Origin of the sequence: Streptomyces sp. NPDC005791, assembly GCF_042871485.1 — a bacterium.
Classification (GTDB): Bacteria; Actinomycetota; Actinomycetes; order Streptomycetales; family Streptomycetaceae; genus Streptomyces.
In genome coordinates this window covers 752,006-866,652 of the sequence record NZ_JBIAIP010000001.1, presented here as the reverse complement: position 1 = coordinate 866,652, position 114,647 = coordinate 752,006, and the positions used below count along the sequence as shown (strand labels likewise).

General features: G+C 70.5%; 98 protein-coding genes, 1 tRNA gene and 5 pseudogenes (1 of these 104 cut by a window edge). 46 read left to right on the top strand and 58 right to left on the bottom strand.

Translation table 11 applies throughout. The annotated features are described in order from the left end of the window. The 3 genes from ACFYSH_RS04190 to sigE form a co-directional block, all read right to left on the bottom strand. Positions 1–1,655, bottom strand: the 5' portion of a protein-coding gene (locus ACFYSH_RS04190) for a trypsin-like peptidase domain-containing protein (RefSeq protein WP_359470501.1). Its footprint begins 196 nt before the window's first position; the window shows 1,655 of its 1,851 coding nt (coding positions 1–1,655); its start codon is at positions 1,653–1,655; the stop codon falls past the left edge of the window. Positions 1,656–1,744: 89 nt separating this feature from the next. After that, positions 1,745–2,725 carry a zf-HC2 domain-containing protein gene (locus ACFYSH_RS04185; RefSeq protein WP_359470504.1) on the bottom strand — a complete coding sequence of 327 codons (981 nt, stop codon included), beginning with the start codon at positions 2,723–2,725 and terminating at the stop codon, positions 1,745–1,747. After that, complete coding sequence (gene sigE / locus ACFYSH_RS04180) at positions 2,722–3,483, bottom strand: RNA polymerase sigma factor SigE (RefSeq protein WP_359470506.1); 762 nt, start codon at positions 3,481–3,483, stop codon at positions 2,722–2,724. The genes ACFYSH_RS04185 and sigE overlap by 4 nt, the downstream gene beginning before the upstream one ends. Positions 3,484–3,661: 178 nt before the next feature. Here sigE and ACFYSH_RS04175 point away from each other — a divergent pair, with 178 nt between their 5' ends. Beyond that, positions 3,662–4,327, top strand: a complete 666-nt coding sequence (locus tag ACFYSH_RS04175; RefSeq protein WP_359470509.1) for an O-methyltransferase — start codon at positions 3,662–3,664, stop codon at positions 4,325–4,327. Between the two features lie 102 nt (positions 4,328–4,429). Here the strand turns inward: ACFYSH_RS04175 and ACFYSH_RS04170 are convergent, their stop codons facing one another. Further along, entirely contained in the window at positions 4,430–4,597 is a 168-nt protein-coding gene (locus tag ACFYSH_RS04170; RefSeq protein WP_003966491.1) for a DUF3117 domain-containing protein, read from the bottom strand. A 314-nt stretch (positions 4,598–4,911) separates the two neighbouring features. On the opposite strand from ACFYSH_RS04170, the gene ACFYSH_RS04165 reads away from it, so the two are divergent. After that, positions 4,912–5,730, top strand: coding sequence for an enoyl-CoA hydratase/isomerase family protein (locus ACFYSH_RS04165; RefSeq protein ID WP_388750812.1), 819 nt, complete (start codon positions 4,912–4,914; stop codon positions 5,728–5,730). Between the two features lie 2 nt (positions 5,731–5,732). Here ACFYSH_RS04165 and ACFYSH_RS04160 read toward each other — a convergent pair whose 3' ends face one another. Beyond that, a complete protein-coding gene (locus tag ACFYSH_RS04160) occupies positions 5,733–6,317 on the bottom strand; it encodes a DNA-3-methyladenine glycosylase I (protein WP_359470512.1) in 585 nt (194 codons plus the stop codon). Then, positions 6,314–6,706 carry a DivIVA domain-containing protein gene (locus ACFYSH_RS04155; protein WP_359470756.1) on the bottom strand — a complete coding sequence of 131 codons (393 nt, stop codon included), beginning with the start codon at positions 6,704–6,706 and terminating at the stop codon, positions 6,314–6,316. The genes ACFYSH_RS04160 and ACFYSH_RS04155 overlap by 4 nt, the downstream gene beginning before the upstream one ends. Before the next feature lie 91 nt (positions 6,707–6,797). On the opposite strand from ACFYSH_RS04155, the gene folP reads away from it, so the two are divergent. Beyond that, a complete protein-coding gene (gene folP, locus ACFYSH_RS04150; RefSeq protein ID WP_359470514.1) occupies positions 6,798–7,670 on the top strand; it encodes a dihydropteroate synthase in 873 nt (290 codons plus the stop codon). A gap of 178 nt (positions 7,671–7,848) precedes the next feature. Here folP and ACFYSH_RS04145 read toward each other — a convergent pair whose 3' ends face one another. Both ACFYSH_RS04145 and dapE read right to left on the bottom strand, forming a co-directional pair. Next, a complete protein-coding gene (locus ACFYSH_RS04145) occupies positions 7,849–8,634 on the bottom strand; it encodes a TIGR00730 family Rossman fold protein (RefSeq protein WP_359470518.1) in 786 nt (261 codons plus the stop codon). Between the two features lie 82 nt (positions 8,635–8,716). After that, positions 8,717–9,796, bottom strand: coding sequence for a succinyl-diaminopimelate desuccinylase (gene dapE / locus ACFYSH_RS04140; protein WP_359470521.1), 1,080 nt, complete (start codon positions 9,794–9,796; stop codon positions 8,717–8,719). Positions 9,797–9,858: 62 nt separating this feature from the next. Here dapE and ACFYSH_RS04135 point away from each other — a divergent pair, with 62 nt between their 5' ends. Both ACFYSH_RS04135 and ACFYSH_RS04130 read left to right on the top strand, forming a co-directional pair. After that, entirely contained in the window at positions 9,859–10,764 is a 906-nt protein-coding gene (locus tag ACFYSH_RS04135) for a hypothetical protein (protein ID WP_359470524.1), read from the top strand. A 306-nt stretch (positions 10,765–11,070) separates the two neighbouring features. Beyond that, complete coding sequence (locus tag ACFYSH_RS04130; protein WP_388750808.1) at positions 11,071–11,418, top strand: ATP-binding protein; 348 nt, start codon at positions 11,071–11,073, stop codon at positions 11,416–11,418. A gap of 306 nt (positions 11,419–11,724) precedes the next feature. Here ACFYSH_RS04130 and dapC read toward each other — a convergent pair whose 3' ends face one another. Beyond that, complete coding sequence (gene dapC, locus ACFYSH_RS04125; protein WP_388750806.1) at positions 11,725–12,828, bottom strand: succinyldiaminopimelate transaminase; 1,104 nt, start codon at positions 12,826–12,828, stop codon at positions 11,725–11,727. A gap of 99 nt (positions 12,829–12,927) precedes the next feature. Beyond that, positions 12,928–13,248, bottom strand: coding sequence for a ferredoxin (gene fdxA / locus ACFYSH_RS04120; protein ID WP_014154250.1), 321 nt, complete (start codon positions 13,246–13,248; stop codon positions 12,928–12,930). 117 nt (positions 13,249–13,365) lie between these two features. Here fdxA and ACFYSH_RS04115 point away from each other — a divergent pair, with 117 nt between their 5' ends. Both ACFYSH_RS04115 and ACFYSH_RS04110 read left to right on the top strand, forming a co-directional pair. After that, positions 13,366–14,364, top strand: coding sequence for a GNAT family N-acetyltransferase (locus tag ACFYSH_RS04115; protein WP_359470532.1), 999 nt, complete (start codon positions 13,366–13,368; stop codon positions 14,362–14,364). Between the two features lie 30 nt (positions 14,365–14,394). Beyond that, entirely contained in the window at positions 14,395–15,246 is an 852-nt protein-coding gene (locus ACFYSH_RS04110; protein ID WP_359470535.1) for a transglutaminase-like domain-containing protein, read from the top strand. Positions 15,247–15,306: 60 nt separating this feature from the next. On the opposite strand, the gene ACFYSH_RS04105 is transcribed toward ACFYSH_RS04110, so the two are convergent. The 5 genes from ACFYSH_RS04105 to ACFYSH_RS04085 all read right to left on the bottom strand — a co-directional run bounded on the left by ACFYSH_RS04105 (position 15,307) and on the right by ACFYSH_RS04085 (position 19,749). Beyond that, positions 15,307–15,744, bottom strand: a complete 438-nt coding sequence (locus tag ACFYSH_RS04105) for a VOC family protein (protein WP_359470538.1) — start codon at positions 15,742–15,744, stop codon at positions 15,307–15,309. A gap of 88 nt (positions 15,745–15,832) precedes the next feature. Continuing rightward, positions 15,833–17,674: a hypothetical protein gene (locus ACFYSH_RS04100; protein ID WP_359470541.1), complete on the bottom strand. Its 1,842-nt coding sequence runs from the start codon at positions 17,672–17,674 to the stop codon at positions 15,833–15,835. A gap of 430 nt (positions 17,675–18,104) precedes the next feature. Further along, on the bottom strand, positions 18,105–18,566 hold the full coding sequence (locus ACFYSH_RS04095) for a DUF6113 family protein (protein WP_359470543.1): 462 nt from the start codon (positions 18,564–18,566) through the stop codon (positions 18,105–18,107). Beyond that, complete coding sequence (gene mshB, locus ACFYSH_RS04090) at positions 18,563–19,480, bottom strand: N-acetyl-1-D-myo-inositol-2-amino-2-deoxy-alpha-D-glucopyranoside deacetylase (RefSeq protein ID WP_359470545.1); 918 nt, start codon at positions 19,478–19,480, stop codon at positions 18,563–18,565. The genes ACFYSH_RS04095 and mshB overlap by 4 nt, the downstream gene beginning before the upstream one ends. 74 nt (positions 19,481–19,554) lie before the next feature. Next, positions 19,555–19,749: a DUF2304 family protein gene (locus tag ACFYSH_RS04085; protein ID WP_056793925.1), complete on the bottom strand. Its 195-nt coding sequence runs from the start codon at positions 19,747–19,749 to the stop codon at positions 19,555–19,557. A gap of 166 nt (positions 19,750–19,915) precedes the next feature. Here ACFYSH_RS04085 and ACFYSH_RS04080 point away from each other — a divergent pair, with 166 nt between their 5' ends. Next, positions 19,916–22,042, top strand: coding sequence for an alpha/beta fold hydrolase (locus tag ACFYSH_RS04080; protein WP_359470549.1), 2,127 nt, complete (start codon positions 19,916–19,918; stop codon positions 22,040–22,042). An 8-nt stretch (positions 22,043–22,050) separates the two neighbouring features. Here ACFYSH_RS04080 and ACFYSH_RS04075 read toward each other — a convergent pair whose 3' ends face one another. From ACFYSH_RS04075 to ACFYSH_RS04015, 13 genes are all read right to left on the bottom strand, one after another. Next, the gene (locus ACFYSH_RS04075; protein WP_388750802.1) at positions 22,051–23,142 is read right to left on the bottom strand and encodes a hypothetical protein; all 1,092 of its coding nucleotides are present in this window, start codon (positions 23,140–23,142) and stop codon (positions 22,051–22,053) included. Between the two features lie 218 nt (positions 23,143–23,360). After that, positions 23,361–24,533: a dipeptide ABC transporter ATP-binding protein gene (locus ACFYSH_RS04070; RefSeq protein WP_359470553.1), complete on the bottom strand. Its 1,173-nt coding sequence runs from the start codon at positions 24,531–24,533 to the stop codon at positions 23,361–23,363. After that, on the bottom strand, positions 24,523–25,500 hold the full coding sequence (locus tag ACFYSH_RS04065; protein ID WP_359470555.1) for an ABC transporter ATP-binding protein: 978 nt from the start codon (positions 25,498–25,500) through the stop codon (positions 24,523–24,525). Before ACFYSH_RS04065 ends, ACFYSH_RS04070 begins: the two co-directional genes overlap by 11 nt. 13 nt (positions 25,501–25,513) lie before the next feature. Then, the gene (locus tag ACFYSH_RS04060; RefSeq protein WP_359470559.1) at positions 25,514–26,506 is read right to left on the bottom strand and encodes an ABC transporter permease; all 993 of its coding nucleotides are present in this window, start codon (positions 26,504–26,506) and stop codon (positions 25,514–25,516) included. Beyond that, positions 26,499–27,422, bottom strand: a complete 924-nt coding sequence (locus tag ACFYSH_RS04055; RefSeq protein WP_359470562.1) for an ABC transporter permease — start codon at positions 27,420–27,422, stop codon at positions 26,499–26,501. The genes ACFYSH_RS04060 and ACFYSH_RS04055 overlap by 8 nt, the downstream gene beginning before the upstream one ends. 84 nt (positions 27,423–27,506) lie before the next feature. Further along, positions 27,507–29,135, bottom strand: a complete 1,629-nt coding sequence (locus ACFYSH_RS04050) for an ABC transporter substrate-binding protein (RefSeq protein WP_359470565.1) — start codon at positions 29,133–29,135, stop codon at positions 27,507–27,509. 155 nt (positions 29,136–29,290) lie between these two features. After that, the gene (locus ACFYSH_RS04045) at positions 29,291–30,433 is read right to left on the bottom strand and encodes a dipeptide ABC transporter ATP-binding protein (protein WP_359470568.1); all 1,143 of its coding nucleotides are present in this window, start codon (positions 30,431–30,433) and stop codon (positions 29,291–29,293) included. Next, a complete protein-coding gene (locus tag ACFYSH_RS04040) occupies positions 30,426–31,484 on the bottom strand; it encodes an ABC transporter ATP-binding protein (RefSeq protein ID WP_359470570.1) in 1,059 nt (352 codons plus the stop codon). Before ACFYSH_RS04040 ends, ACFYSH_RS04045 begins: the two co-directional genes overlap by 8 nt. Positions 31,485–31,495: 11 nt before the next feature. Continuing rightward, positions 31,496–32,443, bottom strand: a complete 948-nt coding sequence (locus ACFYSH_RS04035) for an ABC transporter permease (protein WP_359470573.1) — start codon at positions 32,441–32,443, stop codon at positions 31,496–31,498. Further along, positions 32,436–33,368 (bottom strand): ABC transporter permease, encoded by a 933-nt coding sequence (locus ACFYSH_RS04030; RefSeq protein WP_359470575.1) that lies wholly within the window; start codon positions 33,366–33,368, stop codon positions 32,436–32,438. Before ACFYSH_RS04030 ends, ACFYSH_RS04035 begins: the two co-directional genes overlap by 8 nt. A 168-nt stretch (positions 33,369–33,536) precedes the next feature. Further along, on the bottom strand, positions 33,537–35,171 hold the full coding sequence (locus ACFYSH_RS04025) for an ABC transporter substrate-binding protein (protein ID WP_359470577.1): 1,635 nt from the start codon (positions 35,169–35,171) through the stop codon (positions 33,537–33,539). 585 nt (positions 35,172–35,756) lie between these two features. Continuing rightward, positions 35,757–37,631 (bottom strand): translational GTPase TypA, encoded by a 1,875-nt coding sequence (typA, locus tag ACFYSH_RS04020; protein WP_359470580.1) that lies wholly within the window; start codon positions 37,629–37,631, stop codon positions 35,757–35,759. Between the two features lie 334 nt (positions 37,632–37,965). Continuing rightward, complete coding sequence (locus tag ACFYSH_RS04015; protein ID WP_388750797.1) at positions 37,966–40,248, bottom strand: ABC transporter family substrate-binding protein; 2,283 nt, start codon at positions 40,246–40,248, stop codon at positions 37,966–37,968. A gap of 383 nt (positions 40,249–40,631) precedes the next feature. On the opposite strand from ACFYSH_RS04015, the gene ACFYSH_RS04010 reads away from it, so the two are divergent. Next, positions 40,632–42,740: a TPM domain-containing protein gene (locus tag ACFYSH_RS04010; protein WP_388750851.1), complete on the top strand. Its 2,109-nt coding sequence runs from the start codon at positions 40,632–40,634 to the stop codon at positions 42,738–42,740. An 81-nt stretch (positions 42,741–42,821) separates the two neighbouring features. Next, a complete protein-coding gene (locus ACFYSH_RS04005) occupies positions 42,822–43,535 on the top strand; it encodes a PspA/IM30 family protein (RefSeq protein ID WP_359470586.1) in 714 nt (237 codons plus the stop codon). A gap of 24 nt (positions 43,536–43,559) precedes the next feature. Here the strand turns inward: ACFYSH_RS04005 and ACFYSH_RS04000 are convergent, their stop codons facing one another. The 3 genes and pseudogenes from ACFYSH_RS04000 to ACFYSH_RS03990 form a co-directional block, all read right to left on the bottom strand. Beyond that, positions 43,560–46,130 carry a SpoIIE family protein phosphatase gene (locus tag ACFYSH_RS04000; protein WP_388750850.1) on the bottom strand — a complete coding sequence of 857 codons (2,571 nt, stop codon included), beginning with the start codon at positions 46,128–46,130 and terminating at the stop codon, positions 43,560–43,562. A gap of 193 nt (positions 46,131–46,323) precedes the next feature. Next, positions 46,324–46,761 carry an ATP-binding protein gene (locus ACFYSH_RS03995; protein WP_359470589.1) on the bottom strand — a complete coding sequence of 146 codons (438 nt, stop codon included), beginning with the start codon at positions 46,759–46,761 and terminating at the stop codon, positions 46,324–46,326. A gap of 128 nt (positions 46,762–46,889) precedes the next feature. Beyond that, positions 46,890–47,198, bottom strand: a pseudogene (locus tag ACFYSH_RS03990) (NUDIX domain-containing protein); the annotation flags it as partial. Between the two features lie 59 nt (positions 47,199–47,257). Between ACFYSH_RS03990 and ACFYSH_RS03985 the strand changes: the two are divergent. From ACFYSH_RS03985 to ACFYSH_RS03965, 5 genes and pseudogenes are all read left to right on the top strand, one after another. Next, complete coding sequence (locus ACFYSH_RS03985; RefSeq protein ID WP_359470591.1) at positions 47,258–48,856, top strand: integrase; 1,599 nt, start codon at positions 47,258–47,260, stop codon at positions 48,854–48,856. Positions 48,857–48,933: 77 nt separating this feature from the next. Next, positions 48,934–50,706, top strand: coding sequence for a hypothetical protein (locus ACFYSH_RS03980; protein WP_359470594.1), 1,773 nt, complete (start codon positions 48,934–48,936; stop codon positions 50,704–50,706). Beyond that, entirely contained in the window at positions 50,703–52,826 is a 2,124-nt protein-coding gene (locus tag ACFYSH_RS03975; protein WP_388750794.1) for an integrase, read from the top strand. Before ACFYSH_RS03980 ends, ACFYSH_RS03975 begins: the two co-directional genes overlap by 4 nt. Next, on the top strand, positions 52,823–53,257 hold the full coding sequence (locus ACFYSH_RS03970) for a hypothetical protein (protein ID WP_359470599.1): 435 nt from the start codon (positions 52,823–52,825) through the stop codon (positions 53,255–53,257). Before ACFYSH_RS03975 ends, ACFYSH_RS03970 begins: the two co-directional genes overlap by 4 nt. A gap of 39 nt (positions 53,258–53,296) precedes the next feature. Next, positions 53,297–53,656: pseudogene (locus ACFYSH_RS03965) on the top strand (HAD-IA family hydrolase); the annotation flags it as partial. A gap of 11 nt (positions 53,657–53,667) precedes the next feature. Here the strand turns inward: ACFYSH_RS03965 and ACFYSH_RS03960 are convergent. The 4 genes and pseudogenes from ACFYSH_RS03960 to ACFYSH_RS03945 form a co-directional block, all read right to left on the bottom strand. Next, the gene (locus ACFYSH_RS03960) at positions 53,668–54,069 is read right to left on the bottom strand and encodes an NUDIX domain-containing protein (RefSeq protein WP_359470765.1); all 402 of its coding nucleotides are present in this window, start codon (positions 54,067–54,069) and stop codon (positions 53,668–53,670) included. A 121-nt stretch (positions 54,070–54,190) separates the two neighbouring features. Further along, positions 54,191–54,298: pseudogene (locus ACFYSH_RS03955) on the bottom strand (DNA mismatch repair protein MutT); the annotation flags it as partial. A gap of 43 nt (positions 54,299–54,341) precedes the next feature. Beyond that, complete coding sequence (locus ACFYSH_RS03950; RefSeq protein WP_359470602.1) at positions 54,342–54,524, bottom strand: SPOR domain-containing protein; 183 nt, start codon at positions 54,522–54,524, stop codon at positions 54,342–54,344. A 383-nt stretch (positions 54,525–54,907) separates the two neighbouring features. Beyond that, positions 54,908–55,660, bottom strand: coding sequence for a GntR family transcriptional regulator (locus ACFYSH_RS03945; RefSeq protein WP_388750791.1), 753 nt, complete (start codon positions 55,658–55,660; stop codon positions 54,908–54,910). A gap of 244 nt (positions 55,661–55,904) precedes the next feature. Between ACFYSH_RS03945 and ACFYSH_RS03940 the strand changes: the two genes are divergently transcribed. Further along, the gene (locus tag ACFYSH_RS03940; RefSeq protein ID WP_359470608.1) at positions 55,905–57,263 is read left to right on the top strand and encodes a glycoside hydrolase family 18 protein; all 1,359 of its coding nucleotides are present in this window, start codon (positions 55,905–55,907) and stop codon (positions 57,261–57,263) included. 58 nt (positions 57,264–57,321) lie between these two features. Here the strand turns inward: ACFYSH_RS03940 and ACFYSH_RS03935 are convergent, their stop codons facing one another. Continuing rightward, the gene (locus tag ACFYSH_RS03935) at positions 57,322–57,804 is read right to left on the bottom strand and encodes a cupin domain-containing protein (protein ID WP_388750789.1); all 483 of its coding nucleotides are present in this window, start codon (positions 57,802–57,804) and stop codon (positions 57,322–57,324) included. A gap of 89 nt (positions 57,805–57,893) precedes the next feature. Between ACFYSH_RS03935 and ACFYSH_RS03930 the strand changes: the two genes are divergently transcribed. Beyond that, a complete protein-coding gene (locus tag ACFYSH_RS03930; RefSeq protein ID WP_388750787.1) occupies positions 57,894–60,479 on the top strand; it encodes a glycosyl hydrolase family 65 protein in 2,586 nt (861 codons plus the stop codon). Positions 60,480–60,512: 33 nt separating this feature from the next. Here the strand turns inward: ACFYSH_RS03930 and ACFYSH_RS03925 are convergent, their stop codons facing one another. Further along, positions 60,513–60,935 (bottom strand): MarR family transcriptional regulator, encoded by a 423-nt coding sequence (locus ACFYSH_RS03925; RefSeq protein ID WP_359470617.1) that lies wholly within the window; start codon positions 60,933–60,935, stop codon positions 60,513–60,515. Positions 60,936–61,098: 163 nt separating this feature from the next. Between ACFYSH_RS03925 and eno the strand changes: the two genes are divergently transcribed. The 6 genes from eno (at position 61,099) to ACFYSH_RS03895 (ending at position 66,216) form a co-directional block, all read left to right on the top strand. Then, entirely contained in the window at positions 61,099–62,406 is a 1,308-nt protein-coding gene (gene eno / locus ACFYSH_RS03920; RefSeq protein ID WP_359470620.1) for a phosphopyruvate hydratase, read from the top strand. Positions 62,407–62,435: 29 nt separating this feature from the next. Next, a tRNA-Trp gene (locus ACFYSH_RS03915) sits at positions 62,436–62,510 on the top strand. 58 nt (positions 62,511–62,568) lie between these two features. Next, positions 62,569–63,480, top strand: coding sequence for an SMI1/KNR4 family protein (locus tag ACFYSH_RS03910; protein WP_388750785.1), 912 nt, complete (start codon positions 62,569–62,571; stop codon positions 63,478–63,480). A gap of 404 nt (positions 63,481–63,884) precedes the next feature. Next, the gene (locus ACFYSH_RS03905; protein WP_388750783.1) at positions 63,885–64,334 is read left to right on the top strand and encodes a peptidoglycan-binding protein; all 450 of its coding nucleotides are present in this window, start codon (positions 63,885–63,887) and stop codon (positions 64,332–64,334) included. A 504-nt stretch (positions 64,335–64,838) separates the two neighbouring features. Further along, positions 64,839–65,045: a hypothetical protein gene (locus tag ACFYSH_RS03900; protein WP_359470625.1), complete on the top strand. Its 207-nt coding sequence runs from the start codon at positions 64,839–64,841 to the stop codon at positions 65,043–65,045. Positions 65,046–65,160: 115 nt separating this feature from the next. Further along, complete coding sequence (locus ACFYSH_RS03895) at positions 65,161–66,216, top strand: RNA polymerase sigma factor (RefSeq protein ID WP_388750781.1); 1,056 nt, start codon at positions 65,161–65,163, stop codon at positions 66,214–66,216. Positions 66,217–66,433: 217 nt separating this feature from the next. Here ACFYSH_RS03895 and ACFYSH_RS03890 read toward each other — a convergent pair whose 3' ends face one another. From ACFYSH_RS03890 to ACFYSH_RS03880, 3 genes are all read right to left on the bottom strand, one after another. Continuing rightward, positions 66,434–67,606 carry a hypothetical protein gene (locus ACFYSH_RS03890; RefSeq protein ID WP_388750779.1) on the bottom strand — a complete coding sequence of 391 codons (1,173 nt, stop codon included), beginning with the start codon at positions 67,604–67,606 and terminating at the stop codon, positions 66,434–66,436. Positions 67,607–68,211: 605 nt separating this feature from the next. Then, a complete protein-coding gene (locus ACFYSH_RS03885) occupies positions 68,212–69,069 on the bottom strand; it encodes a S8 family serine peptidase (RefSeq protein WP_388750848.1) in 858 nt (285 codons plus the stop codon). Positions 69,070–69,650: 581 nt separating this feature from the next. Further along, a complete protein-coding gene (locus ACFYSH_RS03880) occupies positions 69,651–70,601 on the bottom strand; it encodes a hypothetical protein (protein ID WP_388750777.1) in 951 nt (316 codons plus the stop codon). Between the two features lie 387 nt (positions 70,602–70,988). Here ACFYSH_RS03880 and ACFYSH_RS03875 point away from each other — a divergent pair. The 3 genes and pseudogenes from ACFYSH_RS03875 to ACFYSH_RS03865 form a co-directional block, all read left to right on the top strand. Then, positions 70,989–71,519, top strand: a pseudogene (locus ACFYSH_RS03875) (Txe/YoeB family addiction module toxin); the annotation flags it as partial. Between the two features lie 369 nt (positions 71,520–71,888). Beyond that, positions 71,889–72,140: a hypothetical protein gene (locus ACFYSH_RS03870; protein ID WP_359470768.1), complete on the top strand. Its 252-nt coding sequence runs from the start codon at positions 71,889–71,891 to the stop codon at positions 72,138–72,140. Further along, positions 72,140–72,532, top strand: coding sequence for a DNA-binding protein (locus tag ACFYSH_RS03865; RefSeq protein ID WP_359470636.1), 393 nt, complete (start codon positions 72,140–72,142; stop codon positions 72,530–72,532). Before ACFYSH_RS03870 ends, ACFYSH_RS03865 begins: the two co-directional genes overlap by 1 nt. Before the next feature lie 327 nt (positions 72,533–72,859). Here the strand turns inward: ACFYSH_RS03865 and ACFYSH_RS03860 are convergent, their stop codons facing one another. Beyond that, the gene (locus ACFYSH_RS03860; protein ID WP_388750775.1) at positions 72,860–73,348 is read right to left on the bottom strand and encodes an ABC transporter permease; all 489 of its coding nucleotides are present in this window, start codon (positions 73,346–73,348) and stop codon (positions 72,860–72,862) included. Between the two features lie 108 nt (positions 73,349–73,456). Between ACFYSH_RS03860 and ACFYSH_RS03855 the strand changes: the two genes are divergently transcribed. After that, positions 73,457–74,107: a response regulator transcription factor gene (locus ACFYSH_RS03855; RefSeq protein WP_359470642.1), complete on the top strand. Its 651-nt coding sequence runs from the start codon at positions 73,457–73,459 to the stop codon at positions 74,105–74,107. On the opposite strand, the gene ACFYSH_RS03850 is transcribed toward ACFYSH_RS03855, so the two are convergent. The 5 genes from ACFYSH_RS03850 to lanKC all read right to left on the bottom strand — a co-directional run bounded on the left by ACFYSH_RS03850 (position 74,076) and on the right by lanKC (position 80,752). Beyond that, positions 74,076–75,872 carry an ABC transporter ATP-binding protein gene (locus tag ACFYSH_RS03850; protein ID WP_359470645.1) on the bottom strand — a complete coding sequence of 599 codons (1,797 nt, stop codon included), beginning with the start codon at positions 75,870–75,872 and terminating at the stop codon, positions 74,076–74,078. The genes ACFYSH_RS03855 and ACFYSH_RS03850 overlap by 32 nt on opposite strands. Beyond that, positions 75,869–77,569, bottom strand: a complete 1,701-nt coding sequence (locus ACFYSH_RS03845) for an ABC transporter ATP-binding protein (protein WP_359470647.1) — start codon at positions 77,567–77,569, stop codon at positions 75,869–75,871. The genes ACFYSH_RS03850 and ACFYSH_RS03845 overlap by 4 nt, the downstream gene beginning before the upstream one ends. A gap of 220 nt (positions 77,570–77,789) precedes the next feature. After that, positions 77,790–77,903 carry a SapB/AmfS family lanthipeptide gene (locus ACFYSH_RS03840; RefSeq protein ID WP_359470649.1) on the bottom strand — a complete coding sequence of 38 codons (114 nt, stop codon included), beginning with the start codon at positions 77,901–77,903 and terminating at the stop codon, positions 77,790–77,792. Positions 77,904–77,974: 71 nt separating this feature from the next. Further along, entirely contained in the window at positions 77,975–78,088 is a 114-nt protein-coding gene (locus tag ACFYSH_RS03835) for a SapB/AmfS family lanthipeptide (RefSeq protein ID WP_359470652.1), read from the bottom strand. A gap of 90 nt (positions 78,089–78,178) precedes the next feature. Further along, complete coding sequence (gene lanKC / locus ACFYSH_RS03830) at positions 78,179–80,752, bottom strand: class III lanthionine synthetase LanKC (protein WP_359470654.1); 2,574 nt, start codon at positions 80,750–80,752, stop codon at positions 78,179–78,181. A 311-nt stretch (positions 80,753–81,063) separates the two neighbouring features. Between lanKC and ACFYSH_RS03825 the strand changes: the two genes are divergently transcribed. Next, entirely contained in the window at positions 81,064–83,565 is a 2,502-nt protein-coding gene (locus ACFYSH_RS03825; RefSeq protein ID WP_359470656.1) for an ABC transporter permease, read from the top strand. Between the two features lie 32 nt (positions 83,566–83,597). On the opposite strand, the gene ACFYSH_RS03820 is transcribed toward ACFYSH_RS03825, so the two are convergent. Further along, on the bottom strand, positions 83,598–84,839 hold the full coding sequence (locus ACFYSH_RS03820) for a histidine kinase (protein WP_359470659.1): 1,242 nt from the start codon (positions 84,837–84,839) through the stop codon (positions 83,598–83,600). A gap of 501 nt (positions 84,840–85,340) precedes the next feature. After that, positions 85,341–85,763, bottom strand: a pseudogene (locus tag ACFYSH_RS03815) (C-terminal helicase domain-containing protein); the annotation flags it as partial. A 292-nt stretch (positions 85,764–86,055) separates the two neighbouring features. Here ACFYSH_RS03815 and ACFYSH_RS03810 point away from each other — a divergent pair. Together ACFYSH_RS03810 and ACFYSH_RS03805 are read left to right on the top strand one after the other, a co-directional pair. Beyond that, positions 86,056–86,325, top strand: coding sequence for a type II toxin-antitoxin system Phd/YefM family antitoxin (locus ACFYSH_RS03810; RefSeq protein ID WP_279560027.1), 270 nt, complete (start codon positions 86,056–86,058; stop codon positions 86,323–86,325). Next, a complete protein-coding gene (locus ACFYSH_RS03805; protein ID WP_359470661.1) occupies positions 86,318–86,581 on the top strand; it encodes a type II toxin-antitoxin system RelE/ParE family toxin in 264 nt (87 codons plus the stop codon). Before ACFYSH_RS03810 ends, ACFYSH_RS03805 begins: the two co-directional genes overlap by 8 nt. An 84-nt stretch (positions 86,582–86,665) precedes the next feature. Here ACFYSH_RS03805 and ychF read toward each other — a convergent pair whose 3' ends face one another. Beyond that, positions 86,666–87,754: a redox-regulated ATPase YchF gene (gene ychF, locus ACFYSH_RS03800; RefSeq protein ID WP_359470664.1), complete on the bottom strand. Its 1,089-nt coding sequence runs from the start codon at positions 87,752–87,754 to the stop codon at positions 86,666–86,668. A gap of 288 nt (positions 87,755–88,042) precedes the next feature. On the opposite strand from ychF, the gene ACFYSH_RS03795 reads away from it, so the two are divergent. Further along, positions 88,043–88,702: a DUF6542 domain-containing protein gene (locus ACFYSH_RS03795; RefSeq protein ID WP_359470666.1), complete on the top strand. Its 660-nt coding sequence runs from the start codon at positions 88,043–88,045 to the stop codon at positions 88,700–88,702. 3 nt (positions 88,703–88,705) lie between these two features. Here the strand turns inward: ACFYSH_RS03795 and ppgK are convergent, their stop codons facing one another. Together ppgK and ACFYSH_RS03785 are read right to left on the bottom strand one after the other, a co-directional pair. Beyond that, entirely contained in the window at positions 88,706–89,443 is a 738-nt protein-coding gene (ppgK, locus tag ACFYSH_RS03790) for a polyphosphate--glucose phosphotransferase (protein WP_359470669.1), read from the bottom strand. A 67-nt stretch (positions 89,444–89,510) separates the two neighbouring features. Then, entirely contained in the window at positions 89,511–90,500 is a 990-nt protein-coding gene (locus ACFYSH_RS03785; protein ID WP_359470671.1) for a 4-hydroxy-3-methylbut-2-enyl diphosphate reductase, read from the bottom strand. Positions 90,501–90,576: 76 nt separating this feature from the next. Here ACFYSH_RS03785 and ACFYSH_RS03780 point away from each other — a divergent pair, with 76 nt between their 5' ends. Continuing rightward, a complete protein-coding gene (locus ACFYSH_RS03780; RefSeq protein ID WP_359470674.1) occupies positions 90,577–91,917 on the top strand; it encodes an APC family permease in 1,341 nt (446 codons plus the stop codon). A gap of 107 nt (positions 91,918–92,024) precedes the next feature. On the opposite strand, the gene ACFYSH_RS03775 is transcribed toward ACFYSH_RS03780, so the two are convergent. The 3 genes from ACFYSH_RS03775 to ACFYSH_RS03765 form a co-directional block, all read right to left on the bottom strand. Continuing rightward, positions 92,025–93,161, bottom strand: a complete 1,137-nt coding sequence (locus ACFYSH_RS03775; protein ID WP_388750769.1) for an alpha/beta fold hydrolase — start codon at positions 93,159–93,161, stop codon at positions 92,025–92,027. Positions 93,162–93,245: 84 nt separating this feature from the next. After that, positions 93,246–93,737, bottom strand: a complete 492-nt coding sequence (locus ACFYSH_RS03770) for a DinB family protein (RefSeq protein WP_359470771.1) — start codon at positions 93,735–93,737, stop codon at positions 93,246–93,248. A gap of 55 nt (positions 93,738–93,792) precedes the next feature. Next, on the bottom strand, positions 93,793–94,419 hold the full coding sequence (locus ACFYSH_RS03765) for a class I SAM-dependent methyltransferase (protein WP_359470680.1): 627 nt from the start codon (positions 94,417–94,419) through the stop codon (positions 93,793–93,795). A gap of 87 nt (positions 94,420–94,506) precedes the next feature. Here ACFYSH_RS03765 and ACFYSH_RS03760 point away from each other — a divergent pair, with 87 nt between their 5' ends. From ACFYSH_RS03760 to ACFYSH_RS03745, 4 genes are all read left to right on the top strand, one after another. Beyond that, the gene (locus tag ACFYSH_RS03760; RefSeq protein ID WP_359470683.1) at positions 94,507–95,112 is read left to right on the top strand and encodes an XRE family transcriptional regulator; all 606 of its coding nucleotides are present in this window, start codon (positions 94,507–94,509) and stop codon (positions 95,110–95,112) included. A 163-nt stretch (positions 95,113–95,275) separates the two neighbouring features. Then, entirely contained in the window at positions 95,276–96,487 is a 1,212-nt protein-coding gene (xseA, locus tag ACFYSH_RS03755) for an exodeoxyribonuclease VII large subunit (RefSeq protein WP_359470685.1), read from the top strand. A gap of 40 nt (positions 96,488–96,527) precedes the next feature. Further along, positions 96,528–96,779: an exodeoxyribonuclease VII small subunit gene (locus ACFYSH_RS03750; protein ID WP_359470688.1), complete on the top strand. Its 252-nt coding sequence runs from the start codon at positions 96,528–96,530 to the stop codon at positions 96,777–96,779. Positions 96,780–96,915: 136 nt separating this feature from the next. Next, entirely contained in the window at positions 96,916–97,506 is a 591-nt protein-coding gene (locus ACFYSH_RS03745; RefSeq protein ID WP_359470691.1) for a malonic semialdehyde reductase, read from the top strand. A gap of 81 nt (positions 97,507–97,587) precedes the next feature. Here ACFYSH_RS03745 and ACFYSH_RS03740 read toward each other — a convergent pair whose 3' ends face one another. Next, positions 97,588–98,169 carry a DUF4245 domain-containing protein gene (locus tag ACFYSH_RS03740; protein ID WP_359470694.1) on the bottom strand — a complete coding sequence of 194 codons (582 nt, stop codon included), beginning with the start codon at positions 98,167–98,169 and terminating at the stop codon, positions 97,588–97,590. A 161-nt stretch (positions 98,170–98,330) separates the two neighbouring features. Between ACFYSH_RS03740 and glpX the strand changes: the two genes are divergently transcribed. After that, complete coding sequence (glpX, locus tag ACFYSH_RS03735; protein WP_359470697.1) at positions 98,331–99,362, top strand: class II fructose-bisphosphatase; 1,032 nt, start codon at positions 98,331–98,333, stop codon at positions 99,360–99,362. Positions 99,363–99,434: 72 nt separating this feature from the next. On the opposite strand, the gene ACFYSH_RS03730 is transcribed toward glpX, so the two are convergent. Both ACFYSH_RS03730 and ACFYSH_RS03725 read right to left on the bottom strand, forming a co-directional pair. Beyond that, on the bottom strand, positions 99,435–99,806 hold the full coding sequence (locus ACFYSH_RS03730; protein WP_359470700.1) for a WhiB family transcriptional regulator: 372 nt from the start codon (positions 99,804–99,806) through the stop codon (positions 99,435–99,437). A 166-nt stretch (positions 99,807–99,972) separates the two neighbouring features. After that, positions 99,973–100,641: a DUF1707 domain-containing protein gene (locus ACFYSH_RS03725; protein WP_359470702.1), complete on the bottom strand. Its 669-nt coding sequence runs from the start codon at positions 100,639–100,641 to the stop codon at positions 99,973–99,975. Between the two features lie 190 nt (positions 100,642–100,831). On the opposite strand from ACFYSH_RS03725, the gene ACFYSH_RS03720 reads away from it, so the two are divergent. The 4 genes from ACFYSH_RS03720 (at position 100,832) to ACFYSH_RS03705 (ending at position 107,058) form a co-directional block, all read left to right on the top strand. Then, positions 100,832–102,496, top strand: coding sequence for a fumarate hydratase (locus ACFYSH_RS03720; protein ID WP_359470705.1), 1,665 nt, complete (start codon positions 100,832–100,834; stop codon positions 102,494–102,496). Positions 102,497–102,620: 124 nt separating this feature from the next. Continuing rightward, a complete protein-coding gene (locus ACFYSH_RS03715) occupies positions 102,621–104,024 on the top strand; it encodes a class II fumarate hydratase (protein ID WP_359470707.1) in 1,404 nt (467 codons plus the stop codon). A 39-nt stretch (positions 104,025–104,063) separates the two neighbouring features. Further along, positions 104,064–104,783, top strand: coding sequence for a DUF402 domain-containing protein (locus tag ACFYSH_RS03710; RefSeq protein WP_359470709.1), 720 nt, complete (start codon positions 104,064–104,066; stop codon positions 104,781–104,783). 373 nt (positions 104,784–105,156) lie between these two features. After that, positions 105,157–107,058 (top strand): SpoIIE family protein phosphatase, encoded by a 1,902-nt coding sequence (locus ACFYSH_RS03705; RefSeq protein ID WP_388750765.1) that lies wholly within the window; start codon positions 105,157–105,159, stop codon positions 107,056–107,058. A gap of 61 nt (positions 107,059–107,119) precedes the next feature. Here the strand turns inward: ACFYSH_RS03705 and ACFYSH_RS03700 are convergent, their stop codons facing one another. Next, on the bottom strand, positions 107,120–109,354 hold the full coding sequence (locus ACFYSH_RS03700) for a transglycosylase domain-containing protein (RefSeq protein ID WP_359470713.1): 2,235 nt from the start codon (positions 109,352–109,354) through the stop codon (positions 107,120–107,122). A gap of 220 nt (positions 109,355–109,574) precedes the next feature. Here ACFYSH_RS03700 and ACFYSH_RS03695 point away from each other — a divergent pair, with 220 nt between their 5' ends. From ACFYSH_RS03695 to ACFYSH_RS03675, 5 genes are all read left to right on the top strand, one after another. After that, entirely contained in the window at positions 109,575–110,546 is a 972-nt protein-coding gene (locus tag ACFYSH_RS03695; RefSeq protein ID WP_388750763.1) for an SPFH domain-containing protein, read from the top strand. After that, a complete protein-coding gene (locus tag ACFYSH_RS03690; RefSeq protein ID WP_359470719.1) occupies positions 110,543–110,818 on the top strand; it encodes a hypothetical protein in 276 nt (91 codons plus the stop codon). Before ACFYSH_RS03695 ends, ACFYSH_RS03690 begins: the two co-directional genes overlap by 4 nt. Positions 110,819–110,966: 148 nt before the next feature. Continuing rightward, entirely contained in the window at positions 110,967–111,491 is a 525-nt protein-coding gene (locus tag ACFYSH_RS03685; protein WP_388750761.1) for a PadR family transcriptional regulator, read from the top strand. Beyond that, the gene (locus tag ACFYSH_RS03680; RefSeq protein WP_388750760.1) at positions 111,488–112,174 is read left to right on the top strand and encodes an ABC transporter ATP-binding protein; all 687 of its coding nucleotides are present in this window, start codon (positions 111,488–111,490) and stop codon (positions 112,172–112,174) included. The genes ACFYSH_RS03685 and ACFYSH_RS03680 overlap by 4 nt, the downstream gene beginning before the upstream one ends. Then, positions 112,171–114,510, top strand: a complete 2,340-nt coding sequence (locus ACFYSH_RS03675; RefSeq protein WP_388750758.1) for an ABC transporter permease — start codon at positions 112,171–112,173, stop codon at positions 114,508–114,510. Before ACFYSH_RS03680 ends, ACFYSH_RS03675 begins: the two co-directional genes overlap by 4 nt. The last annotated feature ends 137 nt before the right edge of the window (positions 114,511–114,647 follow it).

Here is a 114,647-nt window from a genome sequence, read left to right as displayed (position 1 = left end):
CCTTCCGTCACCGCGGCTCCGCCGTCGGCCGCCTTGCCCCCGACCTTGGCTCCGTCGCCGGTGAACTCCATGTCGAGCGTGACGCCTATCACGGGGTGGGTGGCCTTGCCGGTGCTGATCAGCTCCTCGGCGACGCGCTTGCCCTGGTTGATCGGTATCGCGAAGCCGAGGCCGATGGAGCCGGACTGGCCCCCGTCGAGCGCGGATCCGCTGTCGGCGGCGCGGATGGCGCTGTTGATGCCGATGACACGGGCGTCGGCGTCGACCAGGGGGCCGCCGGAGTTGCCCGGGTTGATCGGGGCGTCGGTCTGCAGGGCGTCGACGTAACTGACGTCGGTGCCGTCGCCCTTCTCACCGCCTGCGGTGATGGGCCGCTGCTTCGCGCTGATGATGCCCGAGGTGACCGTGTTGGACAGGTCGAAGGGTGCGCCGATGGCCACGACGGGGTCGCCCACCCGCACGTTGTCGGAGTTCCCGAGGGGCAGTGGCTTGAGGCCCGAGACGCCGGTCACCTTGACGACGGCCAGGTCGTATCCGCTGTCCTTGCCGACGATCTCGGCCGACGCGCTCTCCCCGCCGCTGAACGTCACGGTGATGTCGCCCGTGGAGCCCGCTGGGGCGACCACATGGTTGTTGGTGAGGATGTGGCCCTTGTCGTCGAGGACGAAGCCGGTGCCGGTGCCGGACTCGTCGGAGCCGTTGACGTGCAGGGTGACCACGCTGGGCAGCGCGCTCGCGGCGATACCCGCGACGCTGTCGGGTGCCCGGCCGCCGTCGTCCCGGCCGGACTGGGGCAGTTCCACCGTGGTCAGGCCGCCGTTGCGCTCGACGTAGGCACCGATCCCGCCGCCGATCCCACCGGCTACGAGGGCCAGCAGCGCGGCCCCGGCGAGCACCGAGCCCCGACGGCGGCCCTTGCGCGGCCGGGAGTCCTGGCCCTGGACGGGACCGGGGTGGCTCAGTGTCTGCTGCTGGGGTGCGCCCCACGGGTCGTACCGCAGCCACTGCGAGGGCTGCTGCTGGGTCTGCTGGGCCGGTACGGCCGGCTGGGAGACCTGGGGGGCCGTGTGCTGCTGAGGCGTCGTGTGCGGCGCGGGCGGGGGCGCCCAGGCCTCGGTGTGCGCCTGACCGCCCGGCGCCGGAGCGGGGGCGGGGAAGGGCGCCGCCAGGCCGTGGCCGTTCGTCCCCGCGTACGGCGGCGTCACCGGCGGTACGGGGGTCCCGTGGGCCGGGGTCGCCACCGGACGCTGCACGGGCGGCGCGGGCGCCCACGGCCCCGGGCCGCCGTAAGGCGGGGTGCTGTACTCGTCGGGCGCGTGCAGCGGCTGCGCACGGTGCGCGAGCGGCTCGGCGACGGGCGGTGCCGGAGCGGCCGGCGGGGCGGCGTCTGCCGGGGCCGGCGCGTGCGGCCCGGCTGTCGGTGGCACGGATGCTGCCGACGGCGCCGAGGCGGCCGGTGGGGCCGGGCGGAAATCCCCGTCCAAGGGCTCGACGGTGAGCGGCTCTCCCGCCGCGGCCGTCTCCGAGGGAGCGGGTTCCGTCACACCCGGGTCGGCGACGGCCACCGCGTCCTCCGGCCCGTCGGGGCGGCTCCGTTCCGCAGAGGGACGGCTCCACCACTTCGTCTTCGGCCCGCTGGGCTTCCCGTCGTCCATGCTCTCCCCGCAACTGGCCCTTGCACGCCCCACAGAGGCGTCCCTCCCGGAATTCAACCAGGTTTGCGAATCCGCGCGCAGGGCCCTGGTCAGCGCAGCGGGGAAAGCGGCATCGCGTGGTCGTGCGGCGGCGGGGCGGAAGCCGTCGCGGAGGGCGCGGACGGCACCGAGCGGGCCACTCCGCCACCGATGCGGTCGTCGAGCGCGGCCGAGTACAACGGGCCGGCGTCGGTCGGGCGTATCAGCGGTGGCACGGTCACGTTCAGCACCGGGTAGGCGAAGGTACCGCCGCCGGTGAGCGTCGAGGTGCTCAGCAGCGAGGGGGCGGAGGCGAGCACGGGCCGGGCGGACGAGGACGGTGTGGCGCCGGGCCCGGCCGTCCGGTCAGCTCCGACGGCGAGGGCCCCGCCGCCGCTGCGGCTGGCCGCGACGCCGGTACCGCCGGTGCGCTCCTCGGCGCCGAGCGGAGTCGCGTTGGTGCCCGCGCCCTCTGCGCTGACCGGGGCCTCGGGGCCGTAGTCGAGCGGGAGGGATCCGCCCAGCGCGATGGCCGCGAGCGAGACCGCGCTGGCCGCGACGAACGCGAAGCGCCGGGCCCGCCAGGGCGAACGGTCGGCGTCCCGGCCCACCTCGTGGATACGGAAACCGGAGCCGGACGCGCCGCCCGGCAGCACGGCCGCCGAGCCATGAGCGGAAGGGAGGTATCCGAAGTCGTCGAGCCGCGAGCGCCCCGGTTCCGAGGGCCCGCCGGGCTGCAGCACGGGAAAGACGCCGTTCCCGAAACGCAGGCCGCCGTTCATGCCGTCGCCCGGACCGCCGTCACCACCGCTGGGACCCCCTGGGAGGCCCTGCAGGCGGGCGAGGAACCCTTCGGAGGGCGAAGGGGCCGCCGATGTCGCGAAGGCGCTCTTCAGCCGCCGTTGGGCGTCGGCCTCGGCCTTGCACCTGGCGCAGGTCGCCAGATGGGCCAGGACCCGCTCGCGCGCGTCGTGTTTGAGCTCGCCGTCGACCAACGCGGCGAGCCGGTCCCCCAGATGTTGCTCCGCGGGGGTCGGACCTGTGCCGCTCACGACGTTCCGCCCTCCCCCGCGAGGACCGCGTCCGCGAGGGAACGCTGCTCGGCACGGGCCTCGGGCGAGCGGTGCTGGAGCGCCTTGCGCAGGTGCGAACGGCCGCGGTGGATACGGCTGCGCACCGTACCGAGCTTGACGCCGAGCGTCGCGGCGATCTCCTCGTACGAGAGTCCCTCGATGTCGCAGAGCACGACCGCGGCACGGAATTCGGGCGCGAGGGTGTCCAGCGCCTGCTGGACGTCCGCGTCGAAGTGGGTGTCGTTGAAGACCTGCTGCGGGGACGGCTCCCTGCTGGGCAGCCGCTCGGCCGCGTCGTCGCCGAGTGAGTCGAAACGGATCCGCTGCTTGCGGCGGACCATGTCCAGGAAGAGATTCGTCGTGATCCTGTGCAGCCAGCCCTCGAAGGTGCCGGGTGTGTAGGTCGACAACGACCGGAAGACGCGCACGAAGACTTCCTGGGTGAGGTCCTCGGCGTCGTGCTGGTTACCCGTCAGCCGGTAGGCGAGGCGGTACACCCGGGCGCTGTGCGTGCTGACGATCTCTTCCCATGAGGGCGGGGTCCACGCCTGGGAATCCGCATCGGAGGCGAAGGTCGCGGTCGGTGCGGAAACGTTGGAAGAACGGTCAGCGGTGTTGGTCACGGATTTCGGCTCACCCGCCGACCTGAGAAAACGCCGCAGCGCACCTCTCCGATCCACAGGCGCAGCCGCACCTCCCCTATCGGCTCTGGTGGTGTCCAGTGGAGCCCCTACCATAGCCACCTCGCCCGTTAGCTCCGGATAAGCCTTTTGCCTGCTGGCGCCCCCGGTGTTCCCGGGAGCAAGGGGCACATTCCGGGCCGGGTCGTGGGGCCCGGTCCACGTGTTGCCCTCCGCCTCTACCTAACGCTTGGTCCCATCTGCGGGTTCCCATGTGCAGCGGATACAGTCACCGTTGCGCCAACTACGGGGACAGGAGAGCGTCATTACCGCCAACCGGCAGACGAGCTGGGCATTCGCCGACGCCTTTGTCGCCGAGGAGGAAGCGCTGCTCTGGGCCCGGGACCGGGCCCAGGAGACAGGGCTCCGCCCGGTGTCGTCAGGCACCGGTGCGGCATTGCGCCTGCTCGCTGCCACCGCCGACGCCAAAGCGGTGGCCGAGATCGGCACCGGAACCGGCGTGTCCGGCATCTACCTGCTGCAGGGCATGCGCCCGGACGGCGTGCTGACCACCGTCGATCCGGAGCCCGAACGCCAGCAGTTCGCCCGTGAGGCGTTCCGCGCGGCGGGCTTCGCCACGAACCGGGCCCGCTTCATCCCCGGGCGCGCCCTCGACGTACTCCCCCGGCTGGCGGACGGCGGCTACGACCTCGTCTTCTGCGACGGCGACCGGCTCGAGAGCCTGGACTGCCTCGCTGAATCGTTGCGCCTGCTCCGGCCGGGCGGCCTGGTCTGCTTCGAGGGTGTCTTCGCGGACGGCCGCACGATCGACTCCGCCGCTCAGCCGGCCGAGGTACTGCGCCTTCGTGAACTGCTGCGGGCCGTGCGCGAGAGCCAGGAGCTCATGGCCACGCTGCTGCCGGTGGGCGACGGGCTGCTGTGCGCGGTCCGGCGCGGCTGACCGCGCGGCCCCTGACACGTCCCCGGGGTCCTGCCCCGGACGCACCACTGCCCCGGCACGGATTCCGTGCCGGGGCAGTGGTGAAGTGTGGGCGCCTCCGCCTCAGCCGACGACCTTCTTCAGCGCGTCACCGAGTGCATCGGCCTCGTCCGGAGTCAGCTCGACGACAAGCCGACCGCCGCCTTCGAGCGGAACGCGCATGACGATGCCCCGCCCCTCCTTTGTCACCTCGAGCGGGCCGTCGCCCGTCCGCGGCTTCATGGCCGCCATGCTCGTTCCCCTTCCTGAAACCAGCTCATCGCAGCCGGCGGCTCCATGACAGGCGCTGCCTCACCGGCGTCGAACACAATGCTTCCTCCGCATTATCCCGCATCACAGACCCCGATGACCAACATCGGCCGGCATCGCTTGCGCAACGCGCTCTCTCATAACCACCCAATTCGGCGATCCGGCTGCGATACTGCGCCGCCTTCGACCCTCAGCCGAGGTCCAATCGTTAGACGCAGGTCACATGTGCGGGTCGCCCGGAGTCCGCCATGCTTGCCTCGACAGGCACGAAGCCGGACCCGTAAGGAGACCCCGCAATGGCCGACATGGCCGGCACCACGGCTGACACGGTGCTCACGGACGTGAGCGACGGGCTCGCGACGATCACGATCAACCGCCCCGACGCGATGAACGCCATGAACACCGCCGCCAAGGTCGCGCTCCGCGACGCTCTCCGGGCGGCCGCGGACGACCCCGCCGTGCGGGCGGTCCTCCTCACCGCGACCGGGCGCGCCTTCTGCGTCGGCCAGGACCTCAAGGAGCACGTCGCCAAGCTCTCCGAGGCCCGCGAGTCGGACGGCAACGCGCTGAGCACGGTGCGGGAGCACTACAACCCCATCGTGCGCACCCTCACCGAGATGGAGAAGCCCGTGGTCGCGGGGGTCAACGGGGTCGCGGCGGGGGCGGGCTTCGGGTTCGCGCTCGCCGCCGACTACCGCGTGGTCGCCGACACCGCCACCTTCAACACGTCCTTCGCGGGCGTCGCGCTGACCGCCGACTCCGGCGTGTCCTGGACCCTGCCCCGGCTGATCGGCGCGAGCCGCGCCGCCGACCTGCTGCTCTTCCCCCGCTCCATCTCCGCCCAGGACGCCCATGAGCTGGGCATCGCGAACAAGGTGGTGCCCGCGTCCGACCTGGCGAAGGAGGCACACGCGGTGGCCCGCGCCCTGGCGGACGGCCCGACGGTGGCGTACGCGGCTCTGAAGGCCTCCATGGCGTACGGCGCCGGGCACACGCTCGCCGAGACGCTGGAGAAGGAGGACGAACTCCAGACGAAGGCGGGCGCCTCGCAGGACCACACGATCGCGGTCGAGGCGTTCCTCGCGAAGCGGACGGCGAAGTATCTCGGCAGGTAGGACTACCGGCCGCCGCCCCGGGCCACGCAGTCGGCCAGGTGGTCGTCCACCAGGCCGCAGGCCTGCATCAGGGCGTAGGCCGTGGTGGGGCCGACGAAGCGGATGGAGCGCTTCTTCAGGTCCTTGGCGAGCGCGGTGGACTCCGGGGTGACCGCCGGGACGTCACCGAGGGTGCGGGGGGCCGGCCGCGTGGCCGGGTCGGGTGCGTACGACCAGATGAGCGCGTCCAGTTCGCCCTCGCCCCAGCCCGCCAGCACCTTGGCGTTGGCGAGCGTGGCGTCGATCTTCGCGCGGTTGCGGATGATGCCGGCGTCGGCGAGGAGCCGTTCCTTGTCGGCGTCGGTGAACTCCGCCACCGCGGAGATCTTGAATCCGGCGAACGCGCTGCGGAAGCCTTCGCGGCGGCGCAGGATCGTCAGCCATGAAAGACCCGACTGGAACGCCTCCAGGCAGAGCCGCTCGAAGAGGGCGTCGTCGCCGTGGACGGGGCGGCCCCACTCGGTGTCGTGGTAGGCGAGATAGTCCTCGGTGGACAGGCCCCACGGGCAGCGCGGGCGGCCGTCCGCAGCCGGCTCGGCGCCGCTCACCGCCCACCGTCCTCGTCCTGCGGGCCGTCCTGGGCGGCCGGTGGCTCGCCCGGCCGTTTGAACAGGTCGGGGCCGTTCACCGCGGTCGCCTGGGCCCCGGCGAGCGCCGACTCGAGCTCGGCGATGTGGGCGTCCCGCTCGGCGAGCTCGGCTCCGAGCCTGCCGAGGGCCTCGTCCACGTCCGCCATGCGGTAGCCGCGCACGGCCATGGGCAGCCGCATGGCCTCGACATCGGCACGGCCGACGGGGCGGTTCGCGGGCAGCGGGTCGGTGAGCCGCTCGGGCTCGACGTCCTGCAGCACCGCGCTTCGGCCTCCGCCGACCACCGCCAGGGTGACCGCGGCCACGACGACGGCCATCGTGAGCAGCAAGAACCAGAACACGTGCATCTCCCCGGGAGCGGAATACCTGTCCAGGTCAGATCGTGCCATGAGGGACCGACGGTTAGGGTCGCAGGCGGGCTACAGGGAGGAACCAGGAATGCGAAGCGGGACGCTCAGGCTGGGGCGGCGGGAGTTCGGGCCGCACGAGCCGGTGATCATGGCGATCGTGAACCGGACCCCTGACTCCTTCTACGACCAGGGAGCGACGTTCCAGGACGAACCCGCGCTCTCCCGGGTGGAGCAGGCCGTGGCGGAGGGCGCCGCGATCATCGACGTCGGCGGGGTGAAGGCCGGCCCCGGCGAGGAGGTGACGGCCCAGGAGGAGGCGCGCCGCACGGTCGGCTTCGTCGCCGAGGTACGCCGTCGGCACCCGGACGTCGTGATCAGCGTGGACACCTGGCGGCACGACGTGGGTGAGGCCGTCTGCGAGGCCGGGGCCGACCTGCTGAACGACGCGTGGGGTGGTGTCGACCCGAAGCTGGCCGAGGTGGCGGCGCGGTACGGGACGGGGCTGGTGTGCACGCACGCGGGTGGCGCGGAGCCCCGCACACGGCCGCACCGGACCGTGTACGACGACGTGATGGCGGACATTCTGCGGGTGACCCTGGGGCTTGCCGAGCGGGCCGTGGAGCTCGGGGTGAGACCGGACGGGATCATGATCGACCCGGGTCACGACTTCGGGAAGAACACCCGGCACTCGTTGGAGGCGACCCGCCGGCTGGACGAGATGACGGCCACGGGCTGGCCGGTGCTGGTCTCCCTCTCCAACAAGGACTTCGTGGGTGAGACGCTCGACCAGCCGGTCAAGGAACGCGTGATCGGCACGCTCGCGACGACGGCCGTGTCGGCGTGGCTGGGGGCGCAGGTGTACCGGGTGCACGAGGTGGCCGAGACCCGGCAGGTCCTGGACATGGTGGCGTCCATCGCGGGCCACCGGCCCCCGGCGGTCGCACGCCGGGGCCTGGCGTAGGCCCACCGCACCTGTGCCGTGCCGGGGCCCGGGCGAGGCCGTGGGCCGGGCCCGCACCGTCCGTGCCGACGGAACTGCGCGGACACGGCCCGGGGGCTGTCCTCCGGATCATGCCGGGTGCGCCCCGGACTCCGCTGCCTGGTCCGGCAGTGATCCGGCGGGCTGGTGACGAAGAGCCCTAACGGCCGACCTCCTTCGTCACCAGCCGGACGGCCTCGTCCACGTCGTCCGTGACGTGGAACAGCATCAGGTCCCGCTCGGACGCCTTGCCTCCCGCGACCACCGTGTCCCGCAGCCAGTCCACCAGCCCGCCCCAGTACTCCGTGCCGAACAGGACGATCGGGAAGCGCGTCACCTTGCCCGTCTGCACCAGGGTCAGCGCCTCGAAGAGCTCGTCCAGCGTTCCCAGGCCGCCCGGCAGGACGACGAAGCCCTGCGCGTACTTCACGAACATCGTCTTGCGGACGAAGAAGTAGCGGAAGTTGACGCCGATGTCGACATGTGGATTCAGGCCGGATTCGAACGGCAACTCGATGCCGAGACCCACGGAGACGCCGTTCGCGTCCCGGGCACCCTTGTTCGCCGCTTCCATCGCCCCCGGGCCACCCCCGGTGATGACGGCGAAGCCCGCCTCCACGAGCGCCTTGCCGATCTGTACGCCCGCCTCGTAGTCCGGCCCGCCGGCCGGGGTGCGGGCGGAGCCGAAGACGCTGATCGCGCTGGGCAGTTCCGCCAGCGCGCCGAAGCCCTCCACGAACTCGGACTGGATCCGCATGACCCGCCAGGGATCGGTGTGGACCCACTCGGAGTCGCCCTCGGAATCCAGCAGCCGCTGATCGGTCGTGCCCGGCTGGACCTGGTCCCTGCGGCGCAGTACCGGACCCAGTCGCTGTTCCTCGGGCTTCACCGCGCCCTCGGGAATCTGCGCGCCCTCGGGGATCCGTGCGTCCTCCGGGTTGCCCATGACCTGCTCCCTCCGCCGACCTGCGATGTGGTGTCGCTTCAGCGTAGATCGGCGGAGGTTACGCACGGGGGAATGCGGCGAGTCAGCTGGTGAGCCAGGAGCGGAGGCGCTCCTCGCAGTGCCTGATCCGGTCGATCCGCACGTGCTCGTCCCGCTTGTGGGCGAACAGGGGGTCCCCGGGTCCGTAGTTCACCGCGGGGATGCCCAGGGAGCCGAAGCGGGACACGTCGGTCCAGCCGAACTTGGGCAGGGCCGTGCCGCCGACCGCGTCCATGAACGCCTTGGCCGCCGGGTGCGAGAGACCCGGCATCGCCGCTCCGGAGTGGTCGTCGACGACGAACTCGTCGACGCCGCAGTCCGCGAAGACCTCCCGGACGTGCGCGACCGCCTGCTCGCCCGTGAGGTCGGGTGCGTACCGGTAGTTGACGACCACGGTGCAGGCGTCGGGGATGACGTTGTTGGCCACGCCGCCCTCGATGCGGACGGCGTTCAGCCCTTCGCGGTACTCCAGCCCGTCGATGACCGGCCGACGCGGTTCGTACGCGGCGAGCCGTGCCAGCGCCGGAGCGGCGGCGTGGATCGCGTTGGATCCCATCCAGCCGCGTGCGGAGTGGGCCCGCTCGCCCGCGAAGCGCAGATGGACCCGCAGCGTGCCCTGGCAGCCTCCCTCGACCTCGGCGTCGGAGCCCTCCAGAAGGACGGCGAAGTCCGCTTCCAGCCACTCCGGGTGCGCCTCGGCCACGTGTCCGAGGCCGTTGAGGTGGGCGGCCACCTCCTCGTTGTCGTAGAAGATGAACGTGAGGTCGCGGTTGGGCTCCGGCACCGTCGCCGCGATCCGCAGCTGGACGGCGACGCCCGACTTCATGTCGGAGGTCCCGCAGCCCCACAGCACGCCGTCGTCGTCGAGCCTGGACGGCACGTTGTCCGCGATCGGGACGGTGTCGATGTGCCCCGCCAGTACGACGCGCTCGGCCCGGCCCAGCCGCGTCCTGGCCACGACGTTGTTGCCGTGGCGGTCGACGGTCAGGTGCGGCAGCGGGCGCAGGGCCGCCTCGATGGCGTCGGCGAGGTCCTTCTCCTGCCCACTGACCGACGGGAAGTCGACCAGCCGGGCGGTGAGCTCCGGACCGTCCAGGGCGAGGTCAAGCGTGTGTCCATCCATGGTCACGAGCCTAAGGGACTTGCACCGCGGCCCCGGTCCTACCCTCCAGTACGGTGGGTTCCGTGCCTCGGACCAGCCTCTCACCCCGCCGCAGCCGTCTCTTCCGTGTCACGGCCGCCTTCGCCGTGCTCGTGGCGCTGGCCGGTTACCTTGCCGTGCAATACCTCTCCGGCAACAAGGGCGCGCCCCGCTGCACCGTGGTCTCCGCGGAGGGCGGCGAGGGGCGTACGTACGAGCTGAGCCCCGACCAGGCCGCCAACGCCGCCACGGTCTCCGCCGTCGGCACCGCGCGCGGGCTGCCGGAGCGGGCGGTGACCATCGCGCTGGCGACCGCGCTGCAGGAGTCCGCGCTGCGCAACATCGACCACGGCGACCGGGACTCCCTCGGGCTCTTCCAGCAGCGCCCCTCGCAGGGGTGGGGAACGCCCGCGCAGATCATGGACCCGGTCTACTCGTCCGGGGAGTTCTACGAGCACCTCGCCGAGGTCCCGGGTTATTCAAGGCTGCCGCTGACGGTCGCCGCCCAGCGGGTGCAGAAGAGCGGGTTCCCGCAGGCGTACGCCAAGCACGAGCCGGACGCCGCGTTGCTGTCCGCCGCGCTGACCGGACGCGCCCCCGCCTCCCTGACCTGCTCGCTGTCGGCGGCGGACACCGGGGTGCCCGGGGACGCGGCGGAGGTGCGGTCCGACCTGGTGCGTGCCTTCGGCAAGGACGTGCTGCCCTCCGCCGGATCCGCCGGCGCCTCCGCGGCCGGCCTGGTGTCGGTGCCCGTACGGGCCGAGGGCGAAGCCACGTCCCGGCGTGGCTGGGAGCTCGCCCACTGGGCGGTCGCGCGGGCCGGCGCCCTCCGGATCGAAGAGGTCTCGTACGCGGGCCGGGTGTGGACCACCGACACGGGCTGGCGGACGGAACGTACGGAACATGCGAAATCACTCACCACGACGGTCCGGATGCGGCTCGCTCAGTAGTACGACCCGTCCCTCGTGCGGGTCGCCGGGCGTTCGCCCGGACCCACCTCCACCGCCGCTCCCACACCCTCGCCAGGGGCGCGGATCTCCCTGCGTACAGGCAGCAGTGACGGTTCATCAGGCGACTGCGGACCGCCTCGCGCAACCGGGCTCCCCCGTTGCGGATTATCGGATGCATTACCCAGTCTTTACCTCGGTGCCCCGCAACCTTCCCCGCCCCCGGACCGGTTGTTCAGTGCGTCCGATCGCCGGACAGGCGGACTCCACATCCGCCGCGGAACAGTGACATCCCGTCGAAGGAGCATCATGTCCCTCCCCCTGACCCGCAGGATCGCCCGTGCCGCGCTGCTGATCGCCGCAGGCGCGGCCCCCGTGGTCGGCGCGGCCGGCGCCGCGGGTGCCGCGGGGCTCCCGCAGACCCCCGCACTCGGTGGCCTCACCTCGCTCGACGGTGCCGGACTCGGCAGCACGCTGGACTCCGCCTCGAAGCAGGGCAGCGAGGTGACGAAGGGAACCGGCGGCAAGGTGGTCGGCACGACCCTTCCCGCCGCGGGCAAGACCCTCAAGACGGCCGGCGGCGTGGCGGACGGTGGGCTGACCGGGGGCACCCTCCCCACCAAGAACCTGCCCACCAAGGGCCTGCCGCTCGGCTGATCAGCCGGGACCGCGCCGCACGGACACACGGAGGGGCCGCCGGGGGGCGCCCCCCCCCCGCCCCCCCCGCCCCGGGCCCGGCCCCCCCCGCCCCCCCCCCCCCCGCCCGGCCCCCACCCCCGCCCCCCCCCCCCCCCCCCCCCCCCCCCCCCCCCCCCCCCCCGGGGGCCGGGGGGGGGGCCCCCCCGGGGCCCCCCCCCCCCCCCCCCCGGGGGGGGGCGGGGGGGGCCCCCCCCCCCCCCCCCCCTCCGGCACGTGAAGGGGCCACCGCGTCCCGCAGCCGCTCGGACGGTCCCGAAACGCGCCCTACGACAGCCGCTCGACCGCCGCGTCCACACGCTCGTCCGAGGCCGTCAGCGCGACCCGCACGAAGCGGTCCCCGGCAGGGCCGTAGAAGTCGCCCGGTGCCACGAGGATGCCGAGCTCGGCCAGGTGCGCCACGGTCTCCCAGCACGGCTCGTCACGCGTGGCCCAGAGGTAGAGACTCGCCTCGCTGTGCTCGATCCGGAAGCCGTGGGCCTCCAGCGCCGCCCGCAGCACCGTGCGCCGCCGGGCGTAACGCGCCCGCTGCTCCGCGACGTGCGCGTCGTCGCCCAGCGCCGCGACCGTCGCCGCCTGAACCGGGGCCGGCGTCATCATCCCGCCGTGCTTGCGGATCTGGAGCAGCTCACCGAGGACAGCCGCGTCACCCGCGACGAAGGCCGCGCGGTAGCCGGCGAGGTTGGAGCGCTTGGAGAGCGAGTGGACGGCGACGATGCCCTCGTACGTCCCGCCGCAGACGTCCGCGTTCAGGACGGAGACGGGCTCGGCCTCCCAGCCGAGCTCCAGGTAGCACTCGTCGCTGAAGACCAGCACGTCGTGCTCGCGCGCCCAGGCCACGATCCGGGTCAGTTCGTCCTTCGGCAGGACGCGGCCCGTCGGGTTGGACGGGGAGTTGAGCCAGAGCAGCTTCAGGCCCTGCGGGTCCAGCTCCGTCGGGTCGTCGTAGACGACGGGCTCGGCGCCGCAGAGCCGCGCACCGACCTCGTACGTCGGGTAGGCGAGCCGCGGGTAGGCGACCTTGTCGCCCGAGCCGAGACCGAGCTGGGTCGGCAGCCAGGCGACCAGTTCCTTGGAGCCGACGACCGGCAGCACGTTCTCGTGCGTCACCCCGGCCGCGCCGAGCCTGCGCTCCGTCCAGCCGGTCAGGGCGTCACGCAGCGCCTCGGTCCCCCACACCGTCGGATAGCCGGGGCTGTCCGCGGCAGCGATCAGCGCCTGCTGGATCAGCTCGGGCACCGGGTCGACGGGCGTGCCGACCGAGAGGTCCACGATGCCGTCCGGATGGGCCACGGCCGTCGCCTTGCAGGGCGCGAGCTTGTCCCACGGGAAGACCGGGAGACGGGAGGAGACGGGGACTGCTGCGGACACGGAACTCTGCTTTCTCGTACGGGGGCGTTGCGGCCGGGAAACACCTCGGTCCCGCACGGTGACGAGCCGTACGGGACCGGGCGGCGCTCGTGCGACCGCTTACTGGTTCTGCGGCGGCAGCGCGGCGATGAACGCGTGGTCGCGCTCGATGAGACCCAGCTTGGAGGCGCCACCCGGTGAGCCGAGGTCGTCGAAGAACTCGACGTTCGCCTTGTAGTAGTCCTTCCACTCCTCCGGGGTGTCGTCCTCGTAGAAGATGGCCTCGACCGGGCAGACCGGTTCACAGGCTCCGCAGTCGACGCACTCGTCCGGATGGATGTACAAGGACCGGGAGCCCTCGTAGATACAGTCGACGGGGCACTCTTCGATGCAGGCCTTGTCCTTCACGTCGACACAAGGCTGCGCGATGACGTAGGTCACGCTGTCGTTCCTCCTCGGTAGGGCGTTGGCTCTCGCGCGGGAGCGCGGCGTCGTCGATGCCCGCCCCTAGTATCTCCGTTCCGGGGCACGATCCGAACAGGAGGGGCAGACAGACCTGTGGAATTCACCATCGGCGGACGGCTCGAGGTTCGCATAACACCCGCTGACGTGGGAAAACGGGTGTCCGTACGGCGCGTCGTCGGCACCCCGGGCAAGGGTGCGAAGTTCACCGACACGGTCGGGGTTCTCACATCGTGGGACGACGGAGCGCTGTCCGTCACGACGAGGAACGGCGAAAGCGTCCGCATCGCGGAGTCCACCCTGGTGGCGGGCAAAGTGGTGCCCCCGGCCCCGGCACGCCGCCGTGGCCCCGCCGCCTCCTTCGAGGAACTCGCCCTGGCCACCGCGCGGGCCTGGCAGCCCGTGGAGAGTGAACTCCTGGGCGACTGGCGGCTGCGTGCGGCCGGCGGGTTCACCCGCCGCGCCAATTCCGTGCTGCCGCTCGGCGATCCGGGCCTCCCGCTCGGCGAGGCACTCGGGCACGTCCGGCGCTGGTACGCGCAACGGAACCTGCCGGCCCGCATCCAGACGGCCACGGGCGCCGAGGGCACGCAGGAGCGCCTCTGCGCGGAACTGGAGGAGCACGGGTGGTGGCGTGAGGTCACGGCCGAGGTCCGGATCGCGGCGCTGGCACCGGTCGGTGACCTGGACGCGGATGTCCCGGCCGTGCGGACGGCCAGGAGCACGGACGACGCCTGGCTCTCCCGGTACCAGCGCCACGAGACTCCGGGGCCCCATGTCCTCAGGGTGCTGGGCAGCGGCCCGTCGGTGTGGTTCGCCTCCGTGCCCGGCGACGATCCGGCGGTGCCCGCCGCGATCGGACGCTGCGTGGTGGACGGCCGCTGGGCAGGCTTCATGGCCGTCGAGGTCGGCCCGGAGTACCGTCGCCGGGGCCTCGCCACGGCCGTGATGACGGCGCTGGCCCGCACGGCGCTGGACGAGGGTGCCTCGGCCGCGTGGCTTCAGGTGGAGACGGACAATGACAGTGCCCGCGCCCTGTACGACGGCATGGGCTTCGCCACCCACCACCGCTACCACCACTTCCGGTCCGCGTAGCGGTGACAGCAGCAGGGATACGGGTCACCTATGAGCGCTGAGCACCCCGGCACGGCCCGACGACGGCAGCGGTTCGCCGAGGAGGCGCGCGCCGAACGGCCGGACCTCGCACTGATGTGCCTGCTGCTGGGTGCGGAGGCCTCCCCGCCGTCGCCCGGGGACGCCGATCCGTACGGCATCGACGCGGCGCAGATCGAGCTGGACCGGCTGGCCGGCCTCCTCCCGTACGGAGCCCGCGGCGCCCGCGCGTGGGCGTCCGCGCTCGCCGAGCTGCTCGGCGAGCGCCACGGTTACGCGGGTTCGTCCCAGGACTACCAGCGGCTCGACTCCTCGGTGCTCCAGCAGGTGCTGCGGCGCCGCAGAGGACTGCCCATCCTGCTGTCCGTGGTCTGGATCGAGGTCGCGCGACGGGCCGGGGCCCCCGTGTACGGGGTGGCTCTCCCGGGCCACTACGTGGTCGGGTTCGGCGACCCGGCCGAGCGGGTGCTGGCCGACCCCTTCGCAGGCGGCGCCCCGCTGAGCGGCGAGGAGGCGGAACTGCTGGTGACGGGGGCGACCGGAGCACCGCCGTCGATGATGACGCCGGTGCCCGCCAGACCGCTGGAGACGGTGCTGCGGATCCTGAACAACATCCGTGCCTGGGCCGCGGCGCGCCCCGAGCGCACGGACGTGGCGCTGTGGGCGCTGGACCTCTCCCTGCTGCTCCCCTCGCACCCGGCCAGGCTCCGCTACGAGCGGGCCCAGCTCCTCGTGCAGCGCGGGGAGTTCCTGCGCGGGGCGGCGGAGATGGACGAGTACGCCGAGATCGTCGACGGCATCGAGCCGACGGCCGCCGAGGCCATCCGCCACCGCGCCCAGGCCGCCAGGGCGTTGCTGAACTAGGGCGTGCGCGCGAGCCCCCCGTGATCCGTACGAGAGGCCCTGAGGATCACGGGACGGCCGTCAGAGCACGCAGAACTCATGTCCCTCGGGGTCGGCCATCTCCACGTGGTCGGGCCGGCCCTGCAGCTCGTGCACCTGGATCACCGTGCCGCCGGCGGCCGTCAGCCGTTCCGTCGCCTCGGCGACCCGGGGCCACCTGATCTCCCACGGGGTCTCCCGGCCGCCGCCCGCCTGCACGTCGAGGTGCATCCGGTTCTTCACCGTCTTCGATTCCGGGACCTTCAGGAAGGACAGGCTCGGGCCCGTGCCGTCCGGGTCGGACAGATAGGCGCCGTCGTCCCACTCGTCCTCCGGGACGTCGTGATGGGTGAACCACTCCTCCCAGCTGCCGAACCCGGCGGGCGGTGGCTTCTCCACGTACCCGAGCGCCTGCGCCCAGAAGGCCGCCAGTGCCTTCGGGCGGGCGCAGTCGATCGTCAGGCTCCACCTGGTGGACACAGGGGTCCGTCCCTTCTGCTGGGCCGTACGACGCCGCCCCGGCCGGGTTCCGGGCGGGGGCGGCGTCCTACATGTGCGGCGGAGCCGGTCAGCCCGCGCCGGTCAGGTCGATCGTGACGGTGCGCTCGGCGGGAGTCTTGCCGAGCAGCGCGCCCTGCATGGCCTGGGCCACGTCCGTGGCGCTGACCTGGTGCTGCTTCCCGTCGCCCTTGGTGATCATGATGCCGTCGAAGACGCCGTCCAGCAGGGTGTCGATCGCTTCCCTGTCGTAGACGGGGACCAGCTTGCCGTCGACCGGCTTCATGGACAGGATCTGCGGCAGGGACCTCGCGGGACCGAAGTCGATCTGCTTGGGTCCTGCCTTGATGGTGACCAGCCCGGACATCGCCGGCTCGGCGAACTCCTTCATCGCCCGGTCGAGTTCGGCCTCGGTGATGGTGGGCTCGGTGGCGGCCACCGGCAGTTCGACGACGGCCGGCTCACCTGTCTGGACCTGTGCGCGGTAGGCATCGCGTACGGAGATCATCGACCGGTTGACGTCCAGCGCCTTCCCCGACTTGCCGGGGACGGCCACGGCCTTGTTCGGCTCGAACTTGATCGTGCCGTCGCCGGCGGAACCGGAGACGCCCGCCAGATCCGTCAGTGCGACCCCGAGCTTCTCCTCGTCGACCGGGATCACCGGGTCGGCGGGGCGTGCCCCGCCGAACAGGGAGCCGATCACCGAGACCGGGTTGTAGTCGCTGCCCGCGGCGCCACGGACGGTCTCCTGACTGTCCAGGGTGAGACCGGCCTTCTCCGGGGCGAGCTTCTCCTCCTTGCCCTCCACGGACAGCCGGAGGGGGGCCTTGGCCCGCTCGCCGAGGGCGGCGTCCAGCTTGGCGACCGCTTCCTCCTTCGTGCCGCCGCCGATGTCGACGCCGAGCACGGTGGTGCCCTTGGGGACCTCGGAGTGGTTCATCAGCAGGCCGGCGCCGTAGGCCACGCCGACCAGGACGAAGACGGCCACGCCCAGGAGGACCAGCTTGGAGCGCCCCTTCTTGGCGGGCGGTGCGGGCTTCGGCGCGGGGGCGGGCGCCGGGGCGCCCTTGTCCGCCGGACCGTTGCCGAGGGGCCCCTCGGGCGGCCGGGTGGTGCCGGGTCCGCCCGGGAACACCGAGCGGGGCTCCGCGGGGATGACCGGGATGCCGCTGGTGAGCGTGTCGCCGGAGACATGGCCGCCGGAGCCGGGGGCCGGCGCGGGAGCCTGCGGCGTCAGGATCGCGGTGTCGTCCGACATGCGCGGAGGCACGCCACCGGGGCCGGACGGCCCACCGGGAGTCGCCGCGCCGGGAAACGGGCCGAGGTTCGGTGTCAGCGACGAACTGCCCGTCGCCGGTCCGGTGGTGGGCCCGGAGGGGCCCTGTCCGGCCGGAGGGCGCACGCCGGGGTTCGGCGTGGACCGCGGACCGGCGTCCAGGTCGTCGAGTGCGCTGCGCCCCGGACGGGGGGCGCCGCCGCGGTCGTCGGGACGCTGAGGGCCACCCGGGAAGAGCGAGTCCATCCCGGGCGGTGTCGCGCCACCCGGGTAGGGCGAGTCCATCCCGGGCGGTGTCACGCCGGGGCCACGCCCCGCGCCGGCGGGACCGCCGGAGGAAGCACCACCGGGGCCGGGGCCTCCCCTGCCGGGGCCCGGAGCGGGTGCTCCCGAGGCCGAGGCGGCGGGCGCCGCGCCCGCACCGGGCACGGGGGCGGAGTTCTTGCGCGGGGCGAACCAGTCGCTCCCGCTCTTCTCCCTGGCCGGTTTCCCGGCGGAGGCCTCGGCGGCCGGGCCGCCGTCACGCGCGTCCGCGCCGGGCGCCCCGCCGGACGACGGCGCGGGTGCGCCGGGCCCCGGGATGCTGCCGGTGCGCTCGGCGTCAGGACGCCCACCGGACGGGTCCGTGTCACTCATCGGCGTACGCATGACGACAGGGGGGATCGGACGCGAGCCCGGAATGTTGATCCGGATGCGCGTCGTCAGCGTCGTCTCTGTTCTGGGCTCCTCGGGCTGAGGCGGGTCCGCAGGCTCCGGCGTCTCCTCCGGCCCGTCCTGGGACGGGTGCAGCGACGGATACTGGCGTGATCCGTACGGCGGCGTACCCGAGGGGTACGCGGCTCCGCCGCGCCCCTGGGGCCCGGAGGACGAACTGTCAGTTTCACGACTCAAAGCAGGTTCTCCCGATCGGCTCCGCCGCCCGTACTTCCCCCGTGCCGCAGGCCAGGGGACGGCTCGGCGCGCGCACCACCATACTGGCCGCCGCCGTAGGACTCGCCGCGCACGGGGGAAACAAGGATGCACCCACCACCGCGCCGAGAGGCAGACGGGGTGCGGAGATACCCCGTCATCTGCCGGACCGCCCGGTGTCGTTGGCCGGATAAGGCAGTCGCGCCATCGTGGCACACATCACAGCGACGGCCATCCCCCCGAGCATGAAGAGCGCCAGGCCGAGCTCCTCACCGAAGACGTAGTCGCCCTCGGGCCGCCCACCGAGGAGGACGATGACGCCGATGAGCCAGCCCACGGCCGGTGCCAGCGCGCCGAGCTGCGTTCCGGCCACCACCCGGCCGCCGTGGAACACGCCGGCCGACGCGGCGAGCGCCAGCAGCAACCCGCCCGGGAACAGGGCCGCCTGGAGGAGGGTGCCCGCAAGACCGACAGCCGCGCCCAGCACCGCGAGAGCCACGTACAGAGGGATGCGCGCGGGGTTGAGGGGTGCGGCGAGGCCGGTGGGTGCGGGGCTCCTGGGCGGGGCGTTGGTACGCGGTGCCCGCGACGAGGCGCGCTGCCTCTGCCTGCTGCTCATGTCAGTGCTCCTGGTGCGGGGGCCGCGGTCGGCACGCCCGCGAAGAGGTCGTGCTCCCGGCCACCGGCCTCGCCACCCGGCAGACCGCGCACCAACTCGTAGTACTCGGTGGTGAGCACGGGCTGACCCAGGTCGTTCGACAGGGCGAAGAACGGCCCGTCCACGGCGATCTGGGTGGCGTGCGCCCGCATCGCGGCGGTCTTCGCCGCGGCGTACGCCGTACCGTCGATCTCCGTCGTGATCCGCGCGTCGTCCACCACACCGGGTACGTCGTCGATCCCGGCGATGCCCGGGAAGGCGTCGGGGGCGGTCTCCCGCAGCCGCGCGAAGGCCTCCTCGGCCACGGAGCGGGGCACCCGGTTCCAGTAGACCTTCGCGACGGTGTGCGGGGCTCCGGCGCCGGCGTCGTACGCGCGATCCGCGGCCAGGTCGACCGCGCGCATCGCGACGCGGTGCGCCTGGATGTGGTCGGGGTGGCCGTAGCCGCCGTCGGGGTCGTACGTGATCAGGACCTGGGGGCGCAGGGAGCGGATCACCCGGACGAGGTGGCCGGCCGCCTCGTCGAGGCCGGCGGCCCAGAAGGCACCGGGCCGGTCATTCTGCTCGGTGCCCATCATCCCGGAGTCGCGGAAACGGCCGGGGCCGCCCAGGAACCGGTGGTCGGCGACCCCGAGTTCCCGCATCGCGGCGGCGAGTTCGCCGATGCGGTGGTCGCCCAGGCCGCCGTCCCGGTCGGCGGCGAGATGCGCGAGGTCCGGTGGGATGACCTCGCCCTCCTCGCCGAGGGTGCAGGTGACGAGGGCGACGTGGGCGCCCTCGGCCGCGTACCTGGCCATGGTGGCGCCGTTGTTGATCGACTCGTCGTCGGGGTGCGCGTGCACCAGGAGCAGACGGCGGGCAGGGAGGTCCTTCATGGGACCACCCTACGAGCAGGCCGCCCTCCGGGCCGAACGCCCCACGGTGTCCGGGGCGCCCGGCGGCGCACCCGTCAGAACTTGATTCCCCCGATCATGCCTGCCACGTTCGACGTCACCTCCGAGATGGTCGGGGCGATCGACGAGCTCGCCATGTAGAAGCCGAGCAACATGCAGACCACCGCGTGTCCGCCCTTCAGTCCGGATTTCCGGATCAGCAGGAAGACGACGATCGCCAGCAGCACCACCGCCGAAATCGAGAGTGCCACGGCGGTTCACCTCCATCAGTACGGTCGGGACGGGCAGCACACATGGAGCCAGCAGGTTCATACCCACCGAGCGCTACGGATCATAACTATCCGTTCCGACGCATTGATCGGGGCACAGCAGCACGAGGGGCGCACGGACCGGCCGGCGCGGACTAGGTTCGGGGCCATGACCTCGAAGAAGCTGTCTTTTCCCCTCCAGCACGCGCGGACCCAGCGGTTCACTCTCGGCGCACCCCGCGCCTTCACCGTCTCACCGGATGGGACGCGGGTGCTCTTCCTGCGGTCGTCCTCCGGCACCGACCGGACGAACCGGCTCCTGGTGCTGGACACCGCGACGGGTGAGGAGCGGATCGCCGCCGACCCCGACGCCCTGCTGGGCGGTTCGGCCGAGAAGCTGTCGCCGCAGGAGAGGGCGCGGCGTGAGCGCACCAGGGAGGGGTCGGCGGGCATCGTGGGGTACGCGGTGGACGACGCGGCCGAGTTGGCGGCCTTCGCGCTCTCCGGCAAGGCGTACGTCGCCGAGTTGCGGGCGGGCACGGCACGCGCGCTGCCGGTACCGGGCCCGGTGATCGACCCGCGCCCCTCCCCCGACGGCCGGCACGTCGCCTACGTCGCGCGGGGCGCGCTGCGCGTCGTGGGGGCCGAGGGCGACGGGGACCGGCCGGTCGCCGAGCCGGAGGACGCGCACACCTCGTACGGCCTGGCGGAGTTCGTCGCGGCCGAGGAGATGAGCCGCTACCGCGGTTTCTGGTGGTCGCCGGAGTCGGACCGCCTGCTGGTCGCCCGGGTCGACGACAGCGCCGTACAGCGGTGGTGGATCGCCGATCCGGCGCACCCGGGGAGCAAGCCCGCGGAGGTGGGCTATCCGGCCGCGGGGACGGCCAACGCGGAGGTGCGGCTCTTCGTGGCGGGGCTGGACGGGACCCGTACCGAGGTTGTCTGGGACCGGTCCCGCTTCCCCTATCTGGCGCGGGTGCACTGGTCCTCGCACGGCGCCCCGCTGCTCCTGGTGCAGGCCCGTGACCAGCGCAGTCAGTTGCATCTGGCGGTGGACGCGGAGAGCGGCGCGACGCGCACGGTACATGTCGACGAGGACGGAATCTGGCTCGATCTTTTCGATGGTGTGCCCGCCTGGGGGCCTGACGGGCGGCTCGTACGGGTCGCCGACGAAGGGGGCGCACGGGTGCTCTCGGTCGGCGACCGGCCGCTCACCAACGGCCAGTTGCACATCCAGGCGGTGCTGGACATCGGGGAGTCGGACATCCTGGTGCAGGCGACCGCGGGCGAGGACGCGGCGGACCCGGAGACGGGGCAGAGCCATGTGTACCGGGTCAACGAGCTGGGCGTGGAGCGCGTCAGCGAGGGCGTCGGGGTGCACTCAGCGGTGCGCGGAGGCGGTGTGACGGTGCTGGTGTCGGCTGCCCCCGAGCGCCCGGGGACGTCCGTACGGGTACTGCGTGACGGCAAGCGGATCGCCACCGTGGCGAACCTCGCGCAGGACCCGGTGCTGACCGCGCGGGTCCAGCTGACGGAGGGGGGCGCACAGCGGATCCCGTGCGCCGTGCTGCTCCCCACCGGATACAAGGAATCAGATGGTCCGCTTCCGGTCCTGATGGACCCCTACGGCGGCCCGCACGGCCGCCGGGTGGTCGCCGCCCACAACCCGCACCTCACGTCCCAGTGGTTCGCGGACCACGGGTTCGCCGTGATCGTCGCGGACGGCCGCGGCGCGCCGGGTCGCTCGCCCGGCTGGGAGAAGGCGGTCCGGGACGATCTCACCCTCACCCTCGACGACCAGGTCGAGGCGCTCCACGCCTTGGCCGGGCGCTTTCCGCTGGACCTGTCGAAGGTGGCCATGCGCGGCTGGTCGTACGGCGGCTACCTCTCGGCGCTCGCGGTGCTGCGGCGCCCCGACGTCTTCCACGCGGCCGTCGTCGGCGCACCGGTGACGGACTGGCGGCTGTACGACACCCACTACACCGAGCGCTATCTCGGCGACCCCGCGACCCGGCCCGACGTGTACGCCCGTAACTCCCTGGTGACCGACGAGGGCCTCTCCGAACCGGCCGACGAAGTACGGCCGATGATGATCGTCCACGGCCTGGCCGACGACAACGTGGTGGTCGCCCACGCGCTGCGGCTCTCCTCCGCTCTGCTGTCCGCCGGCCGCCCGCACGAGGTGCTGCCGCTGAGCGGGGTGACGCACATGACCCCGCAGGAGCAGGTGGCCGAGAATCTGCTGCTGCTCCAGGTCGACTTCCTCAAGCGGTCGCTGGGGCTGCCGCGCGCGTAGCCGGGCTGTCACCAGCCGGGCGGCGGGGACGCGGGCGGCTGCGGGCTGCCGGCTCCGCCGCCCGGGTAGCCGTAGCCGTGGGGACCGCCGCCCGGGTAGCCGTAGCCGGGGGTGCTGCCGTACGGCGGGTAGCCGTGACCGGGCATACCGCCCTGCGGGTAGCCGTAGCCGCCGTACGCCTGGTTCCGTCCGTCTGTGCTCTCGACGCCCCCGCGTGCCAGGACGAGCAGTGCCGCCGCCCCCGCGAGGCCCAGGAGGAACGAGGTGAGCACGCCGAGCTGTTGCTCGGTCCCCACCTCGCCGAAGTGCTCGAGCCACCCGTGGTGGACCGCGCGGGCGATGCCGCACCCACCGGAGACCAGGAGGAATCCGGCGGCGATCATGCCCAGCGGGCGGGCGTGGACGGCGCGGAAGAGCGCGGTCGACGCCACCACCAGGCAGATCACCGCGAGTGCCAGGCTGCTCCAGCCGGGCGGGGTGGCGGTCAGCCCGAGCGTGCGGAGTTCACCGCCGATGTACCAGCCGGGACGGAGCGCGTCGGGCAGCGCGAGGAGCCGGCGGATCTCCCAGGCGGTCATGACGGTCCCCGAGGCGCCGAGCGCCAGGAAGGCCGTGACCCCGGCCCTGCGGCCCGGCCGGGTGGGCAGCGGCTCGGAAGAGCCTTCGGGCCGTCTGCGGCCTGCGGCTCCGGTGACGACGAGCGCGAGGCCGGCGGCCAGCGCGACGAAGGTACCGATGAGGGCACGGGTGCGCAGTTCGTCGCTGAACCGCCCGTCCGTCCAGGACGATCCGATGGTCCAGACTCCCGGCAGCCGCAGGACGGACGTGACCAGTCCGGTGGCCACCAGCGTCGACGCGGCCACCGGGGAGCGCAGCGCGGCGAACAGGGCGAGGACGTGGACGACGAGCAGCACGGGATCCGTTTGCAGGGTGGCCGGCGGGTTCCCGGGGCGCCCGTCCGTGTAACCGGCCCAGTGACGCACCAGGACCCACGGATCGCCGACGGCCCGGAGGTCCCGCACGATCCAGCCCGCGACGAGAGCCGCGAGCACGGCGCACAGCACCGCTCCGGTGATTCTGGCCCCCCGTGTGAGTATCACCCCAGCGATACTCCACCGCGGTCCGCCGAGGGACAAGAGGACCTGTGGGGAGGGGCGGACACGGGCAACCGGCCGGAGCGACGTGATGAACGCCCCGGCCGGTTCACGGCACCCGCACGGCCGTACGCTCTCCATGGTGCGAGATCCGTATATCGGTGTGACGACGGTCAAGTTGCCTGTGTGTTAACGCACATGAGGCTCATTTGTCATTCCCTTTCCTACCGGTCGTACCGGTTGTCCCCGTCCTGCCGGTCGTCCTCGGGCGTCCCCCTCAGGTCCTCCGGCGGCACCACCTGCTTCTCCTCGGCGAAGTGGCACGCGGAGTCGTGCCGGGCGGGCGTCTCCGAGTCCCTGAGGACCGCCGGCACCGCGAGCAGCGGCACCTCCAGCTCGCACCGTTCCTGCGCCTTCCAGCACCGGGTGCGGAAGCGGCAGCCGGACGGGATGTTGGCCGGGGAGGGGACGTCACCGTGCAGGATGATCCGCTCGCGGTACTCACGGGCCGTCGGATCGGGCACCGGGACGGCGGACAGCAGTGCCTGGGTGTAGGGGTGCGTGGGGTGTTCGTAGATCTCCTCGTCCGTGCCGATCTCGACGATCCGGCCCAGGTACATGACGCCGACCCGGTCCGAGATGTGCCGGACGATCGAGAGGTCGTGCGCGATGAAGACGAAGCTGAGGTCGAATTCGGCCTGCAACCGGTCCAGCAGGTTGACGACCTGGGCCTGGACCGACACGTCGAGCGCGGAGACCGGTTCGTCGGCGACGATGATCTCGGGGTTGAGCGCGAGACCGCGGGCGATCCCGATGCGCTGGCGCTGGCCGCCGGAGAACTGGTGCGGATAGCGGTTGATGTACTCCGGGTTCAGGCCCACGACGTCGAGCAGGTCCTGCACCTTCTGCCGGCGGCTCCCCTTGGGAGCCACCTCGGGGTGGATCTCGTACGGCTCCCCGATGATGTCGCCGACCGTCATGCGCGGGTTCAGCGAGGTGTACGGGTCCTGGAACACCATCTGGATGTTGCGGCGTACGGCCTTCAGCGCGCGGCCGGACAGCTTGGTGATGTCCTCGCCCCTGTAGCGGATGGCGCCTCCGGTCGGCGGCTCCAGGTGCACCAGCATCTTGGCCACGGTCGACTTCCCGCAGCCGGACTCCCCCACGATGCCGAGCGTCTCACCCGCCGCGAGGTCGAAGTCCACACCGTCGACGGCCCTGACCGCGCCGATCTGCTTCCTGAACAGGATGCCCTGGGTCAGTGGGTAGTGCTTGACCAGGCCGCGCACCTCCAGGATGGGGTCGCCCTCCGCGTACGGGCGGCCGTCGCCGGCCTCCCGCGCCACGGCCTGGAGCGTGGAACCGTCCCCCCCTCGGCCGGTGTCGTCAGCGTGCATCGAGCGTCTCCTTCCAGAAGTGGCAGGCGCTCCGGCGTTCCTCGTCCACGGCGTAGAGCGGCGGCACGTCCGTCCGGCACACGGCCTGCGCCATGGGGCAGCGTGGGTGGAAGGCGCAGCCCGGCGGGATGTGCAGCAGGTTGGGCGGCAGCCCCTTGATCGCGTAGAGCTCCTGGCCCTTCTGGTCCAGACGCGGGATCGACCGCAGCAGGCCCTTGGTGTACGGGTGCGCGGGCGCCTTGTAGATCTCGTGCACGGGGGACGTCTCGACGATCCGGCCCGCGTACATCACGGCGATCTTGTCCGCCACGTCCGCGACGACACCCAGGTCGTGCGTGATCAGGATCAGACCCATGTTGTACTCGCGCTGCAGCTCCGCGAGGAGGTCCATCACCTGGGCCTGAACGGTCACGTCGAGGGCCGTGGTGGGCTCGTCGGCGATGATCAGCGAGGGTTCCAGCGCCATCGCCATGGCGATCATGATGCGCTGGCGCATACCGCCGGAGAACTGGTGCGGGAAGTCGCCGACCCGCTGGCGGGCGGCGGGGATGCGCACCCGGTCCATCAGCTCGATGGCCTTCTCCCTGGCGTCCCCCCGGGACATCCCGCGGTGCACGACGAACATCTCGCCGAGCTGCTGCCCGACGCTCAGCACCGGGTTCAGGGAGGACAGGGCGTCCTGGAAGATCATGGCCATCTCCTGGCCGCGGACCCTGCGCCGCTCCTCCCCCTTGAGCTTCAGGAGGTCGTGGTCCTTGAAGAAGATCTCTCCCCCGCTGATCCTCCCGGGCGGCATGTCCAGGATGCCCATGATCGCCTGGGCGGTGACCGACTTGCCCGAGCCGGACTCGCCGAGCACGGCGAGCGTCTGGCCTTCGGCCACCGAGTAGTTGACCCCGTTGACGGCCTTGGCGACCCCGTCCCGGGTGTGGAACTCCACGTGCAGATCGCGCACTTCGAGCAACATGACAGCGGGCTCCTCAGCGCAGCTTGGGGTCGAGGGCGTCGCGCACGGCGTCGCCGAGCATGATGAAGGCGAGCACGGTGACGGCCAGCGCACCTGCGGGCCAGAGCAGCATGTGCGGCGCGTTGCGGACGTACTGGGAGGCGGCGGAGATGTCGATGCCCCAGGAGACGGCCGGAGGCTTCAGTCCGACACCGAGGTACGAGAGCGTCGCCTCCAGCGAGATGTACGTCCCCAGGGCGATGGTCGCGACGACGATCACCGGGGCGATGGCGTTGGGCGTGATGTGCCGGAGCAGCATCCGGGAGTTCGAGGCTCCCAGCGCCCGTGCCGCCTGGACGTAGTCGTTCTGTTTCGCGGTGATGACGGACCCGCGCGCGATGCGGGCGATCTGGGGCCAGCCCAGCAGCACGATGAAGCCGATCACGGGCCAGACGGTGGAGCTGGTGACGACGGACAGGAAGACCAGTCCGCCCAGGACCACCGGGATGCCGAAGAAGACGTCGGTGATGCGGGAGAGCACGGCGTCCCACGCCCCGCCGAAGAAGCCCGCGAGGCCGCCCAGCACGCCGCCGAGCAGCGAGACGCCGAGGGTGGAGAGGACACCGACGGTCACCGAGGTCCTGGCGCCGTAAACGGTGCGGGTGTAGACGTCGCAGCCCTGGCCGTCGAAGCCGAAGGGATGCCCGGGCTGTGAGCCTTCCTGCGCCTTGGCCAGGTCGCAGTCGAGGGGGTCCTGGTCCGCGATCAGCGACGGCCAGATCGAGATGATCACCAGGAACAGGATGACCAGCCCGGAGATGATGAAGACCGGGTTGCGTCGCAGATCGCGCCAGGCGTCGGACCAGAGGCTGCGCGGCTTGCCCGCGGGCCCGGTGCCCTCGGGGCCGCCGGGCGTCTTCTCCAGCGTGGTGCCCTCGTCCATCGCGAGGTCCATCGCCCCGCCCGCACCGGCCCCCGAGATCGCTCCGCCGCCCGTCCCTTCGTCCCACGGCTTCTGCTCAGGCATAGCGGATCCTCGGGTCGAGTACGGCGTACAGGAGGTCGACGATCAGGTTCGCCGCCAGGAAGACGAGGACCAGCACGGTGACGAATCCGACGACGGTCTGGGAGTTCTGGCGCAGGATGCCCTGGTAGAGCTGGTAGCCGACTCCGTGGATGTTGAAGATGCGCTCGGTGACGATCGCCCCGCCCATGAGGGCGCCCACGTCCGTCCCGATGAAGGTGACGACGGGGATGAGGGAGTTGCGCAACAGGTGCCGCACGACCACCCGGCGCCTGGGGAGGCCCTTGGCGACGGCGGTACGGACGTAGTCGGCGCGGGAGTTCTCGGCGATCGAGGTCCGGGTGAGCCGGGTGACGTAGGCCAGGGAGACGGACGCCAATACGAGCCCGGGCACGATGAGTTCGTCGACCGGCGCCTCGGAGGAGACGGACGGCTTGATGATGCCCCACTCCACTCCGAGCAGGAGCTGGAGCAGCAGGCCGGTCACGAAGGTCGGTACGGCGATGACGACCAGGGTCAGGATCAGCACCACGGTGTCGACGGGACGCCCGCGGCGCAGTCCGGTGACGACGCCGAGGCTGATGCCGATGACGATCTCGAACACGATCGCGACGATGGTGAGCCGGATGGTGATGGGGAAGGCGGTGCCCATCAGTTCCGTGACCTTCTGCCCGTTGAAGGCCGTGCCGAAGTCACCGGTGAAGATGTTGCCCATGTAGGTCAGGTATTGCTGCCAGACCGGCTTGTCGAGGCCGAATTCGGTGCGCAGCCGGGCGGCGGTCGCGGGGTCGCATCGGCGGTCGCCGCAGAGCCCCGCGATGGGGTCGCCCATCACGTTCACCATGAGGAAGATCAGCAGCGTGGTGCCGAAGAAGACCGGGATCATCTGCAGCAGCCGCCGGATCACATAACGTCCCATGAAGGGCTCCGGGGGTCGGGGCGGAAGGACCGGAAAGCCGATCGGCCGGTGCGGTGTGCCGCACCGGCCTCCGGCTTCAGGGGGTCACTTGACCTTGATCTGGTCGTACACCGGGACGCTGAAGGGGTTCAGCGAGACGTTCTCGACCCTGTCCGAGTAGCCCGCGCTGCCGTTCTGGTACCAGAGCGGGATGACGGGCATCTGCTCGACCAGGACCCTCTCCGCGTCCTGGAAGGTGCTGACGGCCTTGGCCTTGTCGCTCTCCGCGTTGGCCTTGTCGACCAGGTCGTCGAACTTCTGGTTGCTCCACTTTCCGTCGTTGGACGGGGCGTTGGTGTAGTAGAGCGGCTGGAGGAAGTTCTGGATCAGCGGGTAGTCCATCTGCCATCCGGCGCGCCAGGCACCGGTCAGCTTCTGGGTGGAGACCTGGCTGCGGAAGTCGGCGAAGGTGCCGACGGGCCCGCCGACGCACGTCTTGTTGTTCCCCATGACGTTGTTGATGCTGTTGCACACCGCGTCGACCCACTCCTTGTGGGAGCCGGTGTCGGCGTTGTACGAGATCGTGAGACGGCCGCCGGGGATGCCGCCGCCCTCCTCGATCAGCTTCCTGGCCTCCGCCTTGTCGTACGCGCACGCGGCGCCGCACAGGCCCTTCTTGAAGCCGCCCTCGGCGCCGAGGACCGGTGAGGTCCAGTCGGAGGCGGGGGTGCGGGTCTTCCGGAAGATCTGGTTGGTGATCTGGTCACGGTTGATCGCCATCGACAGGCCCTTGCGGACCTTGACCGCACCCGGTGTGTCCCACGCCTTCACGTAGAACGGGAAGGCGAGCGTCTGGATGATGCCGGCCGGGGTGTTGATGTACCGGTCGCCCAGGTCCGCCTCGACGTTCTTGAGCTGGGAGGCGGGTACGTCGTCGACCAGGTCGAGGTTGCCCGCGGTCAGGTCGGTGTAGGCGGTGTTGTTGTCGGTGTAGACCTTGAGGTCGATGCCGCCGTTCTGCGCCTTGTCCGCGCCCGGGTAGTCGTCCCACCGGCGCAGGTTCATCGACGAGCCCTTGGCGTACTGGTCGACGGTGTAGGGGCCGTTGCCGACCGGCTTGGAGAGCCAGGCGTCGTGGTCGGTGTAGAAGACCTCGGGCAGCGGCACGAAGGCGGCGTAGCCGAGGGTGTCGGGCCAGAGCGAGAACTTCTGCGACAGCTTGACCGTGAAGGTCGTGTCGTTGACCACCTCCAAGCCGGAGAGGGTGTCCGCGGACGCCTTGCCGGACTCGGGGTGCACCGTGTCGTAACCGTCGATGTACTGGAAGAAGTAGGCGTTCTTCTGGTTGTTCTTCAGAGCGGCGCCGTAGTTCCAGGCGTCCACGAAGGACTTGGCGGTGATCTTCTCGCCGTTGCTGAAGGTCCAGTTGTCCTTGATCGTGATCGTGAAGTTCTGCGAGTCCGTCGACTCGATCTTCTCCGCGATCTCGTTCTTGGCCTCGCCGGTCTTCGGGTCGTACCGCACGAGTCCGCGGAAGACCATGTCGAGGACCTTGCCGCCCTGGACCTCGTTGGTGTTCGCAGGTTCCAGGGGGTTCTGCGGGTCGCCCCAGGATGAGCTCACGATCCCGTCGGCGCCACTGCCGCCACCGCTGTCCCCGCCGCCGCACGCTGTGGCCGTCAGGGCTACGGCGACGGCGCATGCGGCCCACCTGGCCTGTGTGGCTCCGCGCATGGAGTGCCTCCTAGGGTTCCCTTATATGGCTCAATGCCTTATATCACCCCATTTGACACGTCGTCGCATGTCGTTGTCCGCCGTACGGGCTGCCGGAACGCGAAGACGCCCGGCCCCTCGCGGGGGCCGGGCGTCCTGGTCGGGCGGAGCGGACATCACGCCGCGTGCACGACGTCCTTCTCCTCGGCGAAGTGGCACGCCGACTCGTGCGCCGCCGCGGAGTCCGAGCCCTTGAAGCGCTCGGGGACCGCCAGCAGCGGCATCTCGGTGGCGCACTTGTCCACGGCCTTCCAGCACCGTGTACGGAAGCGGCAGCCCGACGGCGGGTTCGCCGGCGACGGGACGTCACCGGAGAGGATGATCCGCTCACGGCCGTTACGGGCCTCGGGGTCCGGGACCGGAACCGCCGACAGCAGCGCCTGGGTGTAGGGGTGCGTCGGGTGGTCGTAGATCTCCGTGTCCGTACCGATCTCGGCCATCTTGCCGAGGTACATGACGCCCACCCGGTCCGAGATGTGCCGGACGATCGACAGGTCGTGCGCGATGAAGAGGTAGGAGAGGTTGAACTCGTCCTGGAGCTTCTCCATCAGGTTGATGACCTGCGCCTGCACCGACACGTCGAGCGCGGAGACCGGCTCGTCGCAGATGATGATCTCCGGGTTGAGCGCGAGACCGCGGGCGATCCCGATGCGCTGGCGCTGTCCGCCGGAGAACTGGTGCGGATAGCGGTTGATGTACTCCGGGTTCAGACCGACGACGTCCAGCAGGTCCTGCACCTTGCGGCGCCGGTCGCCCTTCGGAGCCACCTCGGGGTGGATCTCGAAGGTCTCCCCGATGATGTCGCCGACCGTCATACGCGGGTTCAGCGAGGTGTACGGGTCCTGGAACACCATCTGGATGTTGCGGCGTACAGCCTTCAGCGCGCGGCCGGACAGCTTGGTGATGTCCTGGCCCTTGTAGAAGACCTCACCGGCGGTTGCCTTCTCCAGCGTCATCAGGAGCTTGGCGACCGTGGACTTGCCACAGCCGGACTCGCCCACGATGCCCAGGGTCTCGCCCGCGTACAGGTCGAACGAGATCCCGTCCACGGCCTTGACCGCACCGACCTGCTTCTTGAACAGGATGCCCTGGGTCAGGGGGAAGTGCTTGACCAGGTTGCGCACCTGGAGGATGGGCTCGCCCTGCGAGACCGGCGCGTCGATCGCGGCGACCGCCGCGTCCTCGGTCGCCGCGTCCACCGTGGTCACCTCGGTGACGTTGGGGGTGGCGTCCGTGGGCTCCTTGCCGATGTCAGCCATGGAGCGTCTCCTTCCAGAAATGGCAGGCGCTGTGGCGGCCGGCCAGTTCGGTGCCGTCCGTACCCGTCACCGGCAGCAGCGCCGGGATGTCCGTACGGCAGATGTCCTGCGCCATCGCGCAGCGCGGGTTGAACGCGCAGCCCGAGGGCACGTGGAGCAGGTTGGGCGGGAGCCCCTTGATCGCGTAGAGCTCCTGGCCCTTCTGGTCCAGGCGCGGGATCGACGCGAGCAGGCCCTTGGTGTACGGGTGCGCGGGCGCCTTGTAGATCTCGTGCACGGGGGACGTCTCGACGATCCGGCCCGCGTACATCACGGCGATCTTGTCCGCGACGTCCGCGACGACACCCAGGTCGTGCGTGATCAGGATCAGACCCATGTTGTACTCGCGCTGCAGCTCCGCGAGGAGGTCCATCACCTGGGCCTGAACGGTCACGTCGAGGGCCGTGGTGGGCTCGTCGGCGATGATCAGGTCCGGTTCCAGGGCCAGCGCCATGGCGATCATGATGCGCTGGCGCATACCGCCGGAGAACTGGTGCGGGTAGTCCGACACCCGCGCCGCGGCGGCCGGGATCTTGACCTGGTCCATCAGCTCGATGGCCTTGGCCTTGGCGTCCTTCTTGGACATGCCCTGGTGCACGCGGAACATCTCGCCCAGCTGGTAGCCCACGGTGAGCACCGGGTTCAGCGAGGAAAGGGCGTCCTGGAAGATCATCGCGATCTTCCGGCCCCGGATCTGACGGCGCTCCTCGGCGGACATCTTGAGCATGTCCTGGCCGCGGAAGAAGATCTCGCCCTGCGGGATCCTGCCGGGCGGCATGTCGAGGATGCCCATGATCGCCTGAGCGGTCACGGACTTGCCCGAGCCGGACTCACCGAGGACGGCGAGCGTCTCCCCGGCGTCCACGCTGTAGTTGACCCCGTTGACGGCCTTGGCCACGCCGTCCCTGGTGTGGAACTCCACGTGCAGGTCACGGACTTCGAGCAGCGGGCCGACGTGGTCGTCTCCCGAGCGCGCGGACGGGACCTCTGCGGTCTTGTCGATGGTGGTCACGTGCGCCCTCCTTATCGCGTCTTCGGGTCGAGGGCGTTACGGACGGCTTCGCCGAGCATGATGAACGCCAGAACGGTGATGCTGAGCATGATCGACGGGTAGATCAGGATGTGCTGGGCCACCCGGATCTGGCTCGAACCACCGGAGATGTCCATACCCCAGGAAACGGTCGGCGAGGCCAGGCCGAGACCCAGGTAGGACAGGGTCGCCTCGGCCGAGATGTAGACACCGAGCGAGATGGTCGCGACGACGATCACGGGGGCGAGGACGTTCGGCAGGATGTGCCGGAACAGGATCCGGCTCGTACCGGCTCCCAGCGCCCGGGCCGCCTGGACGAAGTCCGCCTGCTTCACGGTGATCACGGCGCCGCGCATGACGCGCGCGATCTGGGTCCAGCCGAGGAAGGCGAGGGCGAAGATGACCACCAGGATGGTGCGCTCGGTGAACGCCTGCAGGACGACCATGGCGCCGAGCAGGAAGGGCAGTCCGAGGAAGATGTTGGTGAACCCGGAGAGCACCGCGTCGACCCAGCCGCCGAAGTAGCCGGCCAGCATGCCGATCAGCCCGCCGAACAAGGTCACCACGAGGGTCACCGAGACACCGACGATCACCGAGGCGCGGGTGCCGTGGATGACACGCGCGTAGACGCTGCGGCCCTGGCCGTCGTAGCCGAACCACTCCGGCGAACCGATCTTGCTCAGCTCCGGCTTGCCCAGGAAGTGGTGCACCAGGTCACCCGTCGTGGGTGAGGCACTGGTGAACAGGCCCGGGAAGGCCGCGATCACGAGCAGGAGCACGATCAGTGCGGCCGAGATGATGAAGTACCAGTTCCGGCGCAGGTCCTGCCATGCGTCGCCCCAGAGGCTGCGTGCCTTCTCGGCCTTGACGACGGCCGACGGGTCGGCGATGGGCGCCTTGGCGTCCTCGACTTCGGGAGCGGTCTTGGTCACATCAGGCATACCGGATCCTCGGGTCCAGGACCGCGTACAGCAGGTCGACGATAAGACTCATGAAGAGGTAGACGAGCACCAGGATGGTGACCAGTCCGACGAGGGTGGTGCCCTCGCGCCGGACGATCGACTCGAAGATGGTGCCTCCGATGCCCTTCACGTTGAACAGGCCTTCGGTCACGACCGCGCCGCCCATCAGGGCCCCGAGGTCGGTGCCGAGGAAGGTGACGACCGGGATCAGCGAGTTGCGCATCAGGTGCACACCCACGATGCGGCGCTTGGGAAGGCCCTTGGCCACGGCCGTACGCATGTAGTCCGACCGCAGGTTCTCCGCCATGGTCGTACGGGTCAGCCGTGCGACGTACGCGAGCGACAACGACCCGAGCACCACGGCCGGGGCGATCAGTTCACCCCAGGTGGCGTCGTTCGAGACGTTCGGCGCGATCCAGTCGAGCTGGAAGGCGAAGACCGACTTGACGATGAAGCCGAGGACGAAGACCGGGATCGAGATGATCAGCAGCGTGAAGACCAGGACGACGTTGTCGGTCAGGCGGCCGGCGCGCAGACCCGCGGCCATACCCAGACCGATGCCGAGGACGATCTCGAGGACGAACGCCATGCCGGCGAGCCGCAGCGTGACCGGGAACGCGTCGCCGAGTACGTCGGTGACGGGGCGCCCGCTGGCTATCTGGGTGCCGAAGTCGAAGTGAAGGACGATGCCCTTCATGTACTCCCAGTACTGCACCAGGATCGGCTGGTCGAGTCCGAGCTTGTGACGCATGGCCTCGAGGGTCGCCGGGTCGGCGCCCTTGTCCCCGAAAAGTCCCCGCACGGGGTCGCCGGGCAGTGTGTAGACCATCAGGAAAATCAGCAGAGTCGTCCCGATGAAAACCGGGATCATCTGGAGCAGTCGTCGTGCGACATAGCGCCCCATCGTGCCTCCATGTAATAGGCAAGCGGCAGCCGACGGGCCCTCCCCCGCCGCCGACACCCCTCTCAGGAACTGTCAGCGGCGTGGAAGGGCCCCCCGGCCACGGCTGCGGGCTCGCGCGGAACCGAAGTCAGCTTCGGTTCCGCACCGGCCCACGGACTACGTCGGTTGTTACTTGGTGACCTGAACGCCGGTCAGGATCGGGTCGCCGTCCTGGGCGTACTCGACGTTCTGGACGTTCTCCGAGTAGCCGGCGTTGACCTTGTAGTACCAGAGCGGGATGGAGGGCATGTAGTTCACCAGCTCCTTCTCGATCGCCTGGTACTCCTTGACGGACTCGTCCAGGGTCGCCGCGGAGTCAGCCTTCTTGATCTTCGCGTCGAGGTCCTTGTTGGTGAAGTCACCCTGGTTGCCGGCGGCACCCGTGCGGAACAGGTCGCTGATGAAGTTGGCGTTCATCGGGTAGTCGAGCACCCAGCCGGAGCGGTAGAGCGACTTGACCTGCTTGTCGTCACGGGCGTTCGTGTCGGCCTGGAAGTCGGCCTTCGAGTCGCCGGTGCACTTGACGCCGGTGGACTGGGTGATGCTGTTGCAGACAGCCTCGACCCACTCCTTGTGTCCGCCGTCGGCGTTGAACTGGATGGAGATGGCGTTGCCGGGGACACCGCCACCCTCCTTGATGAGGGCCTTGGCCTTCGCCGGGTCGAACTTGGTGACGTCGCCCGCGGCGTTCTCCTGGTAGCCGAGGACACCCTGCGCGACCCAGCCGGTGGCGGGCTCACGGGTGCCCTGGAGCACCGTCTTGGTGATGGTGTCGCGGTCGATACCCATGGACAGACCCTGGATGACCTTGGGGTCGATGTCCTTGAACTGGTCCGTGTAGAACGCGACGGCGATCGTCTGGATCGACGAGTACGGCTCGTCCACGGCGCGGTCACCGAGGTCGGCACGGTAGACCGGGAGGTCCTTCGGGCCGATCTGGCGCAGCACGTCGACGTTGCCGGACTTGAGGTCCTCGTAGGCGGTCTCGAGGGTGGTGTAGTTCTTGAAGATCACACCACCGTTCTTCGCCTTGTCGAGACCCTTGTAGTCGTCGTTGCGGACGACCTTGATCTGCTTCTTGTGGTCCCAGCTCTCGAACTTGTACGCGCCGTTGCCGACCGGCTTCTCACCGGCGGCCGCCGGGTCCGCGTAGAAGGACTCGGGCAGCGGGGAGAAGACGGTGTAGCCGAGCTTGTACGAGAAGTACGGCAGCACGCCGTTGAGCTCGATGGTGAAGGTGTGGTCGTCGACGACCTTCAGGCCGGACATGGCGTCCGCCTTCGGCTTGGCGCCTTCCTTGTCCGGGTGGACATCGGCGTAGCCCTTGATGTCGGCGAACCACGACGCGTTGGTCTGCGCGTTGTTGACGTTCGCGGCCCAGTTCCACGCCTTGACGTAGGACTCGGCGGTGACGGGAGTCCCGTCGTGGAACTTCCAGTCCTTCTTGAGCTTGACGGTCCACAGCTTCGAGTCGGTCGTCTCGACCGACTCGGCGTTGATCATCTCAAGCTTGCCCGCGGGGTCGTAGTCGACGAGCTGCGAGAACATGGAGTCGGTGACGATGGCACCGTTCGACTCCATCGTGTTGGCCGGCTGCAGCGGGTTCTGCGGCTCACCGACCTCGACCGAGAATATGCCGTCGGGGTCAACAGCACCCTTGGCGCTCTTGTCACCGTCACCGCTGTCGCCGCCGCCACAGGCAGTCGCGGCCAGGGCGATGATGGCCGCTCCCGCGACCCACTTGGCGCTCTTGGCACCGCGCATGGGTTTCCTCCTCATGAGTCCACTTTTGACTACAAGAGGGGCACTGGAGAGATCAACCGACACCCCTGACGGCGATCGTTTCAGTGCCCCGAGTGTGCTCGTGAGTCCGCACTCCCCACAGTGCGACGACCCATTGACCCGAGCTCAATGGAGCCAACTATTAAGGAACACCGGGCTGTAAACCACACTTAAAGGGTCTCGGTTTGACAACATCGAGAAGGGGTGGTTGCCCGAAATCCGGACAAAGCGATCCCAGACAGACACCCCCGAAACGGACCGTTAACACATGTTCCGGAGAGCGACGCCCGATATCCGGACGCTTCGCCCCTGAAATGGCCTTGACTTCCTGACGTCCCGAAACCTCGGTGCGGACCCCCCACAACGGCGTGTGGCGGCCGCCGAACCCGTGGTTCGGCGGCCGCCATCGGTGCGCCCGGTGGGGCGGATGGGGCAGGTGGGACTTTCGAAACGCGCCCTAGGTGTTCGCGGCCGTACCGGTCGACGTCGACACGAACTCCTCGAGCGGAAGGGAGAACCCCTTCCGCTCAGGCGTCGACCCGGCTCCGGTCAGCCGGGAGCGGCGGGTCAGCCGTTCTTCGCGCGCGAGGCCGTGCGGCCACGCTGCTTCGCGTCCAGGACGACCTTGCGGATGCGCACGGTCTCCGGGGTCACCTCGATGCACTCGTCCTCGCGGCAGAACTCCAGGGACTGCTCCAGGGAGAGCTTGCGGGCGGGGACCACGTTCTCCGTGGTGTCCGCGGACGCCGCACGCATGTTGGTGAGCTTCTTCTCCTTGGTGATGTTCACGTCCATGTCGTCGGCGCGGGAGTTCTCGCCGACGATCATGCCCTCGTAGACCTCGGTGCCGGCCTCGGTGAAGATGACACCGCGCTCCTGGAGGTTGACCATCGCGAACGGCGTCACCGTGCCCGAACGGTCGGCGACCAGCGAGCCGTTGTGACGGGTGCGCAGGTCCCCGAACCAGGGCTCGTGGCCCTCGAAGATGGAGTGCGCGATGCCGGTGCCGCGGGTCTGGGTCAGGAACTCCGTGCGGAAGCCGATGAGACCGCGGGAGGGAACGATCCACTCCATGCGGACCCAGCCCGAGCCGTGGTTCGTCATCGTCTCCATGCGGCCCTTACGGGTCGCCATCAGCTGCGTGATGGCGCCGAGGTGCTCCTCGGGGGAGTCGATGGTCATGCGCTCGATCGGCTCGTGCGTCTTGCCGTCGACCTGCTTGGTGACGACCTCCGGCTTGCCGACGGTCAGCTCGAAGCCCTCGCGGCGCATCTGCTCGACCAGGATGGCGAGCGCGAGCTCACCACGGCCCTGGACCTCCCAGGCGTCCGGGCGCTCGGTGTCGAGGACGCGGAGCGAGACGTTACCGATGAGCTCGCGGTCCAGACGGTCCTTCACCTGGCGGGCGGTGACCTTGTGGCCCTTGCCGCCCTTGCCGACCAGCGGCGAGGTGTTCGTACCGATGGTCATGGAGATGGCGGGCTCGTCGACCGTGATCAGCGGGAGCGCGATCGGGTTCTCGGGGTCGGCCAGGGTCTCGCCGATCATGATGTCCGGGAAACCGGCGACGGCGCAGATGTCGCCCGGGCCCGCCATCTCGGCCGGCTTGCGGGTGAGCGCCTCGGTCATGAGCAGCTCGGTGACGCGGACGTTGGACATGCTGCCGTCACGCTTGATCCACGTGACGGTCTGGCCCTTGCGCAGCTCGCCCTGCTCGACGCGGCACAGCGCGATACGGCCGAGGAAGTTGTCGGCGTCCAGGTTGGTGACGTGGGCCTGCAGCGGCGCGTCCTCGTCGTACTCCGGCGCGGGGACCGTGGAGAGGATGGTCGTGAAGAAGGGCTCCAGGCTGTCGCTGTCCGCGGGGACGGTGCCGTCCTCCGGCTTGGTCAGCGACGCGACGCCGTCACGGGCGCAGGCGTAGACGATCGGGAACTCGATCTGGTCCTCGTCGGCGTCCAGGTCCAGGAAGAGGTCGTAGGTCTCGTCGATGACCTCGGCGATCCGGGAGTCCGGCCGGTCCGTCTTGTTGATGCAGAGGATGACCGGCAGCTTGGCGGTCAGGGCCTTGCGCAGGACGAAGCGGGTCTGGGGCAGCGGCCCCTCGGAGGCGTCGACGAGCAGGACGACCGCGTCCACCATCGACAGACCGCGCTCGACCTCGCCGCCGAAGTCGGCGTGGCCGGGGGTGTCGATGATGTTGATCGTGATCGGGTCCCCGCCGTCCTTGGGGTGGTACTTCACCGCCGTGTTCTTGGCGAGGATCGTGATGCCCTTCTCACGCTCCAGGTCGTTCGAGTCCATCATGCGTTCGTCGAGGTTCTCGGCGGCGTGCGCGGCGAAGGCGCCCGCCTGCTTGAGCATGGCGTCGACCAGCGTGGTCTTGCCGTGGTCGACGTGGGCGACGATGGCTACGTTACGGATGTCGTGGCGCGTGGGCATGGGTGGCTAGCGCTTCTCTCGGATCGTGGGATCAGGCGTCTCAGTCGGTCTCGAGTCCTCGTACGCCCGCCGGGCGGCACGCCACGGCTAGTCCAATGGTACGGGCCCGATGGGTCCGGGGCTTCCCGGGCCGATCCGCAGGACACGGCCACAGCCACAATTCAGCCGATATTCAGCTGGTATTACGCCATCGTCCAGCCGCTCGGCGGCCGGACGGCAAGGGGTGTGAGAAGACGAGCAGCCCGGGTCTGGGCAGACACCACCCTGCCCGCCGGGGCCTCCGGCGGGCAAGGGAATTGAGCTGCATCTGAGCTTTGCGTGTGGCTTTGACCTGCTACTTCTTCCGATTCGCGGGGGAACCTGCCGCTTGTCGCCCGGTGAATCCGATGTCCTCGTAGCGGGGTGCGGCGAAGCCGAAGGCTCCGACGTTCGCCAGCTTCTTGTCGACGGCGACGAGCTGTGGCCTCTGATACAGCGGAATCGATCCTGCGGCGGCCCAGATCCGTGCGTCGGCCTGCTTCAGCAGGTCCCTGGACGCGTCGGCGTCGAGCTCGGAGACCGCCCGGTCGAAGAGCTGGTCGATGTGGTCCGAACCGACCCGTGTGTAGTTCTGCTCGACGAGCAGCGAGCCGTCGGTGGCGGGCTCCGGCTTGGCGTAGATCGGACGGCCGTCGGTCGCCGGGTAGGCGGTGGCGGGCCAGGAGTAGAGCGCCATGTCGTAGTCACCGGAGGCGATGTGGTCCGTGAAGTAGCTGTCGTCGTCGACCTTGGTGATCTGCGTGCTGATGCCGATCGAGTCCAGCATGGCGACGATCTTCTGCCCTACAGTGCGCAGCGCCTGCGACCCGGGGCCCGAGGGCAGGACGAAACGGAGGGTCAGCGGTTTGCCGCCCTTGCCGAGTCGGTCCTTGAGCGAGGCGGGGGCCGGTGCGGCGGTTCCCGCGGGGGCGTAGGCGCCCGCGGCTCCGCCGGGCTGCTTGTCCTGGGCGGTGATCTCGGCATCACCGGCGGGACGGTCGCCGGGCTTGTCGTCACCGACGATGTACGTCCCCTCTTCCCGCGAGGCCTTGTCGTCCTTCTCCGCTTCGGCGGCCTTCCCGGACTTCTCCTGTCCGGACTTCTCCTCGGTCGCCTTCTTCTCCTCGGACTTCTCCTCGGACTTCTCTTCGGACTTCTCTTCGGACTTCTCCTCGGTCGCCTTCTTCTCCTCGGCCTCGCTGCCCGCCTCGGTGCCCTCGGTCTTGCGGAGGGCGCCGCCCGGGGTCCATCCCGCGTCGGCCAGCAGCGCCCGCGCCTCCTTGGTGTCCCGTTCCCCGAGCGCCCCGCTGCCGTCCTTGTAGCCGGGCTGCCCGGCCAGGGCCAGGTGGCTGCCGGGCGGCCTCGCGGGCAGGCCGAGCGGCTTCAGTACGGTGTCGGCGAGCTCCTGCCGGTCCAGGGTGCGGGCGATGGCGCGGCGTACCCGCTCGTCGGAGAGCGGCCCGGACTCGCCGTTCAGCGCGAGCTGCGTGTAGGCGGGTTCCAGGGACTTGCGTACGGCGAAACCACGCAGCGACTTCTGCTCGGCGGCGTAGGTGGCGATGGCCTCCCGGTTCTTCTCACGGGCGGCCTGCGCCGTCTCGGCGGCCTCCTCGTCCGACCCGTGGGCCAGCGCCCAGGACCGCAGGGCCGCGGCGGGGGTGATGTCGGCTCCGGGGCCGTGGGCGGGCGGCCCGCCGTTCCCGCTGCTGTAGCGGGCGGCACGGGCGATGCTGTCCGCCGTCGCCGCGTCGACGTCGGCGACGTCCACCGTGCCCTCGGTCAGCGCCTCGGTGCGCTTCGCCGGCTCGACCGCGCGGAACACCAGGGACTCCAGCTTGGCCTCGTCGCCCCACCAGCGCGGGTTCCGGTCGAGCACGACCGTTCCCTCGTCCTTGTCCACGCCGCGCAGCCGGAACGGCCCGGCGGTGTTCTTGAGGGCGCTCCGCGCGCCGTCGTTGAAGGTGCCGGGCGACCCGGTCACCTCCTTCGGGTACAGCGGCGAGAACAGCGAGCGCCAGTCGGCGTACGGCTTCGAGAACGTGACCCGGACCTGGAGGTCGTCCTTGCCGCGTTCGATCTTCTCGATCCGCTCGTAGCCCGCGTTGCGTGCGGTCCAGAAGGCCGAGTCCTTGCCGCTCAGGGCGCGCCACTGGGCGACGAAGTCGGGGGCGCCGATCTCCCGGCCGTCGCTCCACACCGCCTGCTGGTTGAGTTTGTAGAGCACGACCTGCCTGGGCTCCTGCTCGATGACCTTCGCCGACTCCAGGTAGTCCGGGTTGAGCCTGGGCTCTCCCTGCGCGTCCATGGGGAAGAGGGAGGGCAGCAGGGCTCCGGTGATCCGGGTGGTCGCGCTGTCGGCGTCGGCCTGGAAGGCGTTGAGGGTGGCGGGGACCGCGTCGATCGCCCAGGTGAGGGAGGAACCTTCCGTCACCTGGTCCCGGGAGGCCGGGGCGATGTCCTGCGGGACGGCCACGGAGGTGGGGCCCTCGCTGCCCGAGGTGCAGCCCGCCAGTACCGGGAGCGTGAGCACACCTGTTGCCAGGAGCGCGACCGAGCGGCGCTTTCGGGCCGTCCCGCGTGGGACGCCGACGTGGGCCATGGCTGATACCTCCGGGGCCGGCCCGGTCCACCCCGTACCGGAAGGGACCGGATGATGCGTTCTGGTGGCATTTGCAGTTGATCGGACCGATTCGCTGATCCAGCGAATGCACCCGCACGCGCGGAGGGGGGCAGGCGCGGCCGGTGGGGCCGCGGAAGCCACCCGTACGGCCCTGGTTCGGCGGCGGCCCGACGGCGGTCGGCAGAGGAGTCCCACGAGGCGGCGGCGTGCGTGGGGACGCTCTCCCCGGCCTCCCGGGCGGCGGGAAGCAGGAGCGGCCTCCCGGGCGGCGGGAAGCGGGAGCGCCCTGCGGCGCCGGGTCGCGGGCACCGGAAGGCGGACATAGCCTCCCGAATGTGATGCCGCTTGCGCGCCGTACCGGGATGTCCCGGCCTTCGATACCCGGCAGGATCCTTCTCGCCGCTCTGGCGGCGGTGCTCTGGATCGCCTTGCCGGGCGCCCCGGGTGCCCGGGCCGAGGACCCCGTGACCCTGTCCCGTGACGGGCAGATCACCGACGAGGTGGGGGCACTCGGCGACCGCGAACCGCAGACCGAAGCCGCTCTGGACCGTCTGTACGAAGAGCACCGCGTCCAGCTGTTCGTGGTGTACGTCCGTGACTTCTCCGGTCGCGACGCCCGGACCTGGACCGACGAGACCGCGAACCGCAACGGCCTCGGCCAGCAGGACGTGCTGCTGGCCGTGGCCACGCACGACCGCCGGTACGCCTACTCCGTCGACCAGGGAACGCGCCTCACCGACGCCCAGCTCCAGGAGGTGGCCGGCACCGCCGTCGAGCCGGCCCTCCGTCAGAACGACTGGGCCGGAGCCGCCATCGGCGCCGCGAACGGCTACGCCGCGGTGCTCGCCGGCGATCCCGTCCCGGCGCCCGCCGTCACGCCGGGTGCCGCGGACCCCGGAGGCGGCTCCGACAGCGGAGCCGCGGCCGGCCTCATCGTGCCCCTTGCCGTGGTCGTCGTGGCGTCGGCGGTCGCCGCCTTCGCCTTCGCCCGCCGCAGGCGGCGCGCGACGTCCCGGACCACGCCCGCCGCCGCGGGCGGCTGGGGTCAGGAGGCCGGAGGGGCGGCCGAGCCGCCTGTTCCGCTGCCCGAACTCGACGCGCGTACGAAGGAGGACCTGGTCGACACGGACGACGCCGTGCGCACCAGCGAGGAGGAACTCGGCTTCGCCACGGCGCAGTTCGGCGAGGAGCAGGCGGCTCCGTTCGCCTCCGCCGTCCAGCACGCCAAGGCCGGGCTGACGGCGGCCTTCCGGCTGCGACAGCAGCTGGACGACGCCTTCCCCGAGGACGACGCGACCCGGCGCCGTATGCTCGACGAGATCATCGGCCGCTGCGCGGACGCCAACGGGCGCCTGGACGCCATGTCCGAGGACTTCGACCGGCTGCGCGCCCTCGAACGGACCGCCCCACAGGCCGTGGCCACCGCCGAGACCACCTTCCGCGAGCTGATCGCACGCGTCTCCGCCTCGGAGACGGCCCTCGGCGCGATGCGGGACAGCTACGCCGAGTCGGCGGCCGCCCCCGCCGCCGGGGACATCGAACAGGCCGAGGACCGGATGGCCTTCGCCACCTCCGCCCTCGACCAGGCGCGCCAGGCCGTGGACAGCGGTGACAACGCCCGGGCCGCGGTGTACGTCCGCGCCGCCGAAGGGGCGATCAAGCAGGTGTCCACCCTGGTGGACGGGGTCGACCGTCGGGCCGGGGAACTGGCCGAGGCGGCGGAGAGGCTGCCGGGGGCGCTCACCGAGACGGAGGCGGACCTCGCCGACGCCCGAGGCCTGCTCGACGGCACCCCGGAGGGTGTGCCGACCGCCGATCTGCGGGGCAGGGCCGCCCGCGCCGAGGCGGTGGTCGGCGCTGTGCGGGAGGAGCTCTCCTCCGGCCCGTACGACCCCGTCGACGCGCTGCGCAGGGTGGAGGAGGCCGACGCGGCGCTGGACGAGGCACTGGCCGGAGCGCGTGAGCGGGAGCAGGGCGGCCGACGGGCCCGTTCGCTGCTCGACCAGGCGATGCTCACCGCGCGCGCGGCCATCGGTGCCGCCGCGGACTTCATCACCACCAACCGGGGCGCGGTGGGCAGTCAGGCACGCACCCGGCTGGCGGAGGCCCAGCGGCGGTGGGAGAGGGCCGGTGAACTGTCCTCGGCGAACGACCCCCGGGCCGCCCTGGCCGAGGCTCAGCAGGCGGACGCGCTGGCCACGCAGGCGCGGAGCCTGGCCGAGCAGGACGTGCGCGGCTACCGCGACCAGGACGACTTCGGCGGTCCGCGCGGCGGTGGCGGCACGGGCGGCGCCGTGCTGGGCGGCATCATCCTCGGCGGGCTGCTCGGCGGCGGGCGGGGCGGGAGCCTGGGGGGCGGGTTCGGTGGCGGCTTCGGCGGCGGGGGGTTCGGCGGGGGCTTCGGCGGCGGTCCGGGCAGCTTCGGCGGCGGAGGGACCCGTGGCCGGCGGGGCGGCGGAGGCCGCTTCTGACGCCCTGTACAGGTGTGCCCCGCCGGACGCCCCACGCGTACGACGGGACCTCGGGAGTTCTCGCTCACTAGGAGAGGTGCCATGACCAAGCAGACCGTTCTCGGCCGGGTGACCCAGCTGGCGCGGGCCAACATCAACGCCCTGATCGACCAGGCGGAGGATCCGCAGAAGATGCTGGACCAGCTGATCCGCGACTACACCGCGAACATCGCGGAGGCCGAACAGGCGGTGGCCACCACCATCGGCAACCTCAGGCTGCTGGAGGAGGACCACCGGGAGGACGTCGACGCGGCCCGGGAGTGGGGCCGGAAGGCTCTCGCCGCGAGCCGGAAGGCCGACGAGCTGAGGGCCGGGGGCTCGGGCGTGGACGCCGACACGTTCGACAACCTCGCCAAGGTGGCGCTGGGGCGGCAGCTGCAGTCGGAGCAGGAGGCGAAGACGGCCGAGCCGACGATCGCCTCGCAGACGGTGGTGGTGGACAAGCTGAAGTCAGGCCTTGACCAGATGAAGAACAAGCTGACCCAGCTGAAGTCCAAGCGGGACGAACTGGTCGCGCGCGCGGCGTCCGCGCAGGCGCAGAACCGGATGATGGACGCCGTGAAGAGCATCGACGTCATGGACCCGACGAGCGAGCTCGGCCGCTTCGAGGACAAGGTGCGGCGCGAGGAGGCGAGGGCGGTGGGCAAGCAGGAACTCGCCTCCTCGTCCCTGGACGCCCAGTTCGAGCAGTTGGACAGCCTCGGGGACAGTGCGGAGATCGAGGCCCGGCTCGCCGCCCTGAAATCCGCCCCGTGAACGAGGCGTCTTCCGGGCGGCCGGTCAGTACATGCTCAGCAGCTGCTCCACGGAGAGTTCGGCGGCGGGCGCTCCGTCGGGGAGCGCCAGCTCGAACCACACCGTCTTGCCGCGCGGGGTGCGCCGTGATCCCCAGGCCGCGCTGAGCAGCCCGACCAGTTGCAGCCCGCGCCCGCCCTCGTCGGTGTCGCGTGCACGCCGGCGCCGGGGCTGGACGAGCCCCGCGTCCCACACCTCGCAGACGAGCGTACGGTCGCGGAGCAGCCTGAGCCGGATCTCACCCTCGCCGTAGCGCAGGGCGTTGGTGACCAGCTCGCTGACGAGCAGTTCGGTGGTGTCGATCAGGTCGTCGAGGTCCCAGGCGGCGAGCTGTGCGCGGGCCAGCTCGCGGGCCCGGGAGACCGAGCGGAGCTCACGCGGAAGCCGCCAGTCACCCACCGCGTCCGGGGCCAGGCCCTGGATGCGTGCCATCAGCAGGGCGATGTCGTCCTCGCCGTGCCGGGTGTCGAGGGTGGCCAGCACATGGTCGCAGACGTCTTCGAGGGGCTGTGACGGTTCGGTGAGAGCCTGCCGGAAGGCGTCGAGGCCCTCGTCGAGCGGATGGTCGCGCGACTCGACGAGCCCGTCGGTGTAGAGGGCGAGGAGCGAGCCCTCCTTGAGCTCCACCTCGACCTCCTCGAAGGGCTCGCCGCCGACGCCGAGCGGCATGCCCGGCGGTACGTCGAGCAGCAGGGCGGCCTCGCCCGGCTCGGCCACCACAGGGGGGAGATGGCCGGCATTGGCGAAGGTGCACCGCCGGGTGACCGGGTCGTACACCGCGTACACACAGGTCGCCAGATACACCTCGGCGAGGTCCGCCTCGCGTGACTTGTGGGCGGCCCGTGAGGGCCACTGGGCGCCACCACCGCCGCCGAAGCCTTCACTGCGCCCTCCGCCGCCCGGGGTGCCGAGGCCTCGGGCGACCTCGTCGAGGGCGGAGAGCACCTCGGCGGGTTCCAGGTCCAGGAGCGCCAGTGTGCGTACGGCGGTGCGCAGTTCACCCATGGCGACGGCGGCCCGCAGTCCACGGCCCATCACGTCGCCGACGACCAGGGCGGTGCGGTGGCCGGGGAGTTCGATCACGTCGAACCAGTCGCCGCCGACCTCGGTCGCCGTGTTGCCGGGAAGGTAGCGGCAGGCGATGTCCAGGCCGGCCGCCTCGGGGTCGCCCGGCGGGAGCAGGCTGCGCTGGAGGATGAGGGCCCGCTCGTGCTCGCGGCGGTAGAGACGGGCGTTGTCGATGCAGACGGCGGCGCGGGCCGCGAGCTCGGTGGCCAGGGCGCGGTCCCGCTCACCGAAGGGCTCACTGCCCTTGGTCCGGGAGAACTGGACGAGGCCGACGACGATGTCGTGCGCCACCATCGGCACGGCGAGGGTGGAGTGGACGAAGCCGCTCCCGTCGCCGGGCACGTCCGCGAGCCGGCCGGTGCGCAGGGCGACGGCACACGGCGAGTGGAACGGGTACCGGTGGACCGCGCCGAGCGCGGGCGGGCCCGTGTCCCCGCCCGCTTCCGCACCGCCGCCGGTGAGGATGCCCGGGAGCGCGTCGGACACGGCGCTGGCGTGGGCGACCCGGCGCAGCTCCGCCGAGCCGCTACCGGACTCCTGGTGGTGCCTGCCCCAGCTGCCGGGCGCGGCCTCCTCACCGGTGAGCAGTCCTTGGTAGAGATCGACGGAGGCCAGGTCGCAGAAGCCGGGCACGGCGACGTCGAGCAGTTCCCGGGCGGTGGTCTCCAGGTCGAGGGAGTTGCCGATGCGCGCGCTGGCCTCGTTGAGCAGGGCGAGATTACGGCGGGCACTGGCCGCCTCGCGGGCGGCGATGTGCCGTTGGGTGACGTCGGTGGCGAGTCCGGCGATACCGACCGGACGCCCGGAGCCGCTGTGCACCCGGTAGAGGTTCATGGACCAGTGGCGCCGGCCCGTGGTGCCGGGTGGGGTGCCGACGAGCTGGAGATCGGTGACGGCGTCGCCGGTCTCCAGGACGCGCTTGAGCGTGGCGGAGAGACGTTCGGCCTCGGGGCGGGCCAGGTAGTCGTCGACCGTGCGGCCGCGGTGGTCGTCGGCCTCGCCTCCGAAGACGGTGGCGAACCGCTTGTTGGCCCGCACGACGGTGAAGTCGGTCCCGAAGAGGACAAAACCGAAGGGAGATTGGCCGAAAATCGCCTGCGAGGCGGCGAGGTCCGTCTCGATGTGCCGCAGTGCCCGGACGTCGACGACGATGCAGAGCGCGGCGCGCTCACCGCCCTCCGTCTCGCTCGGCATGACATAGATCTCGGCGAGCCCGCGCACCCCGTTCTCACCCGGGATCCGGAACGGGACGAGGCCCGTCCACTCCTTGCCGTCCAGGATCTCGCCGATTCTGCGGTGGGCGTCGGGGCGCACCTCGGCGGGCATGAACGCCTTGACCGGGTCCCTGCCCACCACCTCTTCGGAGGCCATGCCGAAGAGACCGGCGGCACGCCGGCTCCACTGCTCGATCAGTCCGTCGGCCCCGATCGAGAACGACGCGACCTTTATGTAGTCATAGATCGAGCCAGGCGGGCTGCTCTGCCACATGACGTCGCCCGCCGTCCCAGGTATCTCGCTCACGCGACCGTCCCCTCCAGCTCACACACCGGACCGGTCCTGCCCGCAGTATTCAGCACTACGGGCCTCACCGGCACGGCGTTCACGATCACAGCACGGTCTCAGTCCCTTTCAGCCAGGTCCTGCCCGACCTCCGGTGATCGCTGTGCGTCCCTTCCCACTCCTAACCAGGCAGAGCGAGCTCGAACCACACGGTCTTGCCACTCTTTCCGCGCCGGGTCCCCCAGCGGCGCGCGGAACAGGCCACGAGCTGCAGCCCGCGGCCCGTTTCGTCATCGGGTCCGGCAGTACGTTCGGTGGGCGTATCCGGAACCGGATCAGAGACTTCCACCAGCAGGCCCCGGCCCTCCGGCCCCGCGCCCGGGCCTTCGCCATCGTGGTGCGGCCACCTCAGCCGGACGCCGATGGGGCCCGACGCGTAGCGCAGGGAATTGGTGACCAGCTCACTGACGAGCAGTACGGCGACATCGCCCACCGCCGCGTCGAATCCCTCCTGGTGCAGTGCGTCACGGACCGCGTGCCTGGCGCTGCGCACGGAGCCCGGCACCGCCGGAAAACTCCACTCGGCACAATCGCCTTCGGTATCGGTCACGCCGATCACTTCCCAGGGCCGGCAGCGGGGCGCACCCTGTTCAAGGGCATAATCGGCACATACCCGATATTCGACGCACCCTACCGCTCACAGGGGCCCATGGGGCGTACGGGTGTACGTCTCCCGTGCGGCGCCGCTCAGGCCCGCGAGGCCCGCAGCGCTTCCCGCAGGCGGCGTACGGCTTCGGCCACGGCGGGGCGGTCCTGGTCGAGCCAGTCGACGGTGTCCGTCTCGTCCGGGGCGAGCCAGCGCAGCTCGTCGTGGTCCTCCAGCGGGCTGGGCTCGCCCGACAGCAGCCGGACCGTCCACACCCTGAGCACATAGCCGGGTTTCAGCGGCCACTCCCCCGGGATCCGCGCCAGAGGCTCCGCTTCCACGCCGAGCTCCTCCCGGAGCTCCCGTACGAGCGCCTGCTCGCCGCTCTCGCCCGGCTCGAGCTTGCCGCCCGTTCTCTAGGCTATTCTCATCTGTCGGTTCATTACGCATCACTCTCGGAGCTGCGCACGTGAACGTCTTGGAACGCTGGACCGTCGACTTCTACGACTTCCACTCCCCACCTCCCGACGCAGAAGCCCTGGGCCTCTCCGCCTTCGGAGACCTGCACACCCGCGCCATCCGTAATGGAGCCCGGCACGGCACCCCCGTCATCCTGCCGCCGTCGGGCCGCCCTGACTCCCGGATCAACCTCTTCTTCCGGGAGGGCCGCATGGCGGCGTCCCAGCCCGGGACCTGGCGGCGCTACGCGTACACGCTCGTGGTGTGGCTGGACTTCCTGGACGCCATCGGCACTGCCTGGGACAGGGCCACGGTCCAGGACGTCGAGGCGTTCAAGGACTGGCGCATCACCGACGGCCGGAACACAGAGCGGGTACGGCCGACGTCGTTCGACACCGACCGGGCCGGGCTCAACAGCTTCTATGGCTGGGCAAGCTCCAGGTTCGGCATCACGAACCCGGTCGCGACCGTACGGTCCGACGACGAGGCAGCCACGCGGCAGGCGTACGGCCGAGGGCGCCGTGATCCGCTGCGCCCGGCCGGTTCGGCGAGTCGCCAGGTGAAGTGGCTGCTGCGAGAGGCCCTGGAGCAGTGGCGTGACATCGGATTGCGCGGATACGGCTTCGATGGGCTGAGGCGCGCGGGGCGGCAGACCGGCGGGTTCAACGAGGACAGGGACACGGCCTTCGTCGACGGCCTGTACGGGACCGGGCTGCGGCTGCGCGAGTGGGCGAGCGTACTCGACGTCGAGCTACCCGGTTCGGGCAGCGAGCGGATGGGGACGGCGTGGCTCGCGGCCAAGTGCGTCAAGGGTGGGTGCGAGGGCCGGACGTACTGGATTCCCCGGCAGGTGCTGCGGTCGGTCGAGGGATATCTGGATCCGCTGGAGGGCTCCCGGGCCGAGGTGATCAGCAGGGCACAGCGGGAGGGGCGGTACGACCGGCTCAGCGGCGTACGCATCGTCACCGGCCACGATTCCCGCGCCCGCAAGCTGCGCGTGGCCACGGCGGACGGTCCGGAAACGGTGGCCCTGGACGAGCTGGCGCCGGACGAGCGTCGACTGCTGTTCCGCCGGACGCCGCAGGGCCTGGAGCCGTTGTGGGTGTGGCTGTCGGTGAACGGCCTGCCGAAGAAGCCGCACAGCTGGGAGGACACCTTCGACGCCGCGAACCGGCGGGTGGCCGAGGCCTGGCTGCGCAAGACCGACCCCGACCAGCGGCTGGGCGAGGAACAGCGGGACCATGTGCGGCGAGAGTGTCCCCTGTGGATGACGCCCCACATGTGCCGACATTCCTTCGCTCTGAAGTGGTTCTCGATCCTCTCGCTCCTGGAGGAGCGCCGCTTGGAGGGCTTCTCCCCCGACGAGATCGATGACTTCCGTGATCAGCTCGGCGACATCTGGCTGCAGCTGGCCACGCTGCTCGGGCACCGGCATCCCGACACCACGCGGGAGTACTACCTGGAGCCTTTCACCGGCCTGCAGGTTTCGTACCTGATGGCGCTCCTGGACGACGACGAGCGGTCGGGGGTGGACACGCTGGTGCGGATCTTCGCACGTCACGGCGGGTCGGTTGTGGGGCCGGTCGTCGCGGGTGGGGGGGCACGGTGAGGGGCGGGCGCAGAGCGGCGCTTCCTCCGTCCGGCTGGGCTCCGCCCGAGCGACTGCCGGGCGGGGTGTCGGGCGCGGTGGTGCTGTTTCACGAGGAGAGCACCGGGCGGACCGTCCGGTTCGACTGTTCCGACCTGCCGGTGTCGGAGCCGGTACGGGACTGGCTGGTCCAGCGGCTGGCCGAGCGCGCGGGTACCCGCAGCGGAGTGAAGCGCGCGAAGTCCTTCCGCACCGGCTACCAGGTCGTACGAGACTTCGCTCGGTCCCTCGCGGAGTGCGAGCCGCCGCCGAGGCATCCGTCGGACATCACGGCCGAGCACGTCCGGGCCTTCACGTCCCGGTACGAGGATCCGCAGGCCCGCCGGACCTGCATGGCCCGCCTGCGGACCGTACTGCGCGGCTGCACAAAGCTCCCGGAAGCGGCACGGCGTGAGCTGTTCCAGACCCGGTTGCCCGTACTGCGGGTGTCCGAACAGGTCACGGCGTACTCCGAGGCCGAATGGCAGCAGATCATGACCGCATTGCGGCGGGATGTCCGGCTGTGCCGGGACCGCATCCGGGGCGGCCTGCGGCTCCTGGAACAGTTCCGCGCGGGCGAACTCAAGGCGGGTACCGCCGAGGCCGAACTCGGAGGTCTGCTGGACACCTTCGCTACCAGCGGCGATGTGCCACGCGCTCGTGACGGAGAAGGAACTGCCGAGGTCAAACGGCACGGCGGCGTGGTGTCGGTGATGCGCAGGCTGTCGTTGTCCCAGCAGGAGGCCGGCGCCTTCGCCCTGCTCCTGGCCGCGCTGACCGCTGAGAACCTCGGCACGGTGGCGAAATGGCCTGCCGTGTACCGCCGGGCGGACGGCCGGACGGGAGCCTCGTCCGTTGCGCTGGTGGAACAGCGCAAACCTCGCCGTGGCCCTGAGTCGGAACACTGGGTAGCCGCCGTCGAGGACCTGCCCGCGTCCCTCAGTTCCGTCCTTGAGCAGGCATCCAGTGACGAGCCGCTGTTCCACTCCCCGTTGCGGGTCTACGACCTGTTGCTCGAACTGACCGCTCCCGCCCGGTGGCTCACTGGCAGCACCGGGGCATTCGTCAACCGCCGCGCCAGCGACCGGGGCGGGCAGGGGTCCTGTTGGTCGGACGAGATCCGTGTCGAGCGATGGGCCAGGTCCCGAGGTTTCCCGCCGGTCACCCGTGACGGCGAGAACGGACTGCCAGGAATCGACGTACGCCGCATCCGTCAGACGGCACTGGAGATCCAGCGCCGCCCGGTGTCGCACAGCCGGAACACCCTGCGCGACCACTACCTCCGGCGCAGCGAGACGGTGCGCGAGCAGAGCCGGAAAGTGGTGGCCGAGGCGCTGGAGGAGCAGGTGGCGAAGGCCCGCACCGCGGCTGAGGTCGCGGTGCTCTCTCCTCGGCTGCTCTCGCTCGCCACCCAGGATCCGGACGCGGCGGCCACCGAGGCCGGGCTCGCTCCGGAGGTGCTGAAGAGCATGGCCTCCGGGGAACGGGACACCGGCGTCGTCGCCTGCCGCGACCACCATGAGAGCCCTCATGCCCCGGTTGGCGAGGCCTGCCCTGCCTCGTTCCTGAACGGCTGCCTGAACTGCGCCAACGCCCGTGCTCTGCCGCACCAACTGCCTGTACAGATCGCGTTGCACGATCGGCTGGCAGCGCTCCGGCCGAACCTTGATCCCCAGACCTGGCAGGCCCGCTATGCGCTGCCCCTGGCGAGGTTGCAGAGCATCCTCGACCACTACAGCACCGCCGAGCAGACCGCCGCGCGCGTCGCCGTCACAACCCGGCACGCTGCTCTGATCGACACGCTCCTCAGCGGACGGACCGACCTGCGATGACCACTCTCGCGTCCTCCGTCCCCATCCCTGCGGCCGAATCGGTGCCCTGGCCGGCCGACCACGTGCCCGTTCTGCGCAACCGGCCCGTCCGGCTCGGCACGGACACTGCTGACCTGTCCCGCTTCGGTGACGACGTGTGGAACATCCGCCCTTCTCATCCCGACCCGCACACCAAGGTCGGCAACATCAGTTTTCTTCCGTTTCCGGAGCCACTTCGGCGTCAGTTCCGCGCAGTGCTTCTGGCCGTCCTGGACCATCCGCAGCCGGTCGAGCCCAGCGGCCGACAATCAGCGGCCTCGCTGACCGGAATCGGCTCGCTGCCCATCCTCACCGCAGACCTCCAGCTGTTCGCCCACTGGATGTCGGAGCACTGTTTCGCCCGTATCGCCGACGTGACCGAGCGGGACCTCGCCGAGTACCTCAGTCATGTGCTGCGCTTGGCCAAGTCGCCCGCGCGCAAGGCGGACGCCGTGTGCGCGGTACGCACCCTGTGGCTCTTCCGCGACCTGGTGCCAGAACCGTGCCGCCTGAACACCGAGTATCCCTGGCAGGGCCTGACCGCCAATGCCCTCGTCGGACTGAGGGCCACGAAGGGGGAGAACAAAAGGCCCCGTATCCAGGACGAAACGATGGAGCCAATCCTGGCCTGGGCTCTGCTGATGGTCGACCAGATCGGTCCGGACATCTGTGCCGCGTGGCGCGAGTACACCGAGCTGAGACTGTGCGAGCATCCTTCCCAAACGGCTTACTCCGGCCCCGTGGGTGACCGCCTGATCGCATACGCGGACCACTGCCGCCGCACGGGAACGCCCCTTCCCGGGCTCCCTGGATCAAGCCCTCACCAGAACAACTACAACCATGTCCAGCGCCTTGTCGGGCTGCCCTGCGAGGGAGGTCTGAGCACCGCACAGCAGCGCCTGGTCTCAGGGCAGCAGCTGCCCGTCGCGTCCGACAGCTTCGTGGGTACGATCACCGGCCGGATCCAGGGACGTCCCTGGCGGGACACTCCCCTCGCCGTCCACGAACTCCCCCGACTGTGGCGGCTCCTGAGCGGCGCCCTGTTCATCGTGGTGTGCTACCTGTCCGGCATGCGTCCCGGGGAGGTGCTCTCCCTGCGCCGCGGCTGCCGGAGCACGGACGAGGCGACCGGGCAACTCCTGGTCAACGGTCGACGGGGCAAGGGCTACGACCGCTCCCCCGACGCGCCGGAATCCGCCGAACCTCTGCGCCCCTGGGTCGTAGTCGCCCCCGTGCACGACGCCATCGCCCTGCTCGAATCCCTGCACGACAAGCCGTACCTGTTTCCTGCCCAGCTCCACAGCGGCGCCGATCCCGCTGCAGACGCCCGCGCACGTACCTGCGGCTCCATCAACCACGCCATCACGCACTTCGCGAGCTGGGTGAACGAGACCTTTCGCCGCGCAGACGGAACCGATCCCATCCCTGCGGACCCGTCAGGGAATCTCAACGCCAGCCGCTTCCGGCGCACGCTGGCCCGCTTCATCGTCCGCCGCCCACGCGGCCTGATCGCTGCAGCCCTCCAGTACGGCCATGTCGACACCAAGGTGACGCTCAACTATGCGGGCGCACCGGACACCGACTGGCTCCAGGACATCGCGGTCGAGAAGCTCGAACTCGTCCTGGAGCAGATCAGCGACGACGCCCAGCGACTCGCGGCAGGCGAGCACGTCAGCGGGCCTTCTGCCGACGAATACCGCCGTCGGGTCGCCGACTCGGCCGACTTCCCCGGCCGTACGGTCATCAGCCCCCGCAGCGCCGCGCGGCTCCTGGCCGGCACGGACCCCCAGGTGCACCACGGAGAGGGCATGACCTGCGTCTGGCGCCCCGAAACGGCCGCCTGCCGCGCAGCCCGCCTCGCCCAGGGCCTGCCCGAGCCGACTGGCCCGGACGAGAGCGAGTGCCGGTCCAACTGCACCAATCTCGCGTTCACCGACCGGGACATCGCCCACCGTAAGCAGACCCTCCGCGACTGGGAGGCGGCAGCGTCCGACCCGCTGGCGCCCCAGCCTTTGCGTGACAGGGCCGCGGCCCAGGCCGAACGCATCACCTCGCTCATCCACCGTCACGAGCGGAACCGCACCGAAGGAGCTCCGGCATGACCACCCGCCGCCCCCGCGACCTCAGCGCCGAACGCTCCGCGCTCCGAGCCGCAGCCGACCGCCTCCTGGAAGGCGCCCCCCTGCACTCGGAAACCGGCCGTCTCACGGTCACCGAGCTACTGCGTGAGTCCGGTTTGCGCCGAGACGTCGTCTACGGCGACCACAAGGACCTCGTGGAAGAGTTCCAAGGCAGGGCGAGGGCACGGAACCACACCCCAGCCGTCGCCGAGTCGCTCGCTACGGAGAACACCCAGCTGCGAGAGAAGCTGACTGAGGCCACATCCGCACTGGGCAAGGAACGCGAAGTGACAGCGGCCCTCCGCCGGCTGATCGCCGAACTCGCTCTGGAACTGCACGCCACGCGGGAAGGGATCGGCCCAGCCCGCGTCACCAACTTGCCTGCCCGACGGAGGCCGGCCCGCGGACGCTGAACACCGGCCCCGCCCAACCAGCGTGACCAAGGTCAGTGTTATCCATACCTGGTGACCTCCTCGACGAGCTCCCTCCAGGTGCGGGCGCATTGCCCGCTCATCCTCATCACCAGTGCACCGGTCTGGCTCGACCAGGATCTTGCGCTGCTCGGGCTGGACGATCTCGCGGACAGCGTCGTCAGCAGTTCTCTCATCGGTATCGCCAAGCCCGACCGCGGCATCTACGAGACCGCGGTGGAACGGGCTTCCGTACGCGCAGAGCGATGCCTCTTCGTGGACGACCGAGCGGAGAACATCGAAGCGGCCGCCGCACTTGGTATGACCACGGTGCTGTATCGATCCGTCGGCGACCTGCAGGCGGCTCTGACGCCGGTGCTGCAGACGTCACCTCGGAACTGATCCGGCTGCCATCACATCAGGTCGCCCCAGGACTTGAGATCGTCGAAGAGCAGCTGGTCGACGGGCGGCACCCGGTCCCGGTCCGCGTACGAGAACCACTCCACGTCCTCGATCTCGCTGCTGGCGCGCAGTTCGCCCGTGAACTCGGCGGTGTAGCAGGCCATCCTCACCACCGCGCCGTCCGGAAGGCCGGGGCCCCCTGCCTCGTAGGTCCCCACGTGGGCCACGGTCTCCGTGTCGATCAGGACCGTCAGCTCTTCCTTGATTTCGCGCACGAGTGTCTCGAGGTCGGTCTCCGCGCCCTCTCGCTTGCCCCCCGGGATGTAGAAGACGTCCTTTCCGCGCGGGCGCGCGCACAGGATCCGTCCGCCCTCGATCCGCACCCATGCCACCGTGTCGATCAGCACCGGCAGCGCCTCTTTCCTCTCGCCCCAAAACTGGCCGAGAAGGACCCTACCGGCGCGGAGCCACGAACCGACGGCGCTCGACACTCACCGACGCCACCACTCCCGACAACCGACTTGCCTAATGAACGCCCGGCAGCTCCCAGCGCCCGGCCAGCTCCGGCGGGGCACTGCGGCGGGCGGCCAGCAGCCGCCCGCCGTCGAAGACGGCTCCGGCCACCACCACGGAATCACTCATGCGCCGGAGCGTAGCCGGTGGTCCCGCCCGGGCCCGGCCCTCCCTACGGGCGCGCGCTCCGGCTCGTTCTCTCCACCCAGTAGAGCTGCTCGTGCCCATGACGGCCCAGGCCGTCCGCGATCTTCTGCGCCTCGTCCTGCGTCGCGTAACGCCCGACGCGGTACCTGTTGCCGTTGTCGTCCTGCCTGATCACCAGCCAGGGGAGCACGGCGCCGCTGTCCGTCATGATGTTCCTCCCCAGCATCCCGCTCCTCTCCCCGTCGGCGTGCACGTCTCTAAGGATCCCCAGGAAACCGCAGTACGCATATGCCCGAGCGTACGCCTGACCTTTACTCAGCGGATGCGTGTTTACACAAAGAGATACGCATCCGGCCATACCGAAGGGGGCGCACTCCGCGAATGCGCCCCCTTTTCCGCCAACAGGCGGCCGACGAACGCCCGCCGTCGGCCACCCATCGACCAGAGCATGACAAGACGCAGGGTGGCCACCGTCACCTTCACGTACGGTGCGGGATCACCGGCTCCGCGTCACGGCGCCGGATGGTCCGCCCGCCCCGGCCGTCACCACCGCCGGACCGGCGCCGTCACCGCCCACGGCCGCCCCTGCCGTCATCTGACCGGCAGATGGTAGGCGATCCTGTAGCGGTCGGCGGGGACGACCACGTCGGCCGTCTCCACGGCCATCCCCGACGCGTAGTACGTCCGTCCGATCACGATCACCACATGGCCGGGCACCCCACCGAGCGCCAGGAGCTCCTCCGCCAGCCCGGGGCGCGCACCGACCTCCTCGGCCACGTTGTCCACGACGACATCGATCGCCGCCATGCGGTCGACGACGCCGCAGCCGCCCAGCGGGCCCTCCTCTGGCAGCATCACCGGCGTACGCCCCGTGACGGCCAGCGGCTCCCAGGACGTGGACAGCATCATCGCCTCCCCCGACTCCCGGAAGACGTACCCCGTGCGCATCACGCGGTCGCCCGGCTCGATCCCGAGCCGCTCCGCGATCTCGGGACTCGCCCCCTCCTGCTCACTGCGGGACTCCCAGGTTCCCCGCATCCCTTCCGCCGCCTGCTCCTGACGGAACGGGCCGGCCCCGCCTCCCGGCCGGTAGCCCGAGCGCTCGATCCGGCGCGGGACCGGACGCGCCCGCACGTAGGTGCCCGAGCCCGACCGCCCCTCGACAAGCCCCTCGGCCATCAGCACCTTGCGGGCCTCAAGCGCCACGGTGTCCGACACCCCGTACTCCTCGCGGATGCGCGCTTGCGACGGCAGGCGGGTATGGGGCGGCAGCGCGCCGTCGACGATCTTCTTCCTCAGATCGCTCGCCACGCGCAGATAGGCGGGCTGCTCACCGAAAGCCACAGGCCACTCCCAACAGGTTGACAGACAGCTACAGCGTGGCAACCGTGGGTTGAGTCCCGCAAGCGCAGGCCAGGGTTTCACTCGAAGTGATGATTCCGCCCTCACCAGCGCATACCTGGGCCAGGTGCGCGCCGGACACCCCCCACACCCTTGACCCTTTTTGGTCCAGACCAATACCTTCCTGTGCACACAGCACAGCAACGGCTCCAGCTGCCCCTCCGGACCACGCACAGGAACGAGCCCCATGCGCCGAAGAACCCTGACCGGACTGACCACCGCCGCCTGCGCCCTGACCCTGCTGGCCGGCCTCGCACCCGCAGCCACCGCCACCGCCGTACCCGGCCACGACCGGGGTCCGGGCCACCACGACCGCGCGTACCGCACCGTCGGCTACTTCACGCAATGGGGCGTCTACGGACGTGACTTCCAGGTCAAGGACCTGGACACCAGTGGCACCGCCGCCAAACTCACCCACATCAACTACGCCTTCGGCAACGTCAGCGCCGAAGGCCGGTGCTTCACCGGCAACGTGCCCGGCGAGGCCGACGCCTGGGCGGACTACGCCCGTCCGCTCGACGCCGCCGGGTCGGTGGACGGCGTCGCCGACTCGGACACGCAGCCCCTCGCCGGCAACTTCAACCAGCTGCGCGAGCTCAAGGCCGCGCATCCGGGCCTCAAGGTGATGATCTCCCTGGGCGGCTGGAGCTGGTCCACGCACTTCTCGGACGCCGCCCGCACCGCCGCGTCCCGGAAGGCGCTCGTCTCGTCCTGCCTCGACCTGTACATCAAGGGCGATCTGCCCGTGGACGGCGCACGCGGCGGCGAGGGAGCCGCGGCCGGCCTCTTCGACGGCATCGACCTCGACTGGGAGTGGCCCGGCTCGGCCGGCGACACGGACACGGTGTACCGCCCCGAGGACAAGAAGAACTTCACGGCCCTGGTGCACGAGTTCCGCACCCAGCTCGACGCCTACGCGAAGAGCAGCCGGAAGGGGAAGGCCGAGCCGAAGCACTACGAGCTGTCCGCCTTCGTCCCCACCGCCCCGTCCAAGATCGACGCGGGATTCGACGTGCCGCGCATCATGCGGGACTTCGACTTCGTCAATCTCCAGGGCTACGACTTCCACGTCTCGGGCGAGACGACGACCGCACAGCAGTCCGCGCTGCGCGCCAAGGGCGACTTCAGCGTCGACCAGACGGTCCGCGACTGGATCAGGCGCGGCGCCCCGGCCCGCAAGCTCGTGATGGGCATGCCGTTCTACGGTCAGGGATGGACAGGCGTCACCGGGGGCGGTGACGGCCTCGGACAGCCCGCGGCGGCGCCCGCGCCGGCCACGTACGCCGCCGGCTACGAGGACTACAAGGCGCTCAAGGAACTGGCCGCGTCCGGGCGGTTCGCGGTGCACCGGGACACCCGCAACGGCCATGCGTGGCTGTTCGACGGCACCACCCTGTGGACGTACGACGACCCACAGGTGCTGCGCGCCAAGACCTCGTACATCCGCGACCGGGGACTCGGCGGCGCGATGTTCTGGTCGCTGGACGGCGACACGGACGACGGTGAGCTGATGACCGCGGTCGACCGGGGGCTGCGCCGCCGCTGAGGGCTGGCGATGTGACCGTGCGGGGCGCAGCCGCCCCGCACGGTCCGCACACCTGGAATCAGCCCGTCCAGTACGTGTCGTGCTTGAAGAAGAACTCCGCCCGCTCCTTCTCCGGCCAGTCGGAGACCTTCCCCACCTTCTCGAAGTACTCCTCGCGGGGCGCACCCGGTGTGAAGAGCAGCAGCATCGACGCGGGTTCCTCGGAGTCGTTGCGGAAGGCGTGCAGGCCGCCCTGGGGCACGTACAGGAAGTCGCCCGCCGTGGCGTCGGTCCACTGCTCGCCGTCGTAGATCCGCACCGTCCCGTCGAGGACGAAGAAGGACTCCGAGATCGACCGGTGGAAGTGCTCGGCCGGGCCACCCGCCCTGGGGCCCATGTTGATCCGGTACAGCCCGAACTCGCCGTGCGTGGACTCCGACGTGGCCAGGTAGTGGGTGCTGCCTCCACTGCGTGTCAGGAACTCCGGGGCGGTGTCCGCCGGCCGGTACTGCGCACTGATCTCGCCCGCGCCGTCCGTGTAGACGGGTTCCGGATACGACATGCCGCTCTCCCTGCCCCGGTCCTGGACCGGTCCGCTCGTCCCGCGCGCCGGTACCGCACCGGCGGCGTGGTCTTCCCTACCTTCGTACGGTGAGCCTCAAGCGCATCTCAGTTCTCGCGCCCCTGATCGCGGGCGCCCTGGTCCTCCCCCTGCCGCCGCTGTCGCACGCCGGCGGGCCGGTCCCTGACCCGGTGTGCGGCAGGACGCAATCCCCCTCCGACGCCTCATGGACACCGACCTCCACCACCTTCGGCGAGGCCGGCGGATACGACCCCTATGTCGGCAACGGCTACCTGGGTCACCGGGTGCCCGCCACCGGCGCCGGATACGCCGCCACGGACCAGAGGACCGGCTGGCCCCTCTACACACCACGGTACGACGGTGCCTTCGTCTCCGGGCTGTACGCCCGCGACAAGGACCTCGCCGAGGGCCGCGAGGTGATCGCCGCGCTGCCGTCCTGGACCACGCTCGACGTACGCGTCGGTTCCGAGACGTACGGCTCGGCCACGCCCGCCGGCCGCATCTCGCACTACCGCCAGACCCTCCACCTGCGCTGCGGCGTCGTGGTCACCTCCCTGCGGTGGACCACGGCCGGCGGACGCGCGACCGACCTGACCTACGAGGTGCTGGCCGACCGCTCGGACGTGCACACCGGCGCCGTACGCCTGCGGATGACCCCGCACTGGAGCGGCACCGCGACGGTCACGGGCCGGCTGGACGCGCGCGGGGCACGCCGGGTCACGGTCGCCGACGACGGCACGTTCCGCACACTCGGCACGGGCACACGGGGCGCGATCGTCCAGCGGGGCACCGACAGCGCCCGCACCACCCGGGTCAGGGCGGGCCGCTCGTACACCTTCGAGAAGTACGTCGGCGTCGACACCGCCCTCACCTCCCGCGCCCCGCTCGCCTCCGCCGGAGCAGCGGCGGACCGTGCGGCCCGGCGCGGCTGGTCCGGGGTCCTCGCCGGCAACGCGCGGGCCTGGCGGCAGGCGTGGGCGTCCGACATCAGGACGCCGGGCAGCCCGGATCTGCAGGCCTGGCTGCGCGCCGCGCAGTACGGGCTGCTCGCCAACACCCGGCCCGGTTCGTCGGACAGCATCGCCCCGGCCGGGCTGACCAGCGACAACTACGCGGGCATGGTGTTCTGGGACGCGGAGACCTGGATGTACCCGGGGCTGCTCGCCACCCGCCCCGAGCTCGCCCGCTCCGTCGTGGAGTACCGCTACCGCACCCGGACCGCCGCCCGCGCCAACGCCGAGAAGCTGGGGTACGAGGGGCTGTTCTACCCCTGGACGAGTGCGAGCGAGGGGCGCCTGGACTCCGAGTGCCAGAGCTGGGACCCGCCGCACTGCCTCACCCAGAACCACCTCCAGGGCGACATCGCGCTCGCCGTCTGGCAGTACTACCTCGCCACCGGTGACCGCGCCTGGCTGGCCGACCGCGGCTGGCCGCTGCTGAAGGGCATCGCGGACTTCTGGCAGTCGCGCGCCACGGCGAACTCCGACGGCAGCTACTCGGTGAAGAACGTCGCGGGCCCCGACGAGTACAGCAACGGGGTCACGGACGGCGTCTTCACGAACGCGGTAGCGGCCACCGCCCTGCGCAACGCCACCCGCGCCGCCGCACTCCTCGGCCACCAGGCACCCGCGGGCTGGACGCGGGTCGCCGACGGACTGCGCATCCCGTACGACGCCGAGCGGAAGCTGTTCCTCCAGTACGCCGGTTACAACGGCTCGACGATCAAGCAGGCCGACACGGTCCTGCTCCTCTACCCGCTGGAGTGGCCGATGGAGGAGGGCGCCGCAGCGGCCACCCTCGACTACTACGCCGCCCGCACCGACCCGGACGGCCCCGCGATGACCGACTCGGTGCACGCGATCGACGCCGCCGAGATCGGCGGACCGGGCTGCGCCACGTACACGTACCTCCAGCGTGCGGTACGTCCGTTCGTCCGGGGTCCCTACAACCTCTTCTCCGAGGCGCGGGGTGAGAAGTCCGGCGCCGAGGATCCGCTGTCGGGCTTCCCCGCCGAGGACTTCCTCACCGGGAAGGGCGGGCTCCTCCAGGTCTTCACGCACGGCCTGACCGGTCTCAGGCTGCGCGAGGACGGCGTACGCCTCGACCCGCTCCTGCCCCCGCAACTGCGCGAGGGCGTGCAGCTGACGGGGCTGCGCTACCGGGGCCGTACGTACGACATCGCCGTCGGCCCCCGGACGACCACGGTCCGGCTCACGGCCGGTGCGCCCTTCACCGTCCACACCCCGGCGGGCCCACGCCGACTCTCCGGCACCCTCACCCTCCCCACCCGGCGCCCCGACCTCACCCCGACGACCGACGCGGCCCGCTGCCGCCCCGCGACGGCCACCTCGGAGGCGCCCGGCCTGTACGCCGAGGCGGCGGTGGACGGCAGCCCGTCGACGTCCTGGTCCCCGGACGGTGCGACGGGCACGCTGACGGTGGTCCTGCGCGAGGCGGCCCGTCTCACCTCGCTCACGCCCACCTGGACGGACATCGCACCGGCCTCCCACACCCTGGAGACCTCCCTGGACGGCCGCAGCTGGCAGCCGTACGAACCGGGCACCACGGCCCGCCAGGTCAGGCTCACGGTCCGCTCGGCGGACGCGGAGAAGCCGACGGGGGTGACCGGACTGACCGTCACCACACGCGATTAGGCCATCGCCGGCCACGGACTGCGCGGGCGCGGCCTAGCGGGTCGCGAGCCGCTCCAGCAGGGCGGCGCTCCGCGCCAGCACCGCCCGCTCCTCATCGGTGAGTTCGGCCTCGATGGCCTGCGCGAGCCAACCGGCTCTGCGGCCGCGCTCCGCCTCGAGCGCGGCCCGGCCGGCTTCCGACAGCTCGACCAGCGACTTGCGGCCGTCCGTGGGGTGGGCCCGGCGCGTGATCAGGTTCTGCTCCATGAGGAGCCCCACCGCCCGGGCCATCGACTGGGGGCGTACGCGCTGATCGGCGGCGAGATCGCTGGTGGTCATCGCGCCGTCACGGTCGAGCGCACCGAGCACGGCGACCTGGCTCAGCGGGATGCGGTCCTCGTGTTTGACGCGCCGGGTGAGCTTGCCCATCGCGGTGCGCAGTTCGGCGGCGATGGCGGCGGCTTCCGAGGTGGGCATAGGGCACTTTACCCCGGCGCTCAGGGCATACCTGTGCCCTGACCTGCACCGGAGGAGTGTACAGCCAAACTGAGCAGCATTGCTGTACAGTCGCGCGTTGTCGGGCTCAGCGCCAGCGTTGTCGCAGCCAGGGCCGGACACATGACAACGGGAAGGAACTCCCATGTCCACACAGGCAGTCGGCTCCGTCAACGCCTCCATCGAGACCGTCACAGCCCGCCGGATCATCGACAGCAGGGGCAACCCGACGGTCGAGGTCGACGTCGTCCTGGCGGACGGTTCCCCGGGGCGTGCGGCTGTCCCCTCCGGCGCCTCCACCGGTGCCCGGGAGGCCCTGGAACTGCGGGACGGAGACCCCGCGCGCTGGCACGGCAAGGGCGTCGACCGCGCGGTGGCCCACGTCAACGGAGAGATCGCGGCGTTCGTGCGGGGCCGCGACGCGGCGGACCAGGCGGGTCTCGACGCCGCGCTGATCGCCCTCGACGGCACCGCCACGAAGTCCCGGCTCGGCGCCAACGCGGTCCTCGGCGTCTCCCTCGCCGCCGCCAAGGCAGCCGCGGCGGCGCACCGCCGGCCGCTCTACCGCTACCTCGGCGGCGCCGACGCCCACCTCCTGCCGCTCCCGATGATGAACATCCTCAACGGCGGCGCGCACGCCGACAACCCGCTGGACTTCCAGGAGTTCATGATCGCGCCCGTGGGTGCGGACACCTTCGCCGAAGCCGTCCGCATGGGCAGCGAGGTCTTCCACACCCTGCGCCGCGACCTGCTGGCCGCCGGGCACTCCACGGGCGTCGGCGACGAGGGCGGTTTCGCGCCCGCGCTGCGTACCGCCGAGGAGGCGCTCGACTTCGTGATGGCCGCCATCGAGCGCACCGGCTACCGCCCCGGCACGGACTTCGGTCTGCTCATGGACCCGGCGTCGTCGGAGTTCTTCCGCGACGGGGTGTACGACTACGCGGGCGAGGGCGTGCGCCGCACCCCCTCCGAGAACGCCGACTACCTGGCCAAGCTCATCGACGCCTACCCGGTCGTCTCCATCGAGGACCCGATGGCGGAGGACGATCTGGACGGCTGGCGCGAGCTGACCTCCCGCGTCGGCGACCGCTGCCAGCTCGTCGGCGACGACGTGTTCTGCACCGACGAGACCCTGCTGCGCGAGGGCATCCGCACCGGTGTCGGCAACTCGGTCCTGGTCAAGGTCAATCAGATCGGGACCCTGACCGAGGCGCTGTCGGCGGTGACCACGGCCCACCAGGCGGGCTGGACGGCTGTCATGTCGCACCGCTCGGGCGAGACGGAGGACACCACCATCGCGGACCTGGCGGTGGCGACCGGCTGCGGTCAGATCAAGACCGGCTCGCTCTCCCGTTCCGACCGCACGGCGAAGTACAACCAGCTGATCCGGATCGAGGAGGAGCTGGGCGACGCCGCCCGCTTCGCGGGCCGCGCCGCACTGCGCCGGGCGTGAACGGCGGGCAGTAGCATGTCGGGCCGGGCGGAGCCGTAGCGCAGAGGTCGTCGCGCGCGGTCTCCAAAACCGCGAGGCCGCCGGTTCGAATCCGGCCGGTTCCGCCCTCGGTCCAGGACAGGGACCGCTGCCGTTGTCGGTGCCGGGCGACAGCATCCGACCATGAACGGTGAAGCCTTCAACTGGCATGACGTCCTTGGGCGTTGGCAGGAGGAGTGGGTTCCGCGCGCCGACGGTGACGACGAGGAGGAGGACGAGGCCGACGAGCCGGCCCTCGTCGGCCCGGGCAGACCCGGCGCGGACGAGACGGCGATCGTCGCGGCCGAAAGGCGGCTGGGGCGGAGGCTGCCGCCCTCCTACCGGCAGTTCCTGGCGGTGAGCGACGCGTGGCACGTGGACCAGATGGCCGCGATCTATCAGCTCGGTGGCGCCGCGGACATCGACTGGTTCCAGGACCCGTACGACATGACCCGGCTCTGCGAGCAGAATCTGGGCGACGATCCGCGCCAGGAGGACGTCCTGCTCGCCGGGATGTGGCAGCGGGCACTGCGGCTCGAGACGGACTCCGACATGTCCTACGCCCTGCTCGACCCGGGCGACAGTGACCAGGACGGCGAGTGGGCGCTCTACGTCCACAAGGGCTGGGGCGGTGAGTACCCGGACCGCTACCCGTCGTTCCGCGCGTACATGGAGGCGATGTACCGCCACTTCCACTCCACCCGGGTGGACCGGCCCGACTTCGTGAACGCGACCACCCGTGCTCAGGACGCCCGTGTCGAGGAGGCCCGTCTGCTGGCCCTGCGCGGGCGCCACGAGGAGGCACTGCCCCTGCTCGAGGAGGCACTGCCCTTCGGACGGCCACGGAGCGCCGCCCTGCTCCACCAGATCCAGCACCTGCGGGCTCCACGCAGTTCCCAGGATTACGGCCTCCTGGTAGCCGATCCGCGCCATCTGCCCGAGGTCCTGCCCGTGGAGGCCATGGCGACTGGGCGGGGACGACCACTGGCTCGGCATGATGGCTGCCCGAGGTGCCGCCCGGGAGACCGCCGAGGCCGTACTGAGCGCGATGCGTGACGCACCCATCGCCACGCGCCTCCGGGACCCTGGGGCCAGGCGGTCGCCGAGGCCCGGGAATCAGCCCGCTGGGGGGCGACCGACGCCGCATGGCGGGTGCTGCGGGACGCGCTGCCCCTGTGGGAGGCTCATACGCCACCGCCTCGTCGACAAACCCCCGCCCGCGCTCCCCGCCACGCCGGAACCGGCCGCTCCCGGCGCACCCGTGCGCCGCCTGCTGGTGGAGTGTGCCTCATGTGGTCGCCCGGGCCCGGCCGAAGCGCTCCCGGGCGAAGCCCCCTCGAACCAGTGACCCTGGTGTTTTCCACATCCGCCCCCCGGGGCGGCCGACGTGGAACAGTCACTGCGTACAGGTAAGCCGGTAACTCGGGCTGTCTGCCCGGACGTTGGAAGGTGGAGAAGTGTTGAACAGGATTCGGGACGTACGCACCAGGTCGGCCGTGGCCGTGGGGGCCCTGCTGGCAGGACTCGTGGGCGGCGCCGCCGTCGGCGCGCCGTCCGCCATCGCCGCGGCCGATCCCGCGTGCAGCCGCGGGGCCACCATCTACAACAAGGTCACGAATCCCACCTCGTACAAGTACATTCCCTACGCCGCCTCCAACACGAGCAATTGCTGGCTGGACCGCGGGATGAGCAATTCGGCAGTCACCGCCCTGCAGAAGAACCTCAACGCCTGCTACGGATACAAGCTGGCGACGGACGGGGTCTACGGAGACCTCACCGAATCCGCACTCATCACCGTACAGAAGAAGGTGGGCGTGACGGCCGACGGCGATTACGGGCGCAATACGCGCAGCGCGATGGTGTGGGCGAACTACAGCCTGGAAACCGGATCGCGGATCAACTGCACCTGAACCGAAGGCCCGCCGGGGTCGGCCCGCCTCCCGGCCCCGGCGTCGTGAACGACCCGGCGGGCCGGGCCGGGGCGCGCCCGGACCAGCCGACGCCGGTCGGCCGGGAGCGGTGCCGGGCCCGACCTCCGGGCGCCTGCGACGGATCTCCACATGTCACACGCAGGAGCACCGCGGCCTCCGGCACCCCTCTGCGCACGAAGCGAGCCCCTCACGCGGATCGCGAACAATGTCCCATTCGAGGCGTATTAAAGATTCGACGGACGGAAAGTCCGTCGATGGGTCCGGTGAAGAAACCGTATCGGTCCATGAACCGATGTGACCTCACCGGCTATTCGATGGGAAAAAGCACTGCGAAGGGCTACCGGGTGGGTGGCCTCGTAACGCCCTGACGTGCTTTCATCCTTCACACCACGGAAGCCGCCGCAACCGTGACAACGGCGAGGGACTTCTTTCCTGACGGAGTCGACCCCAGCCATACGGAATTAACGTGAAGGGAATTCACTCATGAGCTCCGCCCCCCAGATCCAGACCCAGGAAATCTCCGACGCGGACCTGGACGCCGTCTCCGGCGGCGTCGTCGCCGGCGGCCTGGCCGGCGAGGTCTCCCTCGCCACGCCTCTCTCCTCGCTCTCCGCGGGATTCTCGGGCGCCGCCGGCGTCGACGTGCTGGGTGTCGCCGGGCTCGGCACCACCTCCACGCTCTCGGCCTGATCCGACGCCGAGCCCCTATGCCCCGATGCCGTCCAAGGCGCGGGGCATAGGGGCCGTGGGGCACCATGAGCGACGCACATCGGACTCCGCATCCATGGACCAGAAGGCTTCGCACGTGAGGGACCGCCCACACACGACTCGCCGTCCGCCCGCGCCCGGAAACCGGTGGGAGCTCGTCTGGAGCCACCGGGACGAGCTGCTGGAGATCGCGCGCCGCCGGTCTTCGAGCCTCGATGAGGCCGAGGACGCCGTCCAGGAAGCGATGCTGCGCGCGGTGGAGGACCCTGACGTCCAGTACGGCCGGGTGCGCTCATGGCTCAGGCACGCGACCGTACGCGCGTGCGCCGAACGCCACCGCCAGGTCGCCCGCGACTCTGAGCTGAGCACGAGCCCTTACGTCGCCCCCGCCGAGCCCTCCCCGGTCGAGGAAGTGGCGTGCGACCGGGCGGAGGCCAGGTGGCTGGCCGATCGCAGCGCGGAACTGCTGCCCGCCCGCCAGGCCGAGGCGCTACGGCTCCAGTCCCAGGACCTCGATGTCGTACAGGTCTCCCAGGCCATGGGGCTGAGCTACCGGGCGACCGAGTCGCTGCTCGCCAGGGCCCGACGTTCACTGCGTACCGTCCTGGCCGGCAGCCTCACTCTGACCATGACCGCCTGGATGTTCGTACGCAGGTTCCCGCGCACGGGCGTCGCCCAGTCGGCAGTGGCGACCTCGGCGGCCGTGACGGTCGCCGCGGTGGGGCTGTCCCTGCCCGCCGCTCCCCCCGACCGGCCGGACGACCGCCCACCGAGGGCCGGCGCCTCACGCCCCGCCCCGGCCACGCAGTCCCCCGCGCCTCAAGCGCCCCCCGAGCATCCGCACGCGCCGTCCTCCTCCCCGGCCCCGCAGCGGGTCGACCGTGCGGACCAGTTCACCTCCCGGCCCGATGGGGTCGGCGCGCCGGCGACGCGTGATCCGCAGGTCCCGACGGCTGCGCGGATCGAGATCGGGCCCGTCAGACTGGCACCGGTACTGCCGTCGGCCGGCACCACGGCGATACCGGTTCTTCCGGTGGACGCGCTCGACGTCACTTCCGTGGAGCCGACGTCGGTACCGTCCGGCATCGCCACCGACAAGCCGACCGCCCTTCTGCCGGCGGCCGGACTGCGCGACGCCGGTCACCGGCCCTGACGACGGTCGGCGGGCCGGCCATGAGGCGTTACGTCGCCCGAGGCGCCCGCGCGCTGGGGGCTGGGCGCTGGGCGCGCATCGTACGTCCCCCTGCTCGCCACCTGGGCCCTGGCATCCTTCCTGCTCACGCCGTCCGGTCGGCAACACACCACTCTTCAGCCGACGGATGATGTCGGTGCCGGCCCCCGGGGAGCGTGCTGGTCAGCCGCCCCCACCGTCACTCGGCGTGTGCTCGCTCCGCGCCGCGCGCCGCATTCTCCTGGCCGATGACATGGGCGAAGGACTGTTCCGTGCCCGCGGCGCCGTAGAGCGCGAAGTAGCCCAGTGACTTGCCCCATTGCATGTTGGCGTAGGAGTCGGCGGCCGTCTCGTACGACAGCGAGTCGGCGCCGTCGCGCAGGAGGACGGCGGCGAAGTGGTTCTGCCAGGCGCCGCCCTGGCGGTTGCTGAGGTTGATGTAGTGGTTCTCCCCGACTGCCGGATTGTCGCGCACCGTGCCGAGCCCGCCGGGCGGCCGTCCGATCAGCTGCTGCGCGGTGCCCTGGCAGTCGTTGGGGATCGAGATCATCAGCGTCTCGACCTCCGCCTCCCGGGCCTCGACGGAATTCAGGCCGTTGAGGTAGTCGGCGGACACTCGTTTCAGCAGTTCCTTGGCGCTGGCCAGGGTCTGGCCCGTGGGGAAGGTGCTGTCGCTGAACTGCTGCAGCAGCCAGCCGCCCCCCATGACGCTGTTCGCCAGGCCGTTGGCCCGTCCGTACAGGTCGTTGACCAGACTGGCGGCCCCCGCACCCTTGCCCTCGGCCTTGTGGATCTCCTCGGTCAGCATCACGATGGGGGCCAGCTTCGGCGCCCTGCCCACATGCTGCAGATAGGCGTCGCGCTTGCCCGTCCGCATCTCCGCGGTGTCCCCGCGGACCGGTTCGAACGCGGCGTCGCCCGCGTCCTGGCCGGCGGCGGTGACCGATGATCTGGCCCGGTCCTCCGACTTGTAGACGGGCAGCACCTGGTGCAGGGTCCGGTCCCCGACCGTGACGGTGTCCCCGGGCTCCAGGGTGATCGCCACCCGCTCCTGGGCGTCCAGCTCGGCGGCGGCCCGCTGGATCAGCGCGGCGTCGGCGTAGGCCGTCCGCCTGTCACGCAGCGCGATCAGACCGTTCGCGGAGACCTTGTCGAAGCCGTGGGCGTCCGGCCCCTGGGCGTACCGCTGCACCGTCGTGGCCCGCGTCAGGGCGCGGGTCACCGCGGAGTTGCCCGCACTGCGCTGGAGGTGCGCCAGGGTGCCCGGGAGCCCGGTGGCGTGCTGGTCCGGCCTGTTGTTCCGAGGCCGGTCGGCGGTCACCGGAGCCGGGACCTGCCGGGGTGTCGTCCGCGAGGGGTCCTTCGCGTGCATGATGCCTCCGTCGAGTGCGGTCGGCAGCCGCCGACCCTTCGCGTTCCGGGCCGCGCGCCGTGTCCGCGTGACGTCGTCAGCGGCGGGAACACGGATACGAACAGAGCGGCCCCCTCCAGCCTCGGCTCACCGAAGCCGTACGCCCAGAGGCGGAAGGACTGTTGTCAGGGCAGCGATCCGGGGCCGGGAGGCCCTTCGTCGCCATCCTGCGGAGAGCAGGGTGGTGCCCGAAAGGGCACAGTCCGAGGGGCCTTCGGGCTCGGCAGGGCGCACCGGGGCCGCCGGACAGGTGGTGGAGGAAGGCCGGCGCCCGCGCGTCGACGGCAGGAACGCGTTCCGGCCCGCTGCACCGGCCCGAACCCCGCTGCGGCCCGCGCAGCCGACGCCGCCGAGCCGCCTACACCGCATGGTGTCCGGAAATGATGTGGCTGTGCACCTGACTTCGCATGAGCAGGAACGCTTGATGTTGCACGTGGCGGCGGAGGTCGCCGAGAAGCGGCGGGCCCGGGCGCGGACGAGGAGCCGATGGTCTGGCCGGGGAAGGTGGGAGTGCGAGCGTACCTGGGCCGCCGAAGGCTCGGGCCCTTCATGGCCGGGGCAACGCGTCACCCACCGTCCAGGCACAGAGCTTTGTACGCCGCCCAGGCATCCAACAGCGGTGGGGCCACCGAACCACGCCGACCGTGGCCGGCGGTGGCGGAGTGGGTGACTGCGAAGCGCACCGTGGCGGGCCGTGCTGACGGGAACTCCGAGAGCAGCAGTGCGATGGCGCCGGTGACGAAGGGGGCGGCCGCGCTGGTGCCGGTGCTTCCGACCGCGTTGCTGCCGACGCCGAGGCTCACGATGCCCCTGCCCGGCGCGCTGAGCCCCCGCCTGCCGATCGCCGGTCCCAGGTTGGACAGGCTCAGCGGCCATCCGTCGCCGTCACAGGCGATCACCGGGATCGTCCAGGGGTGCCGCGTGATGACCGAGGTGCCGAGTGTGCCCTGGTTGCCCGCGGCGACCACGACGATCACGCCATGACACGCGGCATGATCCAGCGCCTCCTCCAGTACGCGGTGCCGAGCCCCGGAGGGCTCCGCTTGCGCGAGGCTGAGGTTGAGTACCCGGGCACCCGCGTCCACGGTGTCGACGACGGCCTCCGCCAGTTCCTCGGCCCGCGCTCCGGCGAGGCATCCGCCCACCGGGGTGCCACCGGGAGCGGCTGGGCGGGACGTGAAGACGGGGCGCGACAGCAGGGTGCAGTGCGGACAGATGCCTGGGGCCGCGGACCCCCGTCGCGCGCTGAGAATTCCGGCGACGAAGGTTCCGTGAGCGCAGCAGCCATCGTTCGCACCGCATCCGGGCTCTGGCGCGGGCCGGAGTTCCCGCACGGGATGACCCCGCAGATCGGGGTGATCCCGTGACACCTTTCCGTCGATCAGCCCGACACCGACGTCGGGCCTGCCGCGAGTCCGCCCCATCAGGGGCGTGAGCCCGACCAGAGCCAGCGGATCCATCGGTCCTACCAGGGGTGCTTGTCGTAGTAATCCGGCGAGCACATGTCGTCGAGACACTCCGTCACACAGCGTTGCGGATTGGAAGAACGCCTGCACCGATTGCGGCACACCGGCCTGAGCTCGATCTCACAGAGACCTTGCGGAATGATCCGGTCCCCGTCCGGCCCGGCCCCCGGATGCGACAGTCGACGGCTTCTCGTCGCCCCCGTCCCGTACACCGCCGATTCAGCGGTGAATCCTGGGATCCTCATGATCATCACCTCTTCCTGGGCGCTAGCCCGGAGCCATGCCTTCACATATGTCGACGCAGTCACTGATACAACGGTCCATGCAGGCAGCCGGATCGAGAGACGTGTGACAGTCGTTGTGATTTTCACACTCCACTCTGCATTCCATCTGGCAGAACGATTCCAGCTGTGGAACCAAGCGCTCATCCCGTAGCGGGGCTCGGCGCCGATTGACCCAGTAGCCGCGACTGCTCCGATAAACCGCCGCGTCACCGGCGAAGCCAGGAATACCCATCCCTGCCCACCTCCACCTACGCATCATCTGTCGTAATAGGGAGACCAGTTGGTCCTCGTGAAGGGGAACATCTCAGTGGCATCGACCCGCAGGAACGACTTCTCCGTCACCTCGGTCTTGCGACTGGAGTAGGAGAATACGACGTCCAGTATCTTCCGACTTCCACCGAGTCGTGACGGGACGACGTCAACGGCACTCAAACGGAATCCCCTCGCGTACTCCCTGACCGTCTCCTGATACACCTTCGCATTCCGGACGGTCACGTAATTCATGGCACGATGCCCATCAGTGGCACCACAGTTGTCGCCGAGCTGAAGAAGCCTGTCCAAAAGCTTCTCCGACGCCACCTCGAATTTCTTGGCGGGTATCTCGTCAGGACGCTCGACCGCTGCGATCAACTCCCCGCTGGCGAAGGAATAGATCTGCTCGAAGAAAACCACCGGAACGGTCAGGCCGTTACACAGCTCGGGAGGAGCGACAGGCCCTCGGGTACCGATCACCACATCGAGGTCCGACGGGCTGCTCACGGGACGGATCGCGTCGACCAACAAGTCGTACCCTGCCGAGTCGCGGGGGCGCAGGACATAGGTCTCGACCCCTCGAATGGACAGCACGAAGCAGAGTTGCCTCACCAGGTAACGGTTGTCCGGGTCAGACAGCACACGGTGCAGCACCTCTTCGTCCGTCAGATCCGGCGGCTCGGCGCGCCCGACGACTTGGGCGAACTCCTTCTCCACGCCCAAACTCGGGAAACGTACCTGTACCTGCCCCAACGCGTAGACGAAGCCCGGGCTTGCTGTCTCCGCCCGGGCGCCCTCCGCCGACTGCTCCTCCTCCACGGCGGACAGGGGTGCCTCGGAGCAGTGACATGCGGCCTGCGTGAGCGGGGCGTCCTCGGCCGACGCGACCCCCATCCGCGCGTCATCGCGCTCGTCGGACTGACCTGTCAGCACGTCATTCTGTTCGATCTCCATGGGTCACTTCTCCCTCAAGTCCCTCAAGCCTTCCTGAGGCATTCGGTGAGTCGCCGTCAGTTACGCCGGCCGCGCCCGGGCGAAAACGCCACCCACCCGTTCAGGGCAGCGGCTCGTTGCTCGCAACCGCCACAGGGGCGAATTCCCGCCGCGTTCGTCATCCGCTTGACCACGTCGCCCAGCCCCACCTCTTCGTCACCGGTCACAAACCCGGGGATGCGCATCCTGTGCAACGGTCGCTCCGCGGCTGCTTCGGCCTGAGCGTTCCGATCGGGGCTCTCGTCCTCGCCACTCATCGCCATCACTTCCGGTCGCCACCACTTCCGGCACCAGGAAGGCGGCAGATGGGATGCAGGCCGTACCACCGCCCCCGCGGGGGACCCGTACATGCCCGATATGACCAAGGCCCCGGTTCCACCCACCTCCCATGGTCCTCCCACCCTCCCCGACCCGCATCCCGGCCCACATCCCATGCCGCCTGGCGCGTCCCGGGCTCGCGTCCCCACGCGAACACCCCTGGAGCACAACCGACTTGGCTGCCGCCACGCACGCTCGTCAGCTGTGGAGCCCCCGGGGCGGACTGACCGGCCACGACGTCGAGGGGGCGGTCCAGCCTTACCGGGCGCAGTCGAAAGGGAGGTGACGCGCAGCCAGTCGAAGACCGCCGCGCTCCCGTCTCCCGTCTCCCGTCTCCCGTCTCCCGGCGATCTCGCCTCCACTCGCGCGCGGGAGCAGTACGCGCAGTGGGCCGTGACCGACCGACGCACCCTCACACGCGTCAACGTCCTGATTGCGGACATCCAGCGCAATCCCGATGACGGCAACGGCCTCGGGAAGCCCGAGATACTGAAGGGCGCACTCAAGGGCTGGTGCTCGCGGCGCATCACCGAGGAACACCGCCTCGTGCACCGGGTGAGCGGTGACGTACTGGAGCCGCACGCTCACCCAGCACGGGGGCCCTTCTCCCATCCCGGCACGGAAGACACAAAGGGCCCGACTGCGAAGGGTCGGGCCCTATCTGACCTGCATGTGTGCCCGATCATCGGCGTGGCGACATATCACCCGCTACACGGTGAAGCGAATGCCTGCGGGCTGATCCCGACCTGCGGCGGAACCCCCTCCGGAGCCCTGGTCAGCCATTTCTCCGTTGGCTCGCGTTGGTCTGCGACGGGCGCTCACGAGCGTCCTGCGGACTCTCTGCGGACCGGACGGATGCCCGTCTGCGCAGTCTGCGCGGCCACGACCATCTACACCCAGAGACTTGCGACCACCGGTAGCATCAGCACCATGAGTAGTAGCAAGAAGTACTCGATCAGCCTGCCCGAGGACCTCGCCGAAGCCGCACGCGCCCACGTCGGGCCCGGCGGTTTCTCCTCCTACGTTGCCGAAGCCCTCGAACAACGGGTCGCCATGGACAAGCTCCGGGAGATCGTCGCCGACTTCGAGACCGACAATGACGAGCTCACCCGCGAGGAGGTCGAAGCCGCCCGCACGCTGCTGCGCCATGACCACCGACAGACCGGCGGGGCCGCCGCCTGATGCCCGGCACCCTACTGCTCGACAGCGAAGGCCTCTCGAAGCTCTACCGCAAGGACCGCGCCGTGATGGCCCTGGTCCAAGCGGCATCGGAGGAAGCCGTCCGCGTGGCCACAAGCACCATGACCACCCTCGAGGCCGACTACGAGCGCATTCACCCCGCCCGCATCAAGTGGGTCCTCTCCCGCGTCGACGTTCACGACGTCACCAAGGAGATCACCGACCAGGCCGCAGCCCTCCTGCGCAGCCACCGCCTCCACGGCCACACGTACGCCATCGACGCCGCCTTCGCCGTCATCGCCCGCACCGCACCCCAGCCAGTCACCGTCCTGACCTCCGATCCCGAGGACATGAGGCTCCTGTGCGGCCCCGCCGTAGAGATCGTCAAGGTCTGAACGCCGACCGCGGTCGCACCAGCCAGACCCGTCACCAAGGTCGTCGACTGCGTGGCAATACCGTCGCGGCATCGATGCCAACGGCCACCACGGACCCGTTCACTCCCGCCACGGACCCGACACCGGACACAGCGCCCGTTCCATCACCACCCGCCGACGCTCCCACCACGCGTGGGCCGGCCGGGCGTAGAAGTCCACAGCCCGAACCGAGCGGGCGCACCCGCCTGACGTCATGGTCGGCTGTGACGCGGCGAGCGGGAATGAAGTCGTCTCCACGCAAGAGCGCTTCGTGCGCGGCATCAAGCTGCCGATCGAAGGCGCATCGGACTACCCGTCGGCCGTCGGCCCCTCAATGCCTCCGCCGGGGGCACGCGTGCTGCGGAGAGTGCGGGGGTAGAGGCCCGCGACCATGCCTGCCAGCATGCCGAGCAGTGGTCCGGCCAGAGCCATCCTCGGGTCGAGGACGATCACCCATTGCTGGACCAGGGCGACTCCGAGGGTGATGTCGGTACCTACCACCGCGCCGAAGACCCCGCCGAACAGACCCAGGATGCCGCTCTCCATCAGGAACTGTCCGGCGATGGCCACCCGACCGGCTCCCACGGCCCGGCGGACTCCGATCTCTGCCCTGCGTTCCATCACGGAGACGAGGGTGGTGTTGCTGACACCGACGCCACGGCGAACTGAACGTGCCGACGCGCGACTGGAGACCGCGTTCCACGCGGTACCGGTGTTGACGGCGGCAGCGTCCTGGTGGGAAGTGATCGACCGCGGACGCCACGAGTTCGGACCGTGCCGTGCAGGGCCCTCCGTCATCCACCGTGCCGCCCTGAGGCCGCGACATCGACCGGCCTCCCCCTTGCGCACCAACTCCACGTGCCGTGTCATTACCTCGACCACGAAACGATCACCAGGAGCGCACACATGCCACACAACAGAGCCGTCTGGGACACTCATACGGAAGGCGGCCCAATACGCGTCCTCCTGGCCGAAGATGCTCCCCTGATCCGGCAGGCACTCACCGCGCTGCTCTCCCAGGAACCCGATCTCGAGATCGTGGCCTCGGTGGAAAGCGGGGACCTCATCGTTCCCACCGCTCTGCGTCATCAGCCGGACGTCGCCGTACTCGACATCGACCTGCCCGGAACGGACGGAATCACGGCCGCCGTCGAACTGCACGCCCGGCTTCCCTCGTGCCGCACGCTGATGTTGACCAGCGTGGCACGGCCGGAACATGTACGCCGTGCGCTCTCCGCCCAGGCCTCGGGCTTCCTTCGGAAGGATGCCCCGACCTCTCAACTCGCGGAGGACATCCGGTCAGTGGCGCAGGGGAAACGGGTGGTGGATCCGGAGCTGGCACTCGCGGCCGCGGCGGCATCGGAGAATCCCTTGACCCCCCGCGAAGTGTCCGTGTTGAGGCTCACCGCGCAGGGAGCTTCGACCCGGGACGTGGCCGCGCAGCTCTACATCTCCGTCGGGACGGTGCGCAACCACCTGGCGTCGGCGACGGCCAAGACGCATGCCCGCAGCAGAGTGGACGCGATCAGGATCGCGACCGAGGCCGGTTGGCTCTGACCGCCGCAACATCTTCGGTGGGTCGCTCGTGCCCGTCCCCGTTCCAGTGGCCGACCATCTCCCGGTACAAGGGCGAGAGTTCCAAGACCTCTTGATGTGTGCCGCTCGCCAGTCGAGTGCCGTCCATGACGAGTACGTGCCGTGCGCGTAGTGCGGAACTGATGCGGTGTGCGATCACCACCAGTGATCCGGGGCGGCGGGCGAACGCCTCCTCCGCCCGGGCCTCGGTGGCCGGGTCCAGGTGGCAGGTCGCCTCGTCCAGGACGGCGATGGGTGCCGGGGAGAGGTGGGCGCGGGCCAGCGCGATCAGCTGGCGTTCTCCCGAGGAGAGCGTGTCGGCGTCGATCCGGGCGTCTGTTCCGCCGAGCCGGGCGACGAGTGCGCCCGCGCCGACCGCCTCCACCGCCGCCACCACCTCCTGGTCGGAGGCGTCCGGACGCAGGTAGCGGAGGTTGTCGATCAGATCGCCGGAGAACACGTACGCCTCCTGTGGCACGAGCACGCGTACGGCGGACAGTTCTGCCAGGCTCATGGCGCCGGGCTGCCGGCCTCCGATCCGGATGCCCCCGTGGTCCGGTCGGAGCGTTCCGCTGATCAGGCCGGCCAGCGTGGATTTGCCGATGCCGCTGGGGCCGACAACGGCCAGATGTCCGTCCTCGGGCAGGGTGAGGTCCAGGTCCCGGAGGACCGGATCCGCATGAGGGGCGTAGGAGAAGGTCACGGCGGCGAGTTCCACGGCGTAGGCATCGGAGCGGGCAGGTGCACCTCGATCGCTCGGGGTCAGCTCCGTCGGCACGAGCAGCGGTGGGTTCGCCTCGCGAATGCGGCGCAGGGCCACCACCAGTCGCAGCCCGCTGCCACCCAGCCCTTGGATGAGGGAACGAACCGCAGGCTGGAGCTCGCCCGTCACGTACGTCGCCGCTCCCAGTACAGCGCCGACGGACATGCCGTCGGCGCGCAGACCGGGGGCCGCCATCAACAGTAGAAGCAGCGGAAGCCACCCGGCGACGGCCAGACAGAGCACCCGCAGGGGCATCATGGCCGCTAGCCGTCGCCCGGCGGCTGCCTGGGCGTCGATGTGCGTCAGCAGCTCCGCCCGTACGGTGTCCTCGGCTCCGCAAGCGACGATGTCCCGCCCGGCCGCACTCGCGGCGCCGACCGCCTCCGCGACCTGTTCATCAGCGATGATCACGTTCCGCTGCGCGCCGGCCATCCGGCCGAGGAGCGCCAGGAAGAGGCCGATTCCTGCCAGCAGCGGCGGGACCACGACGATCAGGACCGCGGGTGCGAGGAAGCCCAGCCCGATCAGGGCTCCGCCCACGGTGAGGAGGAACCCACGGACGACCATGAGGATGCCGGCGTATGCCTCGCGCACCATCTCGACCTGAAGGGTGAGCCGGGAGGCCCCTGAGGCGTCCGCTGTCCGTCCTGATACCGCTTGGCGCAGAGCGCCGTCCGTCACGGTGCGTACCAGGTCGTCCCGGAACGGCTCCACGAAGTCCGCGAGCAGGGGGTACGCCTGCCGAGTCCCCCACGCACCGGCGAAGACCGCCAGGCCCATCGCGGCGAGCCAGGCCAGTCCGGTCAGAGGTTTTCCCTCCGCGAACCCCTGGTCGACCGCGCGAGCGACAAGATGTCCGGTGAGCAGGGCGGGAACGGACTCGCCCAGGGACCAGAGGACCAGTGCGAGCAGTCGGCCGGGGTGTGCCCTGAGGGGGGCGAGGAGCACGGGGAGGATCGGTTCGGCCGATGGTCCAGTCTTCACGATCGGGCCTCCTGGACCGCGTCGGAGGCGCGGAACACCTGTCGGTAGTCCGCCTCCGTGCGCCACAGTTCGGGGTGGGAACCGACACGTCGCACTCGTCCCCCGTCCAGCCAGACGACGGTGTCCGCGCGGGCCGCGGTGGCCGCACGGTGGGCGACGACGATCCGGGTCCGGTCGCGCAGGGCCCCGGTCAAGACCTGGCTGACGCGGTGCTCGGTGACCATGTCGAGGCTGGAGGTGGCGTCGTCCAGGATGAGGAGCCTGCCGGAGTGCACGAACGCCCTGGCGAGGCCGAGGCGTTGGATCTCCCCTCCGGACAGGGCGGCCGCCGGCAGCGGCGTCCGGTACTCCTCCGGGAGCCGGCGGAGGAAACCGTCCGCGTCGGCGGCCCGGGCCGCGTGCACGATGTGTTCGGTCGGTACCTGGTCACCAGTCCGGCCGGTGCCGCGCGCGACCGCGTCGCCCAAGGTGTCGCCGAAGAGGACCGGCCGCTCGAAGGCGTATCCGAGTGCGGAGCGCAGTTCGTGGTGGGACAGTGCCCGCAATGGCACACCATCGAGGGTGACGGTGCCCGCGTCCGGGTCCATCAGACGGCCCGCGACGGCGGCGAGCAGGGACTTCCCGGAACCCGAGGCCCCGACGAGCGCCACGCAGGTGCCCCCGGGGACGGTCAGATCGATCTCGTCCAGAACCCGCTCACCATCGGCGACGATCCCGACTCCCAGCAGCTCCAGACGGCCGGGTCCGGCGGGGAGACACCTGTCGCCGTACGTCATGACGGGCCGGTCCAGGACCTCGCGCACGCGGTCGGCTCCCGCTTTCGCCCGGGCGAGTCTGCCGAGCAGCACGGTCGTCATGCCCAGACCGCCGCCAATGGCCACGTACTGCGCCGCGGCCAGCATCTCTCCCACGGTGATGCGTCCGGCGGCGAGTGCGAAGCCGGCCACGGACAGAACGCCGATCTCCAGGAGGGGTGTGAGCAGCGCGCTCCGGCCCGCCATCCGAGTCTGTGCCTGCCACATGCCGCGGCCGAGGCGGTTGAGTTCGGGCAGTTCGCGCAGTACACGTCGGGACTCGGCTTCGAGTGTGCCGGCGGCGGCGATGGTGCGCCTCCCTGCCAGGGCTTCCAGGAGAGCGTTGACCAGACGGCCCTGGGTCTGTTGGTACCGGGAGGAGACATCGGAGATGTGGCGGGTGAAGGTCCGCAGGAGCAGGACAATGAGCGGCAGGCCGAGGAGGAAGGTGACGGCGAGCCAGGGATATATGAGCCAGAGGGCGACAACGCTGCCCACGGCGGGAACGACAGACAGTGCCGTACGGACGAGTACGGCGGCGACTCCCCCGGCTTCGGCCGCGCCGCTGACCAGTCCGCTCACCATGTCACCGGTAGTGGTCCGGGCCCGGCCAGGACCGTCCGAGGAGAGCAGTGTGCCGAGCATCGATCGCCGCAGAAGCACTGTGCCCCGAGCAGCCGCGACGCCGGCGGCCAGCTCGAACAGCGCGTCGGCGGCGACCATGGCGACCACCGCTACGGAGCAGCCGATCACCCACCCGCTCACCGCACCGCCATCGATCGCGGCGTCGAGCGCCTTGCCCAGGAGGGCCGGGAACAGGATCTGGGCCGTGGTCGAGAGGACGGCCGTAGCGAGAAGGACTGAGGTCCAGGTTCCGCCCGCCCGCGTGGTGGACAGAAGCATGCGGTCCGCCGTACGGTCCGGAACCCGGGCTTTGCTCTCCGGCGACTGACGCACGGTCAATGGTCTGTTCTCCCTGCGCAGGACGCGGCGGACGGACTGGACGGCGTGTGGCCCGGCCGGCGGGTGTTTGCCTCACCCGCCGACCGGGCCCACTCATGACGTGACACTCACGTCAGACACCTTCGGCCTGCGGCGTCGCCCAGGCTTCGGATGGCTGGGCTCAGCAGAACACCCAGCTGGCGTCGGAGCAGTGCTGGCTCTTGCCACTGCCGAGCGCGGTCTCCTCGGGGGAGTCGGCGGGGAGTTCCATCTCCTGAAGGTCGAGCAGGGACATGCTGTTTCCTCTCATCGATTCGTGTCAGTACCGGTCAGACGTCGGGCCGGATCACCGGCTCGGGGCGCGGGTCAGCAGAAGACCCAGCTGGCGTCGGAGCAGTGCTGGCTCTTGCCGCTGTTGAGCGCGGTCTCCTCGGGGGAGTCGGCGGGCAGCTCCATCTCCTGAAGGTCGAGCAGTGCCATGGGGACATTCACCTCCTTCGGGCGCGGATGCGCGTGCCCGCGGTGCGGGCGCCCTCCGTGATCGGCGGGCAAATCTGTGGGGATCGCGTGCTATGTGGTCGGGTCGGCAGGGCCGAGGAACGGCAGGTGGACCGGGTCCTGGTGCAGTGCGGAGCCGAGGGCGAGCAGGACGCCGGCGGATCCGGTCGCGAGGTCCATCGAGAGCCTCAGCAGTTGTTCACCGGGGAAGGCGAGATGCCCCTGGTACTCCATCGCGTGCCAGGACAGCGCATCGATCTGTGCGGCGACGAGCGGGTCGTCGGACGGCCTGTGCTCGGGGGACGTGGCGCTCAGGTGGCTGAGGATGCCCGCCCGGCCGTTGAAGAGACCGGACTGTACGTAGAACTGGGAGCTCGATGAGATCAGCGCTCCCGAAGCCGCCTCCCGCAGCCCCTCGTCGTCGCGATGTGCGCGGTACAGGTCCAGGACCATCGCCACACCGGCACTGCCTTCGGAGAGGTAGGGCAACGTCCGCCAGCCCTCGTTGACATGCAGGGAGCCGTCGTCGCGGACGGTGCAGCGGCGCAGGTCCTGCCGGAGGGCCGTCCCCGCGAGGTCCAGGAAGATCTCGTCGCCCGTCGCCTCGTAACAGCGGATGAAGAGCAAGGCAGGTCCGGACGAGCCGTACAGAAGACCGGCCTTCGGGTGCCGGCCACCACTCACCTCGGAGACGTCGGTCTCGGTGCCGAGCCGCTCCGCCACGGCACCGGCCACGTCGAGCGCCGCCACCCGGAGCACGCTGTCGTCCGCCTTCGTGGCGAAGTGGAGCAGGTTGAGGCCGACCCCGGCAAGACCGCTGTACAGGTCCGTTCCCAGCCGCTGCCACTGCTCGGACATGCACCGGTCGAGGACCCGCCGGGCGTCGTCGTGATGCCCCAGGTGGTCCAGGGCGTGCGCGACCCCGTGCAGTCCGTCGTAGAAGCCGATCCTGGCCCGCTGCTCCTGACGGAGCGCCCGCTCCACCAGCCATTTCTCGTGTTCGGGGTAGCGGCCAGCGCCGGTCGCCTCCAAGGCGTACAGGACACCTGCCGCACCGTGGGCGAGGTTGAGCGCGCCGGTGGTGAACTGCTCGATGTCCCCGGGGAACAGCCGGTCGTCACGTTCCGGTGTGGCCGATGCCAGTATCGCCTCGGCCAGCGAGCCGCGTACCGAGGGCCAGCTCTCCCGGTCGGCCCGGGGCCGTGGCGTGTTGCCGCTCCGGACCTGGGCTGCGGCGGCAGGGGCACGGTCGGCGCCTTCCCCCTCCGGGCCGAGGATCTCCCGGACCGCCGAGTCGAGGAACTCCCGCGGCACCGGGAAGCGTTCGGCGATCCCGTCGGCCAGTTCGACCGCCTTGCGCAGGTCCAGCCTCAGGAGAGCGGTCAACGGCAGGAACACGGAGAGCTTGATACAGGCCAGTGCATAGGCGTCGGCCGCGAACCCCGTACGGTCGCCGGGTGCCGCGTACGCGGGATGTCCCAGAACCCGTGCCGTCTTGTCCTCTGCCGGCGCTGCCACCTCGAAGTCGATCAGCCCGATCCGGCCGTCGTCCCCGACCATGATGTTGTACGGGTGCAGGTCACCGAAGACGATCCCGCGAGCGTGCAGCGAGGCGACGCCACGCTCCACCTCGCGGCAGATCCCCATGGCCCACTCCGTGTACTCGGCGATCTCGGCCTGGTCGGCACGCGGTCCGGTCTCCGGATACTTCATGCCGAAGAACTTGCTCAACGGCCGTCCGGGCATGAGCTCCTGGGCCAGGAAATGGTGGTCGCCCACGGTGAAGTAGTCGATCACGGCGGGGACCGCGTGGAGGCCGGCGAGCCGTTCGAGGACGGACCGCTCCCACTGCAACCGGGCCACGGCGTCACGGCCATCGGCCGTGAGCCCCGCATGCGGCCTGGCCTCCTTGAGAATCACCTCGTTTCCGGTACGGGTGTCCTCGGCGACGTAGACGCCGCCTCCGTTGGAGAAGTGCAGCGGGCGAAGGACCTTGTAGGGAAGGTCGGCCATGGAATGCTCGCGCCGTGCCTCGGCGTGCGGTTCGAGGAACTCCGGGAGCGTCACCCAGTCGGGGACGTGGAAGCCGGGTCTGCGGCGGTCCGGCACGAGGGTTCCGTCGGGTCGCTCGATGGCCGGTTCCAGTACGCCCTTGTCGGCGACGACGTGGCGTTCGACGAACCCTCCGTAACGCACGTACAGCGGCCCCTGGTTCCAGCGCAGATCGCTGAGAATGTACGCACCGGGTTCACCGCCGATGACGGCGTCGATTCCTTCGAGGACCTCTCGCAATTCAACTTCGCCCGCCGGATAGATGGTGACCAGCTTTCCGCTGGAACCCCGGGGTGCGTATTTCATGTTCCGCAGTTGCAAGATGTGCCGGCCGCGCAGGAATTTGAACGGAATACCCTTGGGTACACAGAATTCCAGAACGGCGTCGAGAATCTTCTCGGCGTTGTCCAGGGTTCCGGAGGCGTGCACCTTCCAACCCTGGGAGGGCCGGCGTGAATCCTGCGGTGTGCACACCAGCCAGTCGTCCTGGCGAACCTTCCGCCACCCTGCGGGCAGCTCCTGGTCCACGGCGGCGAACGCGTATTCCTCACCCTGCGCTCCCCACGGGGAGTCGAAGAACGTCCGATCAGCCATGCAATACGCGTCGTACCGCACTCAGCACCCCGCCCCGTCAGCTTTCTGGAGTTCGAAACCCTAGAACACCTGAAACATTTCACGGGGCCGCAGCGGTACACCAGTACACAACACCCGTCTTGAACCGTGAAGAACACACGGTTCGGGGTAGCCGAATCAGCCAAAACCCTTTTCAGGCCGAGGAGAAGAGCACGGAGGATGCAGCCTTCGATACGCTTTCGCCGACCCGTTCAGGGATTCCTCGTCCGCATTGGAAGGCACTCGTGTTGCGACTCGCATGGCGGACCCTGTCGGGCCGCAGGGCAAGTTGGGTGGCCAGCTTCGTCGCCCTCGTTCTCGCTCTGACACTGACGACGGCATGCGCGGTGCTGCTGGAATCGAGCACCCGCACCTCGTCCCCCACCGAGCGGTACGCGGGTACGGACGTGGTCGTCGGCGGGCAGCCCTTTGTCCCGCGCTCCGAGGAACTGCTCGACGAACTGGGCGCACTGCCCTCGGTGCAGCGGGTGGTTCCCGAACTGTCCTTCCCCGCGGCGGTGGTGGACGATACGGGCGCTACGGTCGCAGCACCCTGGGACGGTCCGACGCTGGGGCACGCGTGGGACAGCGCTGTGCTGGGAGCGTTCGAGCTCCTCGAGGGCCGCGCGCCGGACGACGGCGGGAAGGTCGTACTCGACAGCTCCCTTGCCGAGCGACTGGGGGCAGGGCCAGGCGATTCCGTACGGCTGTCCGCACCGGACGGACTGCGCACATACGAAGTGGCCGGCGTCGCGGCCCCCGCGGGTCAATGGTCACGCCAGTACGCGGTGTTCCACACTTCGGAGGAGGCCGCGCGGCTGGCTTCCTCCGCCCACCCGGTGCGGGCCGTCGGTGTGCTGGCGAAGGACTCGGCGGACGTCGAGACGCTCCGGAAGCAGGTGGAGCAGACCGTCTCGGGCCTGTACGGGGACGACGGCGCGTACGTCGAGGTCGCTTCGGGGCCGGGGCGGGCGGACGCGGAGTTCTGGGACGTCCCCTCTCCGGCCTCAGTGCTTTCCTCGCTCGTCGGTACGTTCGGGGCTCTCGCCCTGTTCGTGGCCGGGTTCGTCGTCTCGGGGACGCTGACGCTGGCCGTCGCCGGGCGGATGACCGAGATCGGTCTGCTGCGGGCGGTCGCGGCGACGCGGGGGCAGGTGCGCCGAATGATCGCGGTCGAGGCCCTGCTGCTCACCGTGGCGGCGGCGCTGGTCGGTGTGCCGGCCGGTACCGGCGTGGCAGTGCTGCTGCACCGGGTGCTGGTGAGCGGTGAGGTACTGCCGCCGTCGTTCGCCCTGTCCGTAGGGCCCGTCGCACCCTGGCTGACCGTCCTCCTGAGCGCGGTCACGGCCCAGGTCGCCTCGTTCGCCGCGGCTCGGCGCGCGTCGCGGGTGCGGCCGGTGGAGGTGCTGCGCGAATCGGCGGCCCCGACACCGAGGACCGGGTGGCGGCGCGCGCTGAGTGGGGTGTGCGTGCTCGCCGGGGCGGGAACGGTTCTCGGGCTGGTGGCCACGGGCCGGATGGACGGTGGCGACGGGACGGCCGAGGGCATGGTGCTCGTCCTGATGGTCGGGGTCGCGCTGCTCGCGCCGCTGATCTGCCGGATCGCCGGCGTCCTGCTGCTGGCTCCCCTGAAGTTGTTCCTTCCCAGGAACGGGGTCATGGCGGTCCGTAACCTCCAGGGCCAGAGCACACGCCTGGCGGCCGTGGTGACACCGCTCGTACTCGCCGTCTCCCTCACCGGAACCCTGCTCTGCGCACCGCTGATCACGTCGGCCGGCGCGGAACAGGCGGAGAACCGAAGGCTGTTGGCCGACCACATCGTGACCTCGACCGAGCAGGGCATCCCCCGAGGATTCGCGGAGCGGGCGGCCAGGCTCCCCGGAGTCATGGCCTCCTCCGGGCAGCTCTCCCTGGACGGAGAGCTGAGCCGCGAGGACGACAAGGACGACACCGGAGCCTTCACCGGCGGAAGTCTGGTCGCGATGCGGACCGACGACGTACCCGAACTGGTCGACCTGGACGTACGTGAAGGCTCGACCACCCGTCTCGACGACTCGTCCGTCGCACTCGGCGAGAACGCTGCCCGGAGTCTGGGTGTGCGGGCAGGAGACCATATCCGAGTCGACTGGGAGGACGGCACCCGGGACACCTTCCGCGTCGCGGCCGTCTACGCACGGGACGAGGGATTCGCCGCCGCACTGTTCTCGCACTCACGCGTTGCCGAGCACGCGCCCACCGGCCTGGACGAATCCGTCCTCGTCCGTACCGCGCCGGGAGCCGACCCTGCCTCCATCGAGCAGCAGTTGAACGCGCTCACCGCGGTTTTCCCGGGAACACTGGTGAACGGCGGGCCAGGAGAGGGCGCCGGCGAGGACCGGAGCTCAGGCGCGGCAGCCGACCTCTTCGTCATGCTGCTCCTCGTCATGATCAATGCCTTCACGGCCATCGCCGTCGTCAACACCCTGGCCTTGTCCACGGCCGGCCGGCGGCGGGAGTTCGCCCTGCTGCGGCTGGCGGGAGCACAGCAGTCACAGGTGTTGCGGATGGTGGCCTGGGAAGCCGGGCTCACGTGCGCCGTGGCTTTGCTTCTCGCCGCCATGGTGTCCGGGGCAGTACTGGTGCCACTGAGTATCGCCACCACCGGCTCCGCGGTACCGGTGCTGGCCGGTGGGCCACTGACGCTACTCGGCACCGGAGCACTCGTGGTGACCGTTTCAACCGCCACACTGGCCGGCCGAGCGGCCATGCGACGCGCAGCGGCGACCCCCGGCGGGCTGGCAAGGGCGATCGCTTGAACCGGCTGAGGCAGGACACCGCCTGCCCCCCCTCATCCGGTGGCCCGATCACCGTCCGGCATTACGGTCACCCTGGAGTCGGGAACTTTACGCACGGTGTGGACCGAGGCGGCAGAGGACTCCTCCGACAACCCTCGGTGGAGCCCACAGGGCAACGTCACCACAAGCCGGAATCCTCCGCTCCCGTCCGCCTCGGCGAGCAGCGTGCCTTCGTGTTCCACCACTCGCTCACGGAGGTTACGGATTCCGCTTCCCCCTGGGTCCGTCGCACTGCGGCGACCGAGCTGATCGCCCACTACCGGCCCCGAGGACACCCCGTCGTTGAACACCTCCAGGCGCACGCCGGGGACGTCCGAGGTCAGGCGGATGACGCAGTGCCGCGCCTTGCTGTGGCGCAGGGCGTTGGTCACCCCCTCCCTGACCACGATGGCCAGAGTCTCGTCGGCCGGCCCAGGCAGTTCTCCGTCTGCGAGGTCGACCTCGACAGTGACACCGAGGGATTCGAGGAGAGCTGCCGCCGTCCGCGCCTCTCTCTCCAGCGAGAGCTTTCGGTATCCGGCGGACACGACCCTCACCTCCGACAACGCCTGCCGCGCAAGGGTCTGGGTGTGCCCCAATTCCTCCTCGGCCCTCCGGGGATCGCTGCGCACGAGCCACCGAATCTGCTCACACTGCAACGCGACCGCCGTGAGCGAGTAGCCGCACAGGTCGTGCAGATCACGGGCGAAGCGCAGCCGCTCGCGCTCGACCGCCCGCAGCGCCAGTTCGGCACGGGCCGCTTGCAGTTCCTCGGCCAGATCAGCGAGGCGCACCACCCCGAACAGGGCAAGACCGCCCACCACATGGGAGACAGCCGAGTTGACCCCCTGGACCGCCGAATCCCCGAGCGCGATGACGAGCGGGGCCTGAAGCACGATCAGTGCGGTGAACGCGACCCAGGCCTGCGGAACGGGGATCGTCAGCAACACCGCGGCGGCGAAGGAGCCCGGGATGCCCACCCAGGTGTCCTGAAAGAAGAGGTAGGGCACGAAGGTGAGCAGCCCGTGCGCGACGAGCGACCACGGCCACCACGGTCTGCGCCGACGTACCGATGCCGGGCCGGAGTGCAGGAGGTGCAGCCCGAGAGTCGCCACCAAAATCGTCGTGGCCACCGCCAGATGACGAAATCCGTCACGGTTGGCGGAGGTCGCCACCACGGACGCGACGAAGAACCCACCCGAGATCACGGCCACCATGACCCGCGCGACCTTCGGGCTGTCCCCGTTGCCATCCATGCACATCCCCCTTACGAAATCCCCCTCGGCCCCACGTGCGAGGATACGCCGCAGCCTCCTGCGCACAGCGCGTCCCCGGCCAAGCCATCCGTTCGCACCCTGTGGCGACAAGAGCCACCAGCCCCGCACCCCACGGCCCTCTGCGGCAAGCACCCGACCGCCCCCCTGAGGCGCCTGGCATCCCATCAGGTCATCCAGCATCGATCCAGCACGGTAAAAAATCGCCCGGATGCAACTACCACTGCCAGCCCGTTCGACCTGCACAAACGAGATCGAAGCGCCGGGCCCGACGGCCTCGGAAGCCTCCCTGTACATTTCGTCAGAACGCCACCACAACCGAACGACAAAACCCCTCCGACCTGCAAGCCGGAGAGGTCCCGTTCGAAAGACTCAAACGTTGAAGCGGAATGCCTGCGAGCTGATCCTGACCTGCGGCGGAGCCCTATCCAGGGCCCTGACCTGGGATTTCCCGGTTGGCATGCGTTGGCTCCCGACGGTCGCTTACGGGTGCCCTGCGGACTCCTTGCGGACCGCTCCCAGCCGTGCTTGCTCCTCCTCGACGATCTGGCGGGCATCGCCGTGCCCGAAACGCCGACCGCGTCCGGCGTCGACCCGGCGACCGCGCTGCGACGTGCGTACGCGTCGAACAGGCGGGTCTTATTCTTCAGTCCCCACCATCCGCTCGTCCACCCATGGGTGGACGAGCGGATGGTGGACCCGGACCGAACGCACTTGTCCCATGCGATGAGTCAGCGCCACCGCCTGGTGTTCGATGGTCGGTTTGATCTGAGGCTCACAGATGATCACGACGGACGCAGCCTGCATGCTGAGCCCTACCCCCGCCGCCTCGATCTGCGCCACCAGCACCGCATGACCCGGCACGGCGGCGAACTCGTCCACCAGCCGCTGACGGCGCGCGGGCGGGCGGCACCACGTCGATGTGGACGGCGATGGTCTCCCTAACGCCATCGGATACCTGACGCGCCGCCGCGATGACCTGGTCGGCGGTCGCTGCCCACGCCAGGAATCTGTCGCAACCGACAGGACCCGGCATCAAGTACCTGCCGGACCGACGAGAGCCCACCCCTCTCGACCTCCCCGAGCATCAGCCGCCGCCCCCTCCAGCCATGTCCCCGCATACCGTCACCGCTGCCCTCGAGCACCGACCGGGACCCGCAGAGTTGTGTACACATGGCACACTCGGTACCTTTGAAGCATGACTCAGCCGCTACCCATAGAGTCCATCCGCGACGTACGCTCCCACCTGGCCGAAGTCGTCGAGCGGGCCGACCGCGACGACGTGCCCACGGTCATCACCCGTCGTGGCAAGCAGGTCGCCGCAGTGGTCTCGATCGAGGTGCTGCGCAAGTACCAGGAGTGGGAAGAGCGCGAGATCAACCGCATCATCGACGAGCGCATGGCGAGCCCGGCCGCCGGCGTCCCGATCGAGGACGTGATGAGGGAGACGCTGGCACGCAGTGAGTGACTATCGCACGGTGTTCCGGCCCGAGGCCCAGGCCGAGCTGCGCAAGATCCCGCGCGACATGGCGCTTCGCATCCTGGCCACACTGACAGAGCTTGAAAGCGACCCCTTCGGCTTCAACACCACCGCCCTCGTATCCCAGCCTGAGCGCCGCCGCCTACGGGTCGGCGACTACCGTGTCGTCTACACGATCGACAACGGGGAGCTGGTGGTGTGGGTCGTACACGTCGGACACCGCTCCACGGTCTACGACACGTAGCCCGCTCCCGGTTCTGCGGACTGTTGCGGACAGCAGAAGGGCCTGACCCGCATCCTTGCAGGTCAGGCCCTTCTGCATACGCGATCACACGTTGAAGCGGAACTCCACCACGTCGCCGTCCTGCATCACGTAGTCCTTGCCCTCCATGCGCGCCTTGCCCTTGGCACGGGCCTCGGCGACCGAGCCGGTCTCGACCAGGTCGTCGAAGGAGATGATCTCCGCCTTGATGAAGCCCTTCTGGAAGTCGGTGTGGATCACACCGGCCGCCTCCGGGGCCGTGGCGCCCTTCTTGATCGTCCAGGCGCGGGCTTCCTTCGGGCCTGCCGTGAGGTAGGTCTGGAGGCCGAGGGTGTCGAAGCCGACGCGGCCCAGGGTGGCCAGGCCGGGCTCTTCCTGGCCCATGGACTGGAGGAGCTCGAGGGCCTCCTCGTCGTCGAGTTCGATCAGCTCGGACTCGATCTTGGCGTTGAGGAAGATGGCCTCCGCCGGGGCGACCAGGGCGCGCTGCTCGTTCTTGAAGTCCTCGTCGACCAGCTCGTCCTCGTCGACGTTGAAGACGTACAGGAAGGGCTTCGTCGTGAGCAGGTGCAGCTCGTGGAGGAGGTGGCCCTTCTCGGTGCCGGCCGTGATGCCCTGGGAGAAGAGCGTGTCGCCCGCCTCGAGAATCTTCTGGGCCTCCTCGACGGCGGCGAGGACCGCGACCTTGTCCTTCTGGAGGCGGGCCTCCTTCGTCAGGCGCGGGACGGCCTTCTCGACGGACTGGAGGTCGGCCAGGATCAGCTCGGTGTTGATCGTCTCGATGTCGTCCTTCGGCGAGACCTTGCCGTCGACGTGGACGACGTTCTCGTCCTTGAAGGCCCGGATGACCTGGCAGATCGCATCGGACTCGCGGATGTTCGCGAGGAACTTGTTGCCCAGGCCCTCGCCCTCGCTCGCGCCCCGCACGATGCCCGCGATGTCGACGAAGTCGACGGTGGCGGGAAGCAGCTTCTGCGAGTTGAAGATCTCGGCGAGCTTGTTCAGGCGGGGGTCGGGGACGCCCACGACGCCGACGTTCGGCTCGATGGTGGCGAACGGGTAGTTGGCCGCCAGCACGTCGTTCTTGGTCAGGGCGTTGAACAGGGTCGACTTGCCGACATTCGGCAGGCCGACGATTCCGATCGTGAGCGACACGTTGGCGACTTCCTGAAGTGGAGGAGAGGGGCTGTGCGGGTGGGCCGGGAGTGGACCGGTTCTCCAGTTTACGGGCGGGGCCGGGCGGCCCGTCACGGGTGCGGGAACGGGCGCGGGAACGGGCGCGGGAACGGTGCCGGGCGAGAACCGGCGCGGGTCCCGGAAGGCGTGCCCGCGCGGGGCCGAACGGTCATGTTTCAGCCGTGTGGGATCGAACGCAACACCAAGGTCGTCCAAAGCGCGTGTCCAACGCCCGAAAGAGTGCACACGGCGACCTAGGTTGTCGGGGTGGAGCAGCACAGGACACGTACCCCGCAGCGCAGGCAGCCATCGCAGGCTCAGCCCGCCCCGCCCGGCGGCCTCGGCGAGGTCACGGCTGCGGGCGCCTATCCGGTGACGGTGGCGGTCGCCCCGGCGGCCGGCCCGGGAACGAGGCCGGCCTCCCGGCCGGGAGGCGCCCCGCCGGTGGTCCTGGCGCTGCGCAGATTCCCCAACCCCCGGCTGACGGGCATCGGGGCCGGGCTCTTCGCGACCCTGGCCATGTTCCTGCTGGCCTGTGCGGACCGGGTGCTCCTCGGCGGTTCGGAGCTCGTCTACGGGCTGCTGTTCCTGCCCGTCAGCGCCCTGACCGCGCTGTGGGTGCGGCCCGCCGACCTGGTGACCGCGCCGATCATCGTGCCCATCGCCTTCGCGGTCGGCGTGATTCCCGTCGCCGGGGGCACCGGCGGCTTCGGCGGGCAGGCGATGGCCGTCGTGACCGCGCTGGCCGTCCAGGCCGGCTGGCTGTACGGGGGCACGCTCGTCGCGGGGCTCATCGCCACCGTACGTAAGATCCGGCAGATGCGGGAGCGGCAGCGGCACCTGCTCAGGACCGGAAGGGCCCTCAAGGCCGAACGGTCCGGACGGTCCGGACGGACCGGCAGGGCTGCCCGCCGCCCCCGCGTGTAGGAACTACGTTCCGGTGGCCGCCATGGCAGCGCCGACGATGCCCGCGTTGTTCTGCAGCTCCGCCGGGACCATCTCGGCCCGTACGTGTTCGATCAGCGGCAGGAACTTCTCCGCCTTCCGGCTGACACCCCCGCCGATGATGAAGAGCTCGGGCGAGAACAGCATCTCCACGTGGACCAGGTACTTCTGCACCCGGTGCGCCCAGTGCTGCCAGCTCAGGTCCTCGTCCTCCTTGGCCTTCGTGGAGGCGCGCTTCTCCGCGTCGTGCCCGTGCAGCTCCAGGTGACCGAGCTCGGTGTTCGGGACCAGGTGCCCGTCCGTGAAGACCGCGCTGCCGATGCCCGTACCGAGCGTCAGCATGATCACCGTGCCCTTGCGGCCGCGGCCCGCGCCGAAGGTCATCTCGGCCACTCCGGCCGCGTCGGCGTCGTTGAGGATCGTGACGGGCTGCCCGATACGGTTGCTGAGGAGCGCCCGGGCGTCCTTGTCGATCCAGGCCTTGTCCACATTGGCCGCGGTCCTGGTGATGCCGTCGGTGACGACTCCGGGGAACGTGATGCCGACCGGCCCCTGCCAGTCGAAATGTCCGACGACCTCGGCCACACCGTCGGCCACGCTCTCAGGCGTGGCCGGGTGAGGTGTCAGTACCTTGTGGCGCTCCCGCGCCAGCTCTCCGCGGTCCAGGTCCACGGGCGCACCCTTGATCCCTGAACCGCCGATGTCCACACCGAAGATCTCCATGGGCACAACGGTACGGGCAGGTGGCGCGGATCACTCCCCGGAGGGGCGGGTGACCCGCGCGCCCGGGTCATTCGGCGACGAGTGCGGCGGCCTCGGCGCGCAGGTCGCGCCGGAGCTCCTTGGGCAGCGAGAAGGTGATCGACTCCTCCGCGGTCTTCACCGTCTCCACGTCCGCGTAGCCCCGTGCGCCCAGCCACTCCAGCACTCCGTCGACCAGGACGTCGGGCACCGAGGCACCCGAGGTGAGACCGACCGTGGTGACGCCTTCCAGCCACGCCTCGTCGATCTCGTCGGCGAAGTCCACCAGGTGGGCCGCGGGCGCGCCGGCGTCCAGGGCGACCTCGACCATGCGGATCGAGTTGGAGGAGTTCTTCGAGCCGACGACGATGACCAGTTCGGCGTCCTCGGCCAGCTTCTTCACCGCCACCTGGCGGTTCTGCGTGGCGTAGCAGATGTCGTCGCTCGGCGGGGAGAGGAGGTTCGGGAACTTCTGCTTGAGCGCGCCGACGGTCTCCATCGTCTCGTCGACGGAGAGCGTCGTCTGGGAGAGCCAGACGACCTTCGACTCGTCGCGGACCTCGACGTTCGCGACGTCCTCGGGGCCGTCGACCAGCGTGATGTGGTCGGGCGCCTCACCGCTCGTGCCGATGACTTCCTCGTGGCCCTCGTGGCCGATCAGGAGGATGTCGTAGTCCTCCTTGGCGTAGCGGACGGCTTCCTTGTGGACCTTGGTGACCAGCGGGCAGGTCGCGTCGATCGTGGCGAGCTTGCGCTCGGCGGCCTCGGCGTGGACGGTCGGGGCGACGCCGTGCGCGGAGAACATCACGATGGAGCCCTCGGGCACCTCCGCGGTCACGTCGACGAAGATCGCGCCCTTCTTCTCGAGCGTCTGCACGACGTACTTGTTGTGCACGATCTCGTGACGGACGTAGACCGGGGCCCCGTACTGCTCAAGGGCCTTCTCGACGGCGATCACGGCGCGGTCCACACCCGCGCAGTAGCCACGGGGTGCGGCGAGCAGGACACGGCGGGCAGGGGTAGCAGTCATGCGTCCCATCGTAAGGCCGTACCGAACAGGCGCCGGATCGGTGGGGTCGGGAGACTGAGACGCACCAACCAGCGACGGAGGGTACATGGCGGGCAGCAGCACGAAAGAGGGAAGGCTGCGGCGCACACTCGGCTTCCGGGACCTGGTGGTCTACGGGCTGTTGTTCATCGCACCCATGGCCCCGGTCGGCGTGTTCGGCACCCTGGACGCGAGGTCCGACGGGGCCGTGGCGCTGGTGTACCTGGTGGCGACCGTGATGATGGCCTTCACGGCGTTCAGTTACGCGCAGATGGTGCATGTCGCCCCGCTCGCCGGATCGGTCTTCGCGTACGCCCGCAAAGGGCTCGGGGAGGGGCCCGGGTTCATCGCCGGCTGGATGGCGATGCTCGACTACCTGCTCATCCCGGCGGTCGCCTATCTCTTCTCCGGGATCGCGATGAACGCGCTGGTTCCCGAGGTGTCCCGGTGGGTGTGGACGGCGATCGCCGTGGTCGTGACGACCGCGCTCAACCTCTGGGGCGTGAGGGCGGCGGCCCGGGTGGGCTTCGCGGTGCTCGCCATGGAGATCGTGGTGCTGCTGGTGTTCGTGGTGTCGGCGGTGGTGGTGCTGGCCAGGGACGGGGCGCAGCGCGGCTGGCTGACACCGCTCACCGGCGACTCGGGGTTCTCGATGACCGCGGTCGTCGGAGCGGTGTCCGTCGCGGTGCTGTCGTATCTGGGCTTCGACGCGATCGCGTCCTTCGCCGAGGAGGTGACGGGCGGCTCGGCGAAGGTGGCGCGGGCCGTGCTGTTCTGCCTGGTGCTCGCCGGTGCGCTCTTCGTGGTCCAGTCGTATCTGGCGGCGCTGCTGGAGCCGGTGAGCTCGGCGGAGCTGGCCGCGGATCCGGCGAAGCAGGGGTCCGCGTTCTACGACGCGGTGGATGCCTCGGTCGGGGCCTGGCTGCACGACCTGGTGGCCGTCAGCAAGGCGATCGGTGCTGCCTTCGCGGCGCTGGCGGGGCAGGCGGCGGCCGGACGGCTGGTGTTCGCGATGGCCCGGGAGCGGCGGCTCCCCTCGTTCCTGTCCCAGGTCGACGGCAAATCCGGGGTGCCGCGCGTGGCGCTCGCGGGCGCCGCGGTGGTGACGCTGGTGGCGGCCGTGTGGGCGGCCCGGCGTGACGACGGGCTGGACCATCTGGTGTCCGTGGTGAACGTCGGCGCGCTCACGGCGTTCGTGCTGCTGCACGCGTCGGTGGTGGGCTGGTTCGCCGTACGCCGGATGGAGGGGCCGCCGAGCTGGTGGCGTCATGTGCTGATGCCGGTGGTGGGCGCGGCCATCCTGGTCGCGGTGATCCTGGAGGCGACGACGAGCGCGCAGCTGGTGGGGCTGTGCTGGCTGGGGATCGGGCTGGTGGTGCTCGCGGTGCAGTGGGGGCGGCGGGCCTGAGGGCTTGCAGGAAAGCAACACCTTGATTCCCTGCAAGCCCTTGGGGCGGCGGACCTCCCTCAGCGCGTTCGCGGTGAGGGAGGAGGAACGCGGCACGGCCTTCCGGGTCACGGGTCGAGGAATCGCAGCAACTCCTCAGTGACGAACTCGGGGTTCTCCTCGACGAGCCAGTGCCCCGCTTTCGGCACGTCCACCGCTCGCACGATGTTGGTCATACGCGGGGCCACGGTGGCCCGGACCGGGTCGAGCTGTCCCTGAGCGGTCATGAGCAGGGTCGGGACACGCACCGGTTTCGCCGCCTCGGTATCGCGCACGTCCTTGTCGAGGGCGCGGTAGAGCTCGAAGCCGCCCGACAGGACACGGGGCCGGTGGTAGGTGCGTGCGTACTCATCGATCTCGGCGTCGGTGAACGGCGATCGTTCGGAGGTTCCGCCGAATGCCGTTCCACCGAAGGAGACCTGAGGATAGAACAGTGTCAGGTACTCACGGACGTCGTCGCCGACGATCGCCTCGGGGACCCGACGTTGGGAATGGAAGGCGATGTGCCAGCTCAGTGAGCGGTAGGTGGGCGCATCCATCGCGGGCCCGGGCAGCGGCAGGTCGAGGTAGCCCAGGCGTGCGGTGTCGGCGGGGAATCGGGCTGCGTACTGGAACGCCACCGCGGCTCCGAGGTCGTGCCCGATGACGCGGGCGTCTCGCACCCCTGGTGCCGCGTCAGTCAGGGTTTGCCCGTCAAGGAGCGGCGTCAGGTGCGTGCTATCGGTGTGCCGGCCGGAAGCCCTCGTACTGGATGTACTCGGGCTTTCGGCCGGTGCGGCGAGAGTGCGTGCCGGGCGTCGCGACGGGGCGAACCCTGGCTGATGCGGCACTAGCTGCTCGGCGATGAGGGTGTGGACGTACCGGGCCAGGGTGGCTTTGTCGTAACCGGTCGGGGCGCCGGTGCTGTCTCCCAGTCCGGGGAGGTCCACGGCGTAGACGGTGTGGTGCTCGGCGAGCTCCGGCATGATCGGCCACCAGCCGTACCAGGTCTGCGGCCAGCCGTGCAGCAGCACCACCGGCGGGCCGCTGCCACCGGTCACGTAGTGCATCCGGACGTCGTCGACCGTGGCGAACTCGTGCTGGAACGTGCCCGTGAACTCCGGGTCGTCCCGGGTGGCGACGGTGTGGGCGGGGGCGTCGTCGGCTTGCGTGGTGCAGGCGACGGCGCCGATCGTCAGCAGGAAGGTGAGTGCGGCGGTCGCCATCGTTCTCGCGAGTCGGAGTGAGCGGCGCGAGGAGCGCCGGCGCGGGGGAAGCATGTGTTCCTGTCCTGGAAGAAGTGGTGGAGTTCAGCGTCCGGTGGAGCCGTCGATCAGTTCGCGGAGGATGTCCGCGTGGCCGGCGTGGCGGCCGGTCTCCTCGATCATGTGGGTGAGCGCCCAGCGGATGCTGGGAGCGGAGCTGCCCGGCCTGCGGCGGGGGACCGGTGCGCCGAGGTCGGTGCACTCGTCGAGGACTGCGTCCGCCTGCTCGGTCGCTGCGCGGTAGCGGGCGACTGTTTCGGCCACGCTGTCGGCCGGGGCTGCGTGGAAGGTCGACTGCCAGTCGGTGACCCGGTCTCCGAGGAACGTGGCCCGCTCGACGAAGGTGAGATGGTTGAGCAGGCCGAGCAGGTTGGTGCCTGAGGCCACTCCGGCTGTCCGGACCTGCGGCTCCGGGGCGTCCGCGACCTTCGCGGCAATCGAGTTCCGGAGGTGGTCGAGGAAGCCGCGCAGAACGTCGGTCTCGCTGCTTCCGGTCCGGGGTGGCGGGGTGTCGCGGCGGCGTGAGGTGGGGGGCAGGCCGGTCTCCTGCGCGGGTGTGTGCTCCTGCGTGGGGCGCGGTTCCGGCACCGGCTCAGGCGGTGCGGCGGACGAGCAGCACGTGGTCGGTGACCTCGGCGGTGCGCCCACCTGGTCCCGTCGCGATCCGGCGGGGCGCGTCGGCCCGCTCGACCGTCCATGTCGCCGGGTCCAGACCGATGTCCGCGGCGACGTCCCGCGGGGCCGGGTACCGGACACCGGGATCCTGGTTCCACGACCACGGGGCGGTCGATCCGTGGTCGACGACCAGCAGCCGCCCGCCCGGGTGCAGGGCGTGGCCTGCCGCGCGCAGGACGGCGGCCCTGTCCAGTTCGTGCGGAGTGTGCAGGTAGTGGGCGCAGATCAGGTCGAACCCGCCGTGCGGGAAGGACTCGTGCACGTCGTGCCGCTCGGCGGTGACCCGGTCGCCCAGGCCGTGTGAGCGTGCAAGGCCCTCGAGTCTCCCGACCGCCACGGCCGAGATGTCGACGGCGGTGACGCGCCACCCCTGCCGGCCGAGCCACAGCGCGTCGCCGCCGTCGCCGCAACCGAGGTCCAGCGCGTCGCCGGGCGGCAGACCGGCGATCGTCTCGGTGAGACGTACGTTCGGCCGGGGGTCCGTGGCTGTCGGCCGGGCGGCGTAGACGCCGTCCCAGAACGCAACCGCATCGGTGGTGCTCATCGAGCCTCCTTCTGTCAGGAAGCACTCAGTCTTGCCAGGCTCACCACTGCCTGGCACGGGATCTTGCCGTTATGGCAAGATGCTCCCGTGGACAAGGGAACGGAAGCAGTGCTGGACGCGGTGGGGCCGAGGCTGCGTGCACTGCGCCGCGACCGAGGCATCACCCTCGCCGGACTCGCGGCCACGACCGGGGTGTCGGAGAGCACCCTGTCCCGGCTGGAGAGTGGGCAACGCCGGGCGAGCCTGGAGTTGCTGCTGCCGCTGGCCCGTACCTACGACGTTCCGTTGGACGACCTCGTCGGCGCCCCGCGCACAGGGGACCCCCGCATCCACCTGAAGCCGATCCACAGGTTCGGGATGATCTTCGTCCCGCTGTCCCGGCGGCCGGGCGGTACCCAGTCGTTCAAGATGATCATTCCGGCTCGGCCGGAACCGCTCGAACCGACCCCGCGTACCCACGAAGGCTCCGAGTGGCTGTACGTGCTCAGCGGTCACCTCCGGCTGCTGCACGGCGAGCGGGACCTGACGCTGTCGCCCGGCGAGGCGGCCGAATTCGACACGTCCTTGCCGCACTGGCTGGGCAGCGCCGATGGGGGCGCGGTCGAGCTTCTCATCCTGTTCGACCTGCAGGGGTTGCGTGCGCACACGCGCCCAGACGCCCACCCGTCGTCCCGCGACGAGGCCGAGCGGTGAGCTGAGCGGGCTGAACGTCCGTACGCGTCCCCAGCGAGCCCTGCCGCGGGCGGTCCGCCCGCACGCGCCGTACGGGCCGGACGCCCGCCCCCGGGCGGGAGCGGCGAACCGAGGGCCGCGCGGAAGACCGGCGTTGTCGGTACCGGCCGTTACGCTCGCCCGTATGGCTCTCACTACGTCCCCGGAAGCCCCGCTGCCCGTCGGCGACGTGTCGCGGCTGATCGGCGGCTGGATCGACCGGCTCGGCGCGGTCTGGGTCGAGGGGCAGATCACCCAGCTGTCGCGCCGGCCCGGTGCCGGGGTGGTGTTCCTGACGCTGCGCGACCCGTCCCATGACATCTCGGTGAGCGTGACCTGCTTCCGGCAGGTCTTCGACCGGATCGCCGATGTGGTGACGGAGGGCGCCCGCGTCGTCGTCCTCGCCAAGCCGGAGTGGTACGCCCCGCGCGGGCAGCTGTCCCTGCGGGCCACGGAGATACGGCCGGTGGGCATCGGCGAGCTGTTGGTGCGGCTGGAGCAGCTGAAGAAGTCGCTGGCCGCCGAGGGGCTCTTCGCGCTGGACCGTAAGAAGCCGCTGCCTTTCCTGCCGCAGCTGATCGGCCTGGTCTCCGGGCGGGCGTCGGCGGCGGAGCGCGATGTCCTGGAGAACGCGCGGCGACGCTGGCCCGCGGTGCGCTTCGAGGTGCGCAACACCGCGGTGCAGGGTGTGCACGCCGTGAACCAGGTGGTGCGGGCCGTCCAGGAGCTGGACGGGCTGCCGGAGGTCGACGTGATCGTCGTCGCGCGGGGCGGCGGCAGCGTGGAGGACCTGCTGCCGTTCTCCGACGAGGCGCTGATCCGCGCGGTGGCCGCGTGCCGTACGCCGGTGGTCTCCGCCATCGGACACGAACCGGACTCCCCCCTGCTCGACCTGGTGGCCGATGTGCGGGCGTCGACGCCGACGGACGCGGCGAAGAAGGTCGTGCCGGACGTGGGTGAGGAGCTGGACCGGGTCCAGCAGCTCAGGGACCGGGCGCTGCGGACCGTGCGGGGGCTGATCGACCGGGAGGAGCGGGGGCTGGCGCACGCGCTGGGCAGGTCCTCCATGGAGCGGCCGCAGCGGATGGTGGACGAGCGGGAGGCGGAGATCGACGCGCTGACCGGGCGGAGCCGCAGGGTGTTCGGGCATCTGCTGGACCGTGCCGACTCGGAGCTCGCGCACACCCGGGCCCGGGTGGTCGCGCTGTCGCCCGCGGCGACGCTGGAGCGGGGATACGCGGTGCTGCAACGGCCCGACGGCCAGGTGGTGCGCTCCCCCGCGGAGGCCGGTGCGCCGGGCGAGGAGCTGCGGGCACGGGTGTCGGAGGGCGAGTTCACGGTGCGGGTGTCGGAGTGAGGGCCCCGATCTGTCGGACCCCGCGCATAGGGTGGTCGGCATGACGGACGACGGAACGACGACGGCTGCCGCGACGGGCACGCTCGGGTACGAGCAGGCGCGGGACGAGCTGATCGAGGTCGTACGCCGCCTGGAGGCGGGCGGCACGACGCTGGAGGAGTCGCTGGCCCTCTGGGAGCGCGGCGAGGAGCTGGCGAAGGTGTGCCGGCACTGGCTGGAGGGCGCGCGGGCCCGGCTGGACGCGGCGCTGGCGCGCCCCGAGGAGCCCGCGGAGACCGGCCGCACGGACTGAGGGGTACGGACGGGCCGTTTCCACATACGCGTGTGCGGTGGATCACCTCGAGCTCGATTTAGTTGAAACTTAATCTATCCGTCGGTTACGGTGATGTCATCACTTGCTCCGTACCGTCCGGAAGGTAACGCTCCAGATGTCCCTCGTTCTTGACCCCGCCGCCCAGGACCTCCTCTTCCGCGAGGCCCGCACTGCCAACACGTTCACCGACGAGCCGGTGACCGACGAGCAGGTCCAGGCGATCTACGACCTGGTCAAGTACGGCCCCACGGCCTTCAACCAGTCGCCGCTGCGCGTCGTCCTGGTGCGCACGCCGGAGGGCCGCGAGCGTCTCGTGAAGCACATGGCCGAGGGCAACCGGCCGAAGACCTCCACCGCGCCGCTGGTCGCGCTCCTGGTCGCGGACCACGAGTTCCACGACGAACTCCCGGCACTCCTGCCGCACTTCCCGCAGGCCAAGGACGCGTTCTTCTCCGAGCGCCCGGTCCGCGAGCAGTCCGCCGCGCTGAACGCCACCCTGCAGGCCGCCTACTTCATCATCGGCGTCCGCGCCGCCGGCCTGGCCGCCGGCCCGATGACCGGCTACGACGCCGCGGGCATCGAGAAGGAGTTCCTGGACGGCGACCACAAGCTGCTCATGGCCGTCAACATCGGCAAGCCGGGCGAGGACGCCTGGTTCCCGCGCCTGCCCCGCCTCTCCTACGACGAGGTCGTCACCACCGTCTGATTCCTTCCCGGAAACAGTGGAAGAGCCCCGCGACGCTCGGCGTCGCGGGGCTCTTCGCGGTCCTGACGGCGGCCGCCCGGATCAGGAAGCAGGGGTGGCCACGGAGGCGGGGGCAGCCGCGGAAGAGGGGGAAGCCGTGGCGGCGGGGGCCGTCTTCAGCGCGGCGGCCATCTCCGCCAGCCGCTCCGTCGGGGCCGAGCCGGTGACCACCGTCGTCACGCCCTCGTCATGCAGCACGAGGGCGTCGTACTTCGGGCCCTCCCAGCGCTGCCACGCCCGGCCCGCCACCTCATAGGTGCGCCCGGTGTCCTCGGCCTGCTGACTCACCTGAGGGACGTACTTCTTCGCGGGGGTCGTGGACTGCTCCACCGCGACGTACTTGCCGTCCGGGTCGAGGAAGCCCAGGTGCCAGCCGGCGCCGTCCTGCCCCGCGTACGAGACGGAGGTCGGCTTCCACTCCTTCGACAGCCCCGCCGGGGCCGCCACCGGGTAGGGCGCGGCGCGACGGGCCGTCGCGAGCTCGACCCGGTAGTCGACCGCCTTGATCGGGTCGGCCTTGTCGTCGTGCGGGATGAAGATGTAGACGACGCCCGCCACTGCGGTGATCACGAGCATCGACAGGATCATGTCCCGGACGGTCTGCTTGCCTCGCTTGCTTGCCACGGACTCAATGGTGGCATGGGCCCCCGCGCGACCGGCGAGCGGGCGACGGACCGACCGGCACGCCCGCTCATACGTGACCCGGTCTGCTCATTTTATCGACCTGGCGATAGAGTCGCAGCACCCTCTTTTCCGGTCGTCGTCGTACAGAAAGGTGCGCTCCGATGTCCGAGCATCATCTGCCGTCCCAGCTCGAGGTCTCCCCGGAGGCCCCCGACCGCAACCTCGCCCTGGAACTGGTGCGGGTCACCGAGGCCGCAGCCATGGCCGCCGGGCGCTGGGTCGGCCGCGGCGACAAGATCGGCGCCGACGGCGCCGCCGTGAAAGCCATGCGCACGCTCGTCTCCACGGTGTCGATGAACGGCATCGTCGTCATCGGTGAGGGCGAGAAGGACGAAGCCCCCATGCTGTTCAACGGTGAGCGCGTCGGCGACGGCACCGGGGCCGAGGTCGACATCGCCGTCGACCCGATCGACGGCACCACGCTCAACGCCAAGGGCATGCCCAACGCGATCGCCGTACTGGCCGCCGCCGACCGCGGCGCGATGTTCGACCCGTCCGCCGTCTTCTACATGGACAAGCTGGTCACCGGCCCCGAGGCCGCCGACTTCGTCGACATCAACGCGCCCGTGTCCGTGAACATCCGGCGCGTCGCGAAGGCCAAGAGCTCGGCGCCCGAGGACGTCACCGTCGTCATCCTGGACCGGCCGCGGCACGAGAGCGTCGTCAGGGAGATCCGGGAGACCGGCGCCCGGATCAAGTTCATCTCCGACGGCGACGTCGCCGGGTCGATCATGGCGGCCCGTGAGGGCACCGGCGTCGACCTGCTCATGGGCATCGGCGGCACCCCGGAGGGCATCATCTCCGCCTGCGCCATAAAGTGCCTCGGCGGTGTCATCCAGGGCAAGCTCTGGCCCAAGGACGAGGCGGAGCGGCAGCGCGCGCTGGACGCGGGTCACGACCTGGACCGGGTCCTGTCGACGGACGACCTCGTCAGCGGGGACAACGTGTTCTTCGTCGCCACCGGGATCACCGACGGCGAACTGCTGCGCGGTGTGCGGTACCGCGGAGAGACGGCGAGCACGGAGTCCCTGGTGATGCGGTCCAAGTCGGGCACCATCCGGAGGATCGACTCGACGCACCGGCTCTCGAAGCTGCGCGCCTACAGCGCGATCGACTTCGACCGCGCCAAGTAGGCCCGGCGCAGGGCATCAGGCCTGTGGGGCCGCCCGGTGCGGGCGGCCCCTACATCCGTGTGCGCGCGGGGCTCAGCCCGCCGCGGCTATGCGCCCCGCCGAGGACGCCGCCTTGAGCTCCATGTCGCGCCTGCGGCGCCGGGCGAGCACCACACGGCGTTCGGCGGCGGTGAGGCCGCCCCACACCCCGTAGGGCTCGGGCTGTACGAGCGCGTGCTCCTGGCACTCCACCATCACCGGGCACCTGGCGCAGACCTGCTTCGCGGCCTCTTCACGGGACAGTCGGGCAGCAGTCGGCTCCTTCGACGGGGCGAAGAACAGCCCGGCTTCGTCCCGGCGGCACACCGCCTCCGAGTGCCAGGGCCCCGCCTGATCCTCCCGCGCAGGTGCGCGCTGGGACGGTACGGCGGCGACCTGCAGGGGCTGATGCGGCATGTGCAGCACGGTCCACTCCTGACGACGGCTTCGGGCTTCGTGAGCGAGAGGCGATGCAGCTCTCCCTACCCGCTGTACGCACGCCTATGCACTGAGTGGCACCGCCTTCCGGCACCCGACCGTCGCACCGTGCCACCGAATGGCCTGAATGACGCGGTGAATCCGCCACCCGGCCTCAGTGGCCGAGGTGTTTGCGCAACTGACGGTGCAGATTGGCGATGAGCTTGCCACGCTTGGGCTTCGCCTCGACGCTTCCGAACACGGAATAGCCGTTCACGACGACCACCGGTGCTTCCGGGTCGGCTGATTCCAGCGTGACGACCTCGAAATTGCCGAAAACACCCGTCCCGCTGCCCCGCAGTGAAATGTTCTCGGGAACCTTGATCTCGACACTGCCGAAGATGGACGTCGCATTGATGACCGTCAGACGCTGACCGAACAGCGCCTCGGTCAGGTCGATCTCGACACTGCCGAACAGCGCGAAGGCGTTCGTCCGGCCGCCGACGCGCCAACGGCCCCTGCGGGTCGAGCCGCTGAAGACCGCGACCAGGTTCTCGGCCGGCCCGACCGGCCCTTCGGGGCCGTACCCGTGGGGCGAGGCGGCCTGCGGGGCGCCGCCCGTGACCGGGAGGTCCCGGACCAGCGGTTCGAGTTCGCCGACGGTCTTGGCCCGGTAGACCAGGTCGACGCGCTCGGCGTGCTCCTCGGCGGTCAGCCGGCCTTCGGCCACGGCTTCGCGCAGAATGTCCGCGATCCGGTCGCGGTCCGCATCGGAGGCTCGGATTCCGGCAGGCGCGGGACCGGCCGGAGCGACGGGCTGCTGAGGCTGCTTCTCGAGGTCCACCGGGCCAGCGTACCGAAACGCGATAGATCGCGAACAGTGCCTCACCGGCCCGACCGCGAATCCCGGCCCCCGCCGCAACCCGTACGGGTGAGCCTTACCTCACAGACCCGGCCGCCCTGCGGGGTCCTACCCTGGTGGGTGCGCTGTCCAAGGGTGGCCAGCCGCCGTCACCGAGTGAGGAATGGCCGTAATGCCAGAATTTGCGTACTCCGATCTGCTCCCGCTGGGAGAGGACACCACGCCGTACCGGCTGGTGACCGCCGAGGGTGTCTCGACCTTCGAGGCCGACGGCCGTACGTTCCTCAAGGTGGCTCCGGAGGCGCTGCGCACCCTCGCGGCCGAGGCCATGCACGACATCTCGCACTACCTGCGGCCCGCCCACCTCGCGCAGCTGCGGCGCATCGTGGACGACCCCGACGCCTCGTCCAACGACAAGTTCGTCGCACTGGACCTCCTGAAGAACGCGAACATCGCCGCCGCGGGTGTCCTGCCGATGTGCCAGGACACCGGTACGGCGATCGTCATGGGCAAGCGCGGCCAGAACGTACTCACCGAGGGCGGTGACGAGGAGGCCCTGTCGCACGGCATCTTCGACGCGTACACCGAGCTCAACCTGCGTTACTCGCAGATGGCCCCGCTGACCATGTGGGACGAGAAGAACACGGGCTCCAACCTTCCGGCCCAGATCGAGCTGTACGCGACCGACGGCGGCGCGTACAAGTTCCTCTTCATGGCGAAGGGCGGCGGCTCGGCCAACAAGTCCTTCCTCTTCCAGGAGACCAAGGCGGTCCTCAACGAGGGCTCCATGATGAAGTTCCTGGAGGAGAAGATCCGTTCGCTGGGTACGGCGGCCTGCCCGCCCTACCACCTGGCGATCGTCGTCGGCGGTACGTCGGCCGAATTCGCGCTGAAGACCGCGAAGTACGCCTCCGCGCACTACCTGGACGAGCTGCCCGCCGAGGGGTCCCCGACCGGCCACGGCTTCCGGGACAAGGACCTGGAGGAGAAGGTCTTCGAGCTCACGCAGAAGATCGGCATCGGCGCCCAGTTCGGCGGCAAGTACTTCTGCCACGACGTCCGGGTCGTCCGCCTCCCCCGGCACGGCGCCTCGCTGCCCGTCGCGATCGCCGTGTCCTGCTCGGCCGACCGCCAGGCGACCGCGAAGATCACTGCCGAGGGCGTCTTCCTCGAGCAGCTGGAGAAGGACCCGGCGCGTTTCCTGCCGGACACCACGGACGAGCACCTGGACGAGTCCGACGTGGTGAAGATCGACCTGAACCAGCCGATGGACGACATCCTCGCCGAGCTGACCAAGTACCCGGTCAAGACCCGGCTCTCGCTGACCGGCCCGCTGGTCGTGGCGCGCGACATCGCGCACGCCAAGATCAAGGAGCGGCTCGACGCGGGCGAGGAGATGCCGCAGTACCTCAAGGACCACCCGGTGTACTACGCCGGCCCTGCGAAGACCCCCGAGGGTTACGCCTCCGGCTCCTTCGGCCCGACGACGGCCGGCCGCATGGACAGCTACGTCGCGCAGTTCCAGGCGGCGGGCGGCTCCAAGGTGATGCTCGCCAAGGGCAACCGGTCCAAGCAGGTCACGGACGCGTGCGACGCGCACGGCGGCTTCTACCTCGGCTCGATCGGCGGCCCCGCCGCGCGCCTCGCCCAGGACTGCATCAAGAAGGTCGAGGTCGTCGAGTACGAGGAGCTCGGCATGGAGGCGGTGTGGCGCATCGAGGTCGAGGACTTCCCCGCGTTCGTCGTGGTCGACGACAAGGGCAACGACTTCTTCACCGAGCCCGCCCCGGCACCGACCTTCACCAGCATCCCGGTGCGCGGCCCCGGCCTCGGCTGACCGCACACCCGCCGAAGGGGCGCACCGGACGCCGGTGCGCCCCTTCGGCGTGTCCGGCGGGCAGGATGAGTGGGGAATACGGCGGGCGCGGACCGTGCTCGCTCCAGCAGGAGGTAAGAACACCATGGGCGAACCGGCCGAGGACACGAAGTACCGCGTCGAGCACGACTCGATGGGCGAGGTGAAGGTGCCCGCGCACGCCAAGTGGCGTGCCCAGACGCAGCGGGCGGTGGAGAACTTCCCCATCTCGGGGCAACGGCTGGAGCGGGCCCACATCGAGGCGCTGGGCCGGATCAAGGCCGCGGCGGCCAAGGTCAACGCCGGGCTCGAGGTGCTGGATCCGGACATCGCGGACGCGATCCAGGAAGCCGCCGCCGAGGTGGTGGCGGGGCGCTGGGACGAGCACTTCCCCGTCGACGTCTTCCAGACGGGCTCCGGCACCTCGTCCAACATGAACACCAACGAGGTCGTGGCCACGCTCGCCACCGAGCGGCTCGGGCGCGAGGTCCACCCCAACGACCACGTCAACGCCTCGCAGTCGTCGAACGACGTCTTCCCGTCGTCCATCCACATCGCCGCGACCGCGGCCGTGACCGCCGACCTGATCCCGGCCCTCGAGCACCTGGCCGCGTCCCTGGAGCGGAAATCGGCCGAATTCGCGGAGGTCGTGAAGTCGGGCCGTACGCATCTGATGGACGCCACCCCCGTCACCCTGGGCCAGGAGTTCGGCGGCTACGCGGCGCAGATCCGCCACGGTGTCGAGCGGCTGCACGCCTCGCTCCCCCGCCTCGCCGAACTCCCCCTGGGCGGCACGGCGGTGGGCACCGGGATCAACACGCCGCCCGGCTTCTCCGCCGCGGTCATCGCGGAGGTCGCCCGTACCACCGGCCTCCCGCTCACCGAGGCCCGGAACCACTTCGAGGCACAGGGCGCCCGGGACGGGCTCGTCGAGGCCTCGGGCCAGCTCCGTACCATCGCCGTGTCGCTCACCAAGATCTCCAACGACCTGCGCTGGATGGCCTCCGGCCCCCGCACCGGACTCGCCGAGATCAGCCTGCCCGACCTGCAGCCCGGGTCGTCGATCATGCCGGGGAAGGTCAATCCGGTCGTCCCGGAGGCCGTGCTGATGGTCGCGGCCCAGGTGACGGGCAACGACGCCACGGTCGCCGCCGCCGGAGCGGCAGGCAACTTCGAGCTCAACGTGATGCTTCCGGTGATCGCCAAGAACCTGCTGGAGTCGGTACGGCTGCTCACCAACGCCTCGCGGCTGCTCGCCGACCGCACGGTCGACGGCATCACGGCCCATGTGGAGCGGGCACGCCGGTACGCCGAGTCCTCGCCGTCGGTCGTGACCCCGCTGAACAAGTACATCGGCTACGAGGAGGCGGCGAAGGTCGCCAAGAAGTCGCTGGCCGACGGCACGACGATCCGGGAGACCGTGCTGGCAGGAGGGTACGTCGAGCGAGGTGACCTGACCCTGGAGCAGCTCGACGAGGCCCTGGACGTGTTGCGGATGACCCGGTCGTAACGCACCACGCGCCGGTGGACACGTCCCTAAGATCACTTCATGACAGCGACGGACGCGGGTACGGGAGCAGGCACCGGGGCGGGTGCGGGGGACGGTGTGCGCTGGTCGCCGGGGGACCGGATCCTCTGGCGCTACCGGGCCAACGGGCGGCCCGGTGACGACGGTGGTCAGGCGGTGCACATCTGCCGTCCGGTCACCGTCGTCCAGGACACCGACGACCTGCTGGCGGTGTGGATGGCGTCCGGCACCGAGTGTGTGAGACCCGTCCTCGCCGACGGCACCCAGGTCCACGCGGAGCCGCTCGCCACCCGCTACACGCGCCCGCGCACGACGGTGCGCTCCCGGTGGTTCGGCTCGGGTGTGCTGAAGCTCGCCCGGCCCGGCGACCCCTGGTCGGTCTGGCTGTTCTGGGACCGCGGCTGGCTCTTCCGCAACTGGTACGTCAACCTCGAGGAGCCCCGCTCACGCTGGGCGGGCGGAGTCGATTCGCAGGACCATTTCCTCGACATCTCGGTGCGCCCCGACCACAGCTGGGAATGGCTCGACGAGGACGAGTTCGCGCAGGCGCAGCGGGTCGGGCTGATGGACGAGGCCACCGCCCGGCGGGTGCGCGAGGCGGGGCTGGCGGCCGTCGAGGTGATCCGGCGCTGGGGCACGCCGTTCAGCGACGGCTGGGAGCACTGGCGGCCCGACCCCCGGTGGCCGGTCCCTCCACTGCCTGATGACTGGGACCGCACCCCTGCCCGCACGACGTCGTGAGACCCTTGACGCACCCCAGGAGGGCAGCCGCAGGATCGCCCTCCGCGAACCGTTCCGCCGGGCGGCCACCACAACCGGCTTGAGCGGCCCAGGGGCTGACCACCAGTCACCGAACGCAACGCATGAGTCACCCGGCCCACACAGCCGGGGCCCGTGCGGTCGCATTTCCCACTACGAGGGGTGGAGACATGCTCGCCGGCCACTGCCCAGCCGCCCGGAGGCCCCCTACCGGCCGTACGGTTTCGGCCCCTTCTCCGAGGGCATCCGGTGACAGCCGTTGTTATCGGAGCACTTGCCGGGGCACAGTGGCGCGACCCCCCGAGGTGAGTGCGATCGCCTCGTACAACCGGCCCGGACGGACGGAATCCCACGCGTGACGGAGCATCCCACCTCCCACGAAGGCCGGCAGCCCCTCGCCGCACGGCCGCAGGAACGCGCCCGGCCCCGGCAGCAGGAGGCCCCGCCGGGCGCCGCTGCCACCGCCGCGATGCCCGGTTCCCTTCCGGTGCCCGGTGCCGCCATGGACGCCGCCGCACCCGTCGTCGACACGCAGACGGTCACACGCCGCGAAGGGGACCGCCTCCGTTTCGTCGGCGCGGCGACCCGCCGGATCGCGCGCGGCATAGACCTGGACGAGATCGTGCTGGGCCTGTGCCGGGCGAGCGTGCCCACGTTCTCCGACGCCATACTCGTCTACCTCCGCGACCCGCTCCCGGTGGGTGACGAGCGGCCCGTCAACCCCTTCGTGCTACGGCTGCGACGCACCGACAGGCTGCGGCTCGCCGACGAGGAGACCGACGGCGGGCCGGAGGGCGAGCGGCTGCGGCTGTCCGTCACCGACCCGCAGTCCGGGCTGCTGCCGGCAGCCGACCTGTGCGAGATCCGGGCGGGCGGGGCGCTCGCCGAGGTGCTGCGCGGGGTGCGGCCCGTCTTCGGGGACTCCGCCGCGGCGCGCGTGGCCCTGCCCGAACTGCTGGGCGCCGGCCGTGCCGTGCCGACCGGGCACCGCGCGATCCTGGCTCCGCTGCGCGGCCGTCGGCGGGTGATCGGCGCCGCCGTCTTCCTGCGCGGCACCGAGCGCCCGGCGTTCGAGGCCAACGACCTCCTGGTCGCGGCCCAGCTGGCCACGCACACCGCGCTCGGCATCGACAAGGCCGTGCTGTACGGCCGCGAGGCGTACATCGCCGACGAGCTCCAGCGCACCATGCTGCCCGACTCGCTGCCCCAGCCCACGGGCGTACGGCTGGCCTCCCGCTACCTCCCGGCTGCCGAGACGGCCCGGGTCGGCGGGGACTGGTACGACGCGATCCCGCTGCCCGGCAGCAGGGTCGCCCTCGTCGTCGGCGACGTGATGGGGCACTCCATGACGTCCGCCGCGATCATGGGCCAGCTCCGCACCACCGCACAGACCCTGGCCGGTCTCGACCTGCCTCCGCAGGAGGTCCTGCACCACCTGGACGAGCAGGCCCAGCGGCTCGGCAGCGACCGCATGGCGACCTGCCTGTACGCGGTGTACGACCCGGTCGCCCACCGCATCACCATCGCCAACGCCGGGCACCCGCCGCCCGTGCTGCTCCATCTGGGCGGCAGGGCGGAGGTGTTGCGGGTGCCGCCGGGCGCGCCGATCGGGGTCGGTGGCGTCGACTTCGAGGCCGTCGAGCTGGACGCACCGGCCGGGGCCACGCTGCTGCTCTACACGGACGGCCTGGTGGAGTCCCGGATACGGGACGTCTGGACGGGCATCGAGATCCTGCGGGAGCGGCTCGCCGCCACCGCCCAGCTGACCGGGCCGGACCATTCACCGCCGCTGGAAGCGCTCTGCGACGACGTACTGGACATGCTCGGCCCCGGTGACCGGGACGACGACATCGCCCTGCTGGCCGCCCGGTTCGACGGGATCGCGCCGAGCGACGTGGCGTACTGGTTCCTGGAACCGGAGGACGCGGCGCCCGGCCGGGCCCGCAGGCTGGCCCGCAGGGCGCTGAGCCGGTGGGGTCTGGACGACCTCTCGGACGAGGTGGAGCTGCTGGTCAGCGAGGTGGTGACCAATGCCGTGCGCTACGCGGAGCGGCCGGTGACCCTGCGGCTGCTGCGTACGGACATCCTGCGTTGCGAGGTCGGCGACGACTCCCCGCAGCTGCCCCGGCAGCGGCGTGCCCGGGAGACCGACGAGGGCGGTCGCGGGCTGTTCCTGGTCAACCGGCTGGCCAGGCGGTGGGGAGCGACGCGGCTGTCGACCGGCAAGGTGGTGTGGTTCGAGATGGCCACGCCGTAGGCCGGAGCGCCGGACATGTGTGAGGGGCGGGTGCCGGCCGGCACCCGCCCCTCATCCGTCGCTACTGCCCCAGCAGGTCCTCGCTGCCCGGTCGCTCACCCGGCGGCTGGTCCCCGTCCTCGGGGTCCTCCGTCTCGCTGGGTGTCTCGCTCGGTGTCCACGAGGGTGACTCGCTCGGCGTCTCCGCGGGCGTGGACGCCTCGCCGCTGGGGGTCTCGCTCGGCGATGCGGAGGGCTTCTCGGGCTCCTCGGACGGAGTCTCCGACGGCTTCTCGGTCTCGGAGGGAGTGGCCGAGGGGGTCCGGGTCACCGGCGTCTCACCGCGTTCGACTCCCTGCAGGTCGAAGGTGGCGTCCGAGCCGCCGCCGAGGGCATTGAGGGTGTAGTCCGCCCAGATCCTGGCGGGGAACCCGCCGCCGTTGGCCCGGCCGGAGTTGGCCGTACCGGTGAGGCTGACCTGGCCGCCGCCGTCCTTGGTGGACTCGCCGAAGAGGGCGACGGCTGTGGTGAGTTCCGGGGTGTAGGCCGTGAACCAGGCCGCCTTGTTGTCCTCGGAGGTACCCGTCTTGCCGGCGGCGTCGTAGGCGGAGGTGTCGGCCTCCCGGCCGGAGCCGATGTCGACGACCTCGGTCAGCGCCTTCGTCACGGTGTCCGCGGACGCCCGGCTGATCGCCTGGCCGCCCACGCCGTCGACGGGTTCCATGGTGCGGTCGCGGTGCTCGGCGGACTTCACGATGGTCGGGGTGACCTTCTTGCCGTGGTTGGCGAGCGTGGCGTACACCCCGGCCATGTCCCACGTCGAGGCGTTCATGGTCCCGAGCGTGATCGCCGGGCGCTCGGGGAAGTTCTTGTCCGGTACGCCCATGTCGAGCGCGGTCTTCTTCACGGCGCTCGGGGTGACGTCGACGACCATCTGCGCGAAGACGGAGTTGATCGACTTGTCCATCGCCGTCTGCACGGTCGGACTGTCGTAGCTGATGTCGTCCTCGTTCTGCGGGGCGAACGGGGTGTCGCTCCCGACCACGGGGCGCTTGCTGGTTCCGTCGTAGACCGTGTCCAGGCCGATCAGGTCGCCGTCCTGGGTGGTCGACTCGTTCTCCAGCGCGGAGGCGAGCACCAGCGGCTTGAAGGTGGACGCCGGCTGGTAGTCCTGGCGGGTGGCGTTGGAGATGTAGTGCTCGGTGGCGCCCACACCGCCGTACAGCGCGAGCACCTTGCCGGTCTTCGGATCGACCGAGGTGGCACCCGCCTGGACGGTCGCGTCGACCTTGTTGCCGTCCCGGTCGAGCTGGTTCTCCAGCTGGCGGTCGACCGACTTCTCGAGCTGCTTCTGCTTCTTCTTGTCGATGTTGAGGGTGATCGTCCAGCCGCCGGCGTCCAGCATCTCGTCGGTGATGCCCTGCCGCTTCATCTCGTCGTTCGCGGACTCGACGAGGTAGCCGGTCTGGCCCTCCATGCCGGGGGCGGCCTTGGGCGAGCCGGGGACGGGGAAGGTCATCTTGTCCCGCTCGGCCCGGTCGAGCCAGCCCTCGTCGACCATGTTGTCCAGCGTGTAGGCCCAGCGTTCCTTGACGAGCTTCTTGCCGGTGGGCGTGGCGTTCGCCCAGTCGTACTGGCTGGGAGCCTGGAGCAGGGCCGCGAGGTAGGCGCCCTGGGAGGTGTCGAGATCCTTGGCGTCGACGCCGTAGTAGGCCTGTGCGGCCGCCTGGATGCCGCTCGCACCGCGCCCGTAGTACACGGTGTTGAGGTACCCGGCGAGGATGTCGTCCTTCTTGGTGCTCCGGTCGACCTTGAGTGAGATCACCAGCTCCTTGAGCTTGCGGGTGACCGTCTGGTCCTGCGTGAGGTAGTAGTTCTTCACGTACTGCTGGGTGATCGTGGAACCACCCTGCTTGCCCTTGCCGGTGAGCGTGTTGATCAGACCGCGGGTGGTGCCCTTGAGGTCGACGCCCTGGTCCCGGTAGAAGGACTTGTTCTCGGCGGCGACGAAGGCGTGCTGGACCTTCTCGGGTATGACGTCCAGGTCGATTATCTCGCGGTTGACCTCGGAGTTGCTCCGGGCCAGGAGGGTGCCGTCGCTGTACTTGTAGACGTTGCTCTGCTTCTGCGCCTGGGCGTTGGCCTCGGGCACGTCGACGTACACGTACAGCGCCACGAAAGCGCCCATCACGAGCAGGCAGAACCCGAAGAGGGTGCCCAGGATCTTCCGCCAGGTGAAGAGCCGGCGTACGCCGCCGCTCCTGGCGGTCCGGCGCGCTCCCCGTCCCTGGGCTCGCCGCGCATCCGCTCGACCCATCGCTGTGGTGCTCCGTTCTTCTGCTCGTACCGCTCCGGTCAGACCTGCCAGCTAACACCGAAGGCTCGGACAAATGGCGAGCGATCCGGCCTTTTCCGGACGTGAGAATCAGCACCCGCCCCTATGGAACCGACTCCCGAGGGGTGCACAAGGTTGCGAGAGCGGTTAATGTGTAATCACATTGCTAGCACGGCGTCATGCCGTACGAAACGGGGGACCCATGTCCGCAGCACACGACCGCCCCGGCACCACCGGCCCCGGCGCCGACCTGACGCCGGACACGCCCGAGATGCCCGCGCCGCAGGTCAGAGAGACCACCGCCCATTCCATCCCCGGCGGCCTGGGTCTGCTGCTGACGGTGCTCGGGGTGTTCCTCGGGGTGGCCCTGGCCATCGTCGGCGGCGTCCTCGGCTCCGACGGCCACAACGGCGTCGGCATCCCGCTCATCGTCCTGGGACTGCTCCTGACCATCGCCTCGTTCTTCTGCATGAGCGGTGTGAAAATGGTCGCCCCGGGCGAGGCGCGGGTCATCCAGCTCTTCGGCCGCTACGTCGGCACGATCCGCGCGGACGGGCTGCGATGGATCAACCCGCTGACGTCCAGCCGCAAGATCTCCACCCGGGTCCGTAACCACGAGACGGCCGTCCTGAAGGTCAACGACGCCTACGGCAACCCGATCGAGCTCGCGGCGATCGTCGTCTGGAAGGTCGAGGACACCGCGCAGGCGCTCTTCGAGGTCGACGACTTCCTGGAGTTCGTCGCCACGCAGACCGAGTCGGCCGTCCGGCACATCGCGATCGAGTACCCCTACGACGCCCACGAGGAAGGCGGCCTCTCGCTCCGGGGCAATGCCGAGGAGATCACCGAGAAGCTCGCGGTGGAGCTCACGGCACGGGTGCAGGCGGCGGGCGTACGGATCATCGAGTCCCGCTTCAGCCACCTCGCGTACGCCCCCGAGATCGCCTCGGCGATGCTGCAGCGGCAGCAGGCGGGAGCGGTCGTGGCGGCCCGCCAGCAGATCGTCGAGGGCGCGGTGGGCATGGTCGAGATGGCCCTGACCCGGATCGCGGAGCAGGACATCGTCGAGCTCGACTCGGAGCGCAAGGCGGCGATGGTGAGCAACCTGATGGTGGTGCTGTGCGGTGACCGTGCGGCGCAGCCGGTCCTGAACACGGGCACGCTCTACCAGTGACGGACGATGCCACGCCTCCCGCGGGCCGGCCGGCGGCCCGGCGGGGGCCCGCGCGCAAGCAGATGCTGCTGCGACTGGACCCCGCGGTGCACGACGCGCTGGCCCGGTGGGCCTCCGACGAGCTGCGCAGCGCGAACGCGCAGATCGAGTTCCTGCTGCGGCGGGCGCTGGCGGAGGCGGGCCGCCTCCCGGGGAGCGCGGCCCCGATCCCCCGCCGGGGCCGGCCCCCGAAGGCCCCGCCGTCGGAGCAGCCGCCCGAAGCGGAGGGGTGACCGCGTCCGGTTCGCCCTCGATCGCCGGACGGGCTCGATCCGCACCCCCGGGTACGGTCCCGCCCCTCCGAGCCCCGCCGACGGGTCGGCCGTACGTGTCCCGAGCCCGTATACATGCGAGGTATACACACCGTGTAGAGTGCGTCGCATGTCAATCGGTCACACCCTCCTCGGGCTCCTGGAGTCCGGCCCCCGCCACGGCTACGACCTCAAGCGCGCCTTCGACGAGAAGTTCGGCCACGATCGCCCCCTGCACTACGGCCAGGTCTACGCGACCATGTCCCGCCTGCTCAAGAACGGGCTCGTCGAGGTCGACGGCGTGGAGACGGACGGCGGGCCCGAGCGCAAGCGGTACGCCATCACCGACGCCGGCATCACCGACGTCGCCGCCTGGCTCGCGCAGCCCGAGAAGCCCGAGCCGTACCTCCAGTCGACCCTGTACACGAAGGTCGTCCTGGCCCTGCTCACCGGCCGCGACGCCGCCGACCTCCTGGACGCCCAGCGCTCGGAGCACCTGCGTCTCATGCGCATCCTCACCGACCGCAAGCGCAGGGGCGATCTCGCCGACCAGCTGATCTGCGACCACGCGCTCTTCCACCTCGAAGCCGACCTGCGGTGGCTGGAACTGACCTCCGCCCGGCTCGGCAAGCTCGCCGAGGTGATCGCCCCGTGACCCCCGCCGGCTCCCTGCTCGCCGCCCACGACCTGCGCAAGACCTACGGCTCGACCCCCGCGCTCGACGGCGCCTCCTTCTCCGTCCACCCCGGCGAGGTCGTCGCGGTCATGGGCCCGTCCGGCTCCGGCAAGTCGACGCTGCTGCACTGCCTCGCCGGGATCGTCACCCCCGACGCGGGCACCATCACCTACGACGGCCGCGAGCTGTCCGCCATGTCCGACGCCGAGCGCAGCGCCCTGCGCCGCACCGACTTCGGTTTCGTCTTCCAGTTCGGCCAGCTCGTCCCCGAGCTGACCTGCGTCGAGAACGTCGCCCTGCCCCTCCGGCTCAACGGTGTCAAGCGCAGGGAAGCGGAACGCACCGCCCGGGAGTGGATGGAGCGACTGGAGGTCGAGGACCTCGCCGCCCAGCGCCCCGGCCAGGTCTCCGGCGGCCAGGGCCAGCGCGTCGCCGTGGCCCGAGCCCTGGTCGCCTCCCCCAAGGTGGTCTTCGCCGACGAGCCGACGGGGGCGCTCGACTCCCTCAACGGCGAGCGGGTCATGGAACTGCTCACCGAGTCCGCCCGGACGGCGAACACAGCCGTCGTGCTCGTGACACACGAGGCACGCGTCGCCGCCTACTCGGACCGCGACATCGTCGTACGCGACGGCCGGTGCCGCGATCTTGAGTTCGCCGTATGACCTGGCTGCGTGACCTCGGCCTCGGCATACGCCTCGCCGCCGCGGGCGGCCGTGAGGGCTGGGCGCGGACCGCGCTCACCGCCGTCGGGGTGGGCCTCGGTGTGGCGATGCTACTGGTCGCCTCGTCCGTGCCGCACCTGCTGGACCAGCGCTCGCAACGCGGTCAGGCCCGCGAGGAGTCCTTGGTGTCGCGCGACGGGGACGCCGTACCGAAGTCGGACACCACGGTCGTGCGGATCAACGCGGCGACCGAGTACCGCGGCCGCGCCGTCGAAGGCTTCCTGATGCGCCCGGAGGGCGCCCACCCAACCCTCCCGCCCGGAGTCGCCCGCTTTCCCGGCCCGCAGGAGATGGTGGTCTCCCCCGCCCTCCGGGAGCTGCTGACCTCACCCGAAGGCGACCTGCTCAAGGAACGGCTGCCGTACCGGATCAGCGGAACGATCGCCGACGCGGGTCTGCTCTCCCCGGGCGAACTGTACTTCTACGTGGGCAGCGACTCCCTGACACCCGCCGACGGCGGTCACCGACTGTCCGGTTACGGCAGCGGCCCCGCGGAGGATCCGCTCCCGCCCGTCCTGGTCGTCCTCGTCATCATGATCTGCGTCGTGCTTTTGGCGCCCGTCGCGATCTTCATCGCCACGGCCGTACGCTTCGGCGGCGACCGCCGCGACCGCCGGCTCGCCGCCCTTCGCCTGGTCGGCACGGACATCCGGACGACCCGCAGGATCGCGGCCGGCGAAGCACTGTTCGGGTCGCTGCTGGGGCTGCTGGCCGGGCTGGCGTTCTTCCTCGTGGGCCGCGAGTTCGTCGGCTCCGTCGAGGTGTGGAACCACAGCGCCTTCCCGTCCGATCTGACACCCGCCGCCTGGCTGGCGGCACTGGTCGCCGTCGCGGTGCCCCTGTCCGCCGTGTTCGTCACCCTGGTCGCCATGCGCTCGGTGGCCGTCGAACCACTGGGCGTCGTACGCCACAGTGGCGGCCGCGGGCGCCGCCTCTGGTGGCGCGTGCTGATGCCCGTCGCGGGGATCGCGGTGCTCGCCCTGACCGGCCGGGTGGACGAGTTCACCCCCGTCGACCCGTACCCGATCGCGGGCGGCGCGGTACTGGTCCTGTTCGGGCTCGCGCTGCTGCTCCCCTGGCTGGTGGATGCCTGTGTGCACCGGCTGCGCGGCGGCCCGCTGCCCTGGCAGCTCGCCATCCGCCGGCTGCAGCTGAACAGCGGGGCCGCGTCCCGCGCGGTCAGCGGCATCACCGTGGCCGTCGCCGGAGCGGTGGCCCTGCAGATGCTGTTCGCCGCCATGGGCGACGAGTTCGAGCGGATCACGGGCCAGGACCCGTCGCGCGCCCAGTTCCACACGTACTCGGAGAAGGTCAGCGGGGACGCCGCCACCCGGACCATCGAGGCGTTCCGTTCCACCGAGGGCGTGGAACGCGTCATCGGCACGGTCGAGTCGTACGTGACCAGGCCGGGGACGTACGGCAAGGACGAGATCGCGCCGACCACCTCCCTCAGCATCGGCGACTGCGCCACCCTGAAGGAGCTCGCCGAGATCGGTTCCTGCGAGGAGGGCGACGCCTTCGTCGTCCACCCCAGGGGCGACGAGGAACTGAGCGACTGGGTCGACGAGACCGCCCGCAAGGGCGAGGAGATCGAGCTCAACTCCGCGATCGACTGGAAGCCGGGAGCGAAGTCGGTCCGCTGGACCCTCCCCGCGGACAGCAGGACCGTCACCTCCGCCCCCGACCCGCTCGGCGAGGAGAACTACGGCATCATGGCGACGGTCGGGGCCGTCGACCCGCGCATGGTCCCGACCGCCCAGACCGTCGTGCTGGTCAAGGTCGACGAGGGCGTCGAGGACGTCGCCGAGTACGTACGGAACACCGCCGCCAGGATCGACCCGGGGATGCGGATCGTCACCCTGAGATCGACGGAACGCGAACGCCAGTACGCCGGCGTGCAGACCGGCCTGCGGCTGGGCGCGGTGGCCACGCTGCTGCTGATCGCCGCGTCGATGCTGGTCTCCCAGCTGGAACAGCTCCGGGAGCGCAGGCGACTGCTGTCGGTCCTGGTCGCCTTCGGCACCAGGCGTGTCACCCTCGGCTGGTCGGTGCTCTGGCAGACCGCCGTCCCGGTGGTCATCGGCCTGCTGGTCGCGACCGCGGGCGGCCTGGGGCTCGGCACCATGCTGACGTGGATGCTGGCCAAGACGGTGACGCGGTGGTGGCTGTTCCTGCCATTGGCGGGCGCGGGCGGGGCCCTCGTCGTGGTGGTGACCCTGCTCTCGCTGCCCCTGCTGTGGCGCATGATGCGCCCGGACGGGCTGCGCACGGAGTGATGCCGCGAGGGGTGGGGGGGGGCCCGGGCCCCCGCCCCCCCCCCCGGGGCCCCCCCCCCGGGGGGGCGCCCCCCCCCCCCCCCCCCCCCCCCCCCCCCCCCCCCACGCGCCGCCCCCCGCCCGCCCCCGCCCCCCCC

Coding starts and splice junctions, on each gene's coding strand:
- sigE (WP_359470506.1), bottom strand. CDS start 3,483: ATGGTAGGGGCTCCACTGGACACCACCAGAGCCGATAGGGGAGGTGCG.
- ACFYSH_RS04170 (WP_003966491.1), bottom strand. CDS start 4,597: ATGGCGGCCATGAAGCCGCGGACGGGCGACGGCCCGCTCGAGGTGACA.
- ACFYSH_RS04165 (WP_388750812.1), top strand. CDS start 4,912: ATGGCCGACATGGCCGGCACCACGGCTGACACGGTGCTCACGGACGTG.
- ACFYSH_RS04155 (WP_359470756.1), bottom strand. CDS start 6,706: ATGCACGTGTTCTGGTTCTTGCTGCTCACGATGGCCGTCGTCGTGGCC.
- folP (WP_359470514.1), top strand. CDS start 6,798: ATGCGAAGCGGGACGCTCAGGCTGGGGCGGCGGGAGTTCGGGCCGCAC.
- ACFYSH_RS04145 (WP_359470518.1), bottom strand. CDS start 8,634: ATGGGCAACCCGGAGGACGCACGGATCCCCGAGGGCGCGCAGATTCCC.
- dapE (WP_359470521.1), bottom strand. CDS start 9,796: ATGGATGGACACACGCTTGACCTCGCCCTGGACGGTCCGGAGCTCACC.
- ACFYSH_RS04130 (WP_388750808.1), top strand. CDS start 11,071: ATGTCCCTCCCCCTGACCCGCAGGATCGCCCGTGCCGCGCTGCTGATC.
- ACFYSH_RS04110 (WP_359470535.1), top strand. CDS start 14,395: ATGAGCGCTGAGCACCCCGGCACGGCCCGACGACGGCAGCGGTTCGCC.
- ACFYSH_RS04100 (WP_359470541.1), bottom strand. CDS start 17,674: ATGAGTGACACGGACCCGTCCGGTGGGCGTCCTGACGCCGAGCGCACC.
- ACFYSH_RS04095 (WP_359470543.1), bottom strand. CDS start 18,566: ATGAGCAGCAGGCAGAGGCAGCGCGCCTCGTCGCGGGCACCGCGTACC.
- mshB (WP_359470545.1), bottom strand. CDS start 19,480: ATGAAGGACCTCCCTGCCCGCCGTCTGCTCCTGGTGCACGCGCACCCC.
- ACFYSH_RS04080 (WP_359470549.1), top strand. CDS start 19,916: ATGACCTCGAAGAAGCTGTCTTTTCCCCTCCAGCACGCGCGGACCCAG.
- ACFYSH_RS04070 (WP_359470553.1), bottom strand. CDS start 24,533: ATGCACGCTGACGACACCGGCCGAGGGGGGGACGGTTCCACGCTCCAG.
- ACFYSH_RS04065 (WP_359470555.1), bottom strand. CDS start 25,500: ATGTTGCTCGAAGTGCGCGATCTGCACGTGGAGTTCCACACCCGGGAC.
- ACFYSH_RS04060 (WP_359470559.1), bottom strand. CDS start 26,506: ATGCCTGAGCAGAAGCCGTGGGACGAAGGGACGGGCGGCGGAGCGATC.
- ACFYSH_RS04055 (WP_359470562.1), bottom strand. CDS start 27,422: ATGGGACGTTATGTGATCCGGCGGCTGCTGCAGATGATCCCGGTCTTC.
- ACFYSH_RS04050 (WP_359470565.1), bottom strand. CDS start 29,135: ATGCGCGGAGCCACACAGGCCAGGTGGGCCGCATGCGCCGTCGCCGTA.
- ACFYSH_RS04045 (WP_359470568.1), bottom strand. CDS start 30,433: ATGGCTGACATCGGCAAGGAGCCCACGGACGCCACCCCCAACGTCACC.
- ACFYSH_RS04035 (WP_359470573.1), bottom strand. CDS start 32,443: ATGCCTGATGTGACCAAGACCGCTCCCGAAGTCGAGGACGCCAAGGCG.
- ACFYSH_RS04030 (WP_359470575.1), bottom strand. CDS start 33,368: ATGGGGCGCTATGTCGCACGACGACTGCTCCAGATGATCCCGGTTTTC.
- ACFYSH_RS04025 (WP_359470577.1), bottom strand. CDS start 35,171: ATGCGCGGTGCCAAGAGCGCCAAGTGGGTCGCGGGAGCGGCCATCATC.
- typA (WP_359470580.1), bottom strand. CDS start 37,631: ATGCCCACGCGCCACGACATCCGTAACGTAGCCATCGTCGCCCACGTC.
- ACFYSH_RS04015 (WP_388750797.1), bottom strand. CDS start 40,248: ATGGCCCACGTCGGCGTCCCACGCGGGACGGCCCGAAAGCGCCGCTCG.
- ACFYSH_RS04010 (WP_388750851.1), top strand. CDS start 40,632: ATGTCCCGGCCTTCGATACCCGGCAGGATCCTTCTCGCCGCTCTGGCG.
- ACFYSH_RS04005 (WP_359470586.1), top strand. CDS start 42,822: ATGACCAAGCAGACCGTTCTCGGCCGGGTGACCCAGCTGGCGCGGGCC.
- ACFYSH_RS04000 (WP_388750850.1), bottom strand. CDS start 46,130: ATGTGGCAGAGCAGCCCGCCTGGCTCGATCTATGACTACATAAAGGTC.
- ACFYSH_RS03975 (WP_388750794.1), top strand. CDS start 50,703: ATGACCACTCTCGCGTCCTCCGTCCCCATCCCTGCGGCCGAATCGGTG.
- ACFYSH_RS03970 (WP_359470599.1), top strand. CDS start 52,823: ATGACCACCCGCCGCCCCCGCGACCTCAGCGCCGAACGCTCCGCGCTC.
- ACFYSH_RS03950 (WP_359470602.1), bottom strand. CDS start 54,524: ATGACGGACAGCGGCGCCGTGCTCCCCTGGCTGGTGATCAGGCAGGAC.
- ACFYSH_RS03940 (WP_359470608.1), top strand. CDS start 55,905: ATGCGCCGAAGAACCCTGACCGGACTGACCACCGCCGCCTGCGCCCTG.
- ACFYSH_RS03935 (WP_388750789.1), bottom strand. CDS start 57,804: ATGTCGTATCCGGAACCCGTCTACACGGACGGCGCGGGCGAGATCAGT.
- ACFYSH_RS03925 (WP_359470617.1), bottom strand. CDS start 60,935: ATGCCCACCTCGGAAGCCGCCGCCATCGCCGCCGAACTGCGCACCGCG.
- eno (WP_359470620.1), top strand. CDS start 61,099: ATGTCCACACAGGCAGTCGGCTCCGTCAACGCCTCCATCGAGACCGTC.
- ACFYSH_RS03910 (WP_388750785.1), top strand. CDS start 62,569: ATGAACGGTGAAGCCTTCAACTGGCATGACGTCCTTGGGCGTTGGCAG.
- ACFYSH_RS03900 (WP_359470625.1), top strand. CDS start 64,839: ATGAGCTCCGCCCCCCAGATCCAGACCCAGGAAATCTCCGACGCGGAC.
- ACFYSH_RS03890 (WP_388750779.1), bottom strand. CDS start 67,606: ATGCACGCGAAGGACCCCTCGCGGACGACACCCCGGCAGGTCCCGGCT.
- ACFYSH_RS03885 (WP_388750848.1), bottom strand. CDS start 69,069: ATGGGGCGGACTCGCGGCAGGCCCGACGTCGGTGTCGGGCTGATCGAC.
- ACFYSH_RS03880 (WP_388750777.1), bottom strand. CDS start 70,601: ATGGAGATCGAACAGAATGACGTGCTGACAGGTCAGTCCGACGAGCGC.
- ACFYSH_RS03870 (WP_359470768.1), top strand. CDS start 71,889: ATGAGTAGTAGCAAGAAGTACTCGATCAGCCTGCCCGAGGACCTCGCC.
- ACFYSH_RS03865 (WP_359470636.1), top strand. CDS start 72,140: ATGCCCGGCACCCTACTGCTCGACAGCGAAGGCCTCTCGAAGCTCTAC.
- ACFYSH_RS03860 (WP_388750775.1), bottom strand. CDS start 73,348: ATGACGGAGGGCCCTGCACGGCACGGTCCGAACTCGTGGCGTCCGCGG.
- ACFYSH_RS03855 (WP_359470642.1), top strand. CDS start 73,457: ATGCCACACAACAGAGCCGTCTGGGACACTCATACGGAAGGCGGCCCA.
- ACFYSH_RS03845 (WP_359470647.1), bottom strand. CDS start 77,569: ATGCTTCTGTCCACCACGCGGGCGGGCGGAACCTGGACCTCAGTCCTT.
- ACFYSH_RS03840 (WP_359470649.1), bottom strand. CDS start 77,903: ATGTCCCTGCTCGACCTTCAGGAGATGGAACTCCCCGCCGACTCCCCC.
- ACFYSH_RS03835 (WP_359470652.1), bottom strand. CDS start 78,088: ATGGCACTGCTCGACCTTCAGGAGATGGAGCTGCCCGCCGACTCCCCC.
- lanKC (WP_359470654.1), bottom strand. CDS start 80,752: ATGGCTGATCGGACGTTCTTCGACTCCCCGTGGGGAGCGCAGGGTGAG.
- ACFYSH_RS03820 (WP_359470659.1), bottom strand. CDS start 84,839: ATGGATGGCAACGGGGACAGCCCGAAGGTCGCGCGGGTCATGGTGGCC.
- ACFYSH_RS03810 (WP_279560027.1), top strand. CDS start 86,056: ATGACTCAGCCGCTACCCATAGAGTCCATCCGCGACGTACGCTCCCAC.
- ppgK (WP_359470669.1), bottom strand. CDS start 89,443: ATGGAGATCTTCGGTGTGGACATCGGCGGTTCAGGGATCAAGGGTGCG.
- ACFYSH_RS03785 (WP_359470671.1), bottom strand. CDS start 90,500: ATGGGACGCATGACTGCTACCCCTGCCCGCCGTGTCCTGCTCGCCGCA.
- ACFYSH_RS03780 (WP_359470674.1), top strand. CDS start 90,577: ATGGCGGGCAGCAGCACGAAAGAGGGAAGGCTGCGGCGCACACTCGGC.
- ACFYSH_RS03775 (WP_388750769.1), bottom strand. CDS start 93,161: ATGGCGACCGCCGCACTCACCTTCCTGCTGACGATCGGCGCCGTCGCC.
- ACFYSH_RS03765 (WP_359470680.1), bottom strand. CDS start 94,419: ATGAGCACCACCGATGCGGTTGCGTTCTGGGACGGCGTCTACGCCGCC.
- xseA (WP_359470685.1), top strand. CDS start 95,276: ATGGCTCTCACTACGTCCCCGGAAGCCCCGCTGCCCGTCGGCGACGTG.
- ACFYSH_RS03750 (WP_359470688.1), top strand. CDS start 96,528: ATGACGGACGACGGAACGACGACGGCTGCCGCGACGGGCACGCTCGGG.
- ACFYSH_RS03745 (WP_359470691.1), top strand. CDS start 96,916: ATGTCCCTCGTTCTTGACCCCGCCGCCCAGGACCTCCTCTTCCGCGAG.
- glpX (WP_359470697.1), top strand. CDS start 98,331: ATGTCCGAGCATCATCTGCCGTCCCAGCTCGAGGTCTCCCCGGAGGCC.
- ACFYSH_RS03720 (WP_359470705.1), top strand. CDS start 100,832: ATGCCAGAATTTGCGTACTCCGATCTGCTCCCGCTGGGAGAGGACACC.
- ACFYSH_RS03715 (WP_359470707.1), top strand. CDS start 102,621: ATGGGCGAACCGGCCGAGGACACGAAGTACCGCGTCGAGCACGACTCG.
- ACFYSH_RS03710 (WP_359470709.1), top strand. CDS start 104,064: ATGACAGCGACGGACGCGGGTACGGGAGCAGGCACCGGGGCGGGTGCG.
- ACFYSH_RS03700 (WP_359470713.1), bottom strand. CDS start 109,354: ATGGGTCGAGCGGATGCGCGGCGAGCCCAGGGACGGGGAGCGCGCCGG.
- ACFYSH_RS03695 (WP_388750763.1), top strand. CDS start 109,575: ATGTCCGCAGCACACGACCGCCCCGGCACCACCGGCCCCGGCGCCGAC.
- ACFYSH_RS03685 (WP_388750761.1), top strand. CDS start 110,967: ATGTCAATCGGTCACACCCTCCTCGGGCTCCTGGAGTCCGGCCCCCGC.
- ACFYSH_RS03675 (WP_388750758.1), top strand. CDS start 112,171: ATGACCTGGCTGCGTGACCTCGGCCTCGGCATACGCCTCGCCGCCGCG.